A 110,504-nucleotide genomic window follows, 5' to 3' on the forward strand; every position below is an offset into this window, starting at 1 on the left:
ATGGGCACAATTGCGGAGCGCTGTCACGATGTGAACGACGGAGGTAGATATGGTTGTCGCGACGCCGCCGACCGCCCCGGCGCCGCTCGATCCCGGCACGCCCGCGCAACCGCGTCGGTGGCGACACCGATTGCCTGCGACAGCCGGTTATCTCGCGGCGCTGATCGCCGTCTCCGCCGTTTTCTCGGTGCTCAGTGAGTCCGCGCAGACGCGAATGGTCTTGCACGCCAGCACGAATCTGCACAACCTGCTCAGCGGCCGCATCGGGACGCTGCTGGCAAGCGCGTTCGTGATCGGCGACGATGTGGGAGCCTGGGTCGTCATCCCATTCCTCGGCGGACTGCTCGCCCTTGCGGAACTGCGTTTCGGCGCAGTGCATTTGGTCGGCGTCTTCCTGGCCGGTCACATCGGCGCCACGCTGCTTGTCGCAGCCGGTTTGTGGTTGGGTGTGGAAGCCGGGTGGGTCCCCGGGAGCGTCCGTTGGGCCGAAGACGTCGGCGTCAGCTACGGGGCCATGGCGCTGGTCGGCGCGCTGGTCGCGGCTGTGCCGCAGCGGTCGCGGATCGCCTGGGCGACAGCGTGGTTCGTCGTCGCCGTCGGGGGCGTCCTGATCGGGCAGACCTTCACCCACGTCGGTCACCTGGTGGCGTTCACCATCGGGACGGCCGCCGGGCTCTGCCTGATTCACGCACGGAACATCGCCCGGCGCCGCCTGACCCGGGTCGAAACCGCGCTGCTCGCCGTGAGCGCGCTTCTCGCGACGATGCTGCTCATGGGCTGACCGCAAGCGTCTCTCGGCGCTCACCTACAGTGCTTGGGTGCGCCTAGTGATTGCTCGCTGCCAGGTCGACTACGTAGGGCGACTCACCGCCCATCTTCCGATGGCCCGCAGGCTACTGCTGATGAAAGCGGACGGCTCGGTGCTCGTGCACTCCGACGGCGGCTCCTACAAGCCGCTGAACTGGATGAGCCCGCCGTGCTGGCTGGAGGAACGCAACGGTGACGCGCAGCTCCCAGACGGAGCGAAGGCGCTGTGGGTCGTCTCCAACAAGGCCGGGGAAGAACTCCGCATCACCATCGAGGACATCGAGCACGACTCCTCGCATGAGCTGGGCGTCGATCCCGGCCTGGTGAAAGACGGAGTGGAAGCCCACCTCCAGGAGCTGCTCGCCGAGCACGTGCAGACGCTCGGCGCGGGCTACACGCTGATCCGCCGCGAATACATGACCGCGATCGGACCGGTGGATCTGCTGTGCCGGGACGCCGACGGCGGCACGGTCGCGGTCGAGATCAAACGACGCGGCGAGATCGACGGCGTCGAACAGCTCACCCGTTATCTGGAGCTGCTCAACCGCGACCCCCTGCTGGCCCCGGTCACCGGCGTCTTCGCGGCCCAGCAGATCAAACCGCAGGCCCGCACGCTCGCCGAGGATCGCGGCATCCGCTGTCTCACCCTCGATTACGATGCCCTGCGCGGCACGGAGAGCAACGAATTCCGCCTGTTCTGAGGCCAGGGGCGTCCAGGCCGCCCGCAGGCGGGTAATAGGCTTGTCGCATGCCCCGCCGGAAACCGCGTTCGGATCGCCACGATGATCGCTCGCGGACTGTTGCGCCGCTCGGAGGCGTCTTCGGGCGGACGGAGTCGGGGCCGGACGGTGACGAGACGTACGTGGTCCGCACGATCCCGGGCAGTCGTGCGATCAAGACCTACCGGTGCCCCGGCTGCGACCACGAAATCGCGCCCGGTGTCGCCCACATCGTCGCCTGGCCCGCTTATGGCGGCGAAGACGACCGCAGGCATTGGCACCGCGGATGCTGGAACAGCCGTCACACACGCAAGATCACCCGGCGCTGGTCCTGACCCGGCGGAAGGCCGGTCCCGCGGTCGCTAGGGAGCTCAGAATCGTCACGGCGTTGATCGCCTGGTGAGCGCGTGGCATGGGATATCCGATCGAGCTGGCCCCCCTGCACCGGACACTCGTTGCCGGTGTTCGGCGCGTCGCGAATGTCGTTGGGGGCGTGGCCGATCCAATGCCCGGAATTAGGGAAGGCCGCCCCGGTGGGGCGGCCTTCGGTGAATTCGGTTGGGGTACTGCTCCAGTCGCCGTGGAGCCCGACGTCAGTTGCTGATGTCGGCGCTCTCGCGCTCGTCCGAGTCGATCTCGTCGTCCTCGGTGGCGACCTCGGGGATCGCCTTCTGGCGCGAGCCGGTGACCGACTTGGTGTTGCCGCCGATCGACTTGCGCTGATCCGGAACACCGTCCAGCAGTTCGCTTTCCCGGTTGACCGCGGCGAGCATCGCGGGCACCGAGTCGAGCTGACCGCGGATACCGAGCAGCTGGGCGAGCACGCGGCCACGCAGCACGCGCATCTCCTCGGCCAGTTCCTTCGCGTGCGCGATCTTGCGCTCGGAGGTCTGGGTGGCCGAGGTGATGAGGCGGTTGGCCTCGTCGGTGGCGTCCTTGATCCGCTGGGCGGCCTCGGCGCGGCTGGTGGCCTCCAGCTCTTCCATGGCGCGGGTGAGCTTGGTGCGACGCTCGGCCATGGTGGCCTCGAAGTCCTGCTGGGCGGCCTTGCGCTTCGCGTCGGCTTCCTTCGCGATGCGGTCGGCCTCGGCCTGGGCGGCCTCGATGATCTTGGCGGACTCGGTGCGTGCGTTCGCGAGGGTCTGCTCGAACTCGATTTCGAGCGCCTCGCGCTTCTCCTTGGTCTCCGCGAGCAGCGACTCGTACTTGCCACGCATCTCGGTGGCCTGCTGCTCGGCGATCGACACCATTTCCGCTGCCTCGGCCTGCGCCAGGGCACGGACCTCGGACGCCTCGTCGGAGGCCAGGCGCAGCATGCGGGAAATGCGGTCGGACATGCCTTCCGCGGTGGTCGGCGGCACCGAGAGTCGGTCGACCTCCTTGCGGAGTTCGTCGATCTCGTCGCGCGCGTCTTCCAGCTGGCTTGCGAGGTTACGTGCTTGTGCCGCAGCGGCATCGCGGTCGGTGGCGGTGACTCTCAGTTCCGCGTCGAAGCGGTCGAAGTAATTACGCACCTCGTCTTGCGCATAACCCTTGCGCACAACGGTGAAGGGCAGTGCAACGAAGCGATTGCGATCGGACTCGGGTGACGACATGGCACACAAACTACAGCCTGAAGACAGCCGATGGTGACTCGACTGCGAATGTCATTCCAACGAGTTTTCTCGACCTGACCTTGATACTAGTGCGTAACATTCGCGTTCGGTTCGACCAACTCGATCAGCACACCGCCAGCATCCTTCGGGTGGATGAAATTGATGCGGGAATCGGCCGTTCCGTGCCGCGGAGCCTCGTACAGCAAACGCAGCCCCTTGGCGCGGAGGTACGCGGAGACGGCGTCGATGTCGGTCACCCGGTAGGCCAGTTGCTGCAAACCCGGGCCGCTGCGGTCGATGAACTTCGCGATGGTGGACTCCGCGTTGAGCGGCGCCAGCAATTGCAGGGCGGTCGCTCGGTCCGGTGCGCCGGGCAGCGACAGCATCGCCTCGTGCACGCCCTGCGACTCGTTCACCTCGCGATGGGTCTCGATCATGCCGAGGTGCTCGGCGTACCAGGCCACCGCGGCGTCCAGGTCGGGCACCGCGATGCCGACGTGGTCGACCGCGGTCACGTAGTCCGCGGGGATGAAAGATGACTGATCCGTAACGGTGCTCACCAGTCGAACGTAGCGCGACCTGGCCCAGGACGCGTGGGGCGGACCCGCTACCGTTGAGTAGGACAACTTGCTCTCGCGCCCGTGGGTAGGCGCGGGCAGATCTACGAATGCGAGGCTCGTCGTGACCACTTCCGTGATCGTCTCCGGTGCGCGTACCCCGGTCGGCCGGCTGCTCGGGGGTCTGAAGGACTTCAGCGGCTCCGATTTGGGCGGTTTCGCCATCAAGGCGGCGCTGGAGAAGGGCGGGGTCGCTCCCGACCAGGTCGACTACGTGATCATGGGTCAGGTGCTCACCGCCGGTGCAGGCCAGATTCCCGCGCGCCAGGCGGCGGCGGCCGCGGGCATTCCGATGGACGTGCCCGCGCTGACGTTGAACAAGGTCTGCCTGTCCGGCATCAACGCGATCGCGCTCGCCGACCAGCTCATCCGGGCAGGCGAGTACGAGATCGTCGTCGCGGGCGGCCAGGAGTCCATGAGCCAGGCGCCGCATCTGCTCGAAAAGAGCCGCGAGGGCTTCAAATACGGCGACGTGACGCTGCGCGACCACATGGCCTACGACGGTCTGCACGACATCTTCACCGATCAGGCGATGGGCGCGCTCACCGAGCAGCGCAACGAGACCGACCGGATCAGCCGCGAGGACCAGGACGCGTTCGCCGCGGCCTCGCACCAGCGTGCGGCGGCGGCGTGGAAGAACGGCGTCTTCGACGACGAGGTCGTCCCGGTCGCGGTACCGCAGCGCAAGGGCGATCCGGTGCTGGTCACCACCGACGAGGGAATCCGCGCGGACACCACCGCGGAATCGCTCGGCAAGTTGCGCCCGGCCTTCAGCAAAAGCGGCACTATCACCGCGGGCACCGCTTCACAGATCTCCGACGGTGCGGCCGCGGTCGTCGTGATGAGCAAGGCGAAGGCGCAGGCACTGGGCCTGAGCTGGATTGCCGAAATCGGCAAGGCTGGCGTTGTCGCGGGTCCGGATTCGACCCTGCAGGACCAGCCCGCCAACGCCATTGCCATGGCGTGCGCCCGCGAGGGCATTGCGCCCGCCGATCTGGACTTGGTGGAGATCAACGAGGCGTTCGCCGCGGTCGGCATCGCCTCCACCCGCAAGCTCGGCATCGACCCGGAGAAGGTGAACGTCAACGGTGGCGCGATCGCCATCGGTCACCCCCTGGGCATGTCGGGCGCGCGCATCGTGCTGCACTTGGCGCTGGAGCTGAAGCGCCGCGGGGGCGGCGTCGGCGCGGCCGCGCTCTGCGGCGGCGGTGGCCAGGGTGACGCGCTGATCGTCCGCGTCTGATCGCGAGCGGGCGATGTCCCGCACTGGATCGTCGACCGATGGCCGTCCCGATCATGGACGGCCATCGCTCGTTTACTGGTCTGCATGGACGTCTCGAGGGGAACCATGTGGGCCACTGAGGACCATCCCCGCAGGCGCGGGGACCACGACTCTCCGGCCGCGCACGCCAAAGCGCTCGGCGGATCATCCCCGCACGCGCGGGAAGCGCTGGTGCGTCGACAACGACTACGACCTGGTGAGCGGATCATCCCCGCACGTGCGGGGAGCGCAACCCCGTTTCGGAGCTGATGTAGCAGGACATGGGATCATCCCCGCACGTGCGGGGAGCACGCTTCTTGATCAGCGGTTATTCTGCCAGATTGGTTGATTTCATTTGGTTTCACGGACGCCACGCGTGCTTGGACGGCGGTGGAATGGTTGGATCCGATGCCGCGTAGTTGAGGGCCTTCGCCGCAGGTAGTGTGCTCCCAGCTGTCGACCGGTGGGACGGGTGGCGGTCGATCGCGCGTGTGTGGACGGGGATGGGCGGGATGTCCAAGTGTGATCAGTTCAACTACGACAGGTCGTAGTGCATCCAGGTCTGTCCGGCACAATGGGGCGCATGGGCAATGTCTTCGACCTGAGCACGGTGGCCAAGCGGTTTCGGTTCATTGCGGTGCTGGAGGCGATCTCCTGGGTTCTGCTGATCATCGGCATGGTGTTCAAGCGGATTCCCGAGCCGGTGATGTGGCCGGTCAAGGTGTTCGGCATGACGCACGGCATCGTGTTCGTGCTGTTCGTGATCACCGCGATCGTGGCGGCGCGTGAGCTGGGCTGGAGTGCCAAGACGACCGTGCTGGCGCTGGTGTCGAGCATTCCGCCGTTCTGCACGGTGCTGTTCGAGGTCTGGGCGGTGCGTTCGGGTCAGCTGGGTGAGCTGAGCGATGGCATTTCGGCCGAGTCCGCGGCGCCCGCGTCGGCCACGTCGTGACAAACTGGAAGCCGTGAATCGACCAGCCGCACGCCGTCCTTCGCCCGCTGTCGCCGCCGCCATGTCCGGCGCGGTCGATCTGTCCAGCCTGAAGCAGCCCGCGAGTGGCGCGGGTGGTGCGGCCGGCGACTACGCGGTGTCGGAGGCCGACTTCGAGACCAAGGTCCTGCGTCGCTCGATGCAGGTGCCCGTGGTGGTGGTGCTGTACTCGCAGCGCAGCCCGGGCAGCGTCGAACTGGTCCGGACGCTGGAGCGTCTGGTGGCCGCCGACGGCGGCACCTGGGACCTGGCCACCGTCGAGGCCGAGGCCAACATGCGCATCGCCCAGGCGCTGCGGGTGCAGGGCATCCCCACGGTGATCGCGATCGCGGCCGGGCAGCCGCTGGCCGACTTCGAAGGCGCGCAGCCCGAGCCGCAGGTCCGGCAGTGGCTCAACGCTGTGGTCGACGCGGTGGCGGGCAAGCTGGAGGGCGGAGCGCCGCAGCAGCCCGCCGAGGACCCGCGTTTCGCGGCGGCCGAGGCGGCCTTGGAACAGGGCGACCTGGCCGGGGCGGAGGCGGCCTACGAGGCCATCCTCGCCGCCGAGCCGGGGAACGAGGAGGCCAAGGGCGCGCTGCGCCAGCTCCGGTTCCTCGCCAGGGCGCAGGAGCTGCCGGCGTCGGCCATCGCCACCGCGGACGCCGACCCGTCCAATGTCGACGCCGCGATCGACGCCGCCGACCTGGAACTGTTCCAGCAGCGACCGGAAGCGGCCTTCGACCGGCTGATCGACGTCGTCAAGCGCACGTCGGGCGACGAGCGCACGAAGGCGCGCACGCGTCTGCTCGAGCTGTTCGAGCTGTTCGACCAAGCCGAGCCGTTCGTCGTGGCGGCGCGCCGCAAACTGGCCGCCGCACTGTACTGAGCCCGATCCACGAGGGTGCCCCGCCCGGAAACCAATGGCCGAGCCGGGGCGGAACTGGGATCATCGGCTGATGCCGCACTGGGTTCACGTTCTTCCCCAATTCCTGCTGGCCTGTCTGATTCTCGCGGCGCTGCCGGGACCGGCGACCGCCTTGTTCCTGCAGCGCTCCGTACGGGACGGACGCACCGCTGGCTTGGCGGCCGTGGCCGGAAACGAAATCGGCGTGCTCGGCTGGACGCTCGCGGGTGGGGCCGGGCTGTCGGTGCTGCTGGTCGCGAATCGGGCGATGCATGCAGCGGTGCACATTGTCGGGGCGCTGGTGTTGATCTGGCTGGGCGTGCAGGCGTGGCGGGGCGCGCGCGGCGGTGGCGAGTTCGGTAGCGCGATGACGAAGATGCTGCCGTCCGGCCGTACGCCCTGCGCCGCCTTCCGCGCGTCGCTGCTGTCGATCGCGGCGAACCCGAAGGCGGCCGTCTTCGGTCTGACGATCCTGCCGCAGTTCCTTCCCGCCAGCGGCCCCGTGCTCCCGACCGTGGTGATCCTGGCGATCATCCAGTTGGTGATCGACACCGCCTGGTGCGTGGGCGTGGTCTTGGCCGCCGACCGCGCGGGCGCCTGGCTGCGCCGGACCGGCATCCGGCAGCGTGTCGAGCGCGCTCTCGCCGCGATTCTGGTCGCCTTGGGTCTCGGGCTTGCCGCCGACGCACGCTGACCCGCCTGCCCTGCTCACACATATCGCGACCGCGTCCCGAATCCGCTCCGGAATGCCCGCTGATCCGGTCCGCGGCGCGGTGTACCGGTAGGTTGGTCCCCGTGACCGGCCGCATCGCTATCGATGACACTGCCCCGTCCATCGCAGGCGGTCGGCCTGCCAAGGCGGTGGTCGGCGAGGTTTTCCCGGTGCGGACGGTGGTGTGGCGAGAAGGCCACGAGGCCGTCGCCGCCACGCTGGTCGTGAAGGCGCCCGGCGCGTCGCGGCCGACGCGTGTCCGCATGACGCCGGACCATGAACCCGACGTGTTCAATGCCGTGTTCACTCCGAACGTTCCCGGCGCGTGGACCTACCGCATCGAAGGGTGGAGCGACCCCATCGCCACCTGGCGGTCGGCGATCGAGGCGAAGCTGGCCGTCGGGCAGAGCGCCGCCGACTTGGCCAACGACCTGGAGCTGGGTGCCCGGCTGTTCGAGCGCGCGGCGCAGGCCGTCCCGAAGAAGCAGTTCGAGCGCTTGCGCGCGGTCGCGGCGGCGCTGCGCAGCGCCGAGCAGCTGCCCGCGCGGGTGGCCCCGGCGTTCACCGAGGAGGTCGCCGACATTCTGCGCGCCACGCCACTGCGCGACCTGGTCACCCGCGGCCCGCAGCACACCGTGCACGTCGAGCGGCAGCGCGCGCTCTACGGCTCGTGGTACGAATTCTTCCCCCGCTCGACCGGGGGCCGCGATGTCACCGGCAAGCCGATCCACGGCACCTTCGCGACCGCTGCCGGACAACTCCCGCGTATCGCCGCCATGGGCTTCGACGTGGTGTACCTGCCGCCGATCCACCCGATCGGCGAGGTGAACCGGAAAGGCCGCAACAACGCGCTCACCGCGGAGCCGGGCGATGTCGGCTCGCCGTGGGCGATCGGTTCGAAGCACGGCGGTCACGATGCCGTGCACCCCGAGTTGGGCACGGAGGCCGATTTCGCCGAGTTCGTCGCGGCGGCGCACCGGCTCGGCTTGGAGGTCGCGCTCGATCTCGCCCTGCAATGCGCGCCGGATCATCCCTGGGTGAAAGCCCATCCGGAATGGTTCACCACCCTGCCCGACGGCAGCATCGCCTACGCCGAGAACCCGCCGAAGAAGTACCAGGACATCTACCCGGTCAACTTCGACAACGACCCCGATGGTCTCTACGCCGAGGTGCTGCGCGTGGTGCGGCACTGGATCGGTCTGGGCGTCAAGATCTTCCGCGTCGACAACCCGCACACCAAGCCCGCCGACTTCTGGGAGTGGCTGATCGCGAACGTGCGCCGCACCGACCCGGACGTGATCTTCCTGTCCGAGGCGTTCACCCGCCCCGCCCGGCTCTACGGGCTGGCGCGGCGCGGATTCAGCCAGTCCTACACGTATTTCACCTGGCGGGTGGCGAAGTGGGAGCTCACCGAGTTCGGCAACGAGCTGGCCGCGAAGGCCGACGAAGCCCGCCCGAACCTGTTCGTGAACACCCCGGACATCCTGCACGAGAGCCTCCAGCACGGCGGCCCCGGCATGTTCGCCATCCGCGCGGTGCTGGCCGCCACCCTCGCGCCCACCTGGGGCGTCTATTCGGGTTTCGAGCTGTTCGAGCATCAGGCGGTGCGTCCTGGCAGCGAGGAGTACCTGGACTCGGAGAAGTATGAGCTGCGTCCGCGCCCGTTCGCCGAGGCGCTGGCGCGCGGGGAATCGCTGGAGCCGTGGCTCACCCGGCTCAACGAGATCCGTCGCGCGCACCCGGCCCTGCAACAGTTGCGCTGCTTGCACTTCCATCACGTGGACAACGACGCGCTGCTTGCCTACTCCAAGATCGACCCGGCCAGCGGCGACGCCGTACTGGTCGTGGTGAACCTGAACCCGTTCGGCGCCGAGTGGGGCATGCTCTCGCTCGATCTGCCCGCGATCGGACGCGAGTGGCACGACCACCCGGTGGTGTACGACGAGGTCAGCGGCGAGGAATACCACTGGGCCCAGACCAATTACGTCCGATTGGATCCCGCCCGCGCGGTCGCGCACATCATCACGTTGCCTCCGGTGTCCCAGCAGGTCCGGACCGAGCTGGCCTATCGAAGGACGCTGCGATGAGGCGACGCGACCTCATGCTGCTCGCGGCGGGCACGCACGCCGACCCGCACACCGTGCTCGGCGCGCATCCCCATCCCGACGGCACGGCCGTGCGGGTGCTGCGCCCGCACGCGGAAACGGTGTCGGTGCGCGTGGGTGGCGTCGACCATGTGCTGAAATCCGTTGGCCACGGCGTGTTCGCCGCTGTGGTGCCGTACCCCGAGCTCATGGACTATCGCGTCGTGACCACCTATCCCGGCGGTCAGACGATCATCAGCGCCGATGGGTACCGATTCCTGCCGACGCTCGGCGAACTCGACCTGCATCTCATCGGTGAGGGCCGTCACGAGCGCCTGTGGGACGTGCTCGGCGCGCATCCGCGCCGGTACACCACGCTGGACGGTGAAGTCGAGGGCACGTCGTTCGCGGTGTGGGCGCCGAACGCGCGCGGCGTCACCGTGATCGGCGATTTCGACGGCTGGAGCGGCAATACCGCGCCGATGCGCTCGCTGGGCTCGTCCGGCGTCTGGGAGGTCTTCGTCCCCGGTGTCGGCCCGGGCACCAAGTACAAATACCGCGTGCACGGCGCCGACGGACGCACCGTCGACCACGCCGACCCGTTGGCCTTCGCCACCGAACCACCCCCGGCAACGGCTTCGGTGGTCACCGAAAGCCACTACACGTGGAACGACGACGCCTGGCTCGGGCGGCGCGCGGCCACCGACCCGACCCGGGCGCCGATGAGCGTCTACGAGGTGCATCTCGGCTCGTGGCGCCCCGGCCTCGGTTATCGGGAACTGGCCGACCAACTCGCCGAATACGTGCAGGCGGCCGGATACACCCACATCGAATTGCTGCCCATCGCCGAGCACCCATTCGGCGGCTCATGGGGGTATCAGGTCACCTCCTACTACGCGCCCACGGCGCGCTTCGGTTCCCCCGACGACTTCCGCGCGTTCGTCGACCGCATGCATGCCGCGGACATCGGGGTACTGCTGGACTGGGTGCCCGCGCACTTTCCCCGCGACGAATGGGCGCTGGCCCGCTTCGACGGCACCCCGCTCTACGAACACGCCGACCCGCGCCGCGGCGAGCAACTCGACTGGGGCACCTACGTCTTCGACTTCGGCAGACGGGAAGTGCGCAACTTCCTGGTCGCCAACGCGCGCTACTGGATCGAGGAATTCCACATCGACGGCCTGCGCGTGGACGCGGTCGCCTCCATGCTGTATCTGGATTACTCCCGCGCGGAAGGCGAGTGGGAACCCAACGTGCACGGTGGCCGGGAGAACCTGGAGGCCGTCGACTTCCTCCAGGACCTCAACGACACCGTGCACCGCAACCACCCCGGCGTGGTCACCATCGCAGAGGAGTCCACCACCTGGCCCGGCGTCACCCGCGGCACCGACGTCGGCGGGCTCGGGTTCACCATGAAGTGGAACATGGGCTGGATGCACGACACCCTCGGGTTCCTCGGCCGCGACCCGGTGCACCGCAGCTGGCACCACAACGAGATGACGTTCTCGCTGATGTATGCCTGGAGCGAGAACTACGTGCTGCCGATCAGCCACGACGAGGTGGTGCACGGCAAGGGCACGCTCTGGACCAGGATGCCGGGTGACGATTTCGCCAAGGCCTGCGGCGTACGGGCGCTGCTGGCCTACATGTGGGCTCATCCCGGCAAGCAATTGCTGTTCATGGGCCAAGACTTCGGCCAGTTTCGCGAGTGGTCGCACGATCGCGGCCTGGACTGGCACGAACTGGACAACCCGCTGCACCAGGGCATCACCGCGCTGGTGCGGGACCTGAACGCGGTCTACCGCGCCTACCCCGCCCTGTGGAGTCAGGACACGACGCCGGGCGGCTACGCATGGATCGAGGCGAACGACCGCGCCAACAACGTGCTGGCGTTCCTGCGCTACGGCTCGGACGGCTCGGTCGTGGCGTGCGTCTACAACTTCTCCGGGTCGATGCACGAGGCCTACCGTGTCGGCCTGCCGCACGCGGGCCGCTGGCTGGAACTGCTCAACACCGACGCGGTGCACTACGGCGGCTCCGGTATCGGCAACCTCGGCGAGGTGACGGCCGCCGAGGAGCCCTGGCACGACCGGCCCGCCTCGGCCACGGTCACACTCGCGCCGAACAGCGCGGTCTGGCTGCGGCCCGCCTGACGATCAGGTCGACGTGGCCGCGCGCCAGCCGCTCGACGCGGGTTGCCCGAGCGTGGTGCGGAGTGCGCGAGCGCCGCGTGGCCGCATTCGCCTCGCTCGCGCCGCACCGCTGCTGTGCGCTTACGGCATGACCAGGCAGGCGATGCCGAGGCTGATGCCGTTGCCGACGGTCAGTGTCGGTGTGCTGACGGCGGTGGCCGTTCCTGGTGTCGTCGGCATTCCCGGCGTCGTGGCGGTTCCTTGGGTGGCGGAGATCGTGTGCTGCCCGGTCGCGGTGGGCGTCCAGGTCGTGGTCGCCTGGTTGCCGGTCACCTGCGCGGGATTCGGCGAGAAAGTTCCGGCGGCGCTGTCGGTGAACGTGACCGGGTCGGAAGATGAAGCACTGTCCATCATGGCCGTCACGCGGTATTGGCAGTCGGTTCCATAGTTCGCGAAACCGAAGGACATCCCTTGGGCGGCGTTGACCGACGTGACCGCGGCCCCGGCGTTAGGTGCGACGAGCACCAGGGCGGTCGCGATGGCTCCGATCCCGGTGATGCCTACTCCAGCCCGCGACAAATGGCGTTTGCGGGCGCGATACGGGTGTGCTGTCGTCCACATCTTGATCACTCCCGGACTGATTCGGTTGATGCGGCCGGATGGTCCGCACAGCTTCAGGGTTTGCCCCGCGGTCCTGGGTTCACAACCGAGCGCGGGTCTCGATCGGGTAGCGGGATGTCTCCTGTCGCGACGATCTCCCCAACTCCGGGTGGGCGGCGTTTGCGGTAAAGCCGCCGGTGAGCGTTACGTGCCCGTTCCGTGACGGTAGAGATGGTTATCCGGCTTCCGGTGAGTGGCGGTGACTGCCGTGCATCGGGCGAAACGCGCAGGTCGGAGGTCATTCGGGCAGTACCTCGGCACGGCGTGGCCGCTCGGTCCCGTGTAGGTTCTTCCCAATGAAGGCATTGCGTCGTTTCACCGTCCGTGCCCATCTGCCCGAGCGTTTGGCGGCCCTCGGCGAGCTCGCCACCAACCTGCGCTGGTCGTGGCATCCGCCGACGCAGGACCTGTTCGCCGCGTTGGATCCGCTGCGGTGGCAGGACATGGGGCATGACCCGGTCCGGATGCTGGGCGAGGTGCCCGCGGCGCGGTTGGACGAGCTGGCCGCCGACCCGGATTACGTCGCGCGGGTGGACGCCGCGGCCGCTGACCTGCGCGATTACCTCGCGGCGCCGGGCTGGTTCCAGCGCCGTGCCGGGGAGGAGGGAGTGCGCGGCATCGCCTACTTCTCGATGGAGTTCGGCGTTACGGAGGTGCTGCCGAACTACTCGGGTGGGCTGGGGATCCTGGCCGGTGATCACCTGAAGGCCGCATCCGATCTGGGATTGCCGCTGATCGGCGTCGGACTGCTGTACCGCTCGGGGTACTTCCGGCAGTCGTTGTCCGCGGACGGCTGGCAGGCCGAGCACTATCCGGCGCTGGACCCGCAGGGCCTTCCGCTGCGCGCGCTCACCTCGGGCGGTTCGCCGGTGCTGATTCACGTGGCCATGCCCGAGGGCAGGGTGTTGCGGGCCCGGGTGTGGATCGCCCAGGTCGGCCGGGTGCCGCTGCTGCTGCTCGACTCGGACATCGCCGAGAACGATCCGGAACTGCGCGCGGTCACCGACCGCCTCTACGGCGGCGACCAGGAACATCGGATCCGGCAGGAGATCCTGGCCGGTATCGGCGGCGTCCGCGCGATACGCGCCTACACGGCGGTGGAAGGATTGCCCGATCCCGATGTCTTCCATATGAACGAAGGCCACGCGGGCTTCCTCGGCGTGGAGCGCATCCGGGAATTCGTCGCCGCTGGAAGGGATTTCGACTCCGCTCTGGCCGCGGTGCGCGCGGGCACGGTGTTCACCACGCACACCCCGGTCCCGGCGGGGATCGATCGGTTTCCGATGCCCATGGTGCGCCGCTACTTCGGTGGCGCGCACGGCGAATCCGAATCCGCGCTGCTGCCCGGCCTTTCCGTGGACCGGATCGTGGCGCTCGGACGAGAATCCGACCCCTCGGTCTTCAACATGGCGCACATGGGTCTGCGACTGGCGCAGCGCGCCAACGGCGTCTCGAAGCTGCACGGCGAGGTCAGCCGGTCCATGTTCGCCTCGCTGTGGCCGGGATTCGACTCCGCGGAGGTGCCGATCGGGTCGGTCACCAACGGCGTGCACGCCACCACCTGGGCCGCGCGGGAATGGGTGGACAAGGCGCGCGAGCACATCGGCGCCGAGCTGGTCGAGGAGGCACGCGGCTGGGAACGGCTGCGGGATGTGGATCTCACCGAGCTGTGGTCGACGCGCAACACCTTGCGCGGCATCCTGGTCGAGGAAGTGCGCCGCCGGTTGCGCGCGTCCTGGCTGGAGCGCGGGGCGGCGGAAGCCGAGCTCGGCTGGATCAACGGGGTTTTCGATCCGAACGTGCTGACCGTCGGTTTCGCGCGGCGGGTGCCGACCTACAAGCGCCTCACCCTGATGCTGCGCGACCCGCAGCGATTGCGCGCTCTGCTGCTGGACCCGCGCCGTCCGATGCAGATGGTGGTCGCGGGCAAGAGCCACCCGGCCGACGACGGCGGAAAGGCGCTCATCCAGCAGGTGGTCCGCTTCGCCGACGATCCCGAAGTGCGGCACCGGATCGTCTTCCTGCCCGACTACGACATGTCGATGGCTCGCTTCCTGTACTGGGGTTGCGACGTCTGGCTGAACAACCCGCTGCGCCCGCTGGAGGCCTGCGGCACCTCCGGTATGAAGTCCGCGTTGAACGGCGGGCTCAACCTGTCCATCCGGGACGGCTGGTGGGACGAGATGTACGACGGCGAGAACGGCTGGGCCATCCCCACCGCGGACGGCGTCCGCGACGAGCAACGCCGCGACGACCTGGAGGCCGCCGCGCTCTACGACCTGTTCGAGCGCACCGTCGCGCCGCGCTTCTACGATCGCGACGCCTCGGGCATGCCGGTGCGCTGGGTCGAGATGGTCCGGCACACCCTGCAGACCCTGGGACCGAAGGTGCTGGCCTCGCGGATGGTCCGCGACTACGCGGTGGAGTACTACGCCCCCGCGGCCGCGGCCTACCAGCGGGCGACGGCCGACGATTTCGCGGTCGCGCGCGCGGTCGCCGAGTACCGCCACCGGGTGGAGTCGGCGTGGCCGTCGGTCAAGGTGATCCAGGTGGACAGCGCGGGACTGCCGGATACGCCGGTCATCGGGGCGCGGTTGTCGTTGACCGCGCGCGTGGAGCTCGGCGGGTTGAGCGTCTCGGACGTGGTGGTGCAGGCAGTGCTGGGACGGGTGTCCGCCACCGATGATCTCTCCGACATCACCACGGTCCCGATGACCCACAGCGGGTCCGACTCCGGGGTGGAGCTGTTCACCGTCGACACCCCGGTCCCGCTGTCCGGCGCGGTCGGCTACACGGTGCGCGTGCTGCCGCACAACGACCTGCTGGCCTCCGACGCGGAGTTCGGCCTGGTGTCCGCGCCGAGCGCGTAGCTCTCGCCGCTGCTTCTCGTGGCGTTCATCACGGAAGCGCCGTCGGTGTCCGCCGCGAGTTGCCGGAGGCAGTGAATCGTCGGCTACCGTGCCCTGATCCCCTTTTCGTTCCGCACTGGAGTCAGCCATGGTCACCGACGTTCTGCACCGGACCCGAGGACGCGTCGACGGGTACTTCGGCGTCCGATCGGCCGGTTCGACCGTGAAGCGGGAGCTCATGGCGGGAACGGTCACGTTCCTGGCGATGTGCTACGTGCTCGCGGTGAACCCGGCGATTCTCGGCGACCAGGGCCCGCTGGGCGACAAGGGCATCCCCATGCAGGCGGTGTTCACCGCGACCGCCGTGGCCGCGGTGTTCGGCACGCTGGTGATGGGCCTGTGGGCGCGATACCCGATCGCGCTCGCGCCGGGCATGGGGCTCAACGCGTTCTTCGCGTACTCGGTGGTGCTCGGCATGGGGATTCCGTGGCAGGTGGCGCTGTCGGGCACGTTCCTGTCCGGCCTCATCTTCTTCGTCCTCGCGGTCACGAAGATTCGCGAGCGCGTCCTCAACGCCATTCCGATGCAGTTGAAGCTCGCCGTCGGCGCGGGCATCGGGTTGTTCGTGGCGTTCCTCGGGCTGAAGAACGCGGGGATCGTGGTGAACAGCGAGGCGACGCTGGTCACCCTCGGCGACTTCACCAAGGGCACGACGCTGCTCGCTCTGTTCGGGCTGCTGGTGACCGTGGTGTTCCTGGTGAAGGGCTGGCACGGCGCGGTGCTCTACGGCATCGTGCTCACCACGATCGTCGGCATCGTCAGCGGATTGGTGGATCTGCCCAGCGGCGTGGTCGCCGCGCCCGAGGGGCTCGAGCACACCTTCGGCCAGGCGATCATCCACCTGCCGGACGCGTTCACCGCGCAGATGGCGGTGGTGGTGCTCACCATGCTGTTCGTGGACTTCTTCGACGCCTCCGGCACCCTGATCGGCGTCGCGAATCAGGCCGGGCTGCTGGACGAGAACGGCAAGCTGCCGCGTGCCGCAAGCGCGCTGGCCGCGGATTCGGTGGGCACCATGGCAGGCGCGGTCATCGGCACCTCGACCACCACCGCCTATGTCGAGTCGACCGCGGGCGTGTCGGCGGGCGGGCGTACCGGATTGACGGCGGTCACCACGGCGGGCTGGTTCCTGGTCGCGATGTTCTGCTATCCGATCTTCGCGGTGGTGGCGGGTTCCGCGGAGATCACCGCGCCCGCGCTGATCGTGGTCGGCATCCTCATGTCACGCGCGCTCGGCCAGATCGACTGGAACCGGCTGGAGTACTCGGTTCCGGCGTTCGTCACGGTCGTCATGATGCCGCTGACCTACTCCATCGCCAACGGCTTGGCCATGGGCATGCTGCTGTACCCGGTCGTCATGGTGGCCAGGGGCCGGATCAAGGAAGTGCACCCGGCCATGTGGGCGCTGATGGTGGTGTTCCTCGGCTACTTCTTCTTCCTCGCGGAGTAACCTCTCGCTCGCTTTCGCGCTGAACCATCGCACTCACCGGACCGTGGAATAAGCCGAGTGGGTTGGGCAGTTGAGCCCTTCGTGCAACAATCGGACCGCAGTCCGATTTTTTGCCGAGACACCATGTCCGGGAACGACTTGCAGGGATGAGGACCAGCATGACCATCAAATCCGTACTCGAACGCAGCAGCGCGAACACCCAGCTGGATGTGCTCTCCAGCGACATCGGCTTGCTGATCGTGCGCGTGGTCTTCGGCGGCTTGCTCGCCGCGCACGGCGCACAGAAGCTCTTCGGCTGGTGGGGCGGTCCGGGCTGGCGAGCCAACGCCGACGGCTTCGAGCAGATGGGCTACAACCCGGGCAAGATCTTCGGCACGCTCGCGGGTCTCAGCGAACTCGGCGGTGGCCTGCTGCTCCTGTTCGGTCTGCTCACACCGCTGGCCGGGGCCATCGTGCTCGGCACCATGATCAACGCGATCAACGTGACCTGGAGCGGCGGGTTGCTGACCGGCAAGGGATACGAAATGGGCGTGCTGTTCGCGGCGGTCGGCGCGGCACTCGCCTTCACCGGGCCCGGCAAGATCTCGTTGGACGCCGGACGTCCGTGGGAGCGTCAGGGATTCGTGTGGGGTGCGGGAGCGGTGATCCTCGCGGTCGTGACCGGCGTCCTCACGCTGATCCTGAAGTGGGTGCTCTGAGTCATTGCCGAACTCGCGGCGCGGTGACCTCGGTCGCCGCGCCGCGGTCGTTCGTGGCGCACGTCGCGGGTCGTCGATCTGGCTGTCGCGAGCATTCGGTGGTGTCCCCGCGCCGCGTGCAGGGCTTGGCGCGGGGACCAGCGATACGTTCGGTGTGGGAATTGGGGGTCACCGAAGTACCGCTCACCAATCTACTTCCGAGTGGAAATATATACCGGCCCGTGTGCGCGGGATCACACCGTCGCGGCGGCGGCGAGTCGGCGCAGCGCTTTCACCACGACGTCGGGGTCGGCGGTCTCCCAGTAGGGCGGCAGCGACGCGCGCAGATATCCGCCGTAGCGAGCGGTGGCGAGGCGGGAATCCAGGATGGCCACCACGCCGCGGTCATCGACGCTGCGCAGCAAACGCCCGGTGCCCTGTGCCAGCAGGAGCGCGGCATGGTTGGCGGCCACCGTCATGAAGCCGTTTCCGCCGCGTGATTCCACGGCCCGCTGCCTGGCCGTGAGCAGCGGATCGTCCGGGCGCGGGAACGGGATGCGGTCGAGGATCACCAGGCTCAGGGAAGATCCCGGCACGTCGACACCCTGCCACAGCGACAGCGTGCCGAACAGCGAGGTCTCCGGGTCGTCGGCGAACTTGCGGACCAGCGCGCCGGTGGCGTCCTCGCCCTGGCACAGAACGGGCGTCGGCAACCGGTCGCGCAACGCGTCGGTGGCCGCGCGCGCGGCGCGCATCGAGGAGAACAGGCCGAGGGTGCGTCCGCCCGCCGCGGTGATCAGTCGCTCGATCTCGTCCAGATACGCGGGCGCCAAGCCGTCGCGCCCCGGTGGCGGCAGGTGTTTGGCGATGTAGAGGATGCCGGACTTGGCGTGGTCGAACGGCGAGCCGACATCGAGTGAGTTCCAGCGGACGATCTCGGCGTCCGACGGCGCCTCGGCGCCGTTCGCGGTGGCCGGATCGACGCGGTTGCCCGACTGCGCGGGCAGGCCCCAGGTGGTGGCGAGCCCGTCGAACGAGCCGCCGATCTGCAATGTCGCGGAGGTCAGCACGACGGTGGCGGTGCCGAAGAGCCTGCTGCGCAGCAATCCGCCGACGGACAGCGGCGCCATGCGCAGCGAACGGCGGACGACGCCGCGGACCTCGTCGGCGGCCAACCAGATGACGTCGCGCCGGGCGGCCGGATCGGGCTCGTCGAACGCGGTCAGCGCGCGCACCGCGCTGTCGTGCACCTCATCGATCGCGGCCAGCGCCAGATTGCGGGCGGCGGCGCCCTCCGGATCGCCCTGCGCGGTGGTGGCGCCGGGCGGCGCGAGGGCGGTGCGTGCGTTCCATGCCGCGTCCCGTACCAGGGCCAGCACCGGGGCGACGCCGTCGGGCAGCGTGTCCCAGCGCGCGGCGGGCAGCTCGTCCAGCGCGGTGTGCCAGGCTTCGGCCGCGCCCTCCAGGCGGTCCACCTCCTGCTCGTCGATCAGCTTGGCGCAGCGCCGCGCGGCCGCGCTGATCGCGGAAGGGGCGAGTTCGGCGGTGGCCACGCCGGTGACCCGGTCGACCAGCTCGTGCGCCTCGTCGATGACCACCACGTCGTGTTCGGGCAGCACCTGGATGCCGCTGATCGCGTCGATCGCGAGCAGCGCGTGATTGGTCACCACCACGTCGGCCTGCGCCGATTCCGTCCTGGCGCGCTCGGCGAAGCAATCCTGGCCGAACGGGCAGCGCGACTTGCCCAGGCACTCCCGCGAGGACACGCTGACCTGCCGCCAGGCGCGGTCGCTCACACCCGGCGCGAGTTCGTCGCGGTCTCCGGTCTCGGTGTCGGAGGCCCACTCGTTGAGCCGCTGCACTTCGCGTCCGAGGCGGGAGATCGCGAACGCGTCGAACAGCTCCGCCTCGGCGGGCTCGTCCGGGATGGCGCTGTTGATCTTGTTCAAGCACAGATAGTTGTTGCGTCCCTTGAGGATCGCGAACCTCGGCGTCCGGCCCAGCGGTCCGCGCAATGCCTCGGCCAGCCGCGGCAGATCCCGATCGACCAGCTGGCGCTGCAACGCGATCGTCGCCGTGGAGACCACCACGGTGCGACCGGTGCGCACCGCGTGGCGCAGGCTCGGCACCAGATACGCCAGCGACTTGCCGGTACCCGTGCCCGCCTGTACGGCGAGGTGCTCCTTGGTATCGATCGCGTGGTCGACCGCCGCGGCCATCGTCACCTGCCCGGCGCGTTCCTTCCCGCCGAGTGCCTGCACGGCGGTGGCCAAAAGGTCGGAAACGGGGGGCAGTTCGGGCACGCGAGCAGCCTACTCGGTGCCTCCGACAGGCCGAGCCGGTCAGCGAGACCGGACGGTCTACCGGCTGATGCTTCCCTCGAGATCGACGCCCGCCCCGCGCATGCGGTCCAGGGCGGCGCGCACGGTGTCCGGTGCGACCCCGGCGGTGAGATCGAGCAGGACGCGGGTGTCGAAACCCTCGATGCGCGCGTCCAGCGCGGTGGCGCGCACGCAGTGATCGGTGGCGATGCCGACCACGTCGACGGCGTCCACGCCGCGGTCGTGCAGCCAGTCGGCCAGGCTGGTGCCGTCTTCGGTCGTGCCCTCGAAACCGGAGTAGGCCGCGGTGTAGGCGCCCTTGGAGAAGACCTGGTGGATCGGGCCGGTGGTCAGGGCAGGGTGGAAATCGGCGCCGGGCGTGCCGACCCGGCAGTGCGGCGGCCAGCTGTCCACGTAGTCGGGCTCGTCGGAGAAATGCGCGCCGGGATCGATGTGGTAGTCGCGGGTCGCTACCACCACGCTGTAGTTCGTCGCCGCGAGGTGCTCGCTGATCCGGGTGGCCACCGCGGCGCCGCCGGTGACCGCGAGCGATCCGCCCTCGCAGAAATCGTTCTGGACGTCGACGATGATCAGTGCTCGGGTCACGGTGACCTCCCGCGGTGTGACTGGTGACCTAACCAGATTCTGCCGCTAGGTCGGACGACCGGTTCATCCGACGCGCGGGAAATCCCGGTGGACGCGATGTAAACGCCGCTGCCCCGCGCGGTGATTACCGGATGCCCGTTTCTTCCACCCCGGTCCGCCGGGTCCCAGCATGGAGACCGTTATGAGTCACGCAAGGCTGTTCGTCAGCGTAATCATCGCCACCGCCGTCTATCTCGCGCTGTCGTTCGTCCTCGGCGACCGGCCCGGCGAGCCCGCCGCATGGGTGCGATTCGCGCTCATGGGCGTGGTGTTCGCGGTGCTGTTCGGCATCGGCCTGCTCGTGGCGCGCCGCGTCGCCGAGCGCAGGCGCTGACCTCAGACGAAGGTGGTGACGACGGCCGGTTCGCCCGCCGACAGCTTGAGCCCCTCCCAGGGAAGACTGATCAGACCGCGGGCGACCAGGTCGCGGCTCTCGGCCAGCGTGGGCAGGTCCTCGACCGGCTCACCCCCGCGAACGAGCGGGACGAGCAGTTCACGGGCTCGGAAGCCGTTCGACGGCGGCACCGGTCCGGCCGCCGGATAGACGATCTCCTCGACGATCGTGCCGGTGTCGCGGGCCAAGCGGATCGCCTTCTTCGTGCCGCCGCGCGACTGTTTGTGACTGCTGCGTTTGGCGACCGGCAACCCGTCCACCTCGACGAGCTTGTAGACCATTCCCGCCGTCGGCGCGCCCGACCCGGTGACCAGCGCCGTGCCGACGCCGTAGACGTCGACCGGTTCCGCGCGCAGCGCCGCGATGGCGTACTCGTCGAGGTCGCCGGAGACCACGATGCGGGTCTTGGTGGCGCCGAGCGCGTCGAGCTGCTCGCGCACCTGGCGGGCCAGCACGCCGAGATCGCCGGAGTCGATCCGGACGCCGCCCAGTTCGGTGCCCGCCACCTCGATGGCGGTCGCCACGCCCTTGGTGATGTCGAAGGTGTCCACCAGCAGCGTCGTCCCGATCCCCAGCGTCCGCACCTGGCTGCGGAACGCTTCGGCCTCGTGCGCCCCGTCAGGCCCGCTGTGCAGCAGGACGAAGGCGTGCGCGCTGGTGCCCGCGCCCGGAATGCCGTAGCGGCGCACCGCCTCCAGATTGGAGGTGGCGTCGAAACCGGCCAGGTACGCGGCGCGGGCACTGTCGGAGGCGGCGTGTTCGTGGGTGCGCCGCGAACCCATCTCGATCATCCGGCGCCCACCGGCGGCGCTCACCATGCGCGCTGCCGCCGACGCGATCGCGCTGTCGTGGTTGAGAATCGACAGGACCAGTGTCTCCAGCACCACGCATTCGGCGAAGCTGCCACGCACCGAGAGGATGGGGGAGCCGGGGAAGTAGAGCTCGCCTTCGGCGTAGCCGTCGATGTCGCCGGTGAATCGGTAGTCGCGTAGCCAGTCGAGGGTCCGCCGATCCGAGAACGGCGCGGCGACGGCGAGTTCGGCTTCCTCGAAGCGGAACCGCCGCAGCGCCTCCAGCAGCCTGCCCGTGCCACCGACGACACCGTAGCGACGTCCATTGGGCAAACGTCTGGCGAACACTTCGAAGGTGCATTGCCGCCGCGCCGAACCGTCGGCGAGCGCGGCGGCGAGCATGGTCAGTTCGTACTGGTCGGTCAGCAGCGCCGTGCTCGCGGCGCCGTCACGCAGGTCCACGCAGTCACTGTAGACACGACGGCGGGGCCGCGGCGCGGGCATCGTCCCGGTGAACCGGGAATGCGCGAATCGAGGCTGCGTGGGCTTGTTTCTCGGGAGTCGAGTCGTACCCTTGACGTTATGGCCTTGCGCAACATAGTCCGGGGTGACGTCGTGATGGGCGCCGCGAACGCGACAGTGTCGGCGGCGCAGGCGACGCCAGAGGCGGTCGAATACACCGAGATCCTGGAGGCGGAGGACCGCCCCTGGGTGACCGTGGTCTGGGACGACCCGGTCAATCTCATGCATTACGTCACCTACATCTTCCAGAAGCTCTTCGGCTACAGCAAAGCGAAGGCGACCGAGTTGATGCTGAAGGTCCACAACGAGGGCAAGGCGGTGGTCTCGTCCGGTTCCCGGGACAAGATGGAACATGACGTCCAGCGGTTACACGCCGCGGGTCTCTGGGCCACCATGCAACGGGACGATTGACCAGAACGCTACCCTGACGCCGTGCGTAAGTGGAGCAGGAAGAACTCGCTGAGCGGTCTCAAACTGCGTTCCGAGATGGACGCACGCGAGGCCGACGTGCTTCGGTCGTTGGTGGGCGCGGTCTCCGGGCTGCTCACCGAACGCGCCGCGTCCGCCCCCGATGACGATCTGGCCGCCCTGACCGGATTACGATCCGGCAACACCGTCCCACCGGATGATCCGCGGCTGCGCAGGCTCCTCCCGGACTTCCACCGCAGCGAGCCGGGCTCCCCGGACGCCGACCGCGCCGACCTCAACAGCGCGCTGCGCAGCCTGCACGAGCCCGACATCATCGACGCCAAGCTGGCCGCGGGCTCGGTGGTGCTGGACACCGTGCCGAGCTCGGGCGGCAAGATCGTGCTCACCCCCGAGCAGGCCGACGCGTGGCTGACCGCGCTCACCGACGTGCGGCTCGCGCTCGGCACGGTGCTGAACATCGATGCCGACACGCCCGACCATCTCGAGCCCGACGATCCGCGTGCTCCCCATCTGGACGTGTACCACTGGCTGACCTGGATGCAGGACTCGCTGCTGCAAGCGCTGGCTCCCTGACCGGCTCCGGTGCGAAGATCGGCGCGGTCGACCAGCCGATGCGCGCCGTGAGGAGTAGAGATGGTGAAAGCCGAGCCGGGGCAGAACAATTCGCTCACCGATGTCCCCGGTGTGCTGGTCGGTCATCACCACGTCCTCGATCCCGATGCCGCACTGGGCGCAGGGGCGGCCACCGGATGCACGGTCGTGCGCGTCCCGGGCGGCGCCGTGGCGTCGGTCGACGTGCGCGGCGGCGGGCCGGGCACCCGTGAGACCGACCTGCTCGATCCGATGAACACCGTCCGTCAGGTCGACGCGATCCTCCTGACCGGCGGAAGCGCCTACGGTCTCGCCGCGGCCGACGGCGTGATGCGCTGGCTGGAGGAGAACGGCGCGGGCATCGTGATGGACCCGACCGACCCGAGCCGGGTGGTGCCGATCGTCCCCGGCGCGGTGATCTTCGACCTTCCGGTCGGCGCCTGGGATATCCGGCCGACGTCCGAATTCGGCTATCAGGCGGCGAAGGCGGCGGCGGTCGATTTCGCCCGCGGATCGGTCGGCGCGGGCGTCGGCGCACGCGCGGGATCGATCAAAGGCGGTGTGGGTACCGCGAGCGTCGTGCTCAGCGAAGGCGCCGCCGCCGGGATCACCGTCGCCGCACTGGTCGTGGCCAATCCCGTTGGTTCGGTGTTCGATCCGCGCACCGGGTTGCCATGGGGGTGTGGCACCGACGGACCCGATTACTTCGGTCTGCGCGCGCCGACCGCCGAGCAGGTGGCGGCGGCCAATGCGCTCCCGGTGAAGGGCACTGTGCTCAACACCACGATCGGAGTCGTGGCGACGGACGCCCCGCTCGATCCGGCCGGGTGCCGCCGGGTGGCGGTCACCGCGCACGACGGCCTGGCCAGGGCGATCCGTCCCGCGCATTCGCCACTCGACGGGGACACGCTCTTCGCGCTCGCCACCGGGACGGCCGAGGAAATCTCCGGCCTTCCGCTGCCGCCTGCTTTTCCCCCCGATCTGCTCGTCCTCGACGAGATCTGCACGGCGGCCGCGGTGTGCGTCGAACGCGCCGTCGTCGACGCGATCCGCTCGGCGCACGCGGTCGCGGGCATCCCGTCCTATCACGACATATTCGGTGTTTGATGGTCGCGCCTGCGGCGGGCCTGCGCGTCCTGGTGGCCCGCCACGTCCGCAACCTAGCCGCCAGCGGCATCACCCCGGTCGGCGCCACCGCCAGCCAGCGAACATTCAAGTCCTGCGGCCACCACCGCACGCGACCACACTGGCCCCACCCCTGCTTTCGAGCGAAGCGAGACCGAGCATTGCCCGTTCGAGCCACAAGGGGGCCGCGAACACGCAGCGCCGCGGGCGCTGCAAGATAAACACCGGACCGCCCGATATGTCCGGGGGAATAGCCGAATATCCTGGCTCGTTGTCGACTGCGATGGGTCGGCGTTGTGGAAAGGTGTGCGACTCGTGCTGGTGATCAGGGCCGACCTCGTGGAGGCGATGGTGGCGCACGCGCGCGCCGATCACCCCGATGAGGCCTGCGGTGTCATCGCGGGACCGGAGGGCTCCGATCGACCGGAGCGCTTCATCGCCATGGTCAACGCCGAGCGTTCGCCCACTTTCTATCGCTTCGACTCCGGCGAGCAGTTGAAGGTCTGGCGCGAGATGGACGAGGCGGACGAGACGCCGGTGGTGATCTATCACTCGCATACCGCCACCGAGGCTTACCCGAGCCGGACCGACGTGTCGTACGCCTCCGAGCCGTTCGCGCACTACGTGCTGATCTCCACCCGCGATCCCGAGCGGCACGAACTGCGCAGCTACCGGATCGTCGACGGCGAGGTCACCGAGGAGCCGGTGCGGATCGTCGACGCGTATGAGACCTAGACCGATGCCTGTTCCGCGAAACGAGGAGTACCCATGCCGGTAACCGTGTCCATCCCGACCATCATGCGCGGCCTCACCGGAGGTGAGAAGCGGGTGCAGGCCGAGGGCGCCACGCTGGCCGCGCTGATCGACGACCTGGAGGCCAACCACCCGGGTCTCGCCGAGCGCCTGCTCAAGGATGGCAAACTCAACCGCTACGTGAACATCTATGTCGACGACGAGGACGTGCGTTTCGCCGGTGGTCTCGAGGCCGAGGTGCCCGAGGACGCGAGCGTGACCATCCTGCCCGCCGTCGCCGGAGGCTGACCGGTCCCGTGGCGCGTTACGAATCGCTGATCTCGACCCTCGGCAACACCCCGCTGGTCGGGCTGCGCACCCTGTCCCCGCAATGGGACGGCGAGAACCACGTGCGGTTGTGGGCCAAGCTGGAGGATCGCAACCCCACCGGCTCGATCAAGGATCGGCCCGCGCTGCGCATGATCGAACAGGCCGAGGCCGACGGGCTGCTGCGTCCCGGCTGCACCATCCTGGAACCCACCAGCGGAAACACCGGAATCTCCCTGGCCATGGCCGCCAAGCTCAAGGGCTACCGGCTGATCTGCGTGATGCCGGAGAACACCTCGGTGGAGCGTCGGCAGCTGCTCACCATGTTCGGCGCGCGGATCATCGATTCCCCCGCGGCGGGCGGCTCCAATCAGGCCGTCGCGCTGGCCAAGCAGATCGCGGCGGAGAATCCGGACTGGGTGATGCTCTACCAGTACGGCAATCCGGCGAACGCGCTGGCGCACTACGAGACCACCGGCCCCGAGATCCTGGCCGACCTGCCGGAGATCACCCATTTCGTCGCGGGTCTCGGCACCACGGGCACGCTGATGGGCACCGGCCGGTTCCTGCGCGAGAAGGTGCCCGGCATCGAGATCGTCGCCGCCGAGCCGCGTTACGGCGAGCTGGTCTACGGTCTGCGCAACATCGATGAGGGATTCATTCCCGAGCTGTACGACGAAAGCGTGCTGACCACGCGTTTCTCGGTCGGTCCTTACGACGCGGTCAAACGCACGCGCGAATTGGTGCTGGAAGAAGGGATCTTCGCCGGGATCTCCACCGGCGCCATCCTGCACGCGGCGCTCGGCGTCGCCCGCAAAGCGGTGAAGGCGGGCACGCGGGCCGACATCGCGTTCGTGGTCGCCGACGGCGGCTGGAAATACCTGTCCACCGGCGCCTACGACGGCACCATCGAGGAGGCGGAAGAGCGGCTCGACGGCCAGCTCTGGGCCTGATTCCCAGCACGCGCCGGTACCCTCGGTGAGGCGGGGCCACGACCCCGCGCGGCGAGGAGGTAGCCATGACCGGCGCGGGACTCGGGCCGTCGTTCGACCCTGATCGGATCGCGGCGATGCGCGCACGGTTGGGGAGGCCCATCGCCGTGCCGGGGCCGTCGCCCGCGCCGAGCGGGGGATTCGCCGCCACCAAGCGGCTGTGGTTGCGGTCCGGCGTGCTGATCCTGGGATTCGTCGGGTTGCTCTACGGCGTCGAAACAGTCGACGCCGTGGTCGGCGGTCGGCTCGACTACGCGGGCATCGAGCCGCGCGAGGCCGACGGGCTGCCCGGCATCGTGTTCGCCCCGATGCTGCACGATGACTGGAGCCATCTGATCGGCAACACCTTCCCGGTGCTGCTGCTCGGCTTCCTCGTTCTGCTGGCGGGCATCGGCCGCGGGTTGGCCGCCACCGCGATCATCTGGCTCGTGGCGGGGGTCGGCACCTGGCTCACCGGAGCGACGGGCAGCGTGCACATCGGTGCGTCCTCGCTGGTGTTCGGCTGGTTGACATTCGTCATCTCGCGCGGCTGGTTCACGCGCAATATCGGACAGATCGCGCTCGGTCTCGTGGTGCTTGCCCTGTACGGCTCGCTGCTGTGGGGCATCCTGCCGGGACAGCCGGGAATCTCTTGGCAGGGGCATCTTTTCGGCGCGTTGGGTGGACTGTTCGCTGGCTGGGTACTCTCTGGTGATGAACGTCGACACCGCCGCGGGGATCGAGCCGGAGTCAACGCGTCGCCGCGGTGAGCGCGCGGCCGGTCGCGCAATGAGGGGGATCCTTTCGTGAGCCAGAATTCCGCGTGGCAGCATGGGGGAATGCGCCTTACCGTCCTCGGGTGCTCGGGCAGCGTGTCCGGCCCGGACTCTCCTGCGTCGGGTTACCTGCTGACCGGCCCGGACATGCCGCCGACGGTCATCGATTTCGGGCCGGGAGTGCTCGGCGCGTTGCAGCGCTACGCCGACCCGGGTGAGGTCGACATCTTCCTGACCCATCTGCACGCGGACCACTGCCTGGATCTGCCGGGCCTGCTGGTGTGGCGGCGTTACCACCCCACGCCGCCGGAGGGAAAGGCGATCGTGCGCGGCCCCTCCGACACGTCACTGCGGATCGGCAACGCGTCCGCCGAGGTCGGGGGTGAATGCGACGACTGGTCCGATGTGATCGACATGCAGCCGTGGGCCGAGGGCCAGCCGGTGGAATTCGGGCCGGGCCACACCGTCACGGCGCGCCGGATGTACCACCCGCCGGAGTCCTACGGCCTGCGCATCGAGACCGTGAGCGGCCGCACCTTCGTCTACACCGGCGACACCGCGCTGTGCCCGCAGGTCCACGAACTCGCGCAGGGCGCCGACGTCCTGATGGCCGAGGCATCCTGGACGCACGACCCGGCCAATCGCCCGCCCGGCATACACCTTTCGGGCACCGAGGCGGGCCAGATCGCCGCCGAAGCCGGAGTGAAGGAACTGCTGCTCACCCACATCCCCCCGTGGACTTCCCGGGAGGACGTGATCGCCGAGGCAAAAGCGCAGTTCTCCGGCCCGGTACACGCGGTAGCGCCGGGCGAGACCTTCGATCTCTGATCTGGTTCGATCCCACCGTCCGCGAAGCGCGTGCCATTGCGACCCCGTCGCCGACCTGGGGCATGCCCTGAGCTCTGTGGCAAGTCGAAGCGCCGTGCGATCGGTCGCCAACCGCACGGACATCGGGCACCGTGCGGAGACCCGAGCGATCGCTCGCGACGTGGCATACGTGCGGCCGATGCTTCCACAGCGGAGCCGCCAGCTGCGATCATCCGACACGGCCCTACCAGTAGGTCGCGATCATCCGGGTCGTGCGATGGCTTCCTCGAGCAACCACACTGGCCCCACTTGCGTTTTCGAGCGCAGCGAGACCGAGCATTGCCCGTTCGCGGCCCGGCTCGCGTCCGAGCGGCCGCCGCGTCCGCGACGAAGTCGCCAGCGGCGGTCGCTCGGGCGCGAGCCACAGGTGGGCCGCGAACACGCCGCGACGAAGTCGCGGCTGAACCAACACAGCCGCGAACACGCGGCGCCGCAGGCGCCGCAAAAACAACACAGTAGGCTGTGGGCCGTGTCGAGACGAGCCGATGGCAGGGCGGACGATGAGCTCCGCGAGGTCCGGATCACCCGTGGATTCACCACGCATCCAGCCGGTTCGGTGCTGGTGGAGTTCGGGCAGACGCGGGTGATGTGCACCGCGAGCGTCACCGAGGGCGTGCCCGTGTGGCGCCGCGACTCCGGGCTGGGCTGGCTCACCGCCGAATACGCGATGCTGCCCGCCGCGACGCACACTCGCAGTGGCCGGGAATCGGTGAAGGGGAGGATCGGCGGGCGGACCCAGGAGATCAGCCGTCTGGTCGGCCGCTCGCTGCGCGCCTGCATCGACCTGGCGGCCATCGGCGAGAACACCATCGCGATCGACTGCGATGTGCTCCAGGCCGACGGCGGCACCAGGACGGCCGCCATCACCGGCGCCTATGTCGCGCTGGCCGACGCGGTGACCTACCTCGGCGCGGCCGGCGCCTTGGCCGACCCGCAGCCGATCTCGTGCGCGATCGCGGCGGTGAGCGTCGGCGTGGTCGACGGCCGGGTGCGGGTGGACCTGCCGTACGAAGAGGATTCGCGCGCCGAGGTCGACATGAACGTGGTCGCCACCGACACCGGAACGCTGGTGGAGATTCAGGGCACCGGCGAGGGCGCCACCTTCCCGCGCTCCACGCTGGACAAGCTGCTCGACGCGGCGCTGGCGGCCTGCGAGAAGTTGTTCGTCGTGCAGAAGGAAGCGCTGGCGCTGCCGTACCCCGGCGTGCTTCCGGAGCCGGCCGAGCCGAAGAAGAAGTGATGACTCGCCTGCTGGTCGCCAGCCGCAATGTCAAGAAACTGAACGAGCTGCGCCGCATCCTCGACGAGGCGGGCGTGGCCGGGATCGAGATCGTCGGGCTGGACGACGTTCCCCCGTACGACGAAGCTCCCGAGACCGGCGCGACGTTCGAGGAGAACGCGCTGGCCAAGGCCCGCGACGGTGCCGTGGCCACCGGTTTGGCCTGTGTCGCCGACGATTCCGGCCTCGAGGTGGACGCGTTGAACGGGATGCCCGGGGTGCTGTCGGCGCGGTGGTCGGGCGGGCACGGGGACGACGCGGCGAACAACGCGCTGCTGCTGGCGCAGCTCGCGGACGTCCCGGACGAGCGGCGCGGCGCGCGGTTCGTGTCGGCCTGCGCGCTGGTGGTTCCGGGCGGCGCGGAGACCGTGGTGCGCGGCGAATGGCCGGGCTCGATCGGACGCAAGCCGGTGGGCGACGGCGGTTTCGGCTACGACCCGCTGTTCATTCCGGCGGGCGGCGACAGCACCGCGGCTCAGCTGACGCCCGCCCAGAAGGACGCGGTGTCCCATCGCGGGCGGGCGCTGGCTCAGTTGGTGCCCGCGCTGGCCGCGCTGGCGGGCTGACGCGGGAAGATCCGGGTCAGACCCCGTAGTCCCGCTTGACCTGCTTCGCGTTGACGTGCTCGACGAAGAACGACAGCAGCGGGATGGTGCCGGCGAGCAGGGTGCCGACGGTGCGCGGGACCGGCCAGCGCACCTTGACCGCGAGATCGGCCGTGACCAGGAGATAGACGAAATACACCCAGCCGTGCACCACGGCGATCCAGCTCGGGGTGTGCACGCCGAAGCCGTACTTGGCGATCATCTCACCGGTGAGCAGCAGCAGCCAGAGACCGGTGATCCAGGCCAGTGCGCGGTAGCGCAGCAGCGCCGGGGCGATCTTGGCGGCGTTCGCCGTCGGCGCGGGGGCGACGGCGGTCTCGGTGGAATTCTCGCTGGTGGTCAACCGGCGCTCCTCTCGCGGGTGTGCAGGCGGACCTGCGCTTCGATGTCGTTGGCGTGCAGCTCGGCGAGGTAGCGGTTGTACTCGGCGAGCACGGGGTCCTCGTCCCGGACGGCCTTCGGGCGCTCCGGCAGCAGGCCCACCGGGATCTCCTTGGGCGCAGCCGGTTTCGCGGCACCTCTGGGCGCGGCGGTGCCGCGGCCCGGGTCGGCGGGTTCGTTCTTTTCCCCGGCCTCGCGCTCGAGCCGGACGAACCGGAAATAGGCGAAGACGGCGAACGCCGCGAACAGCGGCCACTGCAGCGCGTACCCGAGATTCTGGCCGGTGCCGCTCGCGGACTCGTACCGCTCCCACTGCCACCAGGCCAGCGCCAGACAGCCCAGCGCGGCCACGACCACCAGCGCGATGAGGGCCGGACGATTGTGTGCCGAGCGGCGAGGTGAGGCGGACACGACCTCTACGGTACCCGTTCTACTACGCAGGCCGTAGAGCAGTGTTGGTTTCGCGGCGCCGGCGGCGCCGCTCAGAACGAGTAGATGACGCCGGTCAGCCGCTCGGATTCCGTCCACAGTCGCTGCCACAGGTCTTGGTTCTTCGACAGGCGGGTGGACGAGGACGCGCGCACCGGGCCCTGGGTGCCGAAGAGCCTGGTCGGGCCCCAGTACACGGTGGGATCGGCGTCGGGCATGGTCGCCGCGAACAGCGTCGAGTGGGCCGCCTTGGCGGGGGAGTGTCCGATCAGGCGGATGAAGGGCTTGGAGATGTGGTCGAGCGGGGTCTCGGTGTGCGCGAAGAGGTCGGTGGCCGAGACACCGGGGTGCACGGCGTAGGAGCGTTTGGCGGACCCGGACTCGGTCAGCCTGCGTTGCAGTTCCCGCGCGAACATCAGGTTGCACAGCTTGGACTGTGCGTACGCGAGATTGCGCTGGTAGCGGCGCTGCTTGTAGTCGAGGTCGTCGACCCAGAGCTTCGGGGTCTGCTTGTGCGCGATGCTGGACAACGTCACCACACGATCGGTGATCCGGTCCAGCAAGAGCCCGGTGAGCGCGAAGTGCCCGAGGTGGTTGACTCCCCACTGGGTTTCGAAGCCGTCCTTGGTCCGGGAGAACGGCAGGTTCATCAGTCCCGCGTTGTTGATCAGCACGTCGAATTCGCCGCTGTCGTGCGCGAACTTGCGCACCGATGCCAGGTCGGCGAGGTCGAGTTCGGCCACCCGGACATCGCCGTCGATGCGGTCGGCGACCTCCTTCGCCTTGGCCGTGTTGCGGCAGGCCATGACCACGGTCGCGCCTTTGGCCGCGAGGACCTCGGTGGCCACGGCACCGAGACCGCCGTTAGCGCCGGTGATGACAAAGGTGCGTCCCGTCTGGTCCGGGATCTCAGTAGGTTTCCACGCCATGGGCCAACCTTACTTTGGAGTAAGTTTCTGGGGAAGGTGTTGCGGTGTTCCGGCCTAGATCGTCTCAGACGCGAGCGCCGGTTTGCGGGGATCGCCGCCGCGACACGGGCACTTGCGTGGTCGTCGAGTTGTCGGTCGGCTGCCATGCGGCGGATCCGGACGTCGTGCGCCCGCGCTGCGCATCGCGTACCCGCACGGATCGGTCGCGGTCGCTGTGATTTCGCTACGGTGGAAGGTGTGACGGCCACAGTGGGCAGGCAATACGGCGGGCGCGCTGTCGTGGAGCGGAAGGCCGAGCGGCGTCAGCGGTTCCTCGAGGCGGCGACGCGGATCTTCGCCGAGCGTGGCTACGCCAACTGCTCGCTGGCCGACGTGTGTGCCGCCGCCGGTCTGTCCAAGCGGCAGTTCTACGAGGAATTCCACACCCGGGAAGACGTGCTGGTCGCGGCCTACGACCGGATCCAGGACGCGGCCGCCGCCGCCGTGCTGGCGCGGATGCGGGAACTGGACCCCCGATTCGATCTCACCACCGCGATGACCGCCGTGGTCGCCGCCTACCTCGAATCGATCGGCTCCGATCCCTATCGCGCCAAGCTCGCCTTCATCGAGGTGGTCGGGGTGAGCGACCGGATGGAGCGGCACCGGCGCGAGCGGCGCCACGCCTGGGGGTCGGTGCTGGAGTCCCACGTCGTGCCCGCGGTCGCGCCCGGTTCGCGGGTGCGCGGCGCGCCCGGCTGGGCCGCGAGCGCTCTCATCGGCGCGATCAACGGGCTCGCGCACGAGTGGGTGCTCGCCGACCCGCGCCCGGCCGTCGCCGAACTGGTCGATCTGCTCGTCCCGATCGCGATGTCGCTGCTCGAGCGGCCGGAAGAGAGCTAATCGCCGCGCACGGCGTAATCGCCGATCGCCTGTTCCAGCGTGTCGAACGCGGTGCCGATGTATGCGGTGAGGGCGGTGGCGATGTCGTCGTTGGATTGCCCGTCGAGGGTGCGGCGCAAGGTTTCGTCGAACAGCACGCGATGCACTCCGCCGAGCAACGCGGCCACCACGCGGGGCGTGATCTCGGTGGCGGCGCAGCTGGTCTCGTCGGCCAGGGCGGTGGCGAGCGCCTGCTCGCGCTCGTCGTGGAACTCGCGTAACCGGGCCACCAGAGCTGGGCTGTCGGTGATCATGCGGGCGAATTCGGGTCCGGAGAAGCCGACCACCGGATCGTGCCGCGCCACCGCGTCCAGATAGGCCCGCCGCAGCGCCGTCAACGCGGACTCGCCGTGTTCGCGCTCCCGCACGGTACGCGCGAGCTGGTCGACGAACACGTCGTGCAGGTCGAGGGCGAGGTCCTCTTTGCGCGGGAAGTAGTTGGTCACCGTCATCTTGGCGACCTGTGCCGCCGCGGCGACGTCGGCGATCGTCACCTTGTCGAAGCCGTGTTCGAGGAACAGCAGGGTCGCGTGATGGGAGATGTTGTCCCTGGTCTGCTGCTTCTTCCTGGCGCGAAGCCCGAGGTCCGCTGAGGTCATGCCGCCAGAATATCTGATATCGACACAAAAATCTTCTTGACATATTTTTAGGTGCGTCCTAAGTTTGTGATCACTAGAACGAAGAAGGGTCAGCGGGATGAACCACGGACTTGTCGAAGCAGCCTCGGCTCGCATCAGTTCCACCATCGACCGAAAGGGATCAGCCACCATGCCCGACAAGACCAGCGCTCACGCCGTCATCGAGGCCGCGGTTCGCCTGCTCCGCACCGAAGAAGGCGGCGGAACCCCCGCCCGGTTCGCCGCGGCTCGCCCTGCCCAGTCGTTCCCGAGTGCGGCGCGCCGAGAACGGAAGGCAACCAAGCCGATTCGCCCCGCGACGTCCTATCGCGCCAAGCCGCAGCGTCCGCTGCGGATCCCCGGACGCGGCTGACCACCGCTCCCAACCCCCGTTCGGCGGCGTGCTCGGCGCGCCGCCGAACGGTCCCACCCCGGTAGGAAGGACGTTCCGTGAGCCAGTTGTGCACCCATCCGGCCCGTTTCACAGGCGCTGTCAGCGAGGACGCGATCAAGGACTACCTACGGCTCATCGGTCGCACCGCGCTGCTCACCGCCGAGCAGGAGTTCGAGCTCGGCGAGCGCATCGAGGCGGGCGAGTGCGCCGCCCGTCGTCTGGAAAACTCCGGCGGGGCAGCGGAACTCGACGCGCGGGAGCGTCGGGACCTGCGTCGCCGGATCGCGGATGGTCAACGCGCCAAAGACCATATGGTGGAAGCCAATCTGCGCCTGGTCGTCTCGATCGCCAAGCGGTATCCCACACCGGCGGGCATGTCGCTGCTGGACCTGATCCAGGAGGGCACGCTCGGCGTGATGCGGGCGGTGGAGAAGTTCGACCACCGGCGCGGACTGAAGTTCTCCACCTACGCGACCTGGTGGATCAAGCAGTCGATCGGACGCGCGCTGGCCGATCAGGGCCGCACTATCCGCATTCCGGTGCATGTCGTGGAAGTGCTCAACCGGTTGAACCGGGCACAGCGCGCCCTCGCGCAACGCTCGGGCCGCCCGGCCACGGTGGCGGAACTCGCCGCCGAGTTGGAGCTGTCCCAGGACAAGGTGCGCGAATTGCTCGACCTCGGACGCGAACCGCTCTCGCTGCACACCCCGATCGGTGCGGACGCCACCGAATTCGGCGAGCTCATCGCCGATACCGCGCCGGACCCGTCCGACGTGGTGACCGAGTCCGCGCTGCGCGGCCAGCTCGACAAGGTGCTCGGCTCGCTGCCCGTACGCGAGGCGGAGGTGATCGCACTGCGCTTCGGCTTGCGCGGCGGAGAACCGAGAACCCTCGACGAGGTCGGCAAAACCTACGGGGTGTCCCGCGAACGGGCTCGCCAGATCGAGGCCAAGGGCATGGCGAAGCTGCGGCAGCCCGGGCGGGCCCTGGCCCTCGAAGGCCTGGTCGGCTGATTCGCTGCCGTGTCGCTGGGACGCCACCTCCACGGCAACGTCCCATACTGGGCTGATGACCGGTGCGGTTGCTGTCGCCAATGACCCGGCTGCCCCGATGAGCAGGGCCAAGACCAACATCGTGTTCGGGACAATCGTGCTCGGCATGCTGATGGCGGCCCTCGACCAGACCATCGTGTCCACCGCGCTGCCCACCATCGTCGCCGATCTGGGCGGCGCCGGTCATATGGCGTGGGTGGTCACGTCGTACCTGCTCGCCGAGGCGGTGGCCACGGCGCTGGCGGGGAGCTCGGCGATCTGTTCGGGCGCAAGCTGGTGTTCCAGATCAGCGGGCTGATCTTCATCGTCGGGTCGATGGTGGCGGGTCTGGCGGGCGGCATGCTGCTGCTGGTCATCGCTCGCGGCATCCAGGGCTTCGGCGCAGGCGGGTTGATGGTCACCTCGATGGCGCTGATCGCCGACATCATTCCGCTGCGGCAACGCGGCAAGTACCAGGGCGCGCTGGGCGCGGTGTTCGGCGTGACCACGGTGATCGGCCCGACGCTGGGCGGGCTGTTCACCGACCACGCCAGCTGGCGCTGGTGCTTCTACGTCAATGTGCCGGTCGCGGTGCTAATGATCGCCCTGGCGGCGCGCACCATCCCGTGGGTGCGCGCCGCCGCGAAGCCGGTCATCGACTACGCCGGAATCGGGTTGGTGGCGCTCGGCGTCTCCTGCTTGATCCTCGGATTGGAATGGGGCGGAGAGCAATATGCGTGGGGTTCGCCGATGATCATCGGTCTTTTCGCCGCGGCGGCGATCCTGCTCGGCGCGTTCGTCGCCGTGGAGTCGCGGGCGAGGGAACCGATGCTTCCGATGGGGTTGTTCCGCAGTCGGGTGTTCACGGTGTGCTCGATTCTCAGCTTCATCGTCGGCCTCGCGATGCTCGGCTCGATGACCTATCTGCCCGCGTATCTGCAATAGTCGACGGGGTTTCGGCCACCGCGTCCGGCGTGCGCACGCTGCCGCTGGTGGCCGGTCTGTTCACCACCTCGATCCTGTCCGGTCAAGTGGTCGGCAAGACCGGGCGCTACCGGTACTTCCCGATCGCGGGCACGCTGGTCATGGCGATCGGCCTGTATCTGATGTCCACCATGGGCCGGACCACGTGTTCCTCTGGGTGGTCCCGGTAGCCCTGGCCGGGTTCGTGGTCGCCTGGTTTCTCCCGGAGGTGCCGTTGCGCGACAGCGCACGGGCGGGCGCGGGCGATGTGGGCGAAGGGTTTTCGGTACCCGATTCGCCCGATCGACTGGTGCAGCTGGAACGGGCGCTCGCCGCGGCGGTGCGCAAAGCGCGGGACGAGGAGCCGATCGGCCCGCGCATTCTCGCCGACGCGGACAGCGATCTCACGCCCGGCGAGGCGTGGGCCCTCGGGCAGGTGTATCTGCGCGACCGCATCACGGGCGACGCCACGCTGGCCGCGATCGCGCGGGTGCACCATCTGCCCGACGAGGTGATCGAACCGATCTATGACCAGGTCGGTGCGGAGGGCTATCTGAGTAGGGAGGGCGCCCGGTTGCGGCTCACCGCTTCCGGCGCCGCGGAACTCGACCGGATCAAAGCCGCGTGGCGGCGCTGGCTGGACAGCAGGCTCGACGACTGGAACGCCGCCGATCCCGCCGACCGTGCGCTGCTGGATCAGGCATTGACGAACATCACCACCAAGCTGCTGGAGGACCAGGCGCGCGCGGCGGAGTCCGTGCCCGCCTGACCCCTTGCACTGCAATACTCGTGCGCGTATATTCGTAGACGAGTAAGGGAGGTGCCGCGATGAAGAAACGCAAGGTCGACAACCTGCTGGCGCTCGCGGTGCTGTCTGTGATCGTCGAGCGGCCGATGCATCGCTACGAAATCGCGCAGACCCTGCGTGAGCGGGGCAAAGAGCACGACATGGCGATCAAGTGGGGTTCGCTCTACACCGTCGTGCAGAACATGGCGAAGGTCGGCTTCCTCGAGGTCGTCGGCAGCGAACGCGAGGGCGCGCGGCCGGAGCGAGTGATCTACCAGATCACCGACGCTGGCCGCGCCGAGATGGCCGATTGGACCAGGGAACTGCTGTCCACCCCCGAGCCGGAACATCACCGATTCGTGGCGGGCCTGTCCATTCTCGCGGTGCTGCCGCCGGACGAAGTGATCGAGCTGCTCGGCAAACGCATCGATGCGCTGGAGCAGACCATCACGACGGTGCGCCGCGACCTCGACCAGCTCACCACGACGCTGCCGCGACTGTTCATCATCGAGACCGAGTTCGGGGTGGCGATGCTGGAAGCCGAAGCGGCATGGACGCGGTCCCTGCGCGACGAGCTGACCGAGGGGACCTTCCCCGGGCTGGCGCAGTGGCGGGAGTGGCACGACCGCGGCATGCGACTGTCCGAGGTCGCCGAACTGGTGGAGAGGGGGATGGCCGAGAACTAGCCGAGACCGGACCCGGCGAGGTGCGGCAACACCACCGCCGGGCCCGATCGAACAGTCTCGAACCGCGCCCGCGAACGCGCACCCGGCTACAAGGCTGGCAACCACAGGATAACCGGGTGGATGGCGCGCGGGTCGGTTCGGGCAACCGACAACCCGTATCGCACGAATCCTGGAGACACCTATGTCCACAACACGTACCGCCCTGGTCATCGGAGGCGGCATCGCCGGACCCGTCGTCGCGACGGCCCTGCGCAAAGCGGGCATCGACGCCTGCGTCTACGAGGCCTACCCCGGCCCGTCCTACGGCATCGGCAGCGGACTCGCGCTCGCGCCGAACGGCGTCGCCGCGCTCGACATCATCGGAGCTGGTGATCCCGTGCGCGAGATCGCGCTGCCGGTCACGGGGATGACCATGGCCATCGGAGACAAGCGGCTGTCCCTGCCCACCCTGTCCGATCTGCCGCCGCTGCAATTGGTCGATCGCAGCGAACTGCACCAGGCGTTGCACCGGCACGCGGTCGCGGCGGGGGTCCCGTTCGAGTACAACAAGCGCCTGGTCGATGTGCGCGAGGACGCGTCGGGGATCACCGCCGTGTTCGCCGACGGCAGCACCGCCACCGCCGACGTGCTGATCGGCGCCGACGGCATCCGCTCGACCGTGCGCACGCTGATCGACCCGAACGCGCCGGGCCCCGACTACACCGGCTTGCTCGGCTTCGGCGCCATCGCCGAGTGCGACGCCGACATCCCCGCCGACACCATGACTTTCGCGTACGGCAAGCGCGCGTACTACCTGTACTGGTCGCTCGGCGACGGGCGGGTGGCGTGGGGCGCCAACCTGCCGCACAAGGAGTACCTGTCGCTCACCGCGGCGCGGGCCATCCCCAGCGCGCGGTGGCTGAAGATTCTGCGCGAGACCTACGCCGAGGACACACCGGGCGGCGAACTGGCCCGGCGCACCACCGAGGACCAGTTGGAGGTGGTCGGTGCGCTGCACATCATGCCGCCGGTGCCGCACTGGTACCGCGGACGCATGGTGCTGGTCGGCGACGCGGTGCACGCGCCGTCCAACAGTTCCGGCCAGGGCGCCTCGCTGGCCATCGAGAGCGCCGTGCAGCTGGCCCGCTGTCTGCGCGATCTGCCCGCCCCGGAGGCGTTCGCCGTCTACGAGCGCTTGCGGCGCGGCCGGGTGGAGGGTGTCGCGGCGCGTGCCGCGAAGATCAACCACAGCAAGACGCCGGGACCGGTGACGCGCAAGATGATGGAGTTGCTCGCGCCGATCATGGTCAAGACGGTGATGAAGCCGGAGAAGACCATGGGTCCCGAGCAGCGTTACCGGATCGACTGGGACGCGCCCGCGGACAGCGAACTCCTGGCGGCCTAGCGGCGAAGTCCTGCCGGTCCGCCGGACCGGCAGGACTTCACAGCGCTGGTGGTATCGGCGTGGGAATAGACTTGCGCGGTGCACGATAGGGGTTCCGATGGGAATGTCGATCTGAACCAGCTGCGCACCTTCCTGGCCGTGCACCGCGCGGGATCGATCACGGCGGGGGCGCGGTTGGTGGGGCTGTCCCAGCCGACGGTTACCGGTCAGTTGCAGGCGTTGGAGAAGCGGCTCGGCGCGCGGCTGTTCGACAGACTGCCGCGCGGCGTGGCGCCCACCGCGGCCGCGACCGAGCTGGCGGCGCGGATCGCCGCACCGCTGGACGCGCTGGACACGGTGGCGGGCCCGGCCCGTCGTGCCGAGCCCGCGCCACAGCCCGCGGTGCGGTTGGCCGGTCCCGCCGAACTCCTCGCGGTGCACGCGCTCCCGGCGTTGGCGTCACTGATCGCCCATGGCGTGCGGCTGGTGGTCGACGCGGGACTGTCGGATGACCTGCTCGGCGGGTTGCGCGCCGGACAGTACGACCTGGTGGTGTCCACGGTTCGGCCCAGAGGGCGGACACTGGTCGCCGAACCGCTGTTCGACGAGGAATTCGTCCTGGTGGCCGCGCCGTCGGTCGCCGCGCGGATCGACCGGGAACTGCTGCGCTCCAAGGGGCCGGAAGCGTTGTCCAGCGTTCCGCTGATCAGCTACGCCCCGGATCTGCCGATCCTGCGGAGGTACTGGCGACACGTCTTCGGCGTCCGGCTCACCGCGGAGGCGGCGCTGGTCGTCGCCGACCTGCGCGCGGTCACCGCGGCGGTCGCGGCGGGCGGGGGTATCAGCGTGCTCCCGAGTTACCTCTGTGCGACCGAACTGGATTCGGGAGCGTTGGTCGCGTTGCTGGAACCCGACGACCCGCCGATCAACACGGGCTTCCTGGTCCGCCGTCCCGGCGCGGCGGCCCGCCCGCACGTCGAGCTGGTGTACCAGCGGTTGGTCGCGGCAGCCAGGCAGTGGTGACCCGCGACGAGCGCGGTGTCCGCAGGTGTCTGCGCTACCGTCGCGCGGCGCGGTCGCGCAGAATGCGCGCGGTCTGCTCGTCGCCGGGAAGGAACGCCTCCAGTTGAAGCTCGGCGAGCGTGATGTCGACGGCGGTGGCGAACGAGGTGAGCGTGGTGATCAAACGCAACTCGCCTTCGTCGCAGCGCAGGCGCAGCGGCACCGCGAAGCCGAGGTGGTCGGGGCCTGGATCGGCCTGCGGCAGATAGCCTTCCAGCTCCGCGATCAGCTCCTCCAAGGCGGGGTCGGGACTGCGCGCCATCCGGCCGCGTAGCGCCTCGGTGACGTGCCTGCCCCATTCCGGCAGGTTGAGCACTCGGGCGGCCAACCCCTCGGGATGCAGCGCGAGCCGAAGCACGTTGACCGGAGGTTCCAGCAACCACGGCGTGACGCCCTCGGTGAGCACATCGAAAGCGGCGTTCGCGGCGAGCAGGATGCCGTAGGGCCGCACAACCAGCGCCGGGTAGGGCAGATGACCGTCCAGGATGGCGCGCAGCGCCTCCAGCACCGGCGCCAATTCCGCGTTCTCGAGCTCTGATTCGGGGAAGATCGGCGCGTATCCGGCGGCGAGCAGCAGTCCGTTGCGTTCGCGCAGCGAGAGGTCCAGCGATTCGGCCAGGCGCACCACCATCGTGCGTCCCGGTCGCGAGCGTCCCTGCTCCAGGAAGCTCAGGTGACGCTGGGTGGTGTCGGCGCGGATCGCGAGGTCGAGCTGGCTGACCCGGCGCAGCGTCCGCCAATGCTTGAGCTGCCGGGCGAACCCGGTGGGTTCCGTCACCGTCGTCATAGCAGCAGTATTGGTCGCCGTGCGGTCGCGCGCCATACCCTGCGGGGAATCGCACGCGGTCGCGGCACCGGCAAAGCTCTGCTGCATGAGCAAGCACCTCGATGAACAGGAACTGGCGCACTTCGCCGAGCGGTACGTCGCGCTGTGGAACGAGCCCGACGCCGAGGCCAGGCATCAGCGGATCCGGCAGCTGTGGTCGGCGGACGGAGCCCAAGTGCTGGTCGACCCGCCGCAGGCAATGCGCGAAGCGCTGGCCGCGCTGGCCTTTCCGATCCCGACCGTGGAGATCCGCGGTCACGAAGCGCTGGATCGCCGCGTCGACCGCGCGTACGACGAGTTCGTCGCGCCGGGCGAGCACGTGTTCGCGGCGGGAGGACCAGCCGTGCGCCTGTCGGTGAACCTGATCGGCATCACCTGGCACATGGTGAGCAAGGCCGATGGCGCGGTGGTCGGCGGCGGATACGACGTCGTCGCGCTGGACGACACGGGCCGGATCCGGTGGGATCACCAGTACATCGGGGCCGCGTGATGAATGCCGTCGCCTATCGTCTGGACCCCGCACGCGGCGCGTTGACCGCCGAGCCGCGGCAGCTGCCCGAGCCCGGCCCGCGTCAGGTGGTGATCCGGGTGCGGGCAGCGTCACTGAACCGCCGTGACCTGATGCTCATGGACGGCACGTATCCCTTGCCCGCCGCGCCGGGGGTCATCCCGCTCAGTGACGGCGTCGGCGAGGTGATCGCCGTAGGCGAAGAAGTGACCCGCGCCGCGGTGGGCGACCGGGTGACCGGGACCTATTTCGTCCGATGGATCGATGGACCGCAGCGGCAAGCACACGTCGTCGAGCAGTACGGCGCCACTCATCACGGCATGCTCGCCACCTACGCGGTGCTGGAAGAGGATTCGGTGGTGCACGTGCCCGGTCACCTCACCGACGCGGAAGCCGCCACGCTGACCTGCGCCGGGGTCGTGGCATGGGCCGCGCTCACTACGCCGCTGCCGGTGCTGCCGGGCGAGACCGTACTGACGGTCGGCAGCGGATCGGTCGCGTTGTTCGGCGTTCAGCACGCCAAAATGCTTGGGGCGAGGGTCGTTGCGATCACCTCCAACGCGACGAAAGCCGAGCGGCTGCGTGCGCTCGGCGCCGACGAGGTGATCGATCGGAGCCGGACGCCGGACTGGGAATTCGCCGTGCTCGACCGTACCGGCGGCGACGGCGTGGAACACGTCCTGGATGCGGTGGGCATGGCGACGTTGCCGAAATCCGTGCGGTCCGGCGCGTACAACTCGCGGATCACGATGATCGGCGCGATGCCCGCGTCCGAACCGGCGTCGAGCAGTCCGTTCGGGACGTCGTATCTGTCCATCCGCCGCATCGCGGTGGGCAGCAGAACCGATTTCGAGGCGATGAACCGATCGATCACCGAACATCGGATGCGTCCGGTGATCGACCGCGTTTTCCCGTTCGACGACGCGGCAGCGGCCTATCGCTACCTCCGCACCGGCGATCCGTTCGGAAAGGTGGTGATCGAGTTGCCCTGAGGCTCAGGGGCAGGCGCTCAGCACCCGGACCATGGCGTCTTTCTCGGGCTGGGTAACCCAGAGCTGATAGGCCGCCTTCACCTGGATCTGCCTGGTCACGTAGGCGCAGTGGAAGCCCTTGTTGGGCGGCAGCCACTCGGCCGCGTCGGAATCGCTCTTGGACTGGTTGGTGGGCCCGTCCGCGGCCTGCAGGTTCAGCGGATCGTTCGCCAGGTCGCGGCGGCGTTCGGCGGAAAGCTTCTGAGCGCCTTTCTGCCAGGCATCCGAGAGCGCGACGACATGGTCGATCTGCACATCGTCGGACGACCGCACACCGCGCTCGAAGCGAATGGTCTTGCCCGTGTACGGGTCGTCGAGCGTCCCGGTCGCGACGATGCACTTGCCCGACTTGAACGTCACGTCGGTCATGTCGCGCTGGAGGATGTCGTTGCGGGTGTCGCAGCCGTTGTTGCCGCCGGGCACCGACACGTTGTCCGACCAGGGCGGGCCGAATTCCTCCCGGCTGTAGCCGGTTTTGGGGGCGCGGTCGGCGACGCGCAGGGAATTCAGCAGGGCGAGGGCGTCGCGGCTGGGTATGGCGGCGGTGCACGCCTTGCCGCCGGGACCGCACCCTGTCGCGGCGGTCGACTGGCTGGTGCCGAGGGAGGAGCAGGAGACCAGTCCGAGAGAAGTCGCGACCATGACGCTGATCAGGGCCAGGCGGTGTGCTGTGGATTTCATCGAACTTCCTAACGCCGAACCCACCGGAAACGTAACCGGCGTCAAAGTATCCATTTGCCACGCCGACACAAACGCACGGCGCGTATGAGATTCGGCACAGCTGCCCGGATCGGATTGGTGCGCCGAGGCGGTCGGACAGCAGGAGTGGGGCCCGCCCCCGAATCGCCGTGCCGGCGCCGACTCGGGGGCGGTCTATCACGAGGAGACCTGAGGAGCCGCGCGGTTGTGCGGATGGTTGTCCACTCCGAAGACCGCACTGGGACGACACCACGGGGCTGATGAGGGGGAGGTCCCGAGGTGTCGAGCCGCGCCTGCTCCGGACTCACTCGTGACGATCAGGGATGATCGGGATCCGGTCGACGCGGTCGGGTTCGGGCGACCTGTAGCCGCTTGCGCACCAGCACCATTGCCGCTCCATCTCGATCATGCTCGTTTCTACGTATCGAGACAGTAGATAGCCGCGCCGTTGATTGGCAAGTTCGGTAGTATATTTCGGAAAATTTCTCAGACGATCTTCAGTTTCCACCATGTATCTACTGCATGACTACGGACATTCACGTGCCGTAGCGCCGCACCGGCAAGTGTGACAAGCGTCACCGCACGGTCGGTCACAGGCGGGCGTGATCGTGTGTCCAAACCAGGTGAAGGCAAACAAGCCCGAACCTGGAAGGACGACATCATGCCCACCGTGGAAATACTCGACTCGTTTCTCCACTACCGCGACACCGGCGAGGGTGCGACCCCGGTTGTGTTCCTGCACGGCAACCCCACCTCCTCGTACCTGTGGCGCAACGTCATTCCGCATGTCGCCGACCGAACCAGAGCACTGGCGCCCGACCTGATCGGGATGGGTGAGTCGGGCAAGCCCGACATCGGCTACCGCTTCACCGATCACGCCGCCTACCTGGACGCCTGGTTCGACGCGCTCGGGCTGGACCAAGTGATCCTGGTCGGCCACGATTGGGGCGGCGCGCTCGCCATGCATTGGGCCGCCTCGCATCCCGGCCGGGTGCGTGGCATCGCGCTGATCGAGACCTTCTTGCGCCCGATGGGCTGGGACGAACTGCCTCCGCTCGGAGCTGAGCTTTTCCGCAAGTTCCGGTCCACCGAAGGCGAGCGAATGATTCTGGAGGAGAACACCTTCATCGAGTTCAACCTGCCCCATGGCGTCGCCGACCTGACCGCCGAGGACCACGACGTGTATCGCGCGCCGTATCCGACCCCGGCGTCGCGCAAGCCGCTGCTGGTGTGGCCGAGGGAATTCCCGCTCGACGGGGAACCCGCCGATGTGGTCGCCATCGTGCGCGAGTACGGCGCGTGGGCGGCCGCCACGCCCGAAGTGCCCAAATTGCTGATGGCGCTGGAGAACGGCGTCGGCTTGGGTTCGCCGGAGATGATCGACTGGGCCGCGACCACCTTCGCGGGCGCCGAGGTCGCGCCGATCGGTCCGGCCGGGCACCACGCGCCGGAGGACCGGCCGGAGGAAATCGGTCGCGCGGTCGCGGACTGGGCGGACCGGCACGCTTTGCTCGGTGCGGCCGCACGGTCGTGACGAGGGCTCCTCGACGGAGTCCGCACCGGCTCCGACACCCGGGGTGACCGGTGCCGCTTGCGCCGGCCGCGAGACAGGCCGAATGATGACCGGATGGGCACGGAGCAGGATCTGGTCGCGGCGGACGAGAAGGACATGGTCGCCCGCGCGGTCGCGGGCGACCGGGACGCCGTCGCGCAGGTGGTGCGCCAGTTGCAGGACCCGCTGTACCGGCTGGCCCTGCGCATGGTCTGGCGGCCCGCCGAGGCCGAGGACGCGACACAGGACATCCTGCTGCGCGTCCTCGACCACCTGCACACCTGGCGCGCCGAGGCCAAGCTGCTCACCTGGGCCTACCGCATCGGCGTCAACTACCTGCTGAATCTGCGACGGCAGACCCCGCAGGAGGCCGCCCAGCTGAGTCTGGACGCCTACCGGGAAGGACTGGCCGACGGGCTCGCGGACGCCGACTATCGGGGACCGGAGGCGCAAGTGCTCACCGCGGAGGTGCGGCTGACCTGTAGTCAGGGCATGTTGCAGTGCCTGGCCCGGGACGAGCGGATCGCCTTCGTGCTCGGCGATGTCTTCGAGCTGAGCTCGACCGAGGCCGCCTGGGTTCTCGGCGTCACCCCCGCCGCCTACCGGAAACGCCTGGAGCGCGCCAAGAAGCGGCTCGGCAACTTCATGAACGCGACCTGCGGCCTGGTCGACCCGGCGGCGTTCTGCCGCTGCTCACGCCGGGTGGACAAGGCTCTGGCCCTCGGCCGCGTCGACCCGCGCGAACCCGTGTTCGCGCGCCATCCGGTCAGCGCTGGCGGTCGCAACGCAGTCGAAGCCGAACAGCAGATGATCCATTTGCACGACGCGGCATCGGTGTTGCGCGCACACCCCGACTACGCCGCGCCGCAAGCGAAAATGGACGCGATCACCGGCTTGCTGGGCTCGGGCCGCTTTTCCATGCTGAGCGACGGCTGATCCGCCCGGAGCCCTCGGGGAGCATTCTCGGTAGTGCCGTCGCGCCGCACTCTCGTCGTCGGACAAGGATGCTCAGCCGGAATTTCGGTTGGAAGGGCCGGATGCGCTGCGATCGTCCGAGGCCGACGTTCCGCGCAGTTCGGTTGCGAGCCGGGCGATGTCGGCCGGGCCGACGCGGCAGCATCCGCCGATGACGCGTGCGCCGCGTGCGACCCATGCGCGTGCTTGTGCCGGGGCGTATCGGACGGGGCCGGTCCAGGTGTGGCGAACGGCGTCCCAGCCTTCGCCGCTGTTCGGGTAGGCGATCACGGGTTTGCGGGTGCCCGCGGCGAGTTCGGTCGCGGCGGTGACATCGGCGGGCGGGCAACAGTTCACGCCGATCGCGATGATCGAGTCCGACGCTGCGGCCACCGCGAAGGCGTCCGCGAGCGGCTGACCGGCCCGGGTGCGGGTGCCCGCGATGGTGTAGCTGAGCCACGCGGGCACACCGATGTCGGTCACCAGGTCGACCAACGCCTCGGCTTCATCGATGTCGGGGACGGTTTCCAGAGCGAGCAGATCAGCGCCCGCCTCCGCCAGCACCTCCATTCTCGGCCGATGCCAAGCCCGCAGTTCGGCCACACTGCGCCCATAACGTCCTCGATATTCCGATCCATCGGCACGGGCCGCGCCGTACGGGCCGATCGAGGCCGCGACCCATCGGGGCCTGCCGTCAGCGCAAGCGTCGCGCGCCGCGCGGGCCAGCTGCACACCGCGGCGCAGCAGCCGGATGGATTCCGCTCGGCTCAGCCCGCGCGCGGCGAAACCCTCGAACGAAGCCTGATAACTCGCTGTGGTCGCGATATCGGCGCCTGCCTGGAAGTATGCCGCGTGCACGGCCTCGATCGCGGCGGGATCGTCCACCAGCAGCCGGGCCGACCACAGTGCGTCGGACAGGTCGTGGCCGCGCGCCTCCAGCTCGGTGGCCAAGCCGCCGTCCGAGATCAGCACCCCCGCCGCGGGGTCGAACAGCACGGTTCCACTCTAATGCCTGGACCAGGAACGCTGTCCGCGCGAGGCAGCGGGCGCGATCGGCCGCGGGTTCACTCGTCGTCGCCGGGCTGGGCAGTCGGGGGAACGCCGGTGTCGAGGAAGCGGATCAGCCGCTCGATGCGTGCGGTGTGATCTACGCAGCGCTCCAAGTGGTGCCCGAGCAGTGCGTTGTCGATCGCCATATCGGTGGGCGGCTGGGACGCGGGGTCACGCAGCGCCGAATGCAATTGCTGGTGCAGCGTTTCCATCGCTGGTTCGGCGGCCGTCTCCTCGGGCAGCGGTTGCTGACCGGCGACCGCACGTCCCGCCAATGCCGTGCGCTCGGCCGCCAGCTTTCCCATCGCGGCGAGGATGTCCAGAATGGGCTGCGAGGCAACGTGTCCGGGGTGGCGCTGGTACACCTGATCGGCCACCCGGCTGGCCAGCCATCCGATCCGGGATAGTTCACCGGCGATCTGGATCGCGGTCACCACATGCCGTAGGTCGCGGGCGACGGGCGCCTGCAACGCCAGCAGCACCACGGTGCGCGCCTCGCACGCGCCGTACATCTTCTGCAACTGCTCGTCGAGCGCGAAGGCCTCATAGGTGGCGGCGAGGTCGGCGTCGACCAGCGCGTCGGTGACACGCTCGACGGCGTCGTGGGCGAGCGTGCACATCAGCGTCAAATCCTTGGTCAACGCGATGAGCTCGGCAGTGAACTGGGTCCGCACCGCCAAATTCTCACCTATCGACCGGCGCGGGGTCGATTCCTTACCGGATCTTCTTCGGTAACGACATCGCCTCGGCGCTACCGCCGCACGCTCCACCAGCGAAAGTGCGGCGGTGCAGCGACATCTCCTCGCGAGATCCCGGCGTCGGCGCGGCTGCTGGATACCGTGAGAGGCATGCACAACGATGCGGGTCCGCTACGCGTCCCCGAGTTGGACGCGGTACGGGGTTTCGCGCTGTGCGGGATGCTGGTGGTGACCATTCGGCAGATCGCGGACATGGCCGCGACCGACGAGACGGGGCTGGTGATTCCGGTCGGGCATGCGCTGACGGTGCTGTTCGAAGGACGGTTCCTGCCGATCTTCTCGTTCGTGTTCGGGCTCGGCTTCGCAGTGCTGCTGGACCATGCGGCCGAGCGCAGCGAGCGTCCGCGACTCCTCCTGGTCCGCCACTTGGCCGCGCTCGGCGTCATCGGCCTGATCCATCAGCAGTTCCAGCCGGGGGAGGCGCTGTTGCCGTACGCGCTGGTCGGGTTGGCGATCCTGCTGCCCGCGGCGGTGCTGCCGAATTGGGTGGTCCTGATCGCGGGCCTGGTCGGCACTGTCGGCGTGGCGGTGGCCCTCGGTGGCGACCTGGCTCTGGTGCCCGGCTTGTTCCTGCTCGGCCTGGCTGTGGCCCGCTCCGGGATCGTCGAGACGCTCCCCGAGCGGGGTTGGCAGATCGGTGTGGTCTTCGCTCTCGCGCTGCCCGCCGCAGTGGTGGCGGGCAGGTGGGAGTACCGCACACCGTATCTGGATTTGTGGTCCACCCCGGCCGCGGCGGTGGCGGGTCTGCTCGGCGCGCTCGCCTACCTGACCGGATTCCTGCTGCTGCTGCGCATCGAACCGGGGCAGGTGCTGTCGGAGGTGCTTCAGCCGCTGGGCCGGATGGCACTGACCAACTACGTCGCCGCCACGGCGCTGATCCTGCTCGCCGAACCGCGCCTCGGGCTGTCCGGCTCCGGCGACTACGCGGCGCTGCTGGGATCAGCGGTTGCGATCATCATGGGGCAGGCGCTGTTCAGCGCCCTCTGGCTGCGGTTTTTCGACTACGGCCCGCTCGAATGGGCGTGGTGGTGTGTCACCGTGTGGGCGGTGGTGCCGATCCGTCGTGCGCGGGTGCCGATCCGCCGGTATTGACCTCGGCCGCCAGCGCGGCCAGCGTGGCGGGCACCAGCGGCGCGGTGTCGAACTGGCCGGCGACCTCGACCAGCCACGCCAGCTCACCGGCCAGCGTGGATTGGTCCGGCTCGGTGAAGGATTCGTCGTCGAGGGTCGGTGGCAGGCCCAGCCGATGGGCCCGCAGCGCTGCGGCGATGCGCGCGGCTTCGATCGCGGCCGCCCGCGTGCGCTCCGGGACCGCCAGTTCGGTCGCCAGACGTTCGGCGACCGCGGTCGCCTCGGCGGACAGATGCGGCTGCAGGCGCAGCAGCCAGTCGCGAATCTCGATCACCCTGCGGTACACCCGGTCCCGCGCGTCCGGACGACGCAGGGACGTGTGCGCCAGCTCCGGGGCCACCTCCCGCAGGGCCAGCCACAGCGGACGCAGCCGGGGCAGCGCCCGCAGTCGTGCGACCGTATGCAGCAGCCAGGGCGCCAGCGAGGGGCACAGGTAGCCGACCAGCATGACCGTCGCGCCGAGACTGGCGAACGCGGGCGCGATGTCGGTGTTGAGGCGGCGCAGCCCGATGCCGAACCACGCCGCGACGATCGCGATCACCTTGCCCACGCTGTAGCCGAGCGCGATGGTGCTGCCCACCGCGAGCAGCCGCAGGCCGCGCCGCAACCAGATCTGGTCGACCTCACCGATCCACCCGCGGCACAGCAGAATGATCCGGATCAGCGCCGCCGAGTACACGGTGAGATAGACGCCGAGGAACGCCACCGCCAGCGGGACCTTCGCGTAATGGTCGTCGAAGTCGGTGGGATGGCTCTCGTCGTGCACCGGGGCCATCGTGAACAACAGCGCCAGCACCGCGAGCACGAGCAACGGCAGCGCGAGGATGCGCCGCCCGGCTCGATTGTCCGGCTCCTGGGGCGCCACCATGAACCCGGTCCACACGATCTGGGCGAGAACGGCGGTCGCGATGGCGCCGTACACGACGAGCGAAGCCAGATTGGGAATGCTGGAAACGTCTCCCAGCCAGGTATAGGTCTGCGGCACAGCGGCTTCGAACCCGATCCCCGCGGCGAGAATCGCGAACGCCACGGCCCAGCGGGCGGGATTGTCCGGGCTGCGCAGAGCGAGTCCGATGCGCCACAGGAACGCCGCGAACGCGAACGCGCCGATGCCGCCGTACACCGCCGCGAACCACATCGGCTCAGCCCTGTCCTGGACCGAGCGCGGCCAGCAGCCGACGCGCGGCGACGGGCGCGGAGTCGGGCAGCACCCACTCCTCCCGGGCGGTCCAGTGCGTGATGTGATGGGCCATCAGCATATTCGCGATGTCCTCCGCCTCCTGCTCCTGCGGCTGGGCGTAACTGGTGCGGCCGAGCATGCGCCGCACGACCGCCGGGTCGATATTCGGGGCGAGCAGACCCACCGCCTCCGCGCCGCGCACGTCGACGGTGCGATGCCCGGCCAGCAGATGACCGAGCTCGTGACAGACGATGTGGTCTTGGTGCACCTTCGAGGTATTGCGCTGGTAGGCAATGAAATCGATCGTTTCGGTGACCAGCAGGCCACCGGTGAGCCCGGTTACCGCGAAGCTTTCCGGGCGCAGCCGCAGCGGCCGGGCGCGGCGCTCGGCCACCGCCTCGGCGAGCTCCGCGACGGTGAACCGGCCGGGTAGTCCGAGGCCGCGCAGTTCGCGCCGCAGCCATCGACGATCCAGCACCGGCTGGTCACCTCCGTCCTCGCTCCACGCCGCGATCCGCATCGCTCACTCGCGTTCTTCGTTCTCGATGCGTCGCAGGATGTCCAGCATCGCCAGCACCGACTCCGCGCGGACGGTACCCTGTTGCAGCCCGTCGCGCAGCACCAACTCCAGCACTTCGTGTTCGGCATTTCCCTTGAGCGCGTTGATCAATGCCAGTTCGCTGCCCCGCGCGGCGGCCAGCCGCGGATCGGTGAACGGGTCGAGGCTGTCGAGCCCGAAGTAGCCGCGGAACACCTCCAGCGTCTCGTAGGACGGGTTCACCGCCTGCCCCGTGCGCAGCTTCCAGAGGTAGTTCGCGGACAGGCGCGCTCCGGTGGTGCGGTGGATGTCCTCGGCCAGAGCCCGGTGGGTGATCTCCACGGACCGTCCGTCTTTGCTCGCGGGCGGGTGCATTCCATTGATCAGCGCGTTGAGAGCCCGGGTGAACGGGTGTGGATCCTCCCCCATGGTCAGCGTGTCTCCTGTAGTTGACAGGGTCTGTGTCGTAGATCATACTCGTCCGTGCTCCGCCAGCGCATGCCGGTGTGGCCGCATCGAACGCCGTGCCCGTGGCGATGCTCCGGGCGGCCGCGAGAGGCCCGGCTCGCGAGAGCGGCAGCAGGTGGGGCGATCATCGTCGCTCGCCCCATCTCAACGGAGCTTCATCGGCAGCGTGAGCGGTCCGCGATGCCGGAAACCGGAGCGCCAGACGATGTCCCGCTCGTCCACCCGCAGCACCGAATCCGGCCACCGGGTCAGGATGTGGTCCAGAATCGCCACGGTCAGCGTGTGCACCAGCGCGTTGCCCAAGCAGGCGTGCACTCCATAACCGAGCGCGAGCTGCGCGCCGCGGTCTCTGGTCAGATCCAATTCCTCGGACCGGTCGAAGATTTCCGGATCGTGATTGGCGGAGGCGAGACACAGCAGCACGGTCTGTCCGGGCTGGATCGTGGTCTCGCCGATGGTGAGCTCGGTCGTCGCGAACCGCGGCCCGGCGAGCACCTGCGGGGACAGATAGCGCAGCAGCTCGTCCACCGCGCCCTGCTTGTCGGGCATCGCGCGCAGCAGCTCGCGCTGGTCCGGGCGGGGAAGCAAGGCGAGCACCGATCCGGCGATCAGATCGACCAGCACCTCGTACCAGACGAACAGCAGGTAGAACAGCAGCCCGGCCAGTTCGTCGGCGCTAGGTGACCCGGACCGGGCGTGCGCGGCCACCAGGCGGCCGAGCACGGTGTCCGCGCGGTGCGTGCGCGCGTGTGCGGTGGCATCGGTGATGATCGCCAGCATCGTGGTCAGCGTGTCGCGTGCGCGCGGGGGCGAGGCCGCGGGCAGCAGCGTCGAATTAGCCCAGCCGAGCAGGCTTTTCCGGGTCGGCTCGTCGAGACCGAGCAGCTCCCCGAGGATCGCCGCGGGCAAAGGCACCGCGAGGCGTTCGACCAGATCGATCGGCTCACCCGAATCGACCTCGCGCAGCAGTGAATTCACCAGGCCGGGAGCCAGCTCGGTCCACTCGGCCAGCCGCCGCGGCGACAGCTCGGCAGTCACCAGACCGCGCAACCGCGCATGGTCGGCCGGGGCGGCGTTGAGCAGGTTGTCCAGCGGTGGCGGCACGGCGAAGCCGCGATAGTCCTCCGCGTTCGCATAGTGGGCCCGCGTGGACAGCCGGTGGTCCAGCAATCCGGCGCGCACGTCGCGGTATCGGGTCACCAGCCAGGCCGGGGGACCGTCGGGCGTGCGGATTCGGTGCACGCCGCCCGCGGTGCGCAACCGATCGAGTGTGGGCCACGGGTCCCGCGCGAAGTCGGAGTCGAACACGTCCGTCACCTGGTCATCATCCCGCACACCCGTGCTAGGGATGCCGATGATGCGTGGACTGCCCGCGAAGCGGGCGCATGTGGCGCCGGGATACCCGGCCGGTGGCGCGCACCGCCCGAGACGCGATCAGGAGGCGGCGGCTCCGGTCTGCCGGATGGCGTCGAGCACCTCGCCGTAGGTGAGGGTGGAATTCACCAGGGCGCGCTCGGACGGCACATCGATGTCGACCGAATCGATGCCGTTGACCCCGCGCAGTGACGATTCGATCGCCGACGCGGACTCCCTGGTCACATTGTGCAAAGTAATCGTGTACGTCATGCGTTTCGCATAGACCGATTCGCAGGATGCAAACAATCGGTTTCGCTCGGTTTGATCGCCCCTGCTCCGGGAATAGCGGAGTTGTCATACAACTCGACACAACATGGGATTGTCATGATCATCATCATCGGGCTCGCCGTCTTGATCGCGGCGGTGATTATCGGGGTTGCCGCGGTGGTGGGCAACACCGGCGACGTCCAGCAATTCGCGGTATTCGACTACCAGTTCCACGACTCCACCGGAGCGCTGTTCGGTTACGGGATCGCGCTGGGTGCCATCGGGATGCTCGGGCTGGCGCTCGTGCTGTCCGGCGCCTGGCGGGTCACCCGGCGCGGCGCGGTGGCACGTCGTGAGCTCAGGCAGTCTCGCCGCGAGATGGCGGCGGTACGGCGTGATCTCGCGGCGGAGACTCCTGAGGCAGGCGCGCGGCCCACCAGCGAGCCAGCGTGGCGGCGGTGGCTGCACACACCCGCGCGAGCCGAGCGGGGGAAGACGGCTTCCACCTCGAAACCGTTGACCGCGAAATAATTATCGAGAAAAGGAAATACGGCAATGATTATTCTCGGCCTCATCCTCTTGGTCCTGGGCTGGCTGCTCGGAATTCCACTGCTCACCACTGCGGGCATCATCGTGCTGATCATCGGTCTGGTGCTGTTGATCGCGGGCTCGGTGGGCCGTCCGGTCGGTGGCCGCCGCTGGTACTACTAGCGGCCTCGGCGAGGCAGGAGTTGATCATGAAGTTCGAAGATCGCCTCACCCACCGAGCGCGGGCCACCCGGGGCAGGGTGAAGAGATTCCTCGGTAAAGCGACGGGAAACTCCCGGCTGAAGAACGAGGGGCGTCGTGAGCAGGCGCGCGGCAACCTGGAACGCGCCGCGGACAAACTACGGGATGCGTTCCGGCGCTGATCCGAGATCGGCCGGTGCCATGCGGGCGGCGAGGAGCCGCCGCGTGGCACCGGCTCGCCCGCGTCCCGGGGTCAGCGCGCTCCGGATCAGATTCCGGCCACGTCGGCGAGCTGCCCGATGCCGTAGGTGACGCCCATGGCCAGCGCGCCACCCAGCACCACCCGGATCACCGCGCGTCCGCGCGGGCTTCCGCCCAGCCGGGCACTGATCGAACCGGTGATCGCCAGGGCCGCCAGCACGGCCGCGAAGGTGACCGGGATGCGTGCGGTGACCGGCGGCAACAGGATGGCCAGCAGGGGAAGCAACGCGCCGAGTATGAAGGACACCGCCGAGGAGAACGCCGCCTGCCAGGGATTGGTCAGCTCGGCGGGGTTGAGGCCGAGTTCGGCTTCGGCGTGCGCGGTGAAGGCGTCGTGCGCGGTGAGTTCTTCGGCGACCTTGCGCGCCGTCTCCGCCGTCAGCCCCTTGGCTTGGTAGATCCCGGCGAGCTCGGCCAACTCGTAGTCCGGCTCGTCGCGCAACTCCTTGCGTTCTTTCGCCAGCAGGGCACGCTCGGAATCGCGCTGGGTGCTGACCGAGACGTATTCGCCCACCGCCATCGAGATCGCTCCGGCCGACAGGCCCGCGATACCCGCGGTGAACAGCGCCGCCGTGTCGGTCGTGGCCGCGGCGACGCCGACGACCAGGCCCGCGGTGGACACGATGCCGTCGTTGGCGCCGAGCACCCCGGCGCGCAACCAGTTCAGCTTGGACGCGAAGCCGACACCGTGTGGCTCGTGCGGATGGGGCCCGGGTATGCCGATCGTGCCGTCCATGAACGCAGACTATGTCACCGCGGCCGATCCGCTAGGCGCTCGATGCGCCGGGTCTCGGCCCGGACGGCTGCTTCGGTTGGCGGCGGACCGCTGCCGGATGCGGAAGCATCGCGCGGTGGACGATCTGCAGAACCAGTAGGAACAACACCGAAAGACCCGCGGTGGTGTAGTCGCCGAACAGCACGGCCAGCCCCGCGAACGCGGCGAACACCGGAATCTCCAGCAGCGTGCACCAGCGCAGGATCCGTAGTCGCCGCGCGTTGACGGTCAGCCGCCGCACCCCGTCGTCGATGATGGTGAGCGCGGTCTCATAGCGCACCATGCCGTCACCGACCTGGACGAACATGTGCACCGCTTGGTCGCGACTGAGTTCGCCGAGCCAGGCACGGTCGATCAGGCGTTTGCCCTCCTCGGCGACCTCCTTGACAACCGCGTCCATGCGGCCCCCTTCCCAGTGATCCCGGAGAGTCTAGCGGTCGAATGGCGCCTTCCCAGGAGGGATTCGAGGGCTGTGCTCAGGTGCGGTCGGGCTCCTGGCGGTCGTCTCGGACGCCGATCCAGGCGTAGTCGCGCGCCCGGGTGATCGCCACGAGCTTCTGCCGGTCGGCGAGCTCGGCACGCTCGCGGTTCGCGCCGGTCGGCGGCTGGGCGCCGCCGGACCAGGTCGGGTGGAAGACGGCCGCGAAGTCGAGTCCCTTGGCGCGGTGGACGGTGCCCACTTTGACCGCGGCGCAGGGGGTTCCGTCGTACTCCGTCAGGGGCAGCGTCGCGATGCCGACCGCGTCCAGTCCGCCGATGAGCCGGTCGGCCTCCAGATTCGTCCTGGTCAGCACCGCGATGTCGGACAGCGGTCGGCCGCACTCGCGAATGCCGGTCACCAGTGCGCTCTCCAGGTAGTGGTCGGGTCCGCGCCAGATGTGCACCGCGCCGTCGGGCAGTGTCACGTCGGCGTCACGCAGCGCCACCCCGGACTCGCCGTCGAAATCGCCGAGGGCGTTCACCGCGTCGATTCCCGCCGCGTTTTCCCAGATGCGACGGCGATTGCGGTAGTTCACCCTGAGGATCTCGCCGCGGCCGCGCAAGGTGATGCCCGCGTCGGCCATCCGCCAGCCGCCCGCGTACACCTGTTGCTGGCCGTCGCCGAGCAGTAGCAGCGGACTCGATCCGTTTCCACCAGCGATGGCGTGGGCCAGCCGGAGCCCGGCCAGCGTCATGTCCTGCACCTCGTCGACCACGACCGCGTCGTACGGTTGCGCGAGCGGTTCGTTGCGAATCTCGGCCAGCGCGATGGCGATGACGTCGCTGTAGTCGGAAATGCCACGCTCACGCATCTCGCGGACGTACGGGACATAGAGCTTGTGCCATACTTCGGCGCGTTGGGCATCGTCGAGTCGGATGCCATTGCGGTCGTGGCGTTCCGCGCTCTGATAGACGTCGAGATCATTGATCTCGCGGCCTTTGATGACGCGGTCGATCTCCTCACGCCAGTAGCTGTCGTGCGGTTCTATGGTCTCGAAATCGGCTCTCGCTCGCTCCCACACCCGGGCGAAAACGCGATCGGCGCCGACCGGGTCGAGCCGCGGTCGCGAGATCCGCTGCCCGATAAAATCCAGCGCCCAGGAATGCAAACCGGCGAATTGGACACGTCCCTCCGTACCGGGCGCGAGCTGGCGGAAATACGTTTCCTGGCAGTTGGCCAGCGTCTTGACGAAAGTCGTGTACAGCTGACGTCCGGTGGATCGTTTCGCCTGCCTGGCCATGCGATGCAGCGCCACGACCGTCTTGCCCGTGCCTGCCGGCCCGGCCAGGCGTGCCGGCCCCGTGTACGTGCGCGACACCAGCGCCTCCTGGTCGGGATCGAGGAAGGTCATCCAGTGCTGGAACGGCCGGTGCAGTGCCGCATCGCGCTGTGCGGCGGTGACGTCGGACCGGTCGAGCAGGGCTGGAGCTTCGTGCGGCGGTTCCTCGATCTCCACCAGGTCGTACTCGACGGCCTGGTCGGCGACCGTGCTCGCGATCGCGTGCACCCGGCTCGGCCGCAACTGCCGATGACGTGCGCGGATCACCCGATCGAGCTCGGCGGGCGCGGCGAGGGCGAACCTGCCGTCCGCGCGGACGCCGATCTCGCCGGGAACGAGCAGCACGATCTGCACGTCGTGCGGAACGACCTTCTCTCGCCCGAACTGCACCCTGCCGAACTTCGCCTCGGCATGACGGCGGATTCCGTCCAGCCGGGCGGGCACGTCCTCGGCGAACCGCAACGCGAAGAGTCCGGTGCCGCAGATCAGCAGCGCGTGGGCGTGGTCGTCCGGCGGGTGCGCCGCGTTTCGATGAACGAGTAGACGCCGGTCCGGCTCCGCCAGCGCTTCGGCGAGAAACGACTGCTGCCGCGCGGTCAGTCCGGGAATGCGGCTGATCGCGTCCGCCACGCGCCCGGACCAGCTGTCGGCTCCACCCTGACCACCGGTGTGGCTGTGCTCAATTTCCGCTCGCCCCATGGAATCCCCCTTCCGGCGCACACCTACCCGGTATTCGACGGTAAAGACCGGGCGTCGAGGAAGGAATGGGTCGGCGGCTGTTCTGGGCAACCGTTATCGAAATGGGTGAATCGGAGGCTGGACCGTTGTCGCCCTGTCACCCGAATGTGTTGTGCTGCTCTGTTGTTCCGTTCGAACCCGCGCGACGCAGCGCGGTAGGCGTTGTGCCCCACCATCTCCGGGCGCACCGGGTGAATGTCGCCTGCTCCGATAGCCCGATCAGCGAGGCGATCTGACTCATCGGCATATCCGTCGTGGTCAGGTACCGCCGCGCCGCATCTCTGCGGACCTCGTCCAGGATCGCGGCGAACGAGGTGTGCTCGGCGGCCAGACGCCGTTGCAGCGTGCGCGGATGCACCGTCAGAAGCCGCGCCACAGCGCCGATTTCCGGAGCCGCCGTGCCGAGCAGCTGCCGCACGGCCGCGCGCACCTTGGGCGCGATCGCCGCGTGCGCGCCGCCGGACTGCTCGGCGAGGAACGCCATGGCCAGCCGATGCAGGTTCTCGTCGCCGCCGGTGAGTGGGCGGGTCGCCAGGCTGCGCGGCACCCGCAGCGCCGCGGCCGGACGTTCGACGCGCACCGGCGCGCCGAAGAACTCCTCGTAGCTCGCGACCGGCGCCTCCGGACGGTAGGGCAACTCGACCGAACGCAATCCGTAGCGGTCGTCCACCAGGCGTTGGATGGTGCGATGCACGAACGCCAGCCCCAGGTCGGTGCCCTGGACGGGGGTCGGCCGGTCCGGCCGCACCGCGTACCGCAGCGCGATCACGCCGCGCTCGCCATAAGGATCCGGTTCCAGCGTGAGGCTGAGCGAACGCGCGTGCAGGAACAGATACCGCGCCGCGCACTCGAGCGCGTCGGCCACCGAAGGCGAGTTCCGGATGGCCAGCGCCAGCGGACCGAGCATGTCGAGGTCTTGGCGGTGCGAAATCCGCAGGCCCAGGTCAGGACAGTGCAGCTGGTGCGCGGCCAGCTCCAGCACGGCGGCCACCCGCTGGTCGGGCACCAGCAGGTCATCGGCGTCGAGCGCGGCGACAGGCAGGTCACAGGCCGTGGCCAGCGCCTCGGCGTCCCCGCCCAGCTCGGCCACGGTGGCGCGGAACCCGCGCAGGCCCGCCGACCGAATCACCGACATGTCGTCGAGAATCAAATAGTTGTCGCCCGAAGTCAAGGATGCGGCAGGTTCGGCTCGCACACTGGAGGAATGACGGAGACCCTCGCACCGCCGGAACACCTCGATGTCGTGATCGTCGGCGCCGGCCTGTCCGGCATCGGCGCGGCTTACCGGCTGCAGACCGAATGCCGCGGAAAGACGTACGCCATTCTGGAGGCGCGGGACACGCTCGGCGGCACCTGGGATCTGTTCCGGTATCCGGGTGTTCGCTCGGACTCCGACATGTTCACCCTCGGCTATCCCTTCAAGCCGTGGCTGGAGTCCAAGTCGCTCGCCGATGGCCCGTCGATCCTGCGCTACGTCACCGAAACCGCGGCGGAATCGGGCATCGACCGGCACATCCGCTACCGCACAAAGCTGCTCGCCGCGGACTGGGACAGTCACGCCGCGTGCTGGACGCTGACGCTCGAGCACCGCGACGCGGAGGGCGCCGTCGAAACCCGGACCCTCACCTGCGGCTTCCTGTATTCCTGCGCCGGGTACTACGACTACGAGCGGCCGCACGCGCCGGAATTCCCCGGCATCTCCTCCTTCTCCGGAACGGTGGTGCACCCGCAGTTCTGGCCGGAGGACCTCGACTACCGCGGCAAGCGCGTCGTCGTGATCGGCAGCGGCGCCACCGCGGTGACGCTGGTTCCCGCGCTGGCCGAGCAGGCGGAACTGGTGACGATGCTGCAACGCACACCCACCTGGATCAGCGCCGTACCGGGCCGCGACAAGCTTGCCGACAAGATTCGCGCCTGGCTTCCGGCGAAGCTCGCGCACAGGGCGATTCGCACCAAGAACATCTTGTTCGCCATCGGCTTCTATCAGTACTGCCGTCGCCGCCCAGAAGCCGCGCGAAAACTGCTCACCGGCCTCACCGCGCGAATCCTGAAGGACGACAAGCTCGTCGCCGAGCACTTCACGCCCAGCTACAACCCGTGGGATCAGCGCCTGTGCGCCGTGCCCGACGCGGACTTCTTCAAGGCGATGAGGAAGGGCACGGCCGAGGTCGTCACCGATCACATCGATACCTTCGTGCCGGAGGGCATTCGGCTGACGTCCGGCCGAGTGCTGGAGGCGGATGTCGTGGTCACCGCCACGGGTCTGCGACTGCTCGCCTTCGGCGGCGTCGCCCTGAGCGTCGACGGCGCGCGGGTCGCGCTGTCCGAGCAGTTCGTCTGGCAGGGGACCATGATCACCGGCGTCCCCAATTTCGCCGTCTGCATCGGGTACACCAACGCCTCGTGGACGTTGCGCGCCGACCTCACGTCCCGGCTGGTCTGCAAGGTGCTCGCCCACATGGATCGCAAGGGCCATGCCGCCGTGGTGCCCACGCCGCGGGGCAAGCTGGACGAGCGTCCGCTGCTGGATCTGGCCTCCGGCTATATCCAGCGTTCGATCGGCGAGTTCCCGCGCCAGGGTGACCGTCATCCGTGGCGTGTCCGGCAGAACTATCTGCTCGATTCGGCCATCACCCTGCGCACGGACCTGGGCAAGACGCTCAGGCCGACGCCGCAATCCGCTGTCCGCCATCGGGTGTCCGTTTCCTAGCGCTGTCCAAACGCCCTTCCTGATGGACTGTGCGCCGGGCCACGTCGCAGTGGCCCGACGTCCAACGGAAAGGGTTATCCGACATGACGAGATTCCTTCGAGCAACGGTCGCACTCGGCGGCCTGGTCGCCGCGGGCGCGCTGCTGGTTCCGGCGACCGCTTCCGCGCAGCCGGGTCCTGGAGGCGGGCTGCTGGAGACGACGTGCAGCTTCGCGCAGATCGATGCCGCCGCGCACGCCCAGTTCCCGGAGTTCGCCGCCCGCCTCGACGCGCACCCCGAGCGGAAGGCCAAGCTCCAGGAGTTCCTCGGCCTGCCGGTCGATCAGCGCAAGCAGCGGGCGAAGGAATTCCTGGACACGCACCCGGACGCCAAGCGCAAGTTCGACGAGCACCGGGATTCGCCGCGGGCGCAGGAACACCGGGACAAGGTGCGGGTCGTCCTCGACACCTGCCACAACTACTGAGCACGGGACGGGCGAGGTGTCGGACTCGCCCGTCCCTGCGTGTCACCCCCGGGCGAGTGGGAGATCCACCGTCACCGCGAGCCCGCCGTCCGGGCGCGCCACCGCACGGACCGCCCCGCCATGAGCCTGCGCGACCGAGCGAACGATGGACAAACCCAGCCCGGCGCCGCGCGACCCGGAGTCGGCGAGCCGCTCCGAGGTGGCCAGCCTACGGAACGGTTCGAAGAGCCCGTCCACTTCGAAGGCCGGGACCGGCGGGCCGCTGTTCTCGACGGTGAGTTCGGCATGGTCACCGGCGGTGCGGGAACGGACGGTCACCCAACCGTGTTCGGGCAGGTTGTAGCGGACGGCGTTGTCGAGCAGATTGTGAGCGAGGCGTTCCAGCAGCAGCCGGTCGCCGACGACCGGGGCGGGCTCGAGGTCGGCGGTGACCCGGACGTCGATCCGGTCCGCGTGCGCGGCGACCGCGTCCCCGGCGATGTCGGCGAGATCGGCGCGGCGGTGCTCGGTCAGCCGCTGTTCGGTCGTGGCCAGCACCAAGAGGCCGTCGATGAGCCGTTCATGGCGGTGGTTGACCTCGAGCAGTGTGCAGCCGAGCCTGCGGGTGGATTCGGGGACGTCCGGATCGTCCAGCGCCACTTCGATCAGCGTCCGGTTGATGGTCAGCGGTGTGCGCAGTTCGTGCGAGGCGTTCGCGACGAACCGGCGTTGCCCGTCGAACGCGCGGTCCAGGCGCTCCAGCATCGCGTCGAAAGTATCGGCGAGATCCTTGATTTCGTCCTGCGGTCCGTCGAGGGCGATGCGCTCGTGCAGGCTGGTGTCGGCCACCCGCCGGGCGGTCGCGGTGATGCGTTGCAGCGGGTGCAGGGCGCGTCCGGCCATCAACCAGCCGAAGCCACCCGCGGCGATCCCCACCGCGCCCAGGGACACCAGTGACCACATCAGCATGGCGCGCAACGTGTCCCGCCGATTCTGCTCGGCCTGCTCGGTGAGCGCCTGGTACAGCTCCGGGGAGACCCGGGTGCGGGTCCGCTCGGCACGGTTGGCGAGGAACTCCTGCACTATTTTGTGCGCCGCGGCTCCGGGCCGTCGCTCCAGTGACTGGTTCAGATAGAAGTACATCAACGCGATGAGCACGGCGCCCGCGACGAAGAACGCCGTCGCGTACAGCAGCGTGAGCCGCAGCCGGATCGTGCGCCCGCTCATCGGATCCGGTATCCCACGCCGGGCTCGGTCTCGATCACCTGCGGCTCGCCCAACTTCCGCCGCACGTTCATGATCGTGTACCGCACCACGCCGGTGAACGGGTCGATGTGCTCGTCCCACGCCTTCTCCAGCAGCTGCTCCGCCGACACCACGCCGCCGTCCGCGCGCAGCAATTCGGCCAGCACCGCGAACTCTTTGCGCGACAACGAGACCGGTTCGCCGTCTCGGGTGACGACGAAACGATGCGGGTCGAGACGGATACCGGACCGTTCCAGCACCGGGGGAGCGGCGCTGCGCGCGCGTCGCCCGAGCGCCTGAATACGGGCGACCAGCTCGGCGAACGCGAACGGCTTCGTCAGATAGTCGTCGGCGCCGAGGCCCAGGCCCGCAACCCGCTCGGCCACTGCGCTCGCGGCCGTCAGCATCAGAATCCGTGCCGCGCCGTCCGACTCGACCAGAGTGCCGCAGACCGAATCGCCGGACATCTTCGGGAGGTCCCGATCGAGCACCACCACGTCGTAGTCGTTGACCTGCGCGCGCTCCAGCGCCGCGGCGCCGTCGTACACCACGTCCACCGCCATCGCGTGCCGACGCAGGCCGTCGGCGATCGCGTCGGCCAGCAATTTCTCGTCCTCCACCACAAGTACCCGCACCCCGCCATCGTGCCTGCTGTCGCCGTTGGGCGGCTGTTAGGCGTACCTCTGCCTTCGCTCCGGCCGTGCGCGTTATGCGTACCCTTCGTGTCTTTGCTGCGGCTGTGGGTGTTGTGCGTGCCTTCGTGTCTTTGCTGCGGCTGTGCGTGTTGTGTGCCTTCGCTGCGGCCGTGCGCGGGCTGAGGACGGACTACGTCCGCCAGCGTCGTTGGTGCGGTGGCGGGCAGGGTGCATCCGAGTAGGCTCGGGCACGATCGGCACCCGACCTCAGGAGAAACCGGCATGGCAGGCGACTGGAACACCCGGATCATCGACGAATTCCGTGCCAACCAGGGCAAGGTCGGCGGTCCCTTCGAGGGCCGTGAGCTACTGCTGCTCACCACGACCGGCGCCAGGTCCGGGCTCCCGCGCACCAACCCCCTCGCCTTCATCCGCGACGGCGACGACATCGTCGTGATCGCCTCCAAGGCAGGCGCGCCCACCAATCCCGACTGGTTCCACAACATACGCGCCAATCCCGAAGTGACGCTCGAGATAGGCACCGACACGGTGAAGGCGACGGCAACCCCGATCACCGAGGGACCCGAACGCGATCGCCTCTACGCGGCCATGGTCGCGGTCATGCCCGGCTTCGCCGAGTACCAGGAAAAGACGGACCGGGTGATCCCGGTCGTCAAACTCACCCGGCAGTGAGCTGGCTGCCCGCGGGCACCGGTCCGGTGTGCCCGGCCGGGCGGCTCGGACTCGTTCGCCGCACCGGCGTCGAGCTGTTCGCGTGTTTCAGCCCGCGGTGATTCCGGTGATCAGGGTTTGATCGGCGCCGGTCCGAGTGGTGATGAACTGCGTGAAGGTGTTCGTCTCCTCGCCGGGGAACTGCTGGGTCAGCCGGACTTCCCACCGATCCTGTCCGGCGGGACTGTCGCCCGCGCGGGTGATTCGCACGCAATAGCGGGTGCCGGCCGGAACCTGGTTGATGCCGCGCTGGATCTGCTCGGCGGGTGATACCGCCGCGTCCGGCGCGACCACCGCACGGGCCCGGTACCCGGAACGCTCGGCGTAATAGGCGTACTCGAAGGCGAGGATGGCATCGGGGCCGTTGCCGGTGCCCCCCGGGTCGGTGCCGGAGACGACGTCGGGTGTGCGCCGCTGCTCGCATCCCGGCGTCGCGATCGCCCACGGCGGTTTGGCCCAGGTCGTGGATGTCGAGGTGGACTGTGCGGAACCGGCGGCGCGTGCGGGTGAGGTCGACGCCGCCGTGCGCGTCTTCGTGTCGGAACCGTAGATGATGGTGAGCCCGATCGAGACGGTGGCGGCCGCGATACCGAGCACGATCAGCACGGTCAGCGACCGGTTGCGGCGCGACTGATCTCCGTGCCGCCGGGGATGGCGCACCGGGGTGCCGGGATGGATGCCGGATCGATTGATGATCGCGGGCACCGCGCCGCTGCTCTGTGCCGTGGGTGTTTCCGGCTCGGCGGGCGCGCTGCGCTGCTCCGGGGCAGGCGTTTCCGGCTGCTGCTCGGCGGGTGGGGCCGGTTCGAGCCATTGCTCCCACTCGCCGAAGCGCGGCCGCGTGCTCTCCTTGTCCGGTGCGGGTGGCGGCTCGGCGGCCGCGAACTCCGGTTCGCGACGGCGAATCATCTTGCGGCGGCCGTGCGGACGACGCCGCTTCGACGGCTTCGGCGGGGGAATGCGCAGCATCGGCAGACCCGTGTCGAACGGATTGCCGTGGCTGGCGGCCTGACCGGGATGCTCCCGGTCAGGAGGCGTCATCGTCGAATTCGCCCAGCACCGGCACCACCGCCGTCACGGAGGAGGGAATGGTCACGCCCAGCTGGCCGTCGCGCGGCTTGTGTTCCTGGTCGTTACCGCCCGGAGGCGGCGCCGGTGGCAGCACCATGCCGCCCGGCGAGCCGGGATGGCCAGGATGATCCGCGCGACCCGACGGTGCGGGCGGGTCGAAGGCGGGTGGTGCTCCGGCGGGCGCGGGCCTGCTCTCCGGCTTCGGCGCGTCCGATCGGGCGGTGGGCGCGGAATTGTTCGGCGAGACCGAATTCGGGCCGCTGGAGGATGGCTTGTCGTTCGAGCCGCCGAAGTCGAACAGCTTCGAGGAGTTCTTCGACTCGTCGCCGTTCGCGCCGGAGTTCGTGGTGGAGCCGGGGTTGATCAGCTCGGGAATCGCCTTGTCCGCCGACGCCGCGACGGTGTCGATGGTGTGCATGCCGACTTCGGCGATCTTGTCGATGATGTGCGTGCCGATGTCGACGCCCGCGTTGATGGCCGTGCTGCCGAGCTGCACTCCCGCGGCGATGAGCTGCTGCTGCAACTGCAGTTGCGCGGCCATGGCCGGGTCCATCGGCTGTGTGGTCGCCGGTGCGGTGGTGCCAGGCGCGAATTGGCCTGTGGTTCCCGGCTGTACGGTCCCGCCCTGTGCGACGCCGGATGGCGCGGTCACGGTGAGCGGTCCCATCTCATCGAGTCTTCTGGTGTGGTCGTTCATTTCGGTGCGTGCCGCGGTCACCGTGGTGATGGCGTCACGCAGCGCCTGGGAGGCGCGCGCGATGACGGCGTCGGTCTCCGGCGCCGAGCTCGCGTTGTCCAGGATCTCGCGCGCGTCGCGCCGGAACTCCGCGATGATCTGGTCGACGCGCTGGGCCGCGCGCCCGGAGGTCGCGTGCGCGTCGGCGAGGACGGACAGGTAGGCGGGACCGCGATCGGAGATGTCGCCGATCTGGGTTTGCGTCGTGCGCAGCGCGGGCACCGCCGCGTCGGCGCCACGCGAGGTCCAGGTCGACTCCAAGGCGTGCAAGCCTTCGCGGTGTGGACCTTCGGTGTCGGCCGCCTGCGTGGTGGCGGCCGAAAGGGCGCTGGTCGCCGTGGCATTCGGGACGCCGACACCGGTGCCGAGCGAGGAACGCAACGTCAGCAGCGGACGCACCAGCGCGGCGACGATCGGCGGATCGACGCCCGGTTCGGTGCTCGGCCTCTTCGGCGTCTCGGCGGCGGGCTGGGTGGCGTGCGACCGTTTCCGCAGTCCCATCAGGCTTCTCATGCCAGTGCCTCCCCGGCTTGGGTGATGACGCCCGCCGTGGCGGCGTCGACGCCCTGTGCCTGCTCGCTGTATCCGCGCAGGACCTGGCCGTAGGCGCTGACCAGTTGTCCGGCGGTCGACAGCGCCTGCGCGTGTTCGGACACCGCCGCGGAGAACCGCGCCGCGAATTCCGCGCCGACCAGCCCGAGGTCGGCGGCCAACTGGTCCGGATTCACCGCGCCGGAGGCGACCGCCGCCGCCGACGCCAATTGTTTGGATACCGCGTCCGCGATCGCGGTGTAGGCGGCCACCGCCGCCGGGTCGAGCTCGAGCGTGTTCACTGTTCCCCTCCCGGATCCCAGTCCGTCGCTGCCGCGCCATGATTCACGTCCAAGGGTACTGTGCCGACTCGCTATGAGGCGCCCGATCCTGGGTGGTCCGTTCCAGCTCACCATGTGACGGATGCCCGGTTCGGATTCTCGGAGCGTGGTCCGATCCTCGTCGGCAGTGTGTGCGGTCGATCGACGCGCCTGATCACGACCCCTCCCGCACTCCACTCGCCAACCCCGTGGACAGCCGGTCACCGGGGCAAACGCGCACGTGGCGAGATTGTTATGGCGAACAACAAATTGACTATTGTGCGCTCCGTCACAGTCGGATATGTTGCCGTGAACAACATTCGCTCCACTCCGACCGGCCGGAGCACGTCCCGGCCGGTGAATGAAAGGCCCACTCATGCGTAAGGGCATGTTCAGCGCCGCGGCGTTGTCGGTCGCGCTCATGGCCGCACTCACCGCGTGCGGCGACGACTCAGCGGATTCCGGGAAAGCGCAGATCGGCGTGATCCTCCCGGACAGCAAGACGTCCGCACGCTGGGAGACGGCGGACCGGAAGTACTTGCAGCAGGCGTTCGACGCCGCCGGTGTCAAGGCGGATATCCAGAACGCCCAAGGCGACAAGAACGCCTTCCAGACCATCGCCGACCAGATGATCACCAACGGCGCCTCGGTGCTGGTGATGACCAACCTGGACAGCGGCACCGGCAAGGCGGTGATCCAGAAGGCGAAAGCCCAGGGCGTCACCGTGATCGACTACGACCGGCTCACGCTCGGCGGCGGCGCGCAGTACTACGTCTCCTTCGACAACGTAAAGGTAGGCACGCTGCTCGGTGAGGGAGTAGCGAAGTGCCTCGCCGACCGCAACGCGGTGCGTCCCGTCGTCGCGTACCTCAACGGCGGTCCGACCGACAACAACGCCACCTTGCTGAAGACCGGCTACGACGGCGTGCTGAAGCCCAGATTCGACGCGGGCCAATACCTGAAGGGCCCGGATCAGGCCGTACCGGAATGGAACAACATCATCGCGGGCACCATCTTCGAGCAGATGCTCACCGGACGGCCCGACATCGCGGGCGTGGTCGCCGCGAACGACGGACTGGCCAACGCCGCGATCGCGGTGCTGAAGAAGCAGAAGCTCAACGGCCAGGTGCCGGTCAGCGGGCAGGACGCGACCGTCCAGGGCTTGCAGAACGTGCTCACCGGCGATCAGTGCATGACCGTCTACAAAGCCATCCAGAAAGAGGCGGAGGCGACCGCGAAACTCGCTGTCGCTCTGGCGAAGGGGGAGCGGGGCACGACCAACGGCACGGTGCGCGACCCGGAGTCGAACGCCGACGTTCCCTCCGTGCTGCTGGAACCGAAGCCGATCTACGCGCAGAACGTCAAGGACGTGGTTGCCGACGGCTACGTCACCAGGGACGAGCTGTGCGCGGGCGAGTTCGCGAAACTCTGCGCGGACAACGGGATCTGATACCGCACGCCCCTTCCGCGGTTCGATGAGGGGACAGCGGAAGGGGCCCCATCCCTTTCGGAGGAGCTACCCCATGCCCGAACTGCCGGTCATCGAATTACGGGGAGTAGAGAAGAGTTTCGGCCCGGTCCACGTCCTGCACGACGTCGCCTTCACCGCCTATCCCGGCGAGGTCACCGCGCTCGTCGGCGACAACGGCGCGGGCAAGTCCACGCTGGTCAAGTGTATCGGCGGCACCCATCCCATCGACGCGGGCGAGTTCCTGTTCGAGGGCAGGCCGGTGCAGGTGCACAATCCGCGCGACGCGGCCGCGCTCGGCATCGAGATCGTCTACCAGGATCTCGCGCTCTGCGACAACCTGGACATCGTCCAGAACATGTTTCTCGGCCGGGAGCGCAGGCACGGCCTCGTCCTGGACGAGTACGCGATGGAAGAACTCGCCCTCGAGACGTTGGCGAGCCTGTCGGTGCGCACCGTCAAGTCGGTCCGGCAGCAGGTGTCGAGCCTGTCCGGCGGCCAGCGCCAGACGGTGGCCATCGCGAAAGCCGTGCTGTGGAACAGCAAAGTGGTGATCCTCGACGAGCCGACCGCCGCGCTGGGCGTCGCGCAGACCCAGCAGGTGCTCGAACTGGTCCGCCGGCTCGCCGACCAGGGCCTCGCGGTGGTGCTGATCTCGCACAACATGAACGACGTCTTCGCGGTGTCCGACCGGATCGCCGCGCTCTACCTGGGCCGGATGGCGGCCCAGGTCCGGACCTCCGACGTGACGCACGCGCAGGTCGTCGAATTGATCACGGCAGGCCGCAGCGGCGCGCTCGGCCTCGAAGCGAGCGGAGTCATCCGATGAGCGCGGTAGCGACCCAACAGCGACCGGCGGTGGCGCCGGTGTCCGATCTGGTGACCGGTTACGTCGGACGGCTGCGCGGCGGCGACATGGGCGCGCTGCCGTCGGTGATCGCGCTCGTCGTGCTGTCGGCGCTCTTCTGGGCGGCGCGCCCGGTCTTCATGTCCGAGGCCAACTTCGCCAACCTGTTCACCCAGGGGGCGGCGATCGCGGTGATCGCGATGGGCTTGATCTTCGTCCTGTTACTGGGCGAGATCGATCTGTCGGCCGGGTTCACCAGCGGTGTCTGCGCCGCTGTGCTCGCCGTGCTGCTCACCGACAAGGGATGGCCGTGGTATCTGGCCGTGGGGGCCGCGCTGCTCACCGGCGTGGCGATCGGGCTCGTCATCGGCACGGTCGTGGTGAAGATCGGCATTCCGTCGTTCGTGGTGACGCTGGCCGCGTTTCTGGCCCTGCAGGGCGTCGCCCTGAAGATCATGGACAACGGCCGCAATATCGCCATCCGCGACGAGACCATCGTGGCGATCGCGAACAAGAACGTGCCCCCACTGCTGGGGTGGGCGCTGTATGCCGTCCTCGTGGCCGGGTTCGCGATCGTCCAGTACCGGAAGCTGCGGGCCCGCACGAAACTCGGGCTCACCGGTGCGACGGCGTCGGTGGTCGCGGTGCGCGTCGCGATGCTGGCGATCGTGGCGGGCGCGGCGGTGCTGGTGCTCAACGGCGAGCGCAGCCGCAATCCGGAGTTGCATTCGCTGACCGGCATGCCCATCGTGGTGCCGCTGATCGCCGCGTTATTGCTGCTGTGGACATTCGTGCTCGACCGCACCTCGTTCGGCAGGCACATCTACGCGGTCGGCGGCAACGCGGAGGCGGCCCGGCGGGCGGGCATCGCGGTGGACCGGGTGAAAATCACCGCGTTCGTGCTGTGTTCGACGATGGCGGCGATCGGCGGACTGATCGCGGCCTCGCGGGCGAACTCCGTCGATCCGAACACCGGCGGCAGCGACGTGCTGCTCACCGCGGTCGGCGCGGCGGTGATCGGCGGCACCAGCCTGTTCGGCGGACGCGGGCGAATGCTGGACGCGGTGCTCGGCGCCGCGGTGGTCGCGGTGATCAACAACGGGATGGGGCTGATGGGCTACAGCGCGGGCACGAAATTCGTTGTGACAGGATTCGTGCTGCTCTTGGCCGCCGGAGTGGACGCGCTCTCCCGTAGGCGCGCACTCCAGCATCGATGAATCCCGTATCCCCCGACGAAAGCACGGTGAATGCGAGCAGCACCTTCCCCCGAGGAGATCCGCACGCGTAATCTCGCCACGCTGCTGCGGCACGTCCACCGCGACGGCGCGGTGTCGCGTGCGACCCTCGCCGAGCGAATGGGCTTGAATCGCAGCACCATCCTCGCCCTGACCACCGACCTGGCCGCCGCGGGTTTGGTGAGCGAGGAGCTACCCGGCCAGACCGGCCGGGCGGGCAGGCCGTCCCTGGTGGTGCGGCCGAGGGAGCGACGCGTGTACGTCGTCGCGCTCGACGTCGGCGCGGACCGGCTCGCCGCCGCACGGGTCGGGCTGGGCGGTACGGTGCTCGATCGTAGCGAGACCGCCCGGCCCAGCGGCGCGTTCGACCCGGATGACGTGATCGCCGCGCTGGTGGGGATGGCCCGCGCGATGATCGAGGCGGCCGCGCCGGATTCGGTCTGCGTCGGCGTCGGCGTCGCGTTCTGCGGCATGGTTCGCGAGGAGGACGGCGTCGTCCGGTACGGGCCCAACATCGGCTGGGTGGACGTCGCGTTCGGCGCGAAGATGACCGAGGAACTCGACCTCGGGCTGCGGGTCGCGGTCGGCAACAACGCCAACCTCGGCGCGCTGGCCGAACGCGAACGCGGGGTGGGCGAAGGCCTGGCGAATCTGATCTACCTGCACGGCGATGTCGGCATCGGCGGCGGCATCATCATGAACGGCGAGCTGCTCGGCGGCGAAGGCGGTTACTGCGGGGAGGTCGGGCACATGATCGTGAACCCGCGCGGGCGGCCCTGCGCGTGCGGTTCGCGCGGTTGTTTCGAGGCCGAGGCGGGCGAACTCGGGTTGATCGCGGCGGCGGGACGCACCGATCCGCCGGGGCAGGCGGCGGTCGACGCGATCGTCGAGGCCGCCGCCCGCGGCGACGCGGCCGCCAGGGACGCGCTGCACCAGGTCGGCGAATGGCTGGGCTACGGCGTCGCCAACCTGGTCAACATCTTCAATCCGTCCATGGTGGTCTTCGGCGGCGTGCTGCGCGAGATCTATCTCGCTTCCGCGGCGCAGGTGCGCAGCCGGGTGGCGGTGAACGGCCTGCAGGCCGTCCGCGAACGGGTCCGGTTGCGCACCAGCGCGCTCGGCGGCGACGCGACCGTGATCGGTGCCGCTGAGCTGGCTTTCACCGATGTGCTGACCGATCCGTTGCAGACGCTGGCCCGCACCGCCGCCGCGCGCGCCTGACATCGCGTTCCTCGCTTGCTCGGCGGCGTTTCTGTCGCTGATCGGTCAGGTCTCGAGCGTCACCGGAAGCGCGGCCAAACCGTGGGCACGCCAGGAATCACGGTAGGTCAATTCGGCCTCGGGGATGGCCAGTCGTGCCTTCGGGTAGCGCGCGAAGAATTCCGGGACGACGGCGTCCACGATGAGGTCGGCGGCCTGCGCACCGAGACAATAGTGCGGTCCGCGACCGAACATGAGGCTCGGTCTGCCCGCGCGTGCGGGAGCGGAGTCGGCGCCGAATAGCGACAGCAAGACCGTGTCGCCGCGAGGGATGGTGTGGCCGCCGACGATCAGATCGGTCACCGCGAAGCGGCGGATGGCGAACGGGAGGGGATTGGCTCGCTCCATCAGGTCGCGGCGGCGCATCGACCAGTCGGCCGCCGCGATGCCGCCGGAGCCGAGCAGGGCCGCGATCAGATTGCCGCACAGATGTACCGCGTTCTCCAGACCGGCCAGCATCATCAGGAAGGCCAGCGAAACGAGTTCGTCCTCGGACAGCGTTCGGGCATCGTCGGCGCGCAGCCATCCGCTGAGCAGATCCTCGCCCGGCGCGGCGCGCTTCGCGGCGACGAGATCGGTGAAGGTCGCCGTCAGCCAGCCGATCGCCGCGACGAGCCGCCGCCCGGACTCGGGCGACGCGGCGTCGAACGTCACCATGGTCGTGGCGGCGTCACGCAGGTCCGGATGCAGATCCGCTGGCACACCGAGCAATTCGCCGATGACCAAGGCGGGCACCGGGACGCAGAGGCGATCCAGGAGATCGACCGCTTCGCCCGGGGCCGCGTCCAGACCGTCGAACGTCCGATCGGCGATCCGGCGCACCACCGGTGGAAGGTTCGCGGCCGCGCCCCGCGAGAACGCGGGCGCGGCAAGCCGCCTGATCCGCCCGTGTTCGTCGCCGTCCATATTGAGCAGATTGCGGTCCAGCGCGGGCGGCAGCGCGAAGCCCGCGTAGCCGCCGCCGGAGTGCCGCTTGTCCAGGCCGAGCCGTTCGTCCGCGAGCAGGGCGGCTACCTCGTCGTATCCCGCGACGACCCAAACCCGCTGTCCGCCAGGCAGTTCGGTTTGCCGCACCGAGCCGCGCCAGCCCGCGTGCTCGTCCCACCGTTCCCGCGCCGCCGTTCCGATCGTCCACACCACACCCACCATATTGCTGTCGTCCTCGAAGAACAGGCAGCTGCCTCCGGCTCGCTCCGGCCCGGTGCGGGCTGAGGACGGACGCCGTCCGGCAGTGTCTCTTCTGCAGCTGCGTCCGGCTCGCTCAGGCCCGGTGCAATCCGACCGCTCGCTCGATTTCACGCGCCGGACGCGGAAAGGTGCGCGGCGAGCAGTCGCACGCGCACCCTTTGTTCGGCGGTGGTCTCGTCGGGATGGTGGATCTCGATGCTGAGCCGGTCGTCGAAGGTGCTGATGATGATGGTGCCGCTCGGCTGCTGGAGCCGGTGTCCGGTCTTGTCCGGCTTGCCGAGCATGATCGAGCGGAAATCGGTGACCCGCAGCGCGTCCGGCACCCGTGGCCTGCGCACCCGGCCCCAGTTGGTGGCGAGCACGATTCCCGGCGCGCTCGGCGGAGGCCCCGCGGCGATCTCGGGTATGTGCAGCGGGGTCTGCTGCACGATGCCCGAGCGGAGCCCGGCGCGCAACGCGTCGCTGATGCCGCGGGCCAGCTCCACCAGCGTCGCGCCGGAGGGCGGCACGAAATTCGCGAAGCCGAGGACGTTGGTGCCCTCGGTCATGCCGATCGGCGGCCGCACCCGGGTACGCAGGTCGACCGAGTAGGTGTAGCTCAGCTCGGTCAGCGGCAGGCCGCGCAGTTCGGCCTCGGTGAGCAGGATCGCGGCGGAGGCGAGGCCGTTGATCGTGGTCTTCTCCCGGTGCCCGAGTTCGACCAGCGCCGCGGTCTGCCCCCGGGTCAGCCTGCAGCGGGCCGTGCGGGGCAGTTGGTAGTCGGAATCCTCCTGGCGGCAGGTGATCTGAGCGACGCCGACCGGGCGGGGCGGCAGCGCGGGCGTGTCGCTCTTCTCGACGCCGCGCTCGCGCAGCAGCTCCTCCACCGATCTGGGGAATCCGTGCGAGGCCAGGTCGGGCGGGCAGCCCCGGGTGAGGTCGGTGTAGCAGGACCACAGCTCGGCGAACACGGCCAGCGAATGGTAGGCATCCGCGATGCTGTGGTGGGTCACCAAGGTGACCCCCGCGTTTTCACCGTCGCGTACCACGCACAGCGTCCCGAGCGTTCTGCGCTGATCCAACTGGGCGCCGGTGAGCAACTGCTCGGGATCGCCGTCGGCGACCGAGATATCCGGCGGCGCTCCCGGTGCTTCGAGCAGCAGATGCCCGCCGTGCCCGTCCGATTCCAGGCGGGCGCCGAGGATGGGCCGGGCGCGGACCACGGCCTCGAACGCGGCCGACAGCGCGGTGAGATCCAACCGACCGGCCACCCGGATCGAATAGCCGACGAGGACTTCGCTGTTGGCGAAGATCGCCTCGCTCGGCGCCAGCGGACGGATGACGGTTGCTGCGGTCATGTCGCTTCCTCCACCTGAGCCTGTCGGAGAGGCTAGTCCGAAGCCCGGACGCGCCAGGCACTTTCGGCACCATCACCTCAGCTCTCTATCGAGCAAACGACCAGTGCTGTTTCGGATCGTTGCCACAACGACACCTGCTCGCGACCGAGCGTCGACGTGGACGCCCGCGGATAGCCGGGACGCGTCTAGAGTGCTACTCTAGAGCCCTGCTCTAGAGGAGGCTGTCATGACCGAACTCGTCACCTACCGGCTCGACGACGGTGTCGCCACGATCGCATTGGACGACGGCAAGGCGAATGTCATGTCCGAGAACATGATTCGCGACATCGCCGCCGCGCTGGACCGCGCCGAGGCGGATCGGGCTGTCGTCCTGCTCACCGGGCGGTCGCGCATGTTCTCCGCGGGCTACGACCTGGCGACCTTCTCTCGCTCACCGGGCGACATCCGCCGAACCCTGCGCGCGGGAGGCGAGCTGGTCCATCGACTGCTCGGATTTCCGTTTCCCGTGGTCGCCGCCTGCCCCGGGCATGCGATCGCCCAGGGCGCATTCACGCTGCTGGCTACGGACGTGCGCTTCGGCGTCGCCGGGGAGTTCAAACTGGGCCTCAACGAGGTCGCGATCGGATTGACCATTCCGCACTACGGAGTGGAGGTGGCGCGGCATCGGCTCACTGCGCCCGGATTCGACCGGGCCGCGAACACCGGAATCCTGGTCGGCCCCGAGCTGGCCAGGGAATGGGGATTTCTCGATGAGCTCGTCGCCGACGCGGACGAACTGCACACCCGCGCCACGGCGGAAGCGCGCCGGTTGACCGGAATCGACCTGGCGGCGCATGCGGCGACCAAGCTGCGGGTGCGCGCCCAGGTGCTCGCGGCGGTGCGATCCGGGATCGATACCGAGTTCAGGGCCTAACGTGGCCGCGGGCACCCGGGAGCGGATCTTGGCCGAGGCTACTGAACAGCTTCTGGCCAAGGGCTATGCGGCATTCACCGTGGCGGGCGTACGCGATCGGCTCGGCTTGTCCAGCGGCAGCATGTTCCACGCGTTCGCTTCCAAGGCCGAACTGGCGGCGGCGGTGTACGTCCGCGGCATGCTGAACTATCAGCGCACGGTGCTCGAGCGCCTCGATGCTCCGGAGGCAGGCGCCGAGCAGGCGATCCGCGGGATGCTCGATGCTCATCTCGGTTGGGTCGAAGATCATCGCGAGCTCGCCCGCTTCCTGTTCGCCACCCTGCCGGACGAGGTCGCGCGCGCCGTGGAACCCGAACTGGCTCAGCACAATCGGGCATTCTTTGCCGCGTTGGCGCGCCGGTACCGAGAACTGCTCGGCGAGGTGGACGTGGGTGATCACGGCTATCCGGTGGCGCATGCGATCTGCGTCGGACCGGCGCAGGAGTACTGCCGCCAATGGGTGCGCGGACGCGTCACGGCGCCTCCGCGCGCGCTGGCGCCGATCTTGCAGGAGGCGGCCGTCGCCGCACTCGCGACGCTGACGCGATAGCCGATCGGGTACCACGCGGCGGCCGCGCAAACGATGGCAGTGTGTTTCCGCAGGCGAGGGGAGGTGTCGGCAGGGGATCGACGTGATCGACAGGGTGCAAGAGCGCTATCCGCCTGGCGCAGGCCGATTGCGTGGCTTGCCCGCGAGAGTCGTCGTCTTGCCGATGTTCGCGGGATTCGGCGCTGTGACAGGGAGACTCGCGACTGCGCCGGTACGGCGCGCGTTGGTGGCGTCACCGGCGGCGGAAGGTTGCCCGCGCAGCCGGATGTTCAGACCGGTTGCGCGGGGGCGGGACGTGATCGACAGTGGTTGTCGAGTTACGGGTGCGGCGACGGGAGGCCACCATGGACCGCGCGGACGTGGTTGTCGTCGGTGCAGGCTACGCGGGGCTGTGTGCGGCGCGTGCGTTGCGGGCGGCCGGACGCGACGTCGTCGTCCTGGAAGCCGCTGATCGGGTCGGCGGCCGGACGCTCACCGCGCGAGTCGGCGACGGATGGGCCGTTGATCTGGGCGGACAGTGGATCTCGGGCGCGCACACCAGGTTCGCCGCGCTGGCCGAGGAGTACGGCGCCGCGACCTATGCGCCGCCGAGCGGGATCGACTTGCTGGTCGAAGGCGTGGTGCGGCGTCCGTTCACCGGCGCGCGTCCGCCACTGCCCACGCTCGTCCTGATAGTGCTGGCCCAGGCCATGTGGCGGCTGGAACGGATGGCCGCCCGCGTCGACCTGGCGCGCCCGTGGACCACGCCCGGCGCGGATCGCCTCGACGCGATGACGGCGGCGACCTGGTTGCGCCGGAATCTGCCCGAGCGGCGCGCTCGCCACCTGGCCGAGGTGATGATCGGCGAAGAGCTGTGCGTCGATGTCGGCAGCGTCTCGATGCTCGGGCTGCTGACCACGATCCGGTCGGCGGGCGGCGTCGACGCCGGGATCACGGCCGAGACGGTGACCCGGCTGTTCGTCGACGGAGCCGATGGACCCGCGATGGCCATCGGCGTGGAGTTGGGCCGGGCGCTGCGTCTCGGCGCTGCCGTCACGTCGATCCGGCAGCAGGCGGACGGCGTCCGTGTCGGCGGAGCGTTCGGTGCCGTGCACGCCGAGCACGTGATCGTCGCCGTGCCGCCGGCCATCGCGGGACGCATCGCCTACGATCCGCCGCTGCCCGCGGCCCGCGACCAACTGACCCAGCGCGTGCCGATGGGGTCGGTGCTGAAATCGTTCGCTGTCTACGAGCGGCCGTTCTGGCGCGAGGAAGGGCTCACCGGCCAGTCGCTGAACCCGCACGATCCGGTGCCGGTGAGCTTCGACGCCACCCGCCCCGGCGGGCCCGGTGTGCTCGGCGCGCTGGTTCCCGGTCGCGCCGCCCAGCGGCTCACCGCGCTGCCCGCATCCGAGCGGCGGGCCATGATCGTCGGTTCGCTCGTGCGAGCCTTCGGGCACGCCGCCCGCGACCCGATCGAGTGGCACGAAAAGATCTGGGCCGACGATCCGCACACTCGCGGCGGCTACGGCGCCTACTTCCCGCCCGGCGTGCTGACCACCTTGGGTTCGGCACTGCGGCAACCGGTCGGAGCGATCCACTGGGCGGGCAGCGAAACCGCCACGGAGTGGTCGGGCTACATCGAGGGAGCGATCCGCTCCGGTGAGCGCGCGGCGGCCGAAGTGCTGGCGTTACATCGATCCGTGACCGCGGCGTGACCGTCCGGGTAGCCGGAATGCTGGTTCGGGCCGACGCCGAGGGACCAGAATGAAGGGGTGTTCCAGCGGATCGTGGTGGGCTACGACGACTCACCCGGCGCCCGAGCCGCCTTGACGATGGCGCTCGACCTGGCGGCGGTGCACCGTTCCGCGCTCACCGTGGTGGCCGTCGAAGAGTATCTGCCGCACTACGGTCCGGTGGTCGGCGAGATCGAGGACGAGCGCTCGATCGGCGAGCAGGCCTGCCGACGGTGGCTCAACGCCGCCGCCGCGGCCGCCGAACAGCGCGGCATCGCGGTGCAGGCGGAGCTTCGCGCGGGCCAGGCGGCGCGGGAACTGGCCACGGCCGCCGCGGAGCACGATGCCGACCTGCTGATTCTCGGCCGCAGCGGACACTCGGGCATCTGGGGCCGATTCATGGGCAGCACCGCGGAGAAGGCCGCCAGGCACGCGGGCTGCTCGGTTCTCGTCGCGCACGACGGCGACGGACGAGGCGAGCAGCGGTGAGCGCAGGCGGGATGCGGCTTCGCCGATCCCGGGAACACCGGCGCCGCGCGGGTCGCGTCGCCGGTTGATTTATCCTGGTGTCCGCGCGGCGGTGGGGCTCGCCGCTCCGGTCATCCGGAACAACCGCGGCATTCGCCGCCGACAGTCCCTACCCGAACACCGCACCCGTTCGTGTAGGAGACATCCGTGCCCGGTGAACTGACCGAAGAACCGATCGAGACCGACACCCTCGCGCCTGGTCGCGCTCTGTGGCGTACGCACGGCGTGGTACTGCTGGTCGTCGCCGCGGGCGGCGCGCTCGGCGCGCTGGCTCGCTATGGTCTCGCCCAGGGATTGCCCGCCCACCCGGGCCACTTTCCGGTGGCCACGTTCGTCACGAATGTCAGCGGTTGCTTTCTGATCGGCGTCCTCATGGTGGCGGTCACCGAGATCTGGGCGGCGCACCGGCTGCTGCGCCCTTTCCTCGGCGTGGGCGTGCTCGGCGGATTCACCACTTTCTCCACCTACGCCAATGAGATCCGCGGTCTCCTCCAGCCCGGCACCGTCGCCGTCGCCTTCGCCTACTCGGCGGGCACATTGATCTGTGCCCTGCTTGCTACGGCCGCGGCGATGTGGCTCACCCGGGCCGGGTACGAGCGTCTGCGCCGCGCGCGGGTGGGGTCGGCATGAGCGCGGGGCTCGGTATTGCGGCCCGGGTAACCGCCGACGGGCCGCGAGGGCACAGCATGAGCGTCGGATCCGTCGGCGGCAGCCTGGTGAGCGCGGCGAGGTGGCGCGCCGAAGCGGCTCCGCGCGTCGGCGGTTCGGGCGCACACGGAGTAGCCGCGCAGGTCGATCGAGAACCCGCCATGACCCTCGCATGCGGCAGTGGCGGCCCGGGTGACCACGAGCATGCCGAGGAGGGCACCGCATGAGCGTGCTGCTCGTCGTCGTGGGCGGCGCGATCGGAGCGCCGCTGCGGTACCTCATCGACCGCGCGGTACAGGATCGCCGCGACAGCCTGTTCCCGTGGGGCACATTCCTGGTCAACGTGATCGGCTGCCTGCTGCTCGGTGGGCTCACCGGCGCGGGAACCGCGCTGGCGACGCCGCTGTTCGCCCTGCTGGGCACCGGATTCTGCGGGGCGCTGACCACCTACAGCACCTTCGGTTACGAGACCGTGCGGCTGGCCGAGCGAGGCGCGTATTTCTACGCGGCGATGAATATCGTGGTCAGCGTGGCCGCCGGACTGGCCGCCACCATATCCGCCTACGCCGTGGTGCACGCCGTGCTCGGCTGAGGACGCGTGGTCGGCGCAGACGTGTGATCGGACATCGACAGGGCTTGTCGTCACTTTCCTTCGGCCGCCTCTGCTCCGGCGAAGCCGCGTGCTACGTGATCCAGCTCACTGAGTTGATCTACCGGAAGCCGGTCGGGGTGCGTTAAGCTGACCGAACTGATGCAGATATGCGCATACATTTCGGTGACGGGAAGGGGCTGAGTCAATGGAACACGAGCACGGGCATGGCCATGCGCACGGACACGGGGTGTCCCGTGACGCGGACCGCAGATGGCTGACCGTCGCGCTCGCCCTGATCGCCGGATTCATGGCGGTCGAGGTCGTGATCGGTGTGCTGGCGAACTCCTTGGCGCTGCTGTCCGACGCGGCGCACATGCTCACCGACGCCGCGGCCATCGTGCTCGCGCTCGCCGCGATCCGGCTCGCGGCCCGTCCTGCGAACGGCAAGTACACCTACGGCTACAAGCGCGCCGAGATCCTGTCGGCACAGGCCAATGGTGTCACGCTGCTCGTGCTGGCGGGCTGGCTCAGCTACGAGGCGGTGCGGCGGCTGCTGGAGCCGCCGGAGGTGACCGGCGGGCTCGTGCTGGCGACCGCGTTGGCGGGCGTCGCGGTCAATGTCGCGGCCACCTGGGCGATCAGCAAGGCCAACCGGTCCAGTCTCAACGTCGAGGGCGCCTTCCAGCACGTGCTCAACGACCTCTACGGATTCATCGCCACCGCGGTGGCCGGCTTGGTCGTGCTGACCACCGGATTCGCCAGGGCCGACGCCATCGCCACGCTGGTCGTGGTCGCCCTGATGGTCAAAGCGGGGCTCGGGCTGGTGCGCGAATCCAGCCGGATCTTCCTGGAGGCGGCGCCCGCGGGCGTCGATCCGGACCTGCTGGGGCGCAGGCTCGTCGACATCGCGGGCGTCGACGAGGTGCACGACCTGCACGTCTGGCAGATCACCTCCGGCGACATCGCGCTGTCGGCGCACGTGCTGGTCCGCCCCGGCGCCGACTGCCACGGGTTGCGTCAGCGGATCGAGCGGCTGCTCGACCACGACTACGGCATCACCCACACCACGCTGCAGGTCGACCACAGCCACGGCGTCACCTCCTCGGCGGCCCCGGCAGCGCAGCGCCTTCTTCCGGTGCTCGACGGCCACTGCGACGATGCCCACGGTCCGGTGCACCGCGACCGCCCGTCATCCGCGGCGGGAATCAGCGCATCCTGATCTACCGCACGCCACGCGCGTGGACTATGGCGGGCGGAATGTCGCGCAGCACCGGAAGACGTTCGAACAGCGGCAGACTCGCCGCGAGCGGCCCGCGGGAAGGCCCGAAGGACGATACGGTCACCTCGGCCACCCGCGGGCTCCACTCGTGCAGCAGCCGGGCCACCCGGCTGCGTTTGACGCCCCACGGCATCGGGGGCGCGGTGTAGTGCGATGTCTTGCCGTACCCCCGCAGGGTCTTACGGGAGAACCACGGCGGGATGATGTCGAACATCAACTCCACGCCGGGCAGGCGGTCGAAGATCGTGGCGCACAGGCGCCGCACGTCGTCGGGCTCGAAGTACATGAACAGCCCCTGCGCCGTGACGAACACGCCGCGGCCGGTGTCCACCTCGTCCAACCAGGCGGGATCGAGTGCGCTGATCGGCAGGTGGCGACAGCGCGCGCTCGGCGGCAGGAACCGCTCGCGCAGCGCGATGCCTTCGGGGACGTCCACGCACAGCCAGCGCACCTGTCCGTTGTCGCACCGCTGGAACTGGGTCTCCAGCCCGGAGGCGAGTTCGACGACGGTCCCGCCGGGGTGCGCCGCCAGCCAGGGCCGCAGCGCCCGGTCGAAGCGCAGCGACCGCACCGCGTGCGTGCCGTCGGGAGCGCCGAACGCCCGCTGGTAGTCGTAGTCGAGCGCGTCGAAGATCCGGACGCAGTCCGGGTCGCGCAGGATGCCGTCCGATCGCTTCGCTTCCGACGCTCGGTTGTAGAGCGTCCACAGCATGGTCTCCGGGACGCCCGCCAGTTCCACCTCGGTACCCATGGCGTCGTCCTCTCCGACCGTCGGGCCGTCTATGGCAAATGAAAACCAGATGCAATAAGCCTACCCTAATTCGCTCTGGTCAGCGATACAGACGAGGGAACGGCTGCTCGGACTCGACCAGATAGGCCAGTTCCAGCAGGGTGCGTTCGTTGCCGCGGGTGGCGGCGAACTGCACGCCGATGGGGAGCCCGGCGGTGGTGCGGCCGCCCGGAACCGTGATGGCGGGTGTCCCGGTGATGTTGTTGATGGGGGTGAAGCAGACGTAGGCGCGCAGCCGGTCGATCAGTTCGTCGAACGGCACGGTCGGGCTGAGATACCCGAGTTCCGGAGTGGTGTGGCCGAGCGCTGGGAGCAGCACCGCATCGTAGGGTGCCAGCGCGCGTTCGTACATGGGGGCCGCCGCGCGGAGGCGGTAGAACGTCAGCGGTGCGTGCACAGCCCGGCGCAGGAAGAACCTGCGCAGGCCGATGGTGAGGTCGTCCACGCGTCGCGCGTCGAAACGCCGATCGAGCAGCTTGCCCGTCGTGGTGATCGCCGCCGCCAGCAGCCCCCAGTAGTGCAGGAAGGCGTCCTCGATCGCCACGTCGAACGGCAGCCGCACCGGCTCGACCGAATGACCGCTGGATTCGAGGGTGCGGGCCACCTTTTCGACGGCATCCCGGGTCGGACCGGCCGCAAGCGGCCCCGCGACGTTGTCGAGCACGAGCGCGATCCGCATCCGCCGGGTCGCGGGCCCTTCGACGCGGCCGATCGGCGGCAGCGCGGGGTTGCGCCAATAGCGTTCGGCCGCCGCCGCGTATGCCGCCGTGTCGCGCACCGTTCTGGTCAGCACGCCCTCGCTGACGATGTCAATCGGCAGCGTGCGGGCCAGCCCGGACACGACGTGTCGTCCGCGGCTCGGCTTCAAACCGACCAATCCGGCGCAGGCGGCCGGAATGCGGATCGACCCGCCGCCGTCGTTGCCGTGCGCGATCGGAACGACCCCGGCCGCCACCAGTGCGGCCGCCCCGCCGGACGACCCGCCCACCGAAAACCCGGTGTGCCAAGGATTGCGCGTGGGCGGCGCGTGCGGCGGCTCGTTGCTGGCGTTGAAACCGAACTCGGGCATGGCGCTCTTGCCCAGGACGGTCAGGCCCGTGCTGAGGAACTGCCGGGTGTAGCCGCTGTGCGCGCGGGCGGGTGTGGCGCGGAAGGCCGCGGTGCCCTGATTGGTCGGCATGCCCGCGACGTCGGTGTTGTCCTTGACGAACGTGGGCACGCCGTAGAAGGCGCCGGTCGGCTCGGCGGGGATCAGCGGTTTCGCGTAACTCGGATAGGCGACGGCGGCCAACTGCTCGACCCGGTGGGCGCGCGCCACCGCGGCGTCGGCCAGTTCGCGCGGCGAGACCGCTCCCTCGCGCACCAGCGCGGCGAGGGCCACCGCGTCGTGATCGCCGAGCGCGTCGTCGCCGAAGGCGTGGACGCGCGTGGGTAGCGGCATATGAGCGTCGGCGGTCATGTCCCGAATCTAGTGTGTGCACCAGGCAGTCCGTCCAGATGAGAAAGGACAGCAGGTGCCCGCGACACATCCGGAGCCGGTGCCGCCGAAGCGCCGGGTCGGCACACAGCTGTTCGCCCTGCCGCCCGCGGGCAGACGGTGGAGCCCGGCGCTGCGCGCCGCCGTGGCATTCGCCGTGCCCGCCTCGCTCGTCACCGCTCTCGGGAATCCGGATGCGGGGCTGTTCGTCACCTTCGGCGCCTTCGCCGTGCTCTACGGCGAGGGACGGCCGTTCCGCGTGCGCGGCCGGGTGGTGCTGGCGGCCGGTCTGGCGCTGCTTGCCGCGTGTGGCCTGGGCGGGCTGGTCGGCGGCCTGCTCGCCACCGGGTTGGGCGCTTCGCTGGTCATGGTGGTCGTGGTGTCGGCGGTCGCGGTGCTCGCCGTCTTCGTGATCGACGCGCTGCGGCTGGGTCCGCCGGGCGCGCTGTTCTTCGCGCTGGTCTGCGCGGGCGCGATGAAAGCCGTGGAATCCGGCGCGTCGCTGGTGACGCTGCTGCTGTGCACGGCATCCGGTGTGCTCGCTTCGATCCTCGTTTCGATGGCCGGAATGCTGCGTGATCACCGCAAACCGGAACGCATGGCGGTCGAGGCGGCCGTGCGCGCGGTGGACGCGTATGCGGCGGCCCGGGAGACGGGCGATTCCGCCATCGATCTTCGTCATCGGGCTGGCGCCGCGATGGCCGACGCATGGGCCGCGGTCTACGACGGTGGCCTGCCGAGTGACCCCGGGGAAGCGACGCTGCTGGCCACCCTGCAGCGCGCACGGCGCACGCTCGCGGGTTTCGCTCCCGCCGACGACACCGACGATCTGCTCGTCGATCCGTTGGTGTCGTTCGCCCGTCCGAGCGTGGGCTTCCGGTTGCGGCGTTCGTTGTCGTTCTCCTCGCATGCGGCGATCAGCGCGATGCGTGTCGCGGCGGGCTGCCTCGGCGCGGGTGCGCTCAGCGCGTGGCTGGGTCTGGAGCGGCCGCACTGGGCGGTGCTCAGCGCGCTGATCGTGTTGCAGAGCGGGCCCGATCGGGTGCACGGCCAGGTGCGGGCCATCCATCGTTTCGTCGGCACTGTCGTCGGCCTCGGTCTGTTCGCGCTCGTCTACCAGCTCGGGCCGACCGGCTATGCGCTGGTCGCCCTCATCGCCCTGCTGCAGTTCTGCATCGAGCTGTTCGTGCCGCGCAACTACGCGCTTGCCGCCGTGTTCATCACCCCGGTCGCGCTGATCGCGGGCGGCGTCGCCACCACCGACGGACCGATCGGGCCGGTCATCCGGGATCGGCTGGTGGAGACCGTGCTCGGTGTCGCGGTGGCCGTGTTCGCGCTGTACTGCGTCGCGCCGCACGGGCATCGGCGCACCTTCCACTGGATGGAACGCCGCGCGGTCGCCGACGCCCGCGCCCTGCTCGACAGGCTGCGCCGCAAGCCGATGGACCTCGGCGCATGGGTGCTGGTCCAGCGGTTGCAATTCGAGTTGGTCGGTGTGGTCCGCAGCGGTATCGACTCGGCGACCGATGACCCCGAGTGGACCCGCGAACACTGGCCGGAGCACGCCGCTCTCGCGCATTTCGGTCATGACCTGCTCGCCGCCTGCTGGGTGCTGCAGCCGGGCCAGCGGCTTTCCGACGTGGACGGCTGGACGGCCCGCCTGGAATCGGCGCTCCCGGGTCCGTCGGCGCCGAGCCGACTGCCTGCTAGGCGGCATCTGCGCCTTCGTTCCGGCCGTGCGCGTGCTGGGGACGGACCTCCGTCCGACAGCGCCCATTAGGGTTGGACGCATGCACGACAGCGTGACCGTCCGGATGTCCGCCCCTGCCGACAAGATCTGGGCACTGATCAGCGATATCGAGAACACCGGGCGGTTCAGTCCCGAGACGTTCGCGGCGGAGTGGCTCGGTGGCGCCACCGGCCCGGCGGTGGGTGTGAAGTTCCGTGGGCACGTCAACCGGAATGGCTGGGGACTGAAGTATTGGACGGTGTGCCGGATCGTCGCCTGCGAGCCCGGCCGGGAATTCGCGTTCACCGTGCTCGGTCCGGGCGGCATGCCGGTCAACACGTGGCGCTACGTGCTCGAGCCGGTGGACGGCGGCACCGACGTGACCGAGTCGTTCCAGCTGCACGACAACCCGGTGCTGCGGCTGTACTGGCTGGTGGCCGGATGGACGCGCGGCAAGACGAACGTCGAGGGCATGCGCGAGACGCTCGAGCGCATCAAGGCCGTCGTCGAATAACCTCCTGGCACAGCGCTATTCGACGCGATCGCGGCGGCGGACCTAGGCTCGACAACCATGACTGCTCCTGTGTTCCTCGTGCTCGGCGCCGGTCCCGGCATCGGGCTGTCGGTCGCCCGCTTGTTCGCCGATGACGGGTTCGCCACGGTGCTGGCCTGTCGCTTTCCGCAGGAGGCCGAACCGCTGGCGGAGCAGTTGCGCGGGCAGGGATTCGACGCCGAGGGCGTCGGGGTGGACCTGACCGATCCCGCCGACGTGGCGCGCGTCGTCACCGAGGCGGGTGAGCGCCACGGCCGCATCGACGTGCTGCACTTCAACCCGAGCGTCTTCCGTCAGGCCGACCCGCTGCAACTGTCGGTTCCCGAACTGATCGCGGACTTCACCGTCGGCGCCGCGGCGCTGCTGCCCGCCGTCCACGCCGCGCGTCCCTTCCTGTCCGAGGGAGGCCGCGTGCTCGTCACGGGGAGTGCCGCCGCGGACAAGCCGTGGCATCAGGCCGCCTCGCTCGGCGTCCAGAAGGCGGCCGTGCGCAACCTGGTGACCAGCCTGGACACCACTTTGGCCCCCGCGGGCATCCGCGCCGTCGCGGTGCAGGTCAACGGTGTGCTCGGCGAGGGCGCGTTCACCCGGGATCGCGTGGCCGCGGCCCTGCACGCGGCGGCCACCAGGCCCGCCGACGCATGGACGCCGCACGTCTCCTACGACGGCTGAATTCCGTCTGCCCGGCTCATGCACTGCTCCGGCATCGTAGTGACCGAAGTCGATTCGCTGAGCGAACCGAATCGAGGCCGGTCTCGGTTGAGCTTGCGCGTCAGCGGGGGCGGATGGCCGCGAATTCGATCGGCAACTGCGCGGGTCCACGCAGATTGACGTGCTCCCGGTAACGCGGAGGGTCCACGGGTAGTGATGGGGATTCGACGCGCTGGGCGAACCGGGTCAGCGCAACCCGCGCCTCCAAGCGGGCCAGCGGCGCGCCGACGCAGAAGTGGGCTCCGAGCCCGAAGGCCAAGTGGCGGTTGTCGCGTTCCGGGTCGAAGCGGTCGGGGTCGGCGAACGTCGCGGGATCGCGGTGTGCGGCGGCGATCAGCAGCACCACCAGATCGCCGCGCTGGATGTCCATGCCGCCGATGGTCAGATCGTCGGCGGCGACGCGCGGAATCAGTTGAACCGGTGGGTCGAAGCGCAGCGTTTCCTCGACCACGCCGGGCGCTCGGTCCGGGTCCGCGCGTAGTGCGGCGAGCTCGTGCGGCCTGCGCAGCAACGCGAGAGTCGCGTTGGCGATGAGGTTCACCGTGGTCTCATGTCCCGCGACCAGCAGCAGCGCGCAGGTCGAGATCAGTTCCGCGTGGGTGAGCGCGTCACCGGCGTCCTCGGCCGCGATGAGTTCGGACAGCAGGTCCGGGCCCGGCGTGTGGCGGCGGCGCTCGATGAGTTCTTCGAAGTAGGCGTGCAATTCGGTGCCCGCGCGCTGGATTTCGGCCTTGTCGGCGCGGAATTGCGGAGCCGCGCGCGAGGTCGGGTCGAGGGTGCGCGACAGCAGCGCGGACCAGTCGCTCAGTCGCGCTTCGTCTTCCAACGGCACGCCGAGCAGTTCACAGATCACCGTCACAGGAAGCGGATAGGCCAAGTGCTCGACCGCGTCGAAAGTTCCCGCGAGGGCGCGCTGGTCGAGCAGGTCGTCCACGATCTCGGTGATTCGCGGCTCCAGTCGCCGCACGACGCGCGGGGTGAACGCCTTCGACACCAGGCGGCGCAGCCGGGTGTGGTCGGGTGGATCGAGGAACAGGAACGACGGTTTCGCCTGTGCGGCACCGTCTTCGTGGGTTCCGTCGTAGATCGGCATGGAACCGAGTTGCAGCCGCGCGAGGGACCGGTCGACGCTGGCCCGCGGATCGCGCAGCACGGCGGCGCAGTCGTCGTAGCGGGTCAGCACGACCACGGGTGCGGTGCCGATCCGGAACGGACCGGACTCGCGCAGCCGGGCGAACAGGGGGTACGGGTCCGGCCGCACCGCCGGGTCGAGCAGTCGCACGTAGTCATCGGTCGGGTGGTTCGTGGTCGTCATCGACACTCCCAGCTGTCCGGCCCGGGGTCGGCGCCGGGCTTGTCGGTATTATTCCGATACCAGCGGTAGGAATGCAATACCGGCGCGGGATGCGAAAATGTCGCCATGACACTCCGGCGCCCGGTCGACGATTCGGTCACCCGCGTCGTCGAACTGCTCGGCGACCGGTGGACCATCCTGCTGATCGCCGAGGCGTTCTTCGGGGTGCACCGCTTCAGCGATTTCGCCCGCAACATCGGCATCACCAACCGCAATCTGCTCACCAGCCGCCTGCGCATGCTGATCGACGCGGGCATCCTCACCCGCACCGACCACGGCGGCGGCCGCGTCGACTACCACCTCACCGCCGCGGGCCGGGAGCTGTATCCGATCGTCATCTCGATGATGGTCTGGGGCGACAAGCACCTGGTCGGGGCGGAAGGCCCGCCGATCGTCCTCGAACATCGCCGTTGCGGTCACGAGACCGCACCCCTGCTGGTGTGCGACCACTGCCGCGAGCCGCTCGACCCGCGCGAGGTCGAACCCAAGGCGGGGCCGGGCTTCCACCTGCCGCCGGGCGCCGAACAGGCCGGTTAGCCAATAGAGTGTGCCCATGGCGCAACCGATCGCCGTCGACCGGGCTCGTTGGCTCGGATTCCGCTGACGGGCAAGGTTTGAGCGGCGCGGAGGGTTCCGGCGCGCTCGATGACCTCCTTCTGCTCGGTGTGCAAGGTGGACGTGGCGGTGAACCGGAGCAGTCGCTGATCCAGCGCACCGCGGTGATCGGCGGTACGCCCGTCGCCGAGGCGGTCCGGCCGGACGGTCCGCTGGTGAGTGTGTGGTCGGTGCGCGGCGCTCCGCATGCCCATCCGCTGACCAGGCTGGACACGGTGTGCGACGCCGTGGCCCCGGTGGCGACGGACGAGGGCGGATCGGCGTATCTCCGATCAGCGTGTCGCCAGGAAGCCGGAGCGCTACTTGCGGCGGATTCTGGCCAGCCACGCGGCGAGGTCGACTTTGCCGGATGCGGAGACCTCCAGGCCTTCGGCGTCGTGCCCCACCGCGTCGGTGACCCGTCCCCGGTAGTGAGTGGGACGCAGGTCCTCCACCGTCCAGCCGTCGCGGAAGGACTCCCGGATCAGCGTGTCACTGATCCGGGGGCCGAACCCGGGTTCCACATCCGAGAGCGCGAGGACATGGAGAGTGCCGCCCGGCTTGCAGACCGCGTGCAGGCTGCGGACGTACGCGGCGCGCTCCGCGTCCTCGGTCCCGAAGACATGGAACAGCGCGCTGTCGACGATGGTGTCGAACGCGGGCGCGGAGCCGGGCGGGTCACCGGCGAAATCGGGCCGGTCGCCGAGCGCGAGGGCGTCGGCCACCTCGAACGCGGCGGTCGGCACGCCCTGGGCGGCGGCATTCGCGCGGGCATATTCCACCGCGCTGGGTGACATGTCGATCCCGCGCACGTCGTATCCGAGTTTTGTCAGCAGGATCGTGTGCTCACCCGCGCCGGAGCCGGGATCGAGCACACGTCCGGTGATCCACCCCTCGCGTTCGAGTTCGACGATCGCGGGCTGCGGCTCGCCGATCACCCACGGGGCGGTGTCGTTGTCGTAGACGGAGTTCCAGAAATCAGCTGGACGAGTCATGTCTCCATGCTCCATCCTCAACCGCGCTCGAGGTCAAGATCGGATATGGCCGCCGCCCGCGGCCGGTGATTCTGCGTCGGCAGCGCGCGACCGGGTACGCGCCCGGTATGAGCACACCGAATATCGATCCCACCACGGCGGAGTCGATGCGGCAGGACGCGGATTTCGCCGACGAGCACACCAAGCCCACACACGCCGACGAGCATCCCGCCGACGAAGAGCTGGAGACCGACGAGTCGACCCCGCGCGGGCACAGCGGCATGGACCGGTGACCACGGCCCGTCACGGCCCGAGGAACAATCGTTCGCACGGCAGGCGCGGCAGCAGCCGACAGTCCTCGATGGTGCTGCGGAGCAGTTCGATCGTGCACCAGCGATTGCGCATCCAATCCTGGATCAAATTGGATACCGCCGCCGCGGCCGCCGTGTAGTCGAACGCCACGTCGGCCAGCCAGATCCGTAGGTGCACATCACCTACGGGAGGGAACCATCCCTCGGCGGTCATGGCCTATCGCCTCCTGAACCTTTCCGGATGAGGCAATCACTCGACTTCGCGCGGCACGCGGCATGGACCGGCTGAGTACGGCGTGGCACGGTCCGGCAGGAACCGTGCCACGCACGGGCTCAGGCGACGGCGACCAGCCGGGCCGCGTTGGCGGATTCGTCGTCGGCCGCCTGGTTGGCGGCCAGTTCGGCATGCACCCGCTCGCGGTAGCGGGCGATCTCGCGCTCGGTGGTGGCGGCGTCCCAGCCCAGATGGCCGCCGATCAGCCAGGCGACTTCCGGGCCCGCGGCCAATCCTCGGTCGGACGCCTCGATGGAGATCCGGGTCCGGCGGGTCAGCACGTCGTCCAGGTGCAGCGCGCCCTCGTGCGTCACCGCGTACACCGCCTCGGCGCCGAGGTAGTCCGGTGCACCGGCCAACGGCTTGCCGAGTTCGGGCTCGCGTTCGATCACCTCGAACAGGTCGGTGATCGCCGAACCGTACCGGCCCAGCAGACGCTCGACCGTCACCCTCGGCAGGCCCACCCGCTGGGCGAGGCTGTCCAGGTCGGCGGCGAGTTCCTGGTAACCCACCGCGCCGAGGATCGGCAGGTGCTCGGTCACCGACGGGGCGACCGCCCGGCCCAGCCCCGCCACCGCCGCGTCGACGACGTCGGCGGCCATCACGCGGTAGGTGGTGTACTTGCCGCCCGCGATCACGAACAACCCGGGGGCCGGTTCGGCGACCGCGTGCTCCCTGGAGAGCGTCGCGGTGTCGGCCGACGCACCCGACAGCAGCGGGCGCAGCCCCGCATAGGTGCCGACGATGTCCTCGCGGGTCAGCGGGTCGCGCAGCACCCGGTTGACGTGGTCGAGCAGGTACTGCACGTCGGCGTTGCTGGCGGCCGGGTGGTCCTTGTCCAGCGACCAATCCGTGTCGGTGGTGCCGATGATCCAGTGCGCGTGCCACGGGATGACGAACAGCACGCTCTTCTCGGTGCGCATGATCAAACCCGTGTCCAGGTTCAGGCGGTGGCGCGGCACCAGGATGTGCACGCCTTTGGACATGCGGACGTGGAACGGGAAATCGACCCCGGTCATCCGGTTCATCTCGTCGGTCCACACGCCGGTCGCGCTGATCACCCGGCGCGCGCGCACGGTGTGCACCTGTCCGGTCTCCAGATCGGTGACCTCCGCGCCGACCACGCGTTCGCCGTCGCGCAGCAGCCCGGTCACCTTGGTGCGGGTGAGCACGGTCGCGCCGTGCTGGGCCGCGGTGCGGGCGATCATCATGGTGTGGCGGGCGTCGTCGACCTGCGCGTCGAAGTACCGGATGGCGCCGGTCAGCGCGTCCGCCCGCAAGGCGGGCGCCAGTTCCAGCGCCCGCGTGCGGGACAGGTGCCGGTGCATCGGCAGAGCGCGGGCGCCGCCGATGGTGTCGTACAACGCGACACCGGCTCCGATGTAGGCGCGTTCCCACACCCGATGCCGCAACGGCAGCAGGAACGACACGGGCCGCACCAGGTGCGGCGCGAGGCGGTGCAGCAGCAGGCTGCGCTCCTTCAACGCCTCGCGCACCAGCCAGAAGTCGAGCTGCTCCAGATAGCGCAAGCCACCGTGGATGAGCTTGCTGGAGCGGCTCGAGGTGCCCGCCGCGAAGTCCCTGGCCTCCACCAGGGTCACGGTCAGGCCGCGGGAGGCGGCGTCGAGGGCGGCGCCCGCACCGACCACGCCGCCGCCGATGACGAGCACATCGATCTCGGTGTCGCCGAGTGAGTTCACCGCGCGGGCGCGGTACTGGGAGTCCAATCGTGCGGACACAGCGGTATCTCTCCTTGTTTCGGTGTTATTCGGATAGGCCGACGTCGCCCCTCATTCGTCGACGTCGATCCAATCGAGGGTGCGGGCGACGGCCTTCTTCCAGCGCGCGTAACCGCGCTCGCGCTGCTCCTGCGACCAGGTCGGACTCCAGCGTTTGGCCTCGTTCCAGTTCTGTTCGAGCTCGTCGGTGTCGCTCCAGAAGCCGACGGCCAGCCCCGCGGCGTAGGCGGCGCCGAGCGCGGTGGTCTCGGCGACCACCGGACGCGACACCGGCACGCCGAGGAAGTCGGCCTGCAACTGCATGCACAGCTCGTTGGCGGTGACGCCGCCGTCCACGCGCAGCACGTCCAGCTGCACACCGGAGTCGGCCTGCATGGCCTCGACCACGTCGCGGGTCTGGTAGCAGATCGATTCCAGCGTGGCCCGCGCGAGATGGGCATTGGTGCTGTAGCGGGAGAGGCCGACGATGGCGCCGCGCGCGTCCGAGCGCCAGTACGGCGCGAACAATCCCGAGAACGCCGGGACGAAATACACCCCGCCGTTGTCCTCGGCCTGCCGGGCCAGCGATTCGCTCTGTGCCGCACCGGAGATGATGCCCAGCTGATCGCGCAGCCACTGCACCGCCGAGCCGGTCACCGCGATCGAGCCCTCCAGCGCGTACACCGGCTTGTCCGAGCCCAGCTGGTAGGCGACCGTGGTGAGCAGTCCGTGCTGCGACCGCACGATCTCGGTTCCGGTGTTGAGCAGCAGGAAGTTGCCGGTGCCGTAGGTGTTCTTGGCCTCGCCGGGACGGAAGCAGACCTGCCCCACCGTGGCCGCCTGCTGGTCGCCCAGCACGCCGGACAGCGGGACCGCGCCGCCGAACGGACCGTCGGCGCGGGTGGTGCCGAACAACTCCGGGTTGGACGAGGGCGCGATGGCGGGCAGCATCGCGCGCGGGATGCCGAAGATCGACAGCAGCTCGTCGTCCCAGTCCAGCGTCTCCAGGCTCATCAGCATGGTGCGGCTGGCATTGGTCGGATCGGTGACGTGCACCCCGCCGTCCACGCCGCCGGTGAGCTGCCACAGCAACCAGGTGTCGGTGGTGCCGAAGAGCGCGTCGCCGCGCTCGGCGTCCTCGGCGACTCCCGGGACGTTGTCCAGGATCCAGCGCAGCTTCCCGCCGGAGAAGTAGGTGGCGGGCGGCAAGCCCGCCTTGCGCCGGATGGTGTCGCCGTGTCCGGCCTTCTCCAGGTCGGAGGCGATGCGATCGGTGCGGGTGTCCTGCCACACGATGGCGTTGCAGTACGGCCGCCCGGTCTTGCGGTTCCACACCACCGTGGTCTCGCGCTGGTTGGTGACGCCGACCGCGGCCAAGTCGCTCGCGACCAGGTCGGCCTTGGTGAGCGTGCTCTGGATGACCGCGCGGGTGCGCTCCCAGATCTCGGTCGGGTTGTGCTCCACCCACCCCGGGCGCGGCAGAATCTGCTCGTGCTCGAGCTGGTGGCGGGCAACCTCGTTGCCGCTGTGGTCGAACACCATGAAGCGGGTGCTCGTGGTGCCTTGGTCGATGGCGCCGACGAACTTGGTCATCGCGGTCCTTTCGAGAAACTGCTGTCGGAAAAGGGATTCAGAACAGGAACTGGGACGCGAGACCGGCGAGCGCGCCGCCGACCAGCGGGCCGAGCACCGGCACCCAGGCATAACCCCAGTCGGACTTCTTGCGGCTCGGTTCGGCGTCGACTTCCGGAGATTCCAGCGACGCGCCGCCGCCCACGGTGACCGGCACCCGCTGTGCCTCGGCGGGCACGGGCTTGCTGACCGGCAGCAGTGCGTGCGCGATGCGCGGACCGAGGTCGCGAGCCGGGTTGATGGCGTATCCGGTCGGGCCGCCGAGCGAGGCGCCGATGCCGACGACGAGGAACGCCGCCGCGACCGGGCCGAGCCCGCTGGGGGTGTGCCCGAACGCGAGGATCACCAGGACCAGGGTGAACGTGCCGATCACCTCGGTGGCGAAGTTCCAGCGGAAGGCGCGGATCGCGGGGCCGGTGGCGAACACCGCGAGCTTCTTCTCCTCGTCGGTCTCCTCGTCGAAGTGGCGCTTGTAGGCCAGGTAGGCAGCGGTCGCGCCGAGGAACGCGCCGACCAGCTGACCGCTCAGATAGGCGAGCGTGGTGGCGCCCGAGATGGCTATACCGGAGGCGTACTCGTCGGCGCCGCTGAACAGGATGCCTATGGTGACCGCCGGGTTGAGGTGGCCGCCGGTCTTGTAGGCGACATACACGCCTGCTAGCACCGCGAACCCCCATCCAATGTTGATCAGCAGCCAGCCGCCGTCCTGTCCTTTGGACTTGGCCAGCAGTACGTTCGCGACCACACCGACCCCGAGCAGCAGCAGTACTCCCGTACCGAGTGCTTCGCTGAGGAAGATTGAGCCGAAGTTCATCGTTGAGCCTCCGTTTCGCCCCGCAGGTCGCGGGCGCGACCGTGCGTGAAACGGAAATTACGGCGGGATTTCCGAGTCGGACATAGCGCCCGTTCGACAATGTCGAACGGCTCGGCTGGTTGCCGGAACGCGGCGCCACTACCGTCCGACCCGCTAGGAGGATGTATGGCGCAGCTCACACTGGGTTTCAATGATGTAACCCAGGTATTACCGAGGATTCGACATTGTCGAATCGCGACTCGCCGGATAGGTTTCCCGACATGCCGGGTCCGATCCAATCGATCGAGCGGGCGGCGGCCGTGCTGCGGCTGCTGGCCCGTGGATCCGGCCGTCTCGGCATCGGCGACATCGCGGGTGCGCTCGATCTGGCCAAGCCGACCGCGCACGGCATTCTGCGCACGCTACAGGGCGTCGGTTTCGTCGAGCAGGACCCGGCGACCGGCAAGTACCAGCTCGGCGCGGCGCTGCTGCATCTGGGCACCAGCTACCTCGACGCCAACGAGCTGCGCTCACGGGCGATCAACTGGGCCGACGCGCTGGCGGCGCGCACCGGAGAGTCGGTGCGGATCGGCGCCCCGGTCGACGGCGCGGTGGTGGTGGTCCACCACGTGTTCCGGCCGGACAACACCGAACAGGCGCTCGAGCTCGGCGAACTCCTGCCCCCGCACGCCACCGCGCTGGGCAAGGTCCTGCTGGCCTACGACACCGATCTGGCCGCCACGGTGCGCGGAGCCGAACTGGCCCCGCTCACGCACCGCACCCTTGTCGACCGAGCCGCGCTGGCCAGGGCGCTGGCCGGGGTGCGACAGGCCGGATGGGCGGGCGAGACCGAGGAATTCCGGTCCGGCGAGGCCGGTATCGCGGCGCCGATCCGCGCGCCCGGCGGACTCGTGGTCGGCGCCATCGGCATCACCGGCCGCGTCGATCGACTGTGCGACGCACAGTTGCGGCACCGGCGGACGCTGGTCGGTCACGTGCTCGACGCCGCACGGGCGGTCTCGAGGGATCTCGGTGCCCCGCACTGACTTCCGGCAGGCCGATGACCGGACCCCGGCAGGGGGCGGCCGCCGATGACGCAACGCTACGTGCTGTCCATCGACCAGGGCACCACCTCCACCCGCTGCATCCTGTTCGATCAGCGCGCCCGCTTGGTCGGCGTCGCGCAGCGCTCGCACCAGCAGCACTATCCCCGCCCCGGATGGGCCGAGCAGGACGCGCTGGAGATCTGGCGCAACGTCGAGCGGATCGTGCCGCAGGCGATGCGGGATTCCGGCGTCGCCGCCGATCAGATAGCCGCGCTCGGCATCGCCAATCAGCGCGAGACCACCGTGGTGTGGGACCGCCGCACCGGGATGCCGATCGGGCGCGCCATCGTCTGGCAGGACGTGCGGACCGAGGAGTTGGTCGGCGAACTGCGGGAACGTCCTGGCGCGGACCGGATCCGGGAGCTGTGCGGTCTGCCGCTGGCCACGTACTTCGCGGCGCCGCGGCTGCGCTGGATGCTGGACGCCGTCCCGGGTCTGCGCGAGCGCGCCGAGCGCGGCGAGGTGCTGTTCGGCACCATGGAGACCTGGCTGATCTGGAACCTCACCGGCGGGGTCGACGGCGGTCTGCACCTCACCGATGTCACCAACGCCAGCCGCACCCTTCTGATGAACCTCAGCACCCTCACCTGGGACGACGAACTGCTGGCGTTCTTCGGCATCCCCGCCGCGATGCTGCCGCACATCCAGCGCTCCACCGCCTCCTACGGCGTCACCCGCAGGGTGGTGCCCGGCATCCCGATCGCCGCCGCGCTGGGTGACCAGCACGCCGCGCTGTTCGGCCAGACCTGTTTCGCGCGTGGGGAAACCAAGTGCACGTACGGCACGGGCGGGTTCCTCATGATGAACACCGGACGGGAACTGGTGCGCTCCGAGCACGGCTTGCTCACCACGATCGGATACCAGATCGGCCCCGAACCGGTGTACGCGTTGGAGGGTCCGATCGCGGTCACCGGCTCGCTCGTGCAGTGGGTGCGCGACAACATCGGCTTGGTCACCAGCGCGCCGGAGATCGAAACCCTGGCGCGCACCGTCGAAGACAACGGCGGCTGCTATGTGGTGCCCGCGTTCTCCGGGCTGTACGCCCCGCATTGGCGCAGCGACGCCCGCGGCCTCATCGCCGGACTGACCTCCTACATCACCAAGGGGCACATCGCCCGCGCCGTGCTGGAGGCCACCGCGTGGCAGACCCGCGACGTGGTCGAGGCGATGAACGCCGACTCCGGACTGCAGGCCGCCGCCCTGCGCGTGGACGGCGGCATGACGTCGAACAACCTGCTCATGCAGATCGTCGCCGACGTGCTCGACCTTCCCGTCATGCGTCCGTTCGTCGCCGAGACCGTCTCACTGGGTGCGGCGTACGCCGCCGGACTCGCCGTCGGCTATTGGCCGGATCTGGAAGGGCTACGCAACAACTGGCGGCTTGCCGCCCAATGGGTTCCGCGCATGGACCCGGCGCATCGCGAGGACGAATACGAGAAGTGGCGTCGCGCGGTCGAACTGACCTTCGGCTGGGTGCGGCCGAAACCGCGCGCTCGGTAGCTGCGCACAGAGTCCGGCGGACCGGGACAACTGATTTCGAGAGCACATGGGTAACTCACCGGGTACGCCCAGAACCCGAGCGGCACCCAACGCAGGACCTGAACGCAAATCCCGCGTCACCCGACTGGTACGGCCTGAAGTCCGGAGAGGCGGAACAGCTAGCGTCGAGCCATGCGGCTTCATGTGGGATGCGCGATGTGGACGCACGCGGCATGGCAGGAACGGCAGCTCCCTCCCGGAGAGCGGCTGCGCTGGTACGCCACGTGGTGCAACGCCGTCGAGGGCAACACGACGTTCTACGCCACCCCGTCGCGGCGCACCGTGGAATCATGGGCGAGTCAGTGCGATCCGGAGTTCCGGATCGTGCTCAAGCTGCCCAGACCGATCACACACGAGCGCAGGCTGTCCGGCGTCGAGGAGGAATTGCGATCCTTCCTCGACGCGATGGCGCCGCTCGGGGAACGTGTCCACGCGCTGTGGGTGCAGTTGCCCGGCTCGTTCGGTCCGACCGACCTCGGTGCGCTCGCCGGATTCCTGCGCCTGCTACCGCACGGCTACCGGCCCGCCGTCGAGGTCCGGCATCCCGTGTTCTTCACCGACGAGCAGGCCGCGCGCAGGCTGGAATACGTGCTGTCGCGCGTCGGCGCCGAATGGATACCATTCGACACCACAGTGCTTTTCGACGGTCCAGCCACCAGCGCGTCGGAGCAGGAGGCGGCCGCGAAGAAGCCCCGGGTGCCGCGCAGGATACGCGCGCTGACCGAACACCCGATCGTGCGCTATCACGGCCGCGACGACGTCGAACGGACGGTCGCGGGCTGGCAACCGTGGGTCGGCACGGTCGTCGAATGGTTGCGCGACGGCAGGTCGCCGACGGTGTTCCTGCACACACCGGACAATGCGGGCGCGCTGGAGCTGGCCCGCCGTTTCCACGACGAGGTCCGTGCGCGTCTGCCGGAGCTCGACCGGCTGCCCGAGCCCGCGCCGGTCGAGCCGATGACGCTGTTCTGACCGAGAAGGACGTTCCCACAGGGTGATGCGGGAACGTCCGACCAATTCAGGACTGCAGGCCGACCTCGACCGCGAGCGTGAGCGTGATCTTGTCGCCGATCACCGCGCCGCCGTCGGGCAGCGGCATGTCGATGGTGATGCCGAAATCGCGGCGATTGATCACGGTCGTGGCCTCGAAGCCGGCGACCGGCCCCTGGCCCATGCCGGGATTGACACCGAGGAACTCGACGGCCAGCGATACCGGCTTGGTGACGCCGCGGATGGTGAAGTCACCGTCCACCACGAAGTCGTCGCCGTCGACCCGGAACCCGGTGGACTTGAAGGTGGCCACCGGGAACTGCTCGGCCTGGAAGAAGTCCGCGGTGCGCAGGTGCGCGTCGCGCTGCGCGTTGTCGGTGGTCACCGAGTCGACCCGGATCTCGGCCTCGGCCGAGGCGCTGCCGTCCTCGGCGATGACCAGCTTGCCGGAGAAGTCGGTGAACCGGCCCCGCACCTTGCTGACCATCAGGTGGCGTACCGAGAAGCCGAGGGTGGAGTGGACGGGATCGATGGCCCAGGTGCCTGCGGTCAGTGCCTTGGTCGCTTCGAGTGTCATGGTGTTCTCCTTATGTGATTGAGATTTGAACTATGCGGACGGAGAGTTGGACTGGGGTAGTGCGGAAAACTCAGTGGTTGCCGAGAAGCTGTGCGAACGGTAACGGCTCGTCGTACGGATCGGTGGAACGCGGTCGCGGCGTTTTGGTCAGCAGTGCGGCGAATTCCGTTGCGGCGCGGTCGATCCGGGTGCTCAATCCATCCGACTCGGCGGATGCCCAGTCTTCCGACGCCGCGTACACCGATGTGGGCGCGACCACTGCACGCAGATAGCTGAACATCGGCCGCGACGCGTGCTCCAAGGCAAGGGAGTGGCGGGCGGAGCCGCCGGTCGCACCGAGCAGCACCGGCATCCCGCTCAGCGAATCCGGTTCCAGCACGTCGAAGAACGTCTTGAACAGGCCGCTGTAGGAGGCGTTGAAGATCGGCGTGACGGCGATCAGTCCGTCCGCGGTGACGACGGTATCGATCGCTTCGCGCAGTGCCCCCGCCGCGAATCCGGTCACCAGGTTGTCGGCCAGATCGCGAGCGTGCTCGCGCAACTCGACGATGTCGAACGTCACGTCGGCACTGGAGTTCGCCAAGGCTTCGCCGGTGGCCGTGGCGAGCCGATCGGCGAGCAGTCTGGTCGACGAGGGCTGGGACAGCCCAGCGGAGACGACGGCGATGCGAGTCATCGGGTCGCCTCCTGCGCGGCGTCGCGGGCGGCGACCAGACCGGCGTGCGTCGGCGCGTCCGGAACGTGCGCGGGACGCAGGGCGTCGAATTCCTTGCGCAGCACCGGCACCACTTCCTCGCCGAGCAGGTCCAGTTGCTCGAGCACCGTTTTCAGCGGAAGGCCCGCGTGGTCCATCAGGAACAGCTGGCGCTGGTAGTCGCCGAACGACTCGCGGAAGGTGAGCGTCTTGTCGATGACTTCCTGCGGGCTGCCCACGGTGAGCGGGGTCTGCTCGGTGAACTCCTCCAGCGACGGGCCGTGTCCGTAGACCGGCGCGTTGTCGAAGTAGGGCCGGAACTCCCGCACCGCGTCCTGGGAGTTCTTGCGCATGAACACCTGCCCGCCCAGTCCGACGATGGCTTGGTCGGCCGAGCCGTGCCCGTAGTGCTCGTAACGCGAGCGGTACAGCGAGATCAGGCGCTGGAAGTGCTCTTTCGGCCAGAAGATGTTGTTGGCGAAGAATCCGTCACCGTAGTAGGCGGCCTGCTCGGCGATTTCGGGGCTGCGGATCGAGCCGTGCCAGACGAACGGCGGCACGCCGTCCAGCGGACGCGGCGTCGAGGTGAACGATTGCAGCGGCGTGCGGAACTTGCCTTCCCAGTCGACCACGTCCTCGCGCCAGAGCCGGTGCAGCAGGTGGTAGTTCTCGATCGCCAGCGGGATGCCGTCGCGAATGTCCTTGCCGAACCAGGGATAGACCGGTCCGGTGTTGCCGCGGCCGAGCATCAGGTCGACGCGGCCCCCGGCCAGGTGCTGCAACATGGCGAAGTCCTCGGCGATCTTCACCGGATCGTTCGTGGTGATCAGCGTCGTCGCGGTGGAGAGCTGAAGCCGCTCGGTCCGCGCCGCGATGTAACCGAGCATCGTCGTCGGCGACGACGGCACGAACGGCGGGTTGTGGTGCTCGCCGGTGGCGAACACGTCCAGACCGACTTCTTCGGCCTTCTGCGCGATCGTCACCATCGCCGTGATGCGCTCGTGCTCACTCGGCGTCCGCCCGGTGGTCGGGTCGGCCGTCACATCGCCGACCGTGAAAATTCCGAACTGCACGACGCCTCCTTCGATCTCAGTCTCACCCAATTTGGTGGATATGGCAACCAATGGAACGGCGGCGTGTCCAGGGCTATTCCCCAGCTGCCGGTGTGTCCTCGGTTACAGCAGGTATTCCTCGAGCCACGTGCGGGTGAGCAGGCGGGTCGCCTGGGCGCCGGTGTCGAGTTCGGTGGTGCCGAAGGCGTGGTCGAGGAAGGGGAGTCCGACGTAGCGGTGGGGGATGCCCGCGGCGTCGAGCGCGGCGGCGTAGGTCGCGGTGTGCTCGGCGAGCACGAGGTGGTCGTTCTCGCCTTGGACCAGCAGCGTCGGCGGGGACTTGGCGGTGATGTGCGGCGCGGAGTCGGTCCCGGTGTAGCGATCGGGGTACTGCTCGGGCGTTCCACCGAGATACTGCCGAGCCGCCTCGGACCCCACCACGGTCTCGGTGCCGGAGGCGGTGAGGTCGACGGCGGGATACAGCGCGATCACCGCGTCCACCCGGGGTAGGTCGGCGGCGCTGCCGCAGCTGGGCCGCAGGGCACCGGCGTTGATCTTGTTCGCCACGTTGATCGCGAGATTGCCGCCCGCGGAGTCGCCGAACGTCGCGACCCGGCGCATATCCAACTCGTACTGCTGTGCGTGTGCCGCGGCCCAGGTCAGTGCGCAAGCGACATCGGCTTCCGCGGTGTCCCAGCGGTGGATCGCGTCGTCGGAGAGGCGGTAGTCCACATCGAGGACGGCGTACCCGTTGTCGGCCAGCCACCTGGTGTAAGCATTGGCGCCGCGGCCGCCGCCGACAAAAGCGCCGCCGTGGATGCTGACCACGAGCGGCGCCGGTGCGGCGCCGGGCGCGGGTAGGTACAGGTCCGCTCGGACCGGCTGCCCGTCGATGGTCGCGTACGTGACGGTCTCGTCGGGCGCGCCGCCGACGGTGCTGAACGGGACGGCCGGGGCGAATGGAATCCACGCGCCCGCCGCGTCACGCGCGGCGAACACCAGCGCCGCGCTCGTCGTCAGGGACAGGACCAGACCGACGGCGGCCGCCCCGGCCACCATCCCCGCGACGCGCCGACCCGCCGCGCTCCGGCGCAGCGCTCCCAGCGCCAGTCCGGCCGTCACCACCGCCAGCACCACGTTCCATGAGCCCATCGCGTCGCGCACCGCGCCGAGCAATAGCAGAGCGGATTGGATGATCGCGTTGCGCAGCAACGGCATGACCCACGAGACCGGCACGACGGCGATCAGCTGGCTGAGTACGAGGTACGCGGCAAGCGTCGCCGCGAGCGTCAGCAACCCGATCCGGGCCAGGCGCCGCGGCGGTTCCGGCCGTCCGGGTGCGGCCACGTCCGCTCCTCGCTCGTCGCTCATTCGGGCTCTCCGCTTCCGGTGTCGGTGGGGGTCGACTCCAACATAGGTTTGCCGCCGCGCCGCGCCCTTCCCGCTGGCGACGCGCGTGCGTACTCGGGTAGCCGACTACGCGCGACTTCCGGTGGCGGGTCCGCAGAATCGGTCGCCACAGTGATTTCGGACACAGCGGTTGTGGAAGGGGTTTGGATGGCTGGATATCGCGATTGGTTGGCGCCCGCTCCGAATCCGGAGCCGCCGTTGGACAGTCGGCGCCGCACCGAGGCCGACGAGACGGCGAGCGATCCGGCGGCAGCGCGCGCACTACCGTGCCGACCGCGGACGCACCTCGCCGCGTCCGGGCGGCCGAGCGCGGGTGTGCGCGGCGCGCTGCGCCGGAGTCATCCGCAGGGCACCCGCAGCGACGGCGAAACGCTCGCCACGGCGCGGCGATTCGCCGATTCGGCGGTGCGGATCGTGCTGGAGGTGCTCGACCGCAGGCGACCGGTGGCGCAGCTCGCCGTGGTCGCCGACGCCACGGTCGTCGCCGCGCTGCGCACCCTCATCGTCGCGGACCTGGTGCCGGGCCGTGCCCTCGGCGTCGCGGTGCCGATCCGGGTCAGCGTGGTGTTGGTGGACGCCAAGACCGCCGAGGTCTACGCCGCGTACGCCCGCGGCGCGAGGCATTTCGCGTTGGCGGCCCGCATCGTCCGCACCCGGTCGGCGGGCTGGCGGCTGACCGCCCTGCGCATCCGATGACGGATATACGGGCCGTCGGCGGCGTCACACGCACGTCGAGCTGCTGGACCGGCTCGCCGGACGCGCCGGAGGGGCGGTCGTGATCGAACCCGTCGACCCGCCTTGTCTTCGAGGTCGAGTAGCCAGCTACCTGGATCCGTACTTCGCTCGGCGGCCGGACCGGTGACCCGCCCTGGAACCGAGCGCCGTATCGGCCCCCGGAGCAGCCGTTGTATGCCCACGCGGCTGGCTTACCGTGGTCTCAGTATGCGGCGGGCGTTCCCGGCCGTTTGGTGTCGGCTGCGTCAGGCCAGCGAGCTCAGCCAATCGTGCATCCAGGACAGCGCGGTTTTGCCGCCGCCGACGGGGTAGCTGCCGTAGGCGGTGTGGGTATCGGAGCGGTAGAACTCCTCGAACAGCCGCGCGCGTTCCTGGTTGGCCGACTCCGAAAGCTGGCTCTGCAGCAGCGCGATCCCGCCGCTGGACATGAGATCGCCGAGGATGGCGTTCATTTCGAGTTGGTAGCGCCAGAGGTAGGCGGGGTCCGGGTGCGAAGTCTGCGCCAGGAAGCCCGCGAAGCGGGTCACGAAATCGTCCGCGGCCGTCGCGCAGTAGAGGTCGCCGATCGCGCAGATGGTGCGGGTCTGCGGACTGACGAAACCGAATCCGCCGATCCGCGGACCGCCCGCGCCCGCACCGCCCACCGCGGGCCCGACCAGCGCGTCGGCGGGGGAGCGGCGCGGATCGGAGATGAGTCCCACCGCCGCGATCCGGTGCGGCGGCACGACGCCGAGGCCGGTGCCGATCTCGGCGGCGAGATCGCCCGCGGCGTCGGCTCCCTGGCTGTAGCCGAGCAGCGCGATCTTCGTCGCACCGCACTCCCTGGCCATCGCCGCGATCATGCCGCGCGCGTTGTCCACGGCCTCCCGCTTGGAGGCGCCGTAGACCTCGCTCTCCCACGGGAACGCCGTCGCGGCGTAGCTCACGTAGTCCACCCGCGCCGAGCTGGGCAGCCCATCGGTGACCCCCGAGAGCATCCCGGGTCCGGGGCGTTCGCCGTCCGGCCGATCGGTGGTCTCCCAGGTTCCCGGGATCGCCACTACGTACAGGGTGGGGCACTCCGGTTCGGCGGCGGCCGGCCCGCTGCCGGGGCCGACACAGGACAGCGCCATCGCCGCGATACCGATGGCCGCCGAGATCAACTTCGATCGCATGCGTTCGCTCCTGGTAGTCCACGCGCCGCAGGCGCTCCCCGGCAGGAATCGGCCTCCGCCGGTGCCGCGCGGTGGTCGGACCCGGCCCCGTCGAAGGCAGCATTGAGACTCGGTGGTCTCAAAGTGCAGCCAGGATAGCGAGACTGTGTGAGACAGCACAATCGACCAGCCAAGTGACGCACATCACAATTCATTCCCCTGCGCGCACGCCGGACGATTGCTACGGGTTGTGGTTCAGCAGGATGCCGATGGCCTCCGCCCATCGATCGATGGTTGCCGCGGCGGCGCGCTCGGTTGAGCGCAGTGGCCGGGACATCGCGGTGCCGCGCAGTATCGCGACCGTGAGATCGCGGACGGCCGGATAGCGCGGATGGGCGACGAACTCCGGCCCGAACAGCGCGTCGACCACGCGATGCAGATCCCGCCCCGCCTGCCGTTCGGCGGCGCGCAACGCCTCGGCCAGCGACGGATCGGTGCGCGCGGCCGCCCACAATTCGAACTCGGCCTGCGCCGCCGGGCGGGCCATCGACTCGTACAACGCGGTCAGGGCGCGCAGCACCGGGTCGGAGCCGTCGCCGAGCCGATCCGCGGCCTCTCGGACGGCCGCTTCGTTGCGTGCCACCAAATGGGCGACCAGTTCCGAGACCAAGGCGTCGATCGTGGGGAAGTGGTGCAGGAGAGCCCCGCGGCTGACGCCCGCCGCGCGCTGCACCGCCAGGGTGGACAGCGCCGAATACCCTCGCTCGGCCAGCAGATCGGCGGCGGCGTCGAGAAGTCGGACGCGAGTCGCCCGCTTCTGCTCCTCGCGTCGTCCGGCCATCGGGCTCCCTTCATCGCCGAGGACGATTTCACAGTCAGTATTGACTGTCAAATGGTTCGTGAGCCAGACTGCGCATACCCGATTCCGGCCGACGTCGAAAGGGAAACCGATGACCAACAGTGAATTCCAGGACGACGCGGCCCCGTGGTACCGCAATTGGGCCGAGATCCCGGGCTCGCCGTGGGCGGACCGCCCCGAACCGGACGACGCGGGCGAGTACCGCACGCTGACCTACGAGCGGGACGGCCGGATAGCGCGGATCACGTTCAACCGGCCGGACAAAGGCAATGCGATCACCCCGGACACCCCGCTCGATTTGGCGCGCGCGGTCGAGCGCGCCGATCTGGACCCGCGGGTGCACGTGATCCTGCTGTCCGGGCGCGGCAAGGGGTTCTGCGGCGGGTACGACCTGAGCATGTTCGCCGAGCAGAGTTTCGCGGTGACCGGCGGACCCGATGACGTGATGGGCACGGTCGTCGATCCGGTGGCGCAGGGCCGCAACCACGACCCGGCGCGAACCTGGGATCCGATGATCGACTACGCGATGATGAGCCGGTTCAACCGCGGGTTCGCCAGCCTGATGCAGGCGAACAAGCCGACCGTGGCCAAGCTGCACGGCTTCGCCGTGGCGGGCGGCAGCGACATCGCCCTGTTCGCCGATCAGATCATCTGCGCCGACGACACCAAGATCGGTTATCCGCCCACCCGCGTGTGGGGTGTCCCGGCCGCGGGCATGTGGGCGCATCGGCTCGGTGACCAGCGCGCCAAGCGCCTGCTGTTCACCGGCGACTGCCTCACCGGCAAGCAGGCCGTCGAATGGGGCCTCGCGGTCGAGTCCTGGCCCGCCGACGAACTCGACGCGCGCACCGAGGAATTCGTCGCCAGGATCGCGCGCATGCCGGTCAACCAGCTCATGATGGCCAAGCTGGCGCTCAACTCGGCGCTGTACGCGCAGGGCGTCGCCAACTCCGGCATGATCAGCACCGTCTTCGACGGCATCGCCCGGCACACCAGAGAGGGTTACGCCTTCACGAACCGTGCTTTCACCGTCGGTTTCCGCGAGGCGGTCCGCGAGCGTGACGAGCCGTTCGGCGACTACAAGCGCGCGCGGTCCGAGTGATCGATCGGCACGTCCGCGTACGGCGGCCGCGAGTCAGTGCTCGGGAGAAACCCTCCCGGCCGCCTCGTCGTCGACGTCGTAGCCGAGCCGCACATCGTGCGCCGCGTCGCGGCCGCACAACGTGACCCGGCTGGTCACCGGCGGATAGCCGCGCGCGACGATCGTGTAGTCGCCTTCGGCGAGATCCGTGACCAGGTACCGGCCGTTCTCGTCGGTGCGCGTCGTCGCGATGAGCACGCCCGCCGTGTCGAGCACGCTGATCTGGACATCCGAGACCGCCCGGCCGTCGTCCGACCACGCTGTTCCGGTCAGCACAGCCATCGGGGCGAGATCGATGTCGTGGCGCAGGGGTCCGTTGTCCGGCACCGTCAGCGTGGTCGCGCTCGGACGCATGTGCTCGGCGATCGCCACCAGGGTGTAGGCGCCGGGGACCACGCCATGGCAGACGTAGGCCCCGTCGGAGGCGGCGGTGGCGGAGCCGACGACCTCGCCGTCCGGATCGGTCAGCGTGACGGTCGCGCCGGGCAGCGGCTCGCCGTGGGTGCGCGACCGGACCACGCCGGACACCTCGCTCGAGCCGAGCAGCGTGATGTCGACCTGCTGCGGCCGGTCCGCGAGCGTGACATTGAGCGCCGCCGGTTGATGCCCGGCGGCCGAGACGATCAGCACGTAATTGCCCGCCTCGGGCGCGCCGACGACATAACGGCCGTCGGAGCCGCCGCTCGCCCGTGCGGCCTGACGTCCGCGCTGGTCGATGAGGGTCAGCGCGGCTGAGGCCACGGGGTGGCCGTCGGCCCGGTGGACGTAACCGCTGAGGGAGCGTCCCTCGTACTCCACGCTGTCGGCGTCGAAACTCGCGCGCGGCTCGAGATGCCGCGCCCCGTTGCCCGCGGGATCGCCCGACGCGTGCTTGCCCGCCCCGGCGAGCACCGGCTCCGGTTCCGACAGCGCTTGCGCGGCGCCCTCCCAGACCTGATCGGCTTCCCACCGCGACTCGGCTTCCTCCCGCTTCGCGCTCGGCGCCGCCGCCGGAACCGGATTGTCTTGCAGCGGAATCTCTTTCATGAACATCAGCACCACGCAGGCCAGCAGCGCCACTCCGGCCGCCGCGTAGAACACCCCGTGCATGGAGTCGGTGAACCCGGTGAGGATCGGTATCTTCAGCGCGTCGGGCAGGGCCGCGATACCGCTGGTGTTGGATTGCATGCCGCTGAGCTGGTCGGGGCCGAATCCGGGCGGCAGCACGCCGCCGAACGCGTCGGTGATCCGGTGCGGCAACAGGTTGAACAGGATCGTCAAGAACACCGCGACGCCGAGGGTGCCGCCCATCTGGCGGAAGAAGGTGGCCGAGGCGGTGGAAACGCCCATGTCCGAGCGTGGTCCGGCGTTCTGCGCGGCGATGATCAACGTCTGCATGCAGCAGCCGAGCCCGAGGCCGATCACGCCGCCGTAGACCAGCGGCTGCCACAGCGGACTGTCGTAGTGCACCTGCGCGTACAGCGTCGCGCCGAGCGCGACGATGAACGTGCCGGTCACCGGCAGGAACTTGTAGCGACCGGTCCGCTTGGTGATCCGCCCGGCCGCCTGCGAGCCGATGGTGATGCCGAGCACCAGCGGCAGCATCAGCAGGCCCGCCTTCGTCGGCGAGTACCCTCGCACCACCTGGAAGTACTGCGGGACCATGGTGATCGCGCCGAACATCGCCACGCCGACGATGAATCCGCCAAGGATGGTGACGCTGAAGGTCGAATTCTTGAACAGCCGCAATGGGATCAGCGCCGCGTCCTTCATCAGGAATTCGACCAGCACGAACAGCAGGAAGCCGACCGCGCCGATGCCGTAGCAGATCAGCGCGCGCTCCGACGACCAGCCCCAATGGCGGCCCTGCTCGGCGATGATCAGCAGCGGCACGACGAAGACGGTCAGCGCCAGCGCGCCGAACCAGTCGATGCGGTGGTGCTGGCGCTGGTGCGGCGTGTTGAGCACCTTGGCCACCACGAGCATGGCCAGCACGCCGACCGGGACGTTCACCAGGAACACCCAGCGCCAGCCTTCGATGCCGCCGAGTTCTTGGTAGTCGGAGAAGAAGCCGCCGAGCACCGGGCCGAGCACGGTGGCCGTACCGAAGACCATCATGAAGTAGCCCTGGTAGCGCACCCGTTCCCGCACGGGGACGATGTCACCGATGATGGTGAACGCCAGCGACATCAGCCCGCCCGCGCCGAGGCCCTGGAAGGCGCGGAACCCGGCGAGCTGGTACATCGAGGTCGCGAAGGTGCAGGCCACCGAACCGATGACGAACAATCCGATCGCCACGAGGTAGAACGGTTTGCGGCCGTAGATGTCGGCCAGTTTGCCGTACAGCGGCGTGGTGATCGTCGCGGTGATCAGGTACGCCGTTGTCGCCCAGGCTTGTTCGTCGAAACCGTGCAGGCTGTTGGCGATCTTCACGATCGCGACGCTGACGATGTTCTGGTCGAGCGCGGCCAGGAACATGCCGAGCAGTAGGCCGGACAGGATGGTCAGGATCTGCCGGTGCGACAGTGTCGTGCCCGTGCTCGGGTCCAGGTCCCGCGGAGCCTGGGTGGTGGAGTTCGTCATGGATGAGCCCTATTTCCAATCGGCTGGCTGTCGGGGGGTTGTCTCGATTCCTGCGGTGAGCCGGTCGAGCAGAGCGGTCAAGGTGTCCCGGTCCTGCGCGGACCAGTCGGCGAGGATCTCGGCCAGCCACCGGTTGCGCAGTGCGCGGTTGCGCTCGAAGACGCGCACGCCCTCCGCGGTGGCCGCCAGCACGCACGCGCGGCCGTCGACCGGGTCGGCCCGGCGCTCCACCAGGCCGTGTTCCACCAGGGATCTGCTCTGTCTGCTGATGGTGGAGGCTTCGGCGTGCAACAGTTCGGCGAGCCTGCCCGCGCGCTGTGGTCCCTCGTGGACCAGGCAGAACAGCACGGAGTAGGCCAGCCGTTCCAGCCCGTCCGGGCCGGGCTTGGCCAGCTGCGACTTCGCCCGGTTGATCGCCCGCATGAACCGCACGAGCTGCTTGCCGAGCTCGTCGGCGGCCGCGAGTTCGGCCGCCGAGACGGTGCGCTCGCGAGCCGTAGCGGACATGGCACTCACCTCGATGTTCCTATCAGCAGATTAGTTAGCAAGGACAACTAGTTGCTTTAGGCAACTATACATCCGCTGTGCCGAAGCTTTGCGGGTGGGTCGCTGCGTCGACGCGGTGCCACCGTGGCCGCCGTCCTCGCGCACGCATCGGCCTTGCCTGTTGACCATTCGACCGACAGAATCCACCGAAATATGCAATGTTGTTACTGCCCAACGGCATTCAGAGGGAACCCACGGTGGCCGAGTAGGCACCGGTAAAAGGGGGTGCGGCGAGATCATGTCGTCGAACACGTCCGAGGGCGGGCGGCCCGCCCGCCCTGGCCGGGCACGGCCCGAGCGCGTGCCCACGTGGCCCGGGATGATCCCCCCGCAGGGCCCGTCGCACCGCGCCGTCAGCGATCGGCGCCGTGCGCCCCGCGATCGGCGCCGGGCTCGGCGCGGACCACGTCGGGTCTGGTTGGTCGGCGGTGTCGGGATGGCGGCGTCGCTCGCCGCCGCGGCGTTGGTGCTGGTGTACACGGACGCGGCGTCCGCGCCACGGCAATCGGCCACCGTCGCCGATCCGGTGCTCGGCGGTGGCCCAGGTTGTGAGCCGATCCGTGGCGAGCAGCTGGTGCGCGGCAACGGCACCGGTTCTCTCGACTCGGGTCCGGACGTGATCCTGGCGTTCCAGCACGCGTATTACGTGACCCGCTCGGGCGCGGTCGCCCGATCGCTGACCGCACCGGACGCCGCCGTGCCACCGGTCGCCGTGATCGACGCGGGCATCGCTTCCGTCCCCGCGGGCACCCAGCACTGCGTCATGATCACCTCCATGCTCGACGGGCGCTACGACGTGGTCATCACCGAACTGCGGCCCGACTCGGCCAACCGCACCTATCGCCAGTTCGTCACGGTGGCCACCAGCGGCGGCAGATCCACCATCATCAAGATCGCCGCACCGAACTGATCCGCTCGGGTGCGCCGGGGCATCGGCATTACACCCCTGGAGCGCAGGGCATTTCGCTACGATTTCCCTGCCGGAGCGGTCGATCGGCGACGAATGCGGGGTAGGTCGGGTCGGTTCAGGGGAGGTCGTCGGTGGGATTCGCACGGTGCGGCGCGGTTGTGGGAGTGGCGCTTTCGGTTCTTCTGGCCATGCCGGTGCCGTCGGCGGCGTCGCCGGATGGGTTGCAGCCCTTACCTCCGGAGCAGGACTCGTTCTACTGGCCACCCGCCGATGCGATCGCGTCGAAACGGCCGGGCGAGATTCTCGCCGCGCGGCCGATCCAGATCGCCAACCAGCTCGGAGCGTCGCTGGATGCCGAGGCGTGGCAGGTGTCCTACCGGTCGAACAACAGCGCCGACCAGCCGATCGCCGCGGTCGCGACGCTGCTGAAACCGCGCATCGGAACCGGGAAGCTGGTGTCGCTGCACCCCGCTGAGGACTCAACGGGGCTGTTCTGCGCGCCGTCGTATACGGTGCGCCGCTCGGCGCAGGCGGGGTTGCTGGACGGCCAGATCGATCCGCTGCGCGGCGCGGCGGCGCTGCTGGCGCAGGGGTGGAGCGTCGTGGTTCCCGACCATCAGGGGCCGAACGCGGCGTTCGCCCATGGTCCGCTGGCCGCGCGGATCGCCTTGGACGGCATTCGCGCCGCGGAGCGTTTCGCTCCACTGGGGCTGGCAGGTGCGGACACCGAGGTGGCGATGTGGGGCTATTCCGGCGGATCGATCCCCACGCTGCACGGGGCGGAACTGCGCGCTGTCTACGCACCGGAGGTGAATCTTGTCGGCGTTGTCTCCGGCGGCACCGATGTCGATCTCGAGATCCTGTCCCGGGAGGCGAACAGAGGGCCCGGAGCCGGTCTGGTCGCGGCCGCGATCATCGGTCTCGCCCGCGAGGAACCGGAGTTGGACGCCTTCCTGCGCGCGAACGCCACCTCACGCGGCCGCGAACTGCTCGCGGCGAAGGACCGGATGTGCGTGCTGAAACAGGCCGTGACGGACCCATTTCTCGACATCGACAGCCTGGTGCAGGGCGGTCTGCTGCACACACCGATCATGCGGGATGTCTTCGCCCGCACCAGGATGGGCAAGTCGGTCCCCGACGCCCCGGTCTATCTCTACCACGCGGCCGCGGACTGGCTGGTACCCATCGGCCCGGCCGACGACCTCGCCGCCGCCTATTGCCAGGACCCCACCGCCCAGGTCACCTATATCCGCGACCACCTGAGCGAACACCTGACGCTGAACACGCTCGCCGAGCACAGCGTGGTCGCCTGGTTACGCGATCGGTTCACCCGGCTTCCCGCTGGAAGCGGTTGCACCACAGTGAACATCGCTTCCATAGCACTCGGCCGCTAGGCCCGCCGCGGGACTGGGTTGTCTCTCACGCTGAGCCGTCCGCGCTCATGTCCGGGTCGACGCGGCGTAGCGCTGAGGCCAGCCACGCGGTTCCCCGGTGCTCGACGGGCATCGCCGCCACTCCGTGCGTCGCTTCTCGAACCGCGTCGGCCGTGTGCCCCAGCAGCGCGAGGACGCCAGCACGCTGCACGGCCGCGAACCCAGGGGTCCACCAGTACATCGACTGCGGAGGGTCGTTCGCCGCCTCCGGCTCCGCTGCGGACAGTACCCTGCCCGCCTGTCGGGAATCCCCCCGCGCGGCCAGCAACTCGGCACGTCGCATTCGCCCGTAGGCCACGAGGGTGGGGTGCGCGCCCCGTACCGCCAGCGCGGCATCCGACAGGGCGATGACCTTGCCGTAATCTCCCGTACTCACAGTCACGTAACCCGTGAAGCCCAGGGCGTGCACCAGCCGGTCGGGGTCGCGGGATTCCTCCGCCAAATCTGTCGCCGTCCTCATGGTGGCCCGTGCGGCGGTATCGGCTCCGATCGCGTGCTCCAGCCATGCCCGGTACTGCACGACTTCAGACGCCAGGGCTGCGGCTTCGGTTCGTGCCGTACGTGCCTCCCTGGCAAAGGTTTCGGTCATGGCGGACATGCCGCGCACCGTCGGGAGTACCGTCACAGCCCCTGCCGCGTCCTCGATTCGGCGCATAGCCGACAGCATCGACGCCACATCGGCCAATGTCGTAGCGTCCACGCTGGCGGGTGAGCGCGCCACCGCAGTCAGTCGATCCAGGTCCGCGCCGAGCACTCGTTCGTAGGCGGCGACGACACCGGCAGGCACCGGGCGCTTACCGGACTCGATCAGCGATAGATACGCGGGACTGTAGTAGGTCCGTTCGGCCATGGCACGTAGCGAAATCCCCGCCGTCTCGCGAGTGGCACGCAGCAGCGAACCCGGTTCCACCATCTGCCCCCTCTCCGGCGCGGTAAACCTCTGTCAACAGCGTATCCGGGTCGGCTTGGGCCGAGCCCGCTTAGCGTGATTCTCGGCCCAGCCGCCGGGTGAACACCGTACCGGGAAGTGAACCCCCGCAACGCGATTCGTACCGCCGGCGGATGCTCACCAATACCAGAGGACACAGGCAGGGGGTCCAGATGGCTACCGGAACAGCAGCGGAAACAGCGGTACTGTCAGTTCTCGCGCCAGGCGGAATGCTCACCGCCACCCAGATCACGCAGCAGGCTCAGCTCACCGGATGGAGTGCCCGCCGTGCGATCGGTCAACTCGAAGGACGCGGGCTGATCATGTGCGTGCCCTACGCCTCCCGATGGTCCATCACCCCACGCGGACGTTCGGTGTGGGCTGCCAAAGGCGGCCGGTAGATGATCGGCGACGGATGGATCATGGTCGGCATCGCGGTCGCTGCGGGTCTGCCGCTGGCCGTGCTCATCGCGGTGGTGCTCTGGCCCGAACCCATCCCGAAGGGGCGGTCGGTGGAGGAGATCAGGCAGCGGATCGACGACGAGGATGAGGACCGGTCACCCTGACGCTGAACGCATCGCCAAATTGCAAGACCTCAGCTCAGGCCCGCGATCTTCCGGCAGCGCCATTCCAGGTAGTTGATCACCATCCAGAAGTCTTTGAACGCCGGGTTGGTGGTTTGCCCGTGGTGGTAGCGGTAGTAGATCTGCTGGGCGATGACGGCCAGGCGGAACAGGCCGAAGACCTCGTAGAACGGCCAGTTCTCGGCGGAGCGGCCGGTGCGTTCGCAGTAATGGTCGACGATCTGCGCGCGGGTCAGCATGCCGGGCAGGTGGCTCGGCTGGCGCCGGAAGGACAGCATGGCCTCGTCGTCGTCGGCCTGCACCCAGTAGGCCAGCGCGCCGCCGAGATCCATCAGCGGGTCGCCCAAGGTCGCCATCTCCCAGTCGAGTACGCCGACGATCGCGCCCGAGCCAGCCGGGTCGAGCACGAGATTGTCGAGACGGAAGTCGTTGTGGATGACGGTGGTCGCGACGTCCGGCGGCTGATTGTGATCCAGCCAGGCCATCACCGCCGCGAAATCGCTGACATTGTCGGTGCGCGCGTTGACGAAACGGCGCGACCAGCCCGAGACCTGGCGGCCGACGTAGCCCGCGCCCTTGCCGATTTCGCTGAGTCCCGCGGCTACGGGGTCCACCTCGTGCAGTTCGACCAGACAATCGAAAGCCGTGGTGGACAGTCGCCGCGCCTGATCGACGGACAGGCTCATCCCCTCCGGCAGGTCACCGCGCAGGATGGTGCCCGCCACACGCTCCATCACGTAGAACTCGCTGCCGATCACATCGGGGTCGATACACCGGGCGACCATCCGCGGCACGTACGGGTAGTGCGGGCGCAGCCGTTGCTGCACCAGGAACTCACGGCCCATGTCATGGGCGGAGGCGGCCTTCGTGCCGCTCGGTGGCCGTCGCAGGATCAGGTCGCGGTCCGGATAGCGCAGGAGATAGGTGAGATTCGACGCGCCACCGGAGAATTGGCGCACCTGCGGCGGACCGACGAGGTCGGGCACCTGCTCGGCGAGCCAGGCGTGCATGGCCGCAACGTCGAAGGCGTCCTCGGCGCGGACGGCACCGGCCTCGGGGGCGCTCACCGGTCGGTCCCGTACTTGCGTAGTTCCTGGCGGGCGATCACGCCGAGGTGTACTTCGTCGGGACCGTCGGCGAAGCGCAGCGACCGAATGCCCGCGAACGCGCGCGCCAGCGGGAAGTCATCGGAAAGTCCCGCGCCGCCGTGCAATTGGATCGCCATGTCGAGCACTTCCTGGGTCATCCTGGGCACGACCGCCTTGATCTGGGACACCTCGCTGCGCGCGCCCGCCAGGCCTTTCGTATCCAGCAGCCAGGCGGTGTGCAGGACGAGCAGCCTGGCCTGATTGATCGCCAC

Annotated in this window: 116 protein-coding genes and 1 pseudogene (1 of these 117 running past the window's edge); 68 read left to right on the forward strand and 49 right to left on the reverse strand. The window is 69.1% G+C overall.

Features of this window, described 5'->3' with window-relative positions; genetic code table 11:
• Positions 1–49 precede the first annotated feature (49 nt).
• From ON34_RS05490 to ON34_RS36990, 3 genes are read left to right on the forward strand one after another with little or no spacing between them, the layout of a single operon-like run.
• Positions 50–781 (forward strand): rhomboid-like protein, encoded by a 732-nt coding sequence (locus tag ON34_RS05490; protein ID WP_051022172.1) that lies wholly within the window; start codon positions 50–52, stop codon positions 779–781.
• Positions 782–818: 37 nt separating this feature from the next.
• Positions 819–1,508, forward strand: coding sequence for an endonuclease NucS (gene nucS, locus ON34_RS05495; protein ID WP_040775077.1), 690 nt, complete (start codon positions 819–821; stop codon positions 1,506–1,508).
• Between the two features lie 47 nt (positions 1,509–1,555).
• Positions 1,556–1,861, forward strand: a complete 306-nt coding sequence (locus ON34_RS36990) for an Rv1322 family protein (RefSeq protein ID WP_040775080.1) — start codon at positions 1,556–1,558, stop codon at positions 1,859–1,861.
• Between the two features lie 258 nt (positions 1,862–2,119).
• On the opposite strand, the gene ON34_RS05505 is transcribed toward ON34_RS36990, so the two are convergent.
• Positions 2,120–3,121 carry a coiled-coil domain-containing protein gene (locus ON34_RS05505; RefSeq protein ID WP_040775082.1) on the reverse strand — a complete coding sequence of 334 codons (1,002 nt, stop codon included), beginning with the start codon at positions 3,119–3,121 and terminating at the stop codon, positions 2,120–2,122.
• An 86-nt stretch (positions 3,122–3,207) separates the two neighbouring features.
• A complete protein-coding gene (gene mce / locus ON34_RS05510; protein WP_040775084.1) occupies positions 3,208–3,681 on the reverse strand; it encodes a methylmalonyl-CoA epimerase in 474 nt (157 codons plus the stop codon).
• 121 nt (positions 3,682–3,802) lie between these two features.
• Between mce and ON34_RS05515 the strand changes: the two genes are divergently transcribed.
• From ON34_RS05515 to glgB, 6 genes are all read left to right on the forward strand, one after another.
• Positions 3,803–4,981 carry an acetyl-CoA C-acetyltransferase gene (locus tag ON34_RS05515; RefSeq protein WP_040775086.1) on the forward strand — a complete coding sequence of 393 codons (1,179 nt, stop codon included), beginning with the start codon at positions 3,803–3,805 and terminating at the stop codon, positions 4,979–4,981.
• Positions 4,982–5,582: 601 nt separating this feature from the next.
• The gene (locus ON34_RS05520) at positions 5,583–5,951 is read left to right on the forward strand and encodes a DUF3817 domain-containing protein (protein ID WP_373291863.1); all 369 of its coding nucleotides are present in this window, start codon (positions 5,583–5,585) and stop codon (positions 5,949–5,951) included.
• Between the two features lie 61 nt (positions 5,952–6,012).
• A complete protein-coding gene (locus ON34_RS05525; protein WP_040775092.1) occupies positions 6,013–6,855 on the forward strand; it encodes a tetratricopeptide repeat protein in 843 nt (280 codons plus the stop codon).
• A gap of 70 nt (positions 6,856–6,925) precedes the next feature.
• On the forward strand, positions 6,926–7,567 hold the full coding sequence (locus ON34_RS05530; RefSeq protein ID WP_040775341.1) for a LysE family translocator: 642 nt from the start codon (positions 6,926–6,928) through the stop codon (positions 7,565–7,567).
• Between the two features lie 101 nt (positions 7,568–7,668).
• Positions 7,669–9,672: an alpha-1,4-glucan--maltose-1-phosphate maltosyltransferase gene (locus tag ON34_RS05535; protein WP_040775094.1), complete on the forward strand. Its 2,004-nt coding sequence runs from the start codon at positions 7,669–7,671 to the stop codon at positions 9,670–9,672.
• On the forward strand, positions 9,669–11,822 hold the full coding sequence (gene glgB / locus ON34_RS05540) for a 1,4-alpha-glucan branching protein GlgB (protein ID WP_040775097.1): 2,154 nt from the start codon (positions 9,669–9,671) through the stop codon (positions 11,820–11,822). Before ON34_RS05535 ends, glgB begins: the two co-directional genes overlap by 4 nt.
• Before the next feature lie 120 nt (positions 11,823–11,942).
• Here glgB and ON34_RS05545 read toward each other — a convergent pair whose 3' ends face one another.
• A complete protein-coding gene (locus tag ON34_RS05545; RefSeq protein ID WP_157172181.1) occupies positions 11,943–12,422 on the reverse strand; it encodes a hypothetical protein in 480 nt (159 codons plus the stop codon).
• A 335-nt stretch (positions 12,423–12,757) separates the two neighbouring features.
• Between ON34_RS05545 and glgP the strand changes: the two genes are divergently transcribed.
• The 3 genes from glgP to ON34_RS05560 all read left to right on the forward strand — a co-directional run bounded on the left by glgP (position 12,758) and on the right by ON34_RS05560 (position 17,518).
• Positions 12,758–15,331 (forward strand): alpha-glucan family phosphorylase, encoded by a 2,574-nt coding sequence (gene glgP / locus ON34_RS05550; protein WP_040775102.1) that lies wholly within the window; start codon positions 12,758–12,760, stop codon positions 15,329–15,331.
• A gap of 127 nt (positions 15,332–15,458) precedes the next feature.
• Entirely contained in the window at positions 15,459–16,820 is a 1,362-nt protein-coding gene (locus tag ON34_RS05555; RefSeq protein WP_040775104.1) for an NCS2 family permease, read from the forward strand.
• A 158-nt stretch (positions 16,821–16,978) separates the two neighbouring features.
• Positions 16,979–17,518 (forward strand): DoxX family protein, encoded by a 540-nt coding sequence (locus ON34_RS05560; protein ID WP_040775106.1) that lies wholly within the window; start codon positions 16,979–16,981, stop codon positions 17,516–17,518.
• A 233-nt stretch (positions 17,519–17,751) separates the two neighbouring features.
• Here ON34_RS05560 and ON34_RS05565 read toward each other — a convergent pair whose 3' ends face one another.
• Positions 17,752–19,800 carry an ATP-dependent DNA helicase gene (locus tag ON34_RS05565; RefSeq protein ID WP_040775108.1) on the reverse strand — a complete coding sequence of 683 codons (2,049 nt, stop codon included), beginning with the start codon at positions 19,798–19,800 and terminating at the stop codon, positions 17,752–17,754.
• 57 nt (positions 19,801–19,857) lie between these two features.
• Positions 19,858–20,424 (reverse strand): pyrazinamidase PncA, encoded by a 567-nt coding sequence (pncA, locus tag ON34_RS05570; protein ID WP_040775110.1) that lies wholly within the window; start codon positions 20,422–20,424, stop codon positions 19,858–19,860.
• A gap of 181 nt (positions 20,425–20,605) precedes the next feature.
• Between pncA and ON34_RS05575 the strand changes: the two genes are divergently transcribed.
• On the forward strand, positions 20,606–20,797 hold the full coding sequence (locus tag ON34_RS05575; RefSeq protein ID WP_040775112.1) for a hypothetical protein: 192 nt from the start codon (positions 20,606–20,608) through the stop codon (positions 20,795–20,797).
• Positions 20,798–20,799: 2 nt separating this feature from the next.
• On the opposite strand, the gene ON34_RS05580 is transcribed toward ON34_RS05575, so the two are convergent.
• The gene (locus ON34_RS05580; RefSeq protein WP_051022173.1) at positions 20,800–22,152 is read right to left on the reverse strand and encodes a nicotinate phosphoribosyltransferase; all 1,353 of its coding nucleotides are present in this window, start codon (positions 22,150–22,152) and stop codon (positions 20,800–20,802) included.
• A gap of 78 nt (positions 22,153–22,230) precedes the next feature.
• On the opposite strand from ON34_RS05580, the gene clpS reads away from it, so the two are divergent.
• The 10 genes from clpS to rdgB all read left to right on the forward strand — a co-directional run bounded on the left by clpS (position 22,231) and on the right by rdgB (position 29,833).
• On the forward strand, positions 22,231–22,581 hold the full coding sequence (gene clpS / locus ON34_RS05585) for an ATP-dependent Clp protease adapter ClpS (RefSeq protein WP_157172182.1): 351 nt from the start codon (positions 22,231–22,233) through the stop codon (positions 22,579–22,581).
• 21 nt (positions 22,582–22,602) lie between these two features.
• Positions 22,603–23,172, forward strand: a complete 570-nt coding sequence (gene aosR, locus ON34_RS05590; RefSeq protein WP_040775114.1) for an oxidative stress transcriptional regulator AosR — start codon at positions 22,603–22,605, stop codon at positions 23,170–23,172.
• 60 nt (positions 23,173–23,232) lie between these two features.
• Complete coding sequence (locus ON34_RS05595) at positions 23,233–24,297, forward strand: P1 family peptidase (RefSeq protein ID WP_040775116.1); 1,065 nt, start codon at positions 23,233–23,235, stop codon at positions 24,295–24,297.
• 333 nt (positions 24,298–24,630) lie between these two features.
• A complete protein-coding gene (locus tag ON34_RS05600; protein ID WP_040775350.1) occupies positions 24,631–25,050 on the forward strand; it encodes a M67 family metallopeptidase in 420 nt (139 codons plus the stop codon).
• A gap of 33 nt (positions 25,051–25,083) precedes the next feature.
• Positions 25,084–25,356: a MoaD/ThiS family protein gene (locus ON34_RS05605; RefSeq protein WP_040775118.1), complete on the forward strand. Its 273-nt coding sequence runs from the start codon at positions 25,084–25,086 to the stop codon at positions 25,354–25,356.
• A gap of 8 nt (positions 25,357–25,364) precedes the next feature.
• Positions 25,365–26,327, forward strand: coding sequence for a PLP-dependent cysteine synthase family protein (locus ON34_RS05610; RefSeq protein ID WP_040775120.1), 963 nt, complete (start codon positions 25,365–25,367; stop codon positions 26,325–26,327).
• Between the two features lie 65 nt (positions 26,328–26,392).
• Positions 26,393–27,115: a rhomboid family intramembrane serine protease gene (locus tag ON34_RS05615; RefSeq protein ID WP_085997018.1), complete on the forward strand. Its 723-nt coding sequence runs from the start codon at positions 26,393–26,395 to the stop codon at positions 27,113–27,115.
• Positions 27,116–27,184: 69 nt separating this feature from the next.
• Entirely contained in the window at positions 27,185–27,949 is a 765-nt protein-coding gene (locus ON34_RS05620; protein WP_040775122.1) for a cyclic nucleotide-degrading phosphodiesterase, read from the forward strand.
• A gap of 508 nt (positions 27,950–28,457) precedes the next feature.
• Positions 28,458–29,228, forward strand: coding sequence for a ribonuclease PH (rph, locus tag ON34_RS05625; protein ID WP_040775356.1), 771 nt, complete (start codon positions 28,458–28,460; stop codon positions 29,226–29,228).
• The gene (gene rdgB, locus ON34_RS05630) at positions 29,228–29,833 is read left to right on the forward strand and encodes an RdgB/HAM1 family non-canonical purine NTP pyrophosphatase (RefSeq protein WP_040775125.1); all 606 of its coding nucleotides are present in this window, start codon (positions 29,228–29,230) and stop codon (positions 29,831–29,833) included. Before rph ends, rdgB begins: the two co-directional genes overlap by 1 nt.
• A 16-nt stretch (positions 29,834–29,849) precedes the next feature.
• On the opposite strand, the gene ON34_RS05635 is transcribed toward rdgB, so the two are convergent.
• The 3 genes from ON34_RS05635 to ON34_RS05645 form a co-directional block, all read right to left on the reverse strand.
• Positions 29,850–30,215: a DUF3817 domain-containing protein gene (locus ON34_RS05635; RefSeq protein ID WP_040775128.1), complete on the reverse strand. Its 366-nt coding sequence runs from the start codon at positions 30,213–30,215 to the stop codon at positions 29,850–29,852.
• A complete protein-coding gene (locus ON34_RS05640) occupies positions 30,212–30,664 on the reverse strand; it encodes a transcriptional regulator (RefSeq protein WP_083889162.1) in 453 nt (150 codons plus the stop codon). The genes ON34_RS05635 and ON34_RS05640 overlap by 4 nt, the downstream gene beginning before the upstream one ends.
• A gap of 71 nt (positions 30,665–30,735) precedes the next feature.
• On the reverse strand, positions 30,736–31,611 hold the full coding sequence (locus tag ON34_RS05645; RefSeq protein ID WP_040775134.1) for an oxidoreductase: 876 nt from the start codon (positions 31,609–31,611) through the stop codon (positions 30,736–30,738).
• A gap of 237 nt (positions 31,612–31,848) precedes the next feature.
• Between ON34_RS05645 and ON34_RS05650 the strand changes: the two genes are divergently transcribed.
• Entirely contained in the window at positions 31,849–32,490 is a 642-nt protein-coding gene (locus tag ON34_RS05650; RefSeq protein WP_040775359.1) for a TetR/AcrR family transcriptional regulator, read from the forward strand.
• Here the strand turns inward: ON34_RS05650 and ON34_RS05655 are convergent.
• The gene (locus tag ON34_RS05655) at positions 32,487–33,128 is read right to left on the reverse strand and encodes a TetR family transcriptional regulator (RefSeq protein WP_040775135.1); all 642 of its coding nucleotides are present in this window, start codon (positions 33,126–33,128) and stop codon (positions 32,487–32,489) included. The two genes, ON34_RS05650 and ON34_RS05655, sit on opposite strands and share 4 nt — an antisense overlap.
• 169 nt (positions 33,129–33,297) lie before the next feature.
• On the opposite strand from ON34_RS05655, the gene ON34_RS05660 reads away from it, so the two are divergent.
• From ON34_RS05660 to ON34_RS05685, 7 genes and pseudogenes are all read left to right on the forward strand, one after another.
• Positions 33,298–33,519: a hypothetical protein gene (locus ON34_RS05660; protein ID WP_157172183.1), complete on the forward strand. Its 222-nt coding sequence runs from the start codon at positions 33,298–33,300 to the stop codon at positions 33,517–33,519.
• Between the two features lie 77 nt (positions 33,520–33,596).
• Positions 33,597–34,553 carry a sigma-70 family RNA polymerase sigma factor gene (locus tag ON34_RS05665; protein WP_040775138.1) on the forward strand — a complete coding sequence of 319 codons (957 nt, stop codon included), beginning with the start codon at positions 33,597–33,599 and terminating at the stop codon, positions 34,551–34,553.
• Between the two features lie 55 nt (positions 34,554–34,608).
• Positions 34,609–35,701, forward strand: a pseudogene (locus ON34_RS38765) (DHA2 family efflux MFS transporter permease subunit); the annotation flags it as partial.
• Positions 35,701–36,303, forward strand: coding sequence for a hypothetical protein (locus tag ON34_RS38460; RefSeq protein ID WP_373291869.1), 603 nt, complete (start codon positions 35,701–35,703; stop codon positions 36,301–36,303). The pseudogene ON34_RS38765 and the gene ON34_RS38460, both read left to right, overlap by 1 nt.
• A 59-nt stretch (positions 36,304–36,362) precedes the next feature.
• Positions 36,363–37,007 carry a PadR family transcriptional regulator gene (locus ON34_RS05675; RefSeq protein WP_040775139.1) on the forward strand — a complete coding sequence of 215 codons (645 nt, stop codon included), beginning with the start codon at positions 36,363–36,365 and terminating at the stop codon, positions 37,005–37,007.
• Between the two features lie 181 nt (positions 37,008–37,188).
• Positions 37,189–38,391 (forward strand): FAD-dependent oxidoreductase, encoded by a 1,203-nt coding sequence (locus ON34_RS05680; protein WP_040775140.1) that lies wholly within the window; start codon positions 37,189–37,191, stop codon positions 38,389–38,391.
• A gap of 78 nt (positions 38,392–38,469) precedes the next feature.
• Positions 38,470–39,393, forward strand: coding sequence for a LysR family transcriptional regulator (locus tag ON34_RS05685; RefSeq protein WP_040775141.1), 924 nt, complete (start codon positions 38,470–38,472; stop codon positions 39,391–39,393).
• Positions 39,394–39,427: 34 nt separating this feature from the next.
• Here the strand turns inward: ON34_RS05685 and ON34_RS05690 are convergent, their stop codons facing one another.
• Positions 39,428–40,219: a helix-turn-helix domain-containing protein gene (locus tag ON34_RS05690; RefSeq protein WP_040775362.1), complete on the reverse strand. Its 792-nt coding sequence runs from the start codon at positions 40,217–40,219 to the stop codon at positions 39,428–39,430.
• Between the two features lie 85 nt (positions 40,220–40,304).
• Between ON34_RS05690 and ON34_RS05695 the strand changes: the two genes are divergently transcribed.
• Both ON34_RS05695 and ON34_RS05700 read left to right on the forward strand, forming a co-directional pair.
• Positions 40,305–40,748, forward strand: a complete 444-nt coding sequence (locus ON34_RS05695; protein ID WP_040775142.1) for a hypothetical protein — start codon at positions 40,305–40,307, stop codon at positions 40,746–40,748.
• Complete coding sequence (locus ON34_RS05700; protein WP_040775143.1) at positions 40,748–41,758, forward strand: zinc-dependent alcohol dehydrogenase family protein; 1,011 nt, start codon at positions 40,748–40,750, stop codon at positions 41,756–41,758. The genes ON34_RS05695 and ON34_RS05700 overlap by 1 nt, the downstream gene beginning before the upstream one ends.
• A gap of 3 nt (positions 41,759–41,761) precedes the next feature.
• Here the strand turns inward: ON34_RS05700 and ON34_RS05705 are convergent, their stop codons facing one another.
• The gene (locus ON34_RS05705) at positions 41,762–42,478 is read right to left on the reverse strand and encodes an HNH endonuclease family protein (protein WP_040775144.1); all 717 of its coding nucleotides are present in this window, start codon (positions 42,476–42,478) and stop codon (positions 41,762–41,764) included.
• A 679-nt stretch (positions 42,479–43,157) separates the two neighbouring features.
• Here ON34_RS05705 and ON34_RS05710 point away from each other — a divergent pair.
• On the forward strand, positions 43,158–44,030 hold the full coding sequence (locus ON34_RS05710; RefSeq protein ID WP_040775365.1) for a haloalkane dehalogenase: 873 nt from the start codon (positions 43,158–43,160) through the stop codon (positions 44,028–44,030).
• Positions 44,031–44,123: 93 nt separating this feature from the next.
• On the forward strand, positions 44,124–44,984 hold the full coding sequence (locus ON34_RS05715; protein WP_040775147.1) for an RNA polymerase sigma factor: 861 nt from the start codon (positions 44,124–44,126) through the stop codon (positions 44,982–44,984).
• A gap of 72 nt (positions 44,985–45,056) precedes the next feature.
• Here ON34_RS05715 and mmuM read toward each other — a convergent pair whose 3' ends face one another.
• Together mmuM and ON34_RS05725 are read right to left on the reverse strand one after the other, a co-directional pair.
• On the reverse strand, positions 45,057–45,971 hold the full coding sequence (gene mmuM, locus ON34_RS05720; protein WP_083889171.1) for a homocysteine S-methyltransferase: 915 nt from the start codon (positions 45,969–45,971) through the stop codon (positions 45,057–45,059).
• Positions 45,972–46,066: 95 nt separating this feature from the next.
• The gene (locus tag ON34_RS05725) at positions 46,067–46,726 is read right to left on the reverse strand and encodes a phosphate signaling complex PhoU family protein (protein WP_040775369.1); all 660 of its coding nucleotides are present in this window, start codon (positions 46,724–46,726) and stop codon (positions 46,067–46,069) included.
• A 174-nt stretch (positions 46,727–46,900) separates the two neighbouring features.
• On the opposite strand from ON34_RS05725, the gene ON34_RS05730 reads away from it, so the two are divergent.
• Positions 46,901–47,902: a DUF418 domain-containing protein gene (locus tag ON34_RS05730; RefSeq protein WP_040775149.1), complete on the forward strand. Its 1,002-nt coding sequence runs from the start codon at positions 46,901–46,903 to the stop codon at positions 47,900–47,902.
• On the opposite strand, the gene ON34_RS05735 is transcribed toward ON34_RS05730, so the two are convergent.
• The 5 genes from ON34_RS05735 to ON34_RS05755 form a co-directional block, all read right to left on the reverse strand.
• On the reverse strand, positions 47,844–49,079 hold the full coding sequence (locus ON34_RS05735; RefSeq protein ID WP_051022175.1) for an MAB_1171c family putative transporter: 1,236 nt from the start codon (positions 49,077–49,079) through the stop codon (positions 47,844–47,846). The two genes, ON34_RS05730 and ON34_RS05735, sit on opposite strands and share 59 nt — an antisense overlap.
• A 4-nt stretch (positions 49,080–49,083) precedes the next feature.
• On the reverse strand, positions 49,084–49,599 hold the full coding sequence (locus ON34_RS05740; RefSeq protein ID WP_051022193.1) for an ImmA/IrrE family metallo-endopeptidase: 516 nt from the start codon (positions 49,597–49,599) through the stop codon (positions 49,084–49,086).
• Between the two features lie 45 nt (positions 49,600–49,644).
• Positions 49,645–50,088 carry a hypothetical protein gene (locus ON34_RS33335; RefSeq protein ID WP_051022176.1) on the reverse strand — a complete coding sequence of 148 codons (444 nt, stop codon included), beginning with the start codon at positions 50,086–50,088 and terminating at the stop codon, positions 49,645–49,647.
• A gap of 183 nt (positions 50,089–50,271) precedes the next feature.
• On the reverse strand, positions 50,272–51,444 hold the full coding sequence (locus ON34_RS05750) for a cytochrome P450 (RefSeq protein WP_040775380.1): 1,173 nt from the start codon (positions 51,442–51,444) through the stop codon (positions 50,272–50,274).
• A 117-nt stretch (positions 51,445–51,561) separates the two neighbouring features.
• Positions 51,562–51,753 carry a heavy-metal-associated domain-containing protein gene (locus ON34_RS05755; RefSeq protein ID WP_040775152.1) on the reverse strand — a complete coding sequence of 64 codons (192 nt, stop codon included), beginning with the start codon at positions 51,751–51,753 and terminating at the stop codon, positions 51,562–51,564.
• 114 nt (positions 51,754–51,867) lie between these two features.
• On the opposite strand from ON34_RS05755, the gene ON34_RS05760 reads away from it, so the two are divergent.
• The 3 genes from ON34_RS05760 to ON34_RS34370 are packed head-to-tail and all read left to right on the forward strand — an operon-like array spanning position 51,868 to position 52,661.
• Entirely contained in the window at positions 51,868–52,281 is a 414-nt protein-coding gene (locus ON34_RS05760; RefSeq protein WP_051022178.1) for a hypothetical protein, read from the forward strand.
• A gap of 24 nt (positions 52,282–52,305) precedes the next feature.
• The gene (locus tag ON34_RS36720) at positions 52,306–52,461 is read left to right on the forward strand and encodes a DUF6131 family protein (protein ID WP_085997020.1); all 156 of its coding nucleotides are present in this window, start codon (positions 52,306–52,308) and stop codon (positions 52,459–52,461) included.
• A gap of 26 nt (positions 52,462–52,487) precedes the next feature.
• Entirely contained in the window at positions 52,488–52,661 is a 174-nt protein-coding gene (locus tag ON34_RS34370) for a CsbD family protein (protein ID WP_083889165.1), read from the forward strand.
• 86 nt (positions 52,662–52,747) lie between these two features.
• Here the strand turns inward: ON34_RS34370 and ON34_RS05765 are convergent, their stop codons facing one another.
• The 4 genes from ON34_RS05765 to ON34_RS05780 form a co-directional block, all read right to left on the reverse strand.
• Positions 52,748–53,476 (reverse strand): VIT1/CCC1 transporter family protein, encoded by a 729-nt coding sequence (locus tag ON34_RS05765; protein ID WP_040775154.1) that lies wholly within the window; start codon positions 53,474–53,476, stop codon positions 52,748–52,750.
• A gap of 31 nt (positions 53,477–53,507) precedes the next feature.
• On the reverse strand, positions 53,508–53,915 hold the full coding sequence (locus tag ON34_RS05770) for a hypothetical protein (RefSeq protein WP_040775156.1): 408 nt from the start codon (positions 53,913–53,915) through the stop codon (positions 53,508–53,510).
• 76 nt (positions 53,916–53,991) lie between these two features.
• Complete coding sequence (locus ON34_RS05775; protein ID WP_051022179.1) at positions 53,992–55,974, reverse strand: UvrD-helicase domain-containing protein; 1,983 nt, start codon at positions 55,972–55,974, stop codon at positions 53,992–53,994.
• Between the two features lie 136 nt (positions 55,975–56,110).
• Complete coding sequence (locus tag ON34_RS05780) at positions 56,111–57,148, reverse strand: AraC family transcriptional regulator (RefSeq protein ID WP_040775388.1); 1,038 nt, start codon at positions 57,146–57,148, stop codon at positions 56,111–56,113.
• Between the two features lie 69 nt (positions 57,149–57,217).
• On the opposite strand from ON34_RS05780, the gene ON34_RS05785 reads away from it, so the two are divergent.
• Both ON34_RS05785 and ON34_RS05790 read left to right on the forward strand, forming a co-directional pair.
• On the forward strand, positions 57,218–58,723 hold the full coding sequence (locus tag ON34_RS05785) for a flavin-containing monooxygenase (RefSeq protein ID WP_040775158.1): 1,506 nt from the start codon (positions 57,218–57,220) through the stop codon (positions 58,721–58,723).
• Positions 58,724–58,806: 83 nt separating this feature from the next.
• Entirely contained in the window at positions 58,807–59,187 is a 381-nt protein-coding gene (locus ON34_RS05790; protein ID WP_040775160.1) for a hemophore-related protein, read from the forward strand.
• Positions 59,188–59,229: 42 nt separating this feature from the next.
• On the opposite strand, the gene ON34_RS05795 is transcribed toward ON34_RS05790, so the two are convergent.
• Both ON34_RS05795 and ON34_RS05800 read right to left on the reverse strand, forming a co-directional pair.
• A complete protein-coding gene (locus ON34_RS05795) occupies positions 59,230–60,393 on the reverse strand; it encodes a sensor histidine kinase (RefSeq protein WP_040775163.1) in 1,164 nt (387 codons plus the stop codon).
• Positions 60,390–61,046, reverse strand: coding sequence for a response regulator transcription factor (locus ON34_RS05800; protein WP_040775164.1), 657 nt, complete (start codon positions 61,044–61,046; stop codon positions 60,390–60,392). Before ON34_RS05800 ends, ON34_RS05795 begins: the two co-directional genes overlap by 4 nt.
• Before the next feature lie 282 nt (positions 61,047–61,328).
• Here ON34_RS05800 and ON34_RS05805 point away from each other — a divergent pair, with 282 nt between their 5' ends.
• Complete coding sequence (locus ON34_RS05805) at positions 61,329–61,739, forward strand: nitroreductase family deazaflavin-dependent oxidoreductase (RefSeq protein ID WP_040775166.1); 411 nt, start codon at positions 61,329–61,331, stop codon at positions 61,737–61,739.
• An 87-nt stretch (positions 61,740–61,826) separates the two neighbouring features.
• On the opposite strand, the gene ON34_RS33340 is transcribed toward ON34_RS05805, so the two are convergent.
• Genes ON34_RS33340 through ON34_RS05820 form a run of 3 tightly spaced genes read right to left on the reverse strand, consistent with a single transcriptional unit; the run spans position 61,827 to position 64,418 of the window.
• Entirely contained in the window at positions 61,827–62,819 is a 993-nt protein-coding gene (locus tag ON34_RS33340; protein ID WP_051022180.1) for a DUF8176 domain-containing protein, read from the reverse strand.
• Positions 62,806–64,098, reverse strand: a complete 1,293-nt coding sequence (locus ON34_RS05815) for a hypothetical protein (RefSeq protein ID WP_040775168.1) — start codon at positions 64,096–64,098, stop codon at positions 62,806–62,808. The genes ON34_RS33340 and ON34_RS05815 overlap by 14 nt, the downstream gene beginning before the upstream one ends.
• Complete coding sequence (locus tag ON34_RS05820; protein WP_040775170.1) at positions 64,095–64,418, reverse strand: hypothetical protein; 324 nt, start codon at positions 64,416–64,418, stop codon at positions 64,095–64,097. Before ON34_RS05820 ends, ON34_RS05815 begins: the two co-directional genes overlap by 4 nt.
• Positions 64,419–64,812: 394 nt before the next feature.
• Here ON34_RS05820 and ON34_RS05825 point away from each other — a divergent pair, with 394 nt between their 5' ends.
• From ON34_RS05825 to ON34_RS05840, 4 genes are all read left to right on the forward strand, one after another.
• Entirely contained in the window at positions 64,813–65,886 is a 1,074-nt protein-coding gene (locus ON34_RS05825; RefSeq protein ID WP_040775393.1) for a sugar ABC transporter substrate-binding protein, read from the forward strand.
• A 73-nt stretch (positions 65,887–65,959) separates the two neighbouring features.
• Complete coding sequence (locus tag ON34_RS05830; protein WP_040775172.1) at positions 65,960–66,733, forward strand: ATP-binding cassette domain-containing protein; 774 nt, start codon at positions 65,960–65,962, stop codon at positions 66,731–66,733.
• On the forward strand, positions 66,730–67,968 hold the full coding sequence (locus ON34_RS05835) for a sugar ABC transporter permease (RefSeq protein ID WP_040775173.1): 1,239 nt from the start codon (positions 66,730–66,732) through the stop codon (positions 67,966–67,968). Before ON34_RS05830 ends, ON34_RS05835 begins: the two co-directional genes overlap by 4 nt.
• A gap of 30 nt (positions 67,969–67,998) precedes the next feature.
• Positions 67,999–69,207 carry an ROK family transcriptional regulator gene (locus ON34_RS05840; protein ID WP_040775175.1) on the forward strand — a complete coding sequence of 403 codons (1,209 nt, stop codon included), beginning with the start codon at positions 67,999–68,001 and terminating at the stop codon, positions 69,205–69,207.
• A gap of 45 nt (positions 69,208–69,252) precedes the next feature.
• Here ON34_RS05840 and ON34_RS05845 read toward each other — a convergent pair whose 3' ends face one another.
• A complete protein-coding gene (locus tag ON34_RS05845) occupies positions 69,253–70,383 on the reverse strand; it encodes a cytochrome P450 family protein (protein ID WP_157172184.1) in 1,131 nt (376 codons plus the stop codon).
• A 158-nt stretch (positions 70,384–70,541) separates the two neighbouring features.
• On the reverse strand, positions 70,542–71,771 hold the full coding sequence (locus tag ON34_RS05850) for a phthiocerol/phthiodiolone dimycocerosyl transferase family protein (RefSeq protein ID WP_051022182.1): 1,230 nt from the start codon (positions 71,769–71,771) through the stop codon (positions 70,542–70,544).
• A 226-nt stretch (positions 71,772–71,997) separates the two neighbouring features.
• Here ON34_RS05850 and ON34_RS05855 point away from each other — a divergent pair, with 226 nt between their 5' ends.
• The 8 genes from ON34_RS05855 to ON34_RS05890 all read left to right on the forward strand — a co-directional run bounded on the left by ON34_RS05855 (position 71,998) and on the right by ON34_RS05890 (position 77,975).
• On the forward strand, positions 71,998–72,684 hold the full coding sequence (locus ON34_RS05855; RefSeq protein WP_040775177.1) for a crotonase/enoyl-CoA hydratase family protein: 687 nt from the start codon (positions 71,998–72,000) through the stop codon (positions 72,682–72,684).
• A gap of 28 nt (positions 72,685–72,712) precedes the next feature.
• Complete coding sequence (locus tag ON34_RS33345) at positions 72,713–73,273, forward strand: TetR/AcrR family transcriptional regulator (protein WP_157172185.1); 561 nt, start codon at positions 72,713–72,715, stop codon at positions 73,271–73,273.
• Positions 73,274–73,617: 344 nt separating this feature from the next.
• The gene (locus tag ON34_RS05865) at positions 73,618–74,970 is read left to right on the forward strand and encodes a flavin monoamine oxidase family protein (RefSeq protein ID WP_040775406.1); all 1,353 of its coding nucleotides are present in this window, start codon (positions 73,618–73,620) and stop codon (positions 74,968–74,970) included.
• Between the two features lie 57 nt (positions 74,971–75,027).
• Positions 75,028–75,477, forward strand: a complete 450-nt coding sequence (locus ON34_RS05870; RefSeq protein WP_051022184.1) for a universal stress protein — start codon at positions 75,028–75,030, stop codon at positions 75,475–75,477.
• A gap of 186 nt (positions 75,478–75,663) precedes the next feature.
• A complete protein-coding gene (gene crcB, locus ON34_RS05875; protein ID WP_373291871.1) occupies positions 75,664–76,146 on the forward strand; it encodes a fluoride efflux transporter CrcB in 483 nt (160 codons plus the stop codon).
• 56 nt (positions 76,147–76,202) lie between these two features.
• Positions 76,203–76,391 carry a hypothetical protein gene (locus ON34_RS05880; RefSeq protein ID WP_040775180.1) on the forward strand — a complete coding sequence of 63 codons (189 nt, stop codon included), beginning with the start codon at positions 76,203–76,205 and terminating at the stop codon, positions 76,389–76,391.
• Entirely contained in the window at positions 76,388–76,756 is a 369-nt protein-coding gene (gene crcB / locus ON34_RS05885) for a fluoride efflux transporter CrcB (protein ID WP_040775181.1), read from the forward strand. Before ON34_RS05880 ends, crcB (ON34_RS05885) begins: the two co-directional genes overlap by 4 nt.
• A 205-nt stretch (positions 76,757–76,961) precedes the next feature.
• Positions 76,962–77,975, forward strand: coding sequence for a cation diffusion facilitator family transporter (locus ON34_RS05890; protein WP_040775183.1), 1,014 nt, complete (start codon positions 76,962–76,964; stop codon positions 77,973–77,975).
• Position 77,976: 1 nt separating this feature from the next.
• On the opposite strand, the gene ON34_RS05895 is transcribed toward ON34_RS05890, so the two are convergent.
• Both ON34_RS05895 and ON34_RS05900 read right to left on the reverse strand, forming a co-directional pair.
• Entirely contained in the window at positions 77,977–78,786 is an 810-nt protein-coding gene (locus ON34_RS05895) for a class I SAM-dependent methyltransferase (RefSeq protein ID WP_040775185.1), read from the reverse strand.
• A gap of 79 nt (positions 78,787–78,865) precedes the next feature.
• Positions 78,866–80,284: an amidase gene (locus ON34_RS05900; protein WP_051022185.1), complete on the reverse strand. Its 1,419-nt coding sequence runs from the start codon at positions 80,282–80,284 to the stop codon at positions 78,866–78,868.
• Between the two features lie 55 nt (positions 80,285–80,339).
• Here ON34_RS05900 and ON34_RS05905 point away from each other — a divergent pair, with 55 nt between their 5' ends.
• Genes ON34_RS05905 through ON34_RS05915 form a run of 3 tightly spaced genes read left to right on the forward strand, consistent with a single transcriptional unit; the run spans position 80,340 to position 83,256 of the window.
• Entirely contained in the window at positions 80,340–82,082 is a 1,743-nt protein-coding gene (locus ON34_RS05905; protein ID WP_063821637.1) for an FUSC family protein, read from the forward strand.
• A gap of 10 nt (positions 82,083–82,092) precedes the next feature.
• A complete protein-coding gene (locus ON34_RS05910) occupies positions 82,093–82,545 on the forward strand; it encodes an SRPBCC family protein (RefSeq protein ID WP_040775188.1) in 453 nt (150 codons plus the stop codon).
• 57 nt (positions 82,546–82,602) lie between these two features.
• Complete coding sequence (locus ON34_RS05915) at positions 82,603–83,256, forward strand: SDR family NAD(P)-dependent oxidoreductase (RefSeq protein ID WP_040775190.1); 654 nt, start codon at positions 82,603–82,605, stop codon at positions 83,254–83,256.
• A gap of 100 nt (positions 83,257–83,356) precedes the next feature.
• On the opposite strand, the gene ON34_RS05920 is transcribed toward ON34_RS05915, so the two are convergent.
• A complete protein-coding gene (locus ON34_RS05920) occupies positions 83,357–84,610 on the reverse strand; it encodes a cytochrome P450 (protein ID WP_040775193.1) in 1,254 nt (417 codons plus the stop codon).
• A 105-nt stretch (positions 84,611–84,715) separates the two neighbouring features.
• On the opposite strand from ON34_RS05920, the gene ON34_RS05925 reads away from it, so the two are divergent.
• The gene (locus ON34_RS05925) at positions 84,716–85,186 is read left to right on the forward strand and encodes a winged helix-turn-helix transcriptional regulator (protein WP_040775195.1); all 471 of its coding nucleotides are present in this window, start codon (positions 84,716–84,718) and stop codon (positions 85,184–85,186) included.
• A gap of 377 nt (positions 85,187–85,563) precedes the next feature.
• Here the strand turns inward: ON34_RS05925 and ON34_RS05935 are convergent, their stop codons facing one another.
• Positions 85,564–86,238, reverse strand: coding sequence for a class I SAM-dependent methyltransferase (locus ON34_RS05935; RefSeq protein ID WP_040775418.1), 675 nt, complete (start codon positions 86,236–86,238; stop codon positions 85,564–85,566).
• Between the two features lie 107 nt (positions 86,239–86,345).
• Here ON34_RS05935 and ON34_RS36725 point away from each other — a divergent pair, with 107 nt between their 5' ends.
• Positions 86,346–86,510, forward strand: coding sequence for a hypothetical protein (locus ON34_RS36725; RefSeq protein ID WP_169333847.1), 165 nt, complete (start codon positions 86,346–86,348; stop codon positions 86,508–86,510).
• 10 nt (positions 86,511–86,520) lie between these two features.
• On the opposite strand, the gene ON34_RS05945 is transcribed toward ON34_RS36725, so the two are convergent.
• The 4 genes from ON34_RS05945 to ON34_RS05960 form a co-directional block, all read right to left on the reverse strand.
• The gene (locus ON34_RS05945; RefSeq protein WP_040775201.1) at positions 86,521–86,742 is read right to left on the reverse strand and encodes a hypothetical protein; all 222 of its coding nucleotides are present in this window, start codon (positions 86,740–86,742) and stop codon (positions 86,521–86,523) included.
• A 119-nt stretch (positions 86,743–86,861) separates the two neighbouring features.
• Positions 86,862–88,541, reverse strand: coding sequence for a glycerol-3-phosphate dehydrogenase (gene glpD, locus ON34_RS05950; RefSeq protein WP_040775204.1), 1,680 nt, complete (start codon positions 88,539–88,541; stop codon positions 86,862–86,864).
• 51 nt (positions 88,542–88,592) lie between these two features.
• Positions 88,593–90,113: a glycerol kinase GlpK gene (gene glpK, locus ON34_RS05955; RefSeq protein WP_040775205.1), complete on the reverse strand. Its 1,521-nt coding sequence runs from the start codon at positions 90,111–90,113 to the stop codon at positions 88,593–88,595.
• A 37-nt stretch (positions 90,114–90,150) separates the two neighbouring features.
• The gene (locus ON34_RS05960; RefSeq protein WP_040775207.1) at positions 90,151–90,966 is read right to left on the reverse strand and encodes an MIP/aquaporin family protein; all 816 of its coding nucleotides are present in this window, start codon (positions 90,964–90,966) and stop codon (positions 90,151–90,153) included.
• 260 nt (positions 90,967–91,226) lie between these two features.
• On the opposite strand from ON34_RS05960, the gene ON34_RS05965 reads away from it, so the two are divergent.
• From ON34_RS05965 to ON34_RS05975, 3 genes are all read left to right on the forward strand, one after another.
• Positions 91,227–91,991 carry an IclR family transcriptional regulator gene (locus tag ON34_RS05965; protein ID WP_040775209.1) on the forward strand — a complete coding sequence of 255 codons (765 nt, stop codon included), beginning with the start codon at positions 91,227–91,229 and terminating at the stop codon, positions 91,989–91,991.
• 45 nt (positions 91,992–92,036) lie between these two features.
• Positions 92,037–93,551 carry a glycerol kinase GlpK gene (gene glpK / locus ON34_RS05970; protein WP_040775210.1) on the forward strand — a complete coding sequence of 505 codons (1,515 nt, stop codon included), beginning with the start codon at positions 92,037–92,039 and terminating at the stop codon, positions 93,549–93,551.
• Between the two features lie 171 nt (positions 93,552–93,722).
• On the forward strand, positions 93,723–94,562 hold the full coding sequence (locus tag ON34_RS05975; RefSeq protein WP_245547897.1) for a DUF72 domain-containing protein: 840 nt from the start codon (positions 93,723–93,725) through the stop codon (positions 94,560–94,562).
• A 46-nt stretch (positions 94,563–94,608) separates the two neighbouring features.
• On the opposite strand, the gene ON34_RS05980 is transcribed toward ON34_RS05975, so the two are convergent.
• From ON34_RS05980 to ON34_RS05995, 4 genes are all read right to left on the reverse strand, one after another.
• On the reverse strand, positions 94,609–95,157 hold the full coding sequence (locus ON34_RS05980) for a YceI family protein (protein WP_040775215.1): 549 nt from the start codon (positions 95,155–95,157) through the stop codon (positions 94,609–94,611).
• Positions 95,158–95,227: 70 nt separating this feature from the next.
• A complete protein-coding gene (locus tag ON34_RS05985; protein WP_040775217.1) occupies positions 95,228–95,833 on the reverse strand; it encodes an FMN reductase in 606 nt (201 codons plus the stop codon).
• Positions 95,830–96,924, reverse strand: coding sequence for an LLM class flavin-dependent oxidoreductase (locus ON34_RS05990; protein WP_040775219.1), 1,095 nt, complete (start codon positions 96,922–96,924; stop codon positions 95,830–95,832). The genes ON34_RS05985 and ON34_RS05990 overlap by 4 nt, the downstream gene beginning before the upstream one ends.
• 102 nt (positions 96,925–97,026) lie before the next feature.
• Positions 97,027–98,274 (reverse strand): alpha/beta hydrolase, encoded by a 1,248-nt coding sequence (locus tag ON34_RS05995; protein ID WP_040775221.1) that lies wholly within the window; start codon positions 98,272–98,274, stop codon positions 97,027–97,029.
• Between the two features lie 186 nt (positions 98,275–98,460).
• Between ON34_RS05995 and ON34_RS33350 the strand changes: the two genes are divergently transcribed.
• Positions 98,461–99,009, forward strand: a complete 549-nt coding sequence (locus tag ON34_RS33350) for an Rv3235 family protein (RefSeq protein ID WP_051022186.1) — start codon at positions 98,461–98,463, stop codon at positions 99,007–99,009.
• Between the two features lie 284 nt (positions 99,010–99,293).
• On the opposite strand, the gene ON34_RS06005 is transcribed toward ON34_RS33350, so the two are convergent.
• On the reverse strand, positions 99,294–100,202 hold the full coding sequence (locus tag ON34_RS06005; protein ID WP_040775223.1) for a cutinase family protein: 909 nt from the start codon (positions 100,200–100,202) through the stop codon (positions 99,294–99,296).
• Positions 100,203–100,422: 220 nt separating this feature from the next.
• Positions 100,423–101,022, reverse strand: a complete 600-nt coding sequence (locus tag ON34_RS06010) for a TetR family transcriptional regulator (protein WP_040775226.1) — start codon at positions 101,020–101,022, stop codon at positions 100,423–100,425.
• Positions 101,023–101,131: 109 nt separating this feature from the next.
• On the opposite strand from ON34_RS06010, the gene ON34_RS06015 reads away from it, so the two are divergent.
• Positions 101,132–102,142, forward strand: coding sequence for a crotonase/enoyl-CoA hydratase family protein (locus tag ON34_RS06015; RefSeq protein WP_040775229.1), 1,011 nt, complete (start codon positions 101,132–101,134; stop codon positions 102,140–102,142).
• Positions 102,143–102,175: 33 nt separating this feature from the next.
• On the opposite strand, the gene ON34_RS06020 is transcribed toward ON34_RS06015, so the two are convergent.
• Both ON34_RS06020 and ON34_RS06025 read right to left on the reverse strand, forming a co-directional pair.
• Positions 102,176–104,743 (reverse strand): MFS transporter, encoded by a 2,568-nt coding sequence (locus ON34_RS06020; protein WP_040775232.1) that lies wholly within the window; start codon positions 104,741–104,743, stop codon positions 102,176–102,178.
• Between the two features lie 9 nt (positions 104,744–104,752).
• On the reverse strand, positions 104,753–105,250 hold the full coding sequence (locus ON34_RS06025) for a MarR family winged helix-turn-helix transcriptional regulator (protein WP_040775240.1): 498 nt from the start codon (positions 105,248–105,250) through the stop codon (positions 104,753–104,755).
• Between the two features lie 475 nt (positions 105,251–105,725).
• Here ON34_RS06025 and ON34_RS06030 point away from each other — a divergent pair, with 475 nt between their 5' ends.
• Together ON34_RS06030 and ON34_RS06035 are read left to right on the forward strand one after the other, a co-directional pair.
• Entirely contained in the window at positions 105,726–106,199 is a 474-nt protein-coding gene (locus ON34_RS06030; protein ID WP_245547898.1) for a DUF8176 domain-containing protein, read from the forward strand.
• Between the two features lie 131 nt (positions 106,200–106,330).
• The gene (locus tag ON34_RS06035) at positions 106,331–107,593 is read left to right on the forward strand and encodes a lipase family protein (protein ID WP_040775424.1); all 1,263 of its coding nucleotides are present in this window, start codon (positions 106,331–106,333) and stop codon (positions 107,591–107,593) included.
• A 25-nt stretch (positions 107,594–107,618) separates the two neighbouring features.
• On the opposite strand, the gene ON34_RS06040 is transcribed toward ON34_RS06035, so the two are convergent.
• Complete coding sequence (locus ON34_RS06040) at positions 107,619–108,545, reverse strand: helix-turn-helix domain-containing protein (RefSeq protein ID WP_040775244.1); 927 nt, start codon at positions 108,543–108,545, stop codon at positions 107,619–107,621.
• Positions 108,546–108,733: 188 nt separating this feature from the next.
• On the opposite strand from ON34_RS06040, the gene ON34_RS35810 reads away from it, so the two are divergent.
• Positions 108,734–108,961 carry a hypothetical protein gene (locus tag ON34_RS35810; protein ID WP_157172186.1) on the forward strand — a complete coding sequence of 76 codons (228 nt, stop codon included), beginning with the start codon at positions 108,734–108,736 and terminating at the stop codon, positions 108,959–108,961.
• The gene (locus ON34_RS35815) at positions 108,962–109,126 is read left to right on the forward strand and encodes a hypothetical protein (protein ID WP_157172187.1); all 165 of its coding nucleotides are present in this window, start codon (positions 108,962–108,964) and stop codon (positions 109,124–109,126) included. It abuts the gene before it with no gap.
• 29 nt (positions 109,127–109,155) lie between these two features.
• On the opposite strand, the gene ON34_RS06045 is transcribed toward ON34_RS35815, so the two are convergent.
• Together ON34_RS06045 and ON34_RS06050 are read right to left on the reverse strand one after the other, a co-directional pair.
• On the reverse strand, positions 109,156–110,211 hold the full coding sequence (locus tag ON34_RS06045) for a phosphotransferase family protein (protein ID WP_040775246.1): 1,056 nt from the start codon (positions 110,209–110,211) through the stop codon (positions 109,156–109,158).
• Positions 110,208–110,504 carry the 3' portion of an acyl-CoA dehydrogenase family protein gene (locus ON34_RS06050; protein ID WP_040775249.1) on the reverse strand. The gene runs 912 nt beyond the window's last position, so only the last 297 of its 1,209 coding nucleotides appear in the window; its start codon lies beyond the right edge, outside the window — the gene reads right to left on this strand; it ends in the stop codon at positions 110,208–110,210. Before ON34_RS06050 ends, ON34_RS06045 begins: the two co-directional genes overlap by 4 nt.

Origin of the sequence: Nocardia pneumoniae NBRC 100136 (genome assembly GCF_000308755.1) — a bacterium.
GTDB lineage: Bacteria > Actinomycetota > Actinomycetes > Mycobacteriales > Mycobacteriaceae > Nocardia > Nocardia pneumoniae.

Bases quoted from the DNA above. Each gene is read 5' to 3' on its own strand.
- ON34_RS05490 (WP_051022172.1), top strand. From the start codon at position 50: ATGGTTGTCGCGACGCCGCCGACCGCCCCGGCGCCGCTCGATCCCGGC.
- ON34_RS36990 (WP_040775080.1), top strand. From the start codon at position 1,556: ATGCCCCGCCGGAAACCGCGTTCGGATCGCCACGATGATCGCTCGCGG.
- ON34_RS05505 (WP_040775082.1), bottom strand. From the start codon at position 3,121: ATGTCGTCACCCGAGTCCGATCGCAATCGCTTCGTTGCACTGCCCTTC.
- ON34_RS05520 (WP_373291863.1), top strand. From the start codon at position 5,583: ATGGGCAATGTCTTCGACCTGAGCACGGTGGCCAAGCGGTTTCGGTTC.
- ON34_RS05525 (WP_040775092.1), top strand. From the start codon at position 6,013: ATGTCCGGCGCGGTCGATCTGTCCAGCCTGAAGCAGCCCGCGAGTGGC.
- ON34_RS05530 (WP_040775341.1), top strand. From the start codon at position 6,926: ATGCCGCACTGGGTTCACGTTCTTCCCCAATTCCTGCTGGCCTGTCTG.
- glgB (WP_040775097.1), top strand. From the start codon at position 9,669: ATGAGGCGACGCGACCTCATGCTGCTCGCGGCGGGCACGCACGCCGAC.
- ON34_RS05545 (WP_157172181.1), bottom strand. From the start codon at position 12,422: ATGTGGACGACAGCACACCCGTATCGCGCCCGCAAACGCCATTTGTCG.
- glgP (WP_040775102.1), top strand. From the start codon at position 12,758: ATGAAGGCATTGCGTCGTTTCACCGTCCGTGCCCATCTGCCCGAGCGT.
- ON34_RS05555 (WP_040775104.1), top strand. From the start codon at position 15,459: ATGGTCACCGACGTTCTGCACCGGACCCGAGGACGCGTCGACGGGTAC.
- ON34_RS05560 (WP_040775106.1), top strand. From the start codon at position 16,979: ATGACCATCAAATCCGTACTCGAACGCAGCAGCGCGAACACCCAGCTG.
- ON34_RS05575 (WP_040775112.1), top strand. From the start codon at position 20,606: ATGAGTCACGCAAGGCTGTTCGTCAGCGTAATCATCGCCACCGCCGTC.
- ON34_RS05580 (WP_051022173.1), bottom strand. From the start codon at position 22,152: ATGCCCGCGCCGCGGCCCCGCCGTCGTGTCTACAGTGACTGCGTGGAC.
- clpS (WP_157172182.1), top strand. From the start codon at position 22,231: ATGGCCTTGCGCAACATAGTCCGGGGTGACGTCGTGATGGGCGCCGCG.
- ON34_RS05595 (WP_040775116.1), top strand. From the start codon at position 23,233: ATGGTGAAAGCCGAGCCGGGGCAGAACAATTCGCTCACCGATGTCCCC.
- ON34_RS05605 (WP_040775118.1), top strand. From the start codon at position 25,084: ATGCCGGTAACCGTGTCCATCCCGACCATCATGCGCGGCCTCACCGGA.
- ON34_RS05615 (WP_085997018.1), top strand. From the start codon at position 26,393: ATGACCGGCGCGGGACTCGGGCCGTCGTTCGACCCTGATCGGATCGCG.
- ON34_RS05620 (WP_040775122.1), top strand. From the start codon at position 27,185: ATGCGCCTTACCGTCCTCGGGTGCTCGGGCAGCGTGTCCGGCCCGGAC.
- rdgB (WP_040775125.1), top strand. From the start codon at position 29,228: ATGACTCGCCTGCTGGTCGCCAGCCGCAATGTCAAGAAACTGAACGAG.
- ON34_RS05645 (WP_040775134.1), bottom strand. From the start codon at position 31,611: ATGGCGTGGAAACCTACTGAGATCCCGGACCAGACGGGACGCACCTTT.
- ON34_RS05655 (WP_040775135.1), bottom strand. From the start codon at position 33,128: ATGACCTCAGCGGACCTCGGGCTTCGCGCCAGGAAGAAGCAGCAGACC.
- ON34_RS05660 (WP_157172183.1), top strand. From the start codon at position 33,298: ATGCCCGACAAGACCAGCGCTCACGCCGTCATCGAGGCCGCGGTTCGC.
- ON34_RS05675 (WP_040775139.1), top strand. From the start codon at position 36,363: ATGAAGAAACGCAAGGTCGACAACCTGCTGGCGCTCGCGGTGCTGTCT.
- ON34_RS05680 (WP_040775140.1), top strand. From the start codon at position 37,189: ATGTCCACAACACGTACCGCCCTGGTCATCGGAGGCGGCATCGCCGGA.
- ON34_RS05690 (WP_040775362.1), bottom strand. From the start codon at position 40,219: ATGACGACGGTGACGGAACCCACCGGGTTCGCCCGGCAGCTCAAGCAT.
- ON34_RS05695 (WP_040775142.1), top strand. From the start codon at position 40,305: ATGAGCAAGCACCTCGATGAACAGGAACTGGCGCACTTCGCCGAGCGG.
- ON34_RS05700 (WP_040775143.1), top strand. From the start codon at position 40,748: ATGAATGCCGTCGCCTATCGTCTGGACCCCGCACGCGGCGCGTTGACC.
- ON34_RS05705 (WP_040775144.1), bottom strand. From the start codon at position 42,478: ATGAAATCCACAGCACACCGCCTGGCCCTGATCAGCGTCATGGTCGCG.
- ON34_RS05710 (WP_040775365.1), top strand. From the start codon at position 43,158: ATGCCCACCGTGGAAATACTCGACTCGTTTCTCCACTACCGCGACACC.
- ON34_RS05715 (WP_040775147.1), top strand. From the start codon at position 44,124: ATGGGCACGGAGCAGGATCTGGTCGCGGCGGACGAGAAGGACATGGTC.
- ON34_RS05730 (WP_040775149.1), top strand. From the start codon at position 46,901: ATGCACAACGATGCGGGTCCGCTACGCGTCCCCGAGTTGGACGCGGTA.
- ON34_RS05735 (WP_051022175.1), bottom strand. From the start codon at position 49,079: ATGTGGTTCGCGGCGGTGTACGGCGGCATCGGCGCGTTCGCGTTCGCG.
- ON34_RS33335 (WP_051022176.1), bottom strand. From the start codon at position 50,088: ATGGGGGAGGATCCACACCCGTTCACCCGGGCTCTCAACGCGCTGATC.
- ON34_RS05755 (WP_040775152.1), bottom strand. From the start codon at position 51,753: ATGACGTACACGATTACTTTGCACAATGTGACCAGGGAGTCCGCGTCG.
- ON34_RS05760 (WP_051022178.1), top strand. From the start codon at position 51,868: ATGATCATCATCATCGGGCTCGCCGTCTTGATCGCGGCGGTGATTATC.
- ON34_RS36720 (WP_085997020.1), top strand. From the start codon at position 52,306: ATGATTATTCTCGGCCTCATCCTCTTGGTCCTGGGCTGGCTGCTCGGA.
- ON34_RS34370 (WP_083889165.1), top strand. From the start codon at position 52,488: ATGAAGTTCGAAGATCGCCTCACCCACCGAGCGCGGGCCACCCGGGGC.
- ON34_RS05765 (WP_040775154.1), bottom strand. From the start codon at position 53,476: ATGGACGGCACGATCGGCATACCCGGGCCCCATCCGCACGAGCCACAC.
- ON34_RS05770 (WP_040775156.1), bottom strand. From the start codon at position 53,915: ATGGACGCGGTTGTCAAGGAGGTCGCCGAGGAGGGCAAACGCCTGATC.
- ON34_RS05775 (WP_051022179.1), bottom strand. From the start codon at position 55,974: ATGGGGCGAGCGGAAATTGAGCACAGCCACACCGGTGGTCAGGGTGGA.
- ON34_RS05780 (WP_040775388.1), bottom strand. From the start codon at position 57,148: ATGTCGGTGATTCGGTCGGCGGGCCTGCGCGGGTTCCGCGCCACCGTG.
- ON34_RS05785 (WP_040775158.1), top strand. From the start codon at position 57,218: ATGACGGAGACCCTCGCACCGCCGGAACACCTCGATGTCGTGATCGTC.
- ON34_RS05790 (WP_040775160.1), top strand. From the start codon at position 58,807: ATGACGAGATTCCTTCGAGCAACGGTCGCACTCGGCGGCCTGGTCGCC.
- ON34_RS05795 (WP_040775163.1), bottom strand. From the start codon at position 60,393: ATGAGCGGGCGCACGATCCGGCTGCGGCTCACGCTGCTGTACGCGACG.
- ON34_RS05805 (WP_040775166.1), top strand. From the start codon at position 61,329: ATGGCAGGCGACTGGAACACCCGGATCATCGACGAATTCCGTGCCAAC.
- ON34_RS33340 (WP_051022180.1), bottom strand. From the start codon at position 62,819: ATGACGCCTCCTGACCGGGAGCATCCCGGTCAGGCCGCCAGCCACGGC.
- ON34_RS05815 (WP_040775168.1), bottom strand. From the start codon at position 64,098: ATGAGAAGCCTGATGGGACTGCGGAAACGGTCGCACGCCACCCAGCCC.
- ON34_RS05825 (WP_040775393.1), top strand. From the start codon at position 64,813: ATGCGTAAGGGCATGTTCAGCGCCGCGGCGTTGTCGGTCGCGCTCATG.
- ON34_RS05830 (WP_040775172.1), top strand. From the start codon at position 65,960: ATGCCCGAACTGCCGGTCATCGAATTACGGGGAGTAGAGAAGAGTTTC.
- ON34_RS05835 (WP_040775173.1), top strand. From the start codon at position 66,730: ATGAGCGCGGTAGCGACCCAACAGCGACCGGCGGTGGCGCCGGTGTCC.
- ON34_RS05840 (WP_040775175.1), top strand. From the start codon at position 67,999: ATGCGAGCAGCACCTTCCCCCGAGGAGATCCGCACGCGTAATCTCGCC.
- ON34_RS05850 (WP_051022182.1), bottom strand. From the start codon at position 71,771: ATGACCGCAGCAACCGTCATCCGTCCGCTGGCGCCGAGCGAGGCGATC.
- ON34_RS05855 (WP_040775177.1), top strand. From the start codon at position 71,998: ATGACCGAACTCGTCACCTACCGGCTCGACGACGGTGTCGCCACGATC.
- ON34_RS05865 (WP_040775406.1), top strand. From the start codon at position 73,618: ATGGACCGCGCGGACGTGGTTGTCGTCGGTGCAGGCTACGCGGGGCTG.
- ON34_RS05880 (WP_040775180.1), top strand. From the start codon at position 76,203: ATGAGCGTCGGATCCGTCGGCGGCAGCCTGGTGAGCGCGGCGAGGTGG.
- crcB (WP_040775181.1), top strand. From the start codon at position 76,388: ATGAGCGTGCTGCTCGTCGTCGTGGGCGGCGCGATCGGAGCGCCGCTG.
- ON34_RS05890 (WP_040775183.1), top strand. From the start codon at position 76,962: ATGGAACACGAGCACGGGCATGGCCATGCGCACGGACACGGGGTGTCC.
- ON34_RS05895 (WP_040775185.1), bottom strand. From the start codon at position 78,786: ATGGGTACCGAGGTGGAACTGGCGGGCGTCCCGGAGACCATGCTGTGG.
- ON34_RS05900 (WP_051022185.1), bottom strand. From the start codon at position 80,284: ATGACCGCCGACGCTCATATGCCGCTACCCACGCGCGTCCACGCCTTC.
- ON34_RS05910 (WP_040775188.1), top strand. From the start codon at position 82,093: ATGCACGACAGCGTGACCGTCCGGATGTCCGCCCCTGCCGACAAGATC.
- ON34_RS05915 (WP_040775190.1), top strand. From the start codon at position 82,603: ATGACTGCTCCTGTGTTCCTCGTGCTCGGCGCCGGTCCCGGCATCGGG.
- ON34_RS05920 (WP_040775193.1), bottom strand. From the start codon at position 84,610: ATGACGACCACGAACCACCCGACCGATGACTACGTGCGACTGCTCGAC.
- ON34_RS05925 (WP_040775195.1), top strand. From the start codon at position 84,716: ATGACACTCCGGCGCCCGGTCGACGATTCGGTCACCCGCGTCGTCGAA.
- ON34_RS05935 (WP_040775418.1), bottom strand. From the start codon at position 86,238: ATGACTCGTCCAGCTGATTTCTGGAACTCCGTCTACGACAACGACACC.
- ON34_RS36725 (WP_169333847.1), top strand. From the start codon at position 86,346: ATGAGCACACCGAATATCGATCCCACCACGGCGGAGTCGATGCGGCAG.
- ON34_RS05945 (WP_040775201.1), bottom strand. From the start codon at position 86,742: ATGACCGCCGAGGGATGGTTCCCTCCCGTAGGTGATGTGCACCTACGG.
- glpK (WP_040775205.1), bottom strand. From the start codon at position 90,113: ATGACCAAGTTCGTCGGCGCCATCGACCAAGGCACCACGAGCACCCGC.
- ON34_RS05960 (WP_040775207.1), bottom strand. From the start codon at position 90,966: ATGAACTTCGGCTCAATCTTCCTCAGCGAAGCACTCGGTACGGGAGTA.
- ON34_RS05965 (WP_040775209.1), top strand. From the start codon at position 91,227: ATGCCGGGTCCGATCCAATCGATCGAGCGGGCGGCGGCCGTGCTGCGG.
- glpK (WP_040775210.1), top strand. From the start codon at position 92,037: ATGACGCAACGCTACGTGCTGTCCATCGACCAGGGCACCACCTCCACC.
- ON34_RS05975 (WP_245547897.1), top strand. From the start codon at position 93,723: ATGCGGCTTCATGTGGGATGCGCGATGTGGACGCACGCGGCATGGCAG.
- ON34_RS05980 (WP_040775215.1), bottom strand. From the start codon at position 95,157: ATGACACTCGAAGCGACCAAGGCACTGACCGCAGGCACCTGGGCCATC.
- ON34_RS05985 (WP_040775217.1), bottom strand. From the start codon at position 95,833: ATGACTCGCATCGCCGTCGTCTCCGCTGGGCTGTCCCAGCCCTCGTCG.
- ON34_RS05995 (WP_040775221.1), bottom strand. From the start codon at position 98,274: ATGAGCGACGAGCGAGGAGCGGACGTGGCCGCACCCGGACGGCCGGAA.
- ON34_RS33350 (WP_051022186.1), top strand. From the start codon at position 98,461: ATGGCTGGATATCGCGATTGGTTGGCGCCCGCTCCGAATCCGGAGCCG.
- ON34_RS06005 (WP_040775223.1), bottom strand. From the start codon at position 100,202: ATGCGATCGAAGTTGATCTCGGCGGCCATCGGTATCGCGGCGATGGCG.
- ON34_RS06010 (WP_040775226.1), bottom strand. From the start codon at position 101,022: ATGGCCGGACGACGCGAGGAGCAGAAGCGGGCGACTCGCGTCCGACTT.
- ON34_RS06015 (WP_040775229.1), top strand. From the start codon at position 101,132: ATGACCAACAGTGAATTCCAGGACGACGCGGCCCCGTGGTACCGCAAT.
- ON34_RS06020 (WP_040775232.1), bottom strand. From the start codon at position 104,743: ATGACGAACTCCACCACCCAGGCTCCGCGGGACCTGGACCCGAGCACG.
- ON34_RS06025 (WP_040775240.1), bottom strand. From the start codon at position 105,250: ATGTCCGCTACGGCTCGCGAGCGCACCGTCTCGGCGGCCGAACTCGCG.
- ON34_RS06030 (WP_245547898.1), top strand. From the start codon at position 105,726: ATGGCGGCGTCGCTCGCCGCCGCGGCGTTGGTGCTGGTGTACACGGAC.
- ON34_RS06040 (WP_040775244.1), bottom strand. From the start codon at position 108,545: ATGGTGGAACCGGGTTCGCTGCTGCGTGCCACTCGCGAGACGGCGGGG.
- ON34_RS35810 (WP_157172186.1), top strand. From the start codon at position 108,734: ATGGCTACCGGAACAGCAGCGGAAACAGCGGTACTGTCAGTTCTCGCG.
- ON34_RS35815 (WP_157172187.1), top strand. From the start codon at position 108,962: ATGATCGGCGACGGATGGATCATGGTCGGCATCGCGGTCGCTGCGGGT.